Annotated in this window: 83 protein-coding genes and 1 riboswitch; of the genes, 17 read left to right on the top strand and 66 right to left on the bottom strand. The window is 52.3% G+C overall.

Annotated features, from left to right (window positions below; genetic code table 11):
- The 8 genes from EKN00_RS02970 to EKN00_RS02935 form a co-directional block, all read right to left on the bottom strand.
- Nucleotides 1-1,880: GH25 family lysozyme (locus tag EKN00_RS02970; protein WP_127848662.1), on the bottom strand; the 1,880-nt coding region annotated here is incomplete at its 3' end.
- Nucleotides 1,881-1,907: 27 nt separating this feature from the next.
- Nucleotides 1,908-2,285: a GtrA family protein gene (locus tag EKN00_RS02965; protein WP_127848666.1), complete on the bottom strand. Its 378-nt coding sequence runs from the start codon at nt 2,283-2,285 to the stop codon at nt 1,908-1,910.
- A 60-nt stretch (nt 2,286-2,345) separates the two neighbouring features.
- A complete protein-coding gene (locus EKN00_RS02960; RefSeq protein ID WP_127848661.1) occupies nt 2,346-4,838 on the bottom strand; it encodes a glycosyltransferase in 2,493 nt (830 codons plus the stop codon).
- A gap of 72 nt (nt 4,839-4,910) precedes the next feature.
- Nucleotides 4,911-5,729, bottom strand: coding sequence for an ABC transporter permease (locus tag EKN00_RS02955; RefSeq protein WP_127848660.1), 819 nt, complete (start codon nt 5,727-5,729; stop codon nt 4,911-4,913).
- Nucleotides 5,729-6,817 carry an ABC transporter ATP-binding protein gene (locus EKN00_RS02950; protein WP_164848000.1) on the bottom strand — a complete coding sequence of 363 codons (1,089 nt, stop codon included), beginning with the start codon at nt 6,815-6,817 and terminating at the stop codon, nt 5,729-5,731. Before EKN00_RS02950 ends, EKN00_RS02955 begins: the two co-directional genes overlap by 1 nt.
- A 115-nt stretch (nt 6,818-6,932) precedes the next feature.
- The gene (locus tag EKN00_RS02945; protein WP_127848658.1) at nt 6,933-9,410 is read right to left on the bottom strand and encodes a CDP-glycerol glycerophosphotransferase family protein; all 2,478 of its coding nucleotides are present in this window, start codon (nt 9,408-9,410) and stop codon (nt 6,933-6,935) included.
- 94 nt (nt 9,411-9,504) lie between these two features.
- A complete protein-coding gene (gene tagD, locus EKN00_RS02940; protein ID WP_127848657.1) occupies nt 9,505-9,900 on the bottom strand; it encodes a glycerol-3-phosphate cytidylyltransferase in 396 nt (131 codons plus the stop codon).
- 142 nt (nt 9,901-10,042) lie between these two features.
- Nucleotides 10,043-11,281: a glycosyltransferase gene (locus EKN00_RS02935; protein WP_127848656.1), complete on the bottom strand. Its 1,239-nt coding sequence runs from the start codon at nt 11,279-11,281 to the stop codon at nt 10,043-10,045.
- Between the two features lie 321 nt (nt 11,282-11,602).
- Here EKN00_RS02935 and EKN00_RS02930 point away from each other — a divergent pair, with 321 nt between their 5' ends.
- Nucleotides 11,603-12,526 carry a glycosyltransferase family 2 protein gene (locus tag EKN00_RS02930; RefSeq protein ID WP_127848655.1) on the top strand — a complete coding sequence of 308 codons (924 nt, stop codon included), beginning with the start codon at nt 11,603-11,605 and terminating at the stop codon, nt 12,524-12,526.
- Between the two features lie 183 nt (nt 12,527-12,709).
- Here EKN00_RS02930 and EKN00_RS02925 read toward each other — a convergent pair whose 3' ends face one another.
- Both EKN00_RS02925 and EKN00_RS02920 read right to left on the bottom strand, forming a co-directional pair.
- Nucleotides 12,710-14,374, bottom strand: coding sequence for a peptide ABC transporter substrate-binding protein (locus tag EKN00_RS02925; protein ID WP_127848654.1), 1,665 nt, complete (start codon nt 14,372-14,374; stop codon nt 12,710-12,712).
- Nucleotides 14,375-14,615: 241 nt separating this feature from the next.
- The gene (locus EKN00_RS02920; protein ID WP_127848653.1) at nt 14,616-15,323 is read right to left on the bottom strand and encodes a hypothetical protein; all 708 of its coding nucleotides are present in this window, start codon (nt 15,321-15,323) and stop codon (nt 14,616-14,618) included.
- 128 nt (nt 15,324-15,451) lie between these two features.
- Here EKN00_RS02920 and EKN00_RS02915 point away from each other — a divergent pair, with 128 nt between their 5' ends.
- Nucleotides 15,452-16,597, top strand: coding sequence for a glycerate kinase (locus EKN00_RS02915; RefSeq protein ID WP_127848652.1), 1,146 nt, complete (start codon nt 15,452-15,454; stop codon nt 16,595-16,597).
- Nucleotides 16,598-16,685: 88 nt separating this feature from the next.
- Here the strand turns inward: EKN00_RS02915 and EKN00_RS02910 are convergent, their stop codons facing one another.
- The 4 genes from EKN00_RS02910 to EKN00_RS02895 form a co-directional block, all read right to left on the bottom strand.
- Complete coding sequence (locus EKN00_RS02910; protein WP_127848651.1) at nt 16,686-17,288, bottom strand: nitroreductase family protein; 603 nt, start codon at nt 17,286-17,288, stop codon at nt 16,686-16,688.
- Nucleotides 17,289-17,583: 295 nt separating this feature from the next.
- Complete coding sequence (locus tag EKN00_RS02905; RefSeq protein WP_127848650.1) at nt 17,584-17,967, bottom strand: DUF1634 domain-containing protein; 384 nt, start codon at nt 17,965-17,967, stop codon at nt 17,584-17,586.
- Nucleotides 17,968-18,810: a sulfite exporter TauE/SafE family protein gene (locus EKN00_RS02900; RefSeq protein WP_127848649.1), complete on the bottom strand. Its 843-nt coding sequence runs from the start codon at nt 18,808-18,810 to the stop codon at nt 17,968-17,970.
- Complete coding sequence (locus EKN00_RS02895; protein ID WP_127848648.1) at nt 18,810-19,442, bottom strand: hypothetical protein; 633 nt, start codon at nt 19,440-19,442, stop codon at nt 18,810-18,812. The genes EKN00_RS02900 and EKN00_RS02895 overlap by 1 nt, the downstream gene beginning before the upstream one ends.
- Before the next feature lie 324 nt (nt 19,443-19,766).
- Here EKN00_RS02895 and EKN00_RS02890 point away from each other — a divergent pair, with 324 nt between their 5' ends.
- Nucleotides 19,767-22,133, top strand: coding sequence for an ATP-dependent DNA helicase (locus tag EKN00_RS02890; protein ID WP_127848647.1), 2,367 nt, complete (start codon nt 19,767-19,769; stop codon nt 22,131-22,133).
- A gap of 795 nt (nt 22,134-22,928) precedes the next feature.
- Nucleotides 22,929-23,636, top strand: a complete 708-nt coding sequence (locus EKN00_RS02885) for a glucosamine-6-phosphate deaminase (RefSeq protein ID WP_127848646.1) — start codon at nt 22,929-22,931, stop codon at nt 23,634-23,636.
- Nucleotides 23,637-23,843: 207 nt separating this feature from the next.
- On the opposite strand, the gene EKN00_RS02880 is transcribed toward EKN00_RS02885, so the two are convergent.
- The 10 genes from EKN00_RS02880 to alr all read right to left on the bottom strand — a co-directional run bounded on the left by EKN00_RS02880 (nt 23,844) and on the right by alr (nt 33,783).
- Entirely contained in the window at nt 23,844-24,194 is a 351-nt protein-coding gene (locus tag EKN00_RS02880) for a hypothetical protein (protein WP_127848645.1), read from the bottom strand.
- Nucleotides 24,191-24,622, bottom strand: coding sequence for a hypothetical protein (locus EKN00_RS02875; RefSeq protein ID WP_127848644.1), 432 nt, complete (start codon nt 24,620-24,622; stop codon nt 24,191-24,193). The genes EKN00_RS02880 and EKN00_RS02875 overlap by 4 nt, the downstream gene beginning before the upstream one ends.
- Nucleotides 24,623-24,969: 347 nt before the next feature.
- Nucleotides 24,970-26,055 (bottom strand): aspartate-semialdehyde dehydrogenase, encoded by a 1,086-nt coding sequence (locus tag EKN00_RS02870; RefSeq protein ID WP_127848643.1) that lies wholly within the window; start codon nt 26,053-26,055, stop codon nt 24,970-24,972.
- Between the two features lie 188 nt (nt 26,056-26,243).
- The gene (locus tag EKN00_RS02865) at nt 26,244-27,416 is read right to left on the bottom strand and encodes an aminotransferase class I/II-fold pyridoxal phosphate-dependent enzyme (RefSeq protein ID WP_127848642.1); all 1,173 of its coding nucleotides are present in this window, start codon (nt 27,414-27,416) and stop codon (nt 26,244-26,246) included.
- Between the two features lie 97 nt (nt 27,417-27,513).
- A complete protein-coding gene (dapB, locus tag EKN00_RS02860) occupies nt 27,514-28,263 on the bottom strand; it encodes a 4-hydroxy-tetrahydrodipicolinate reductase (protein ID WP_127848641.1) in 750 nt (249 codons plus the stop codon).
- A 16-nt stretch (nt 28,264-28,279) separates the two neighbouring features.
- Nucleotides 28,280-29,149, bottom strand: a complete 870-nt coding sequence (gene dapA / locus EKN00_RS02855) for a 4-hydroxy-tetrahydrodipicolinate synthase (RefSeq protein ID WP_127848640.1) — start codon at nt 29,147-29,149, stop codon at nt 28,280-28,282.
- Nucleotides 29,150-29,239: 90 nt separating this feature from the next.
- Nucleotides 29,240-30,394 carry an N-acetyldiaminopimelate deacetylase gene (locus EKN00_RS02850; RefSeq protein WP_127848639.1) on the bottom strand — a complete coding sequence of 385 codons (1,155 nt, stop codon included), beginning with the start codon at nt 30,392-30,394 and terminating at the stop codon, nt 29,240-29,242.
- Between the two features lie 79 nt (nt 30,395-30,473).
- The gene (dapD, locus tag EKN00_RS02845; protein ID WP_127848638.1) at nt 30,474-31,193 is read right to left on the bottom strand and encodes a 2,3,4,5-tetrahydropyridine-2,6-dicarboxylate N-acetyltransferase; all 720 of its coding nucleotides are present in this window, start codon (nt 31,191-31,193) and stop codon (nt 30,474-30,476) included.
- A 95-nt stretch (nt 31,194-31,288) separates the two neighbouring features.
- Nucleotides 31,289-32,572, bottom strand: a complete 1,284-nt coding sequence (gene lysA / locus EKN00_RS02840; protein WP_421825371.1) for a diaminopimelate decarboxylase — start codon at nt 32,570-32,572, stop codon at nt 31,289-31,291.
- A gap of 92 nt (nt 32,573-32,664) precedes the next feature.
- Nucleotides 32,665-33,783 (bottom strand): alanine racemase, encoded by a 1,119-nt coding sequence (gene alr, locus EKN00_RS02835; RefSeq protein WP_127848636.1) that lies wholly within the window; start codon nt 33,781-33,783, stop codon nt 32,665-32,667.
- A gap of 610 nt (nt 33,784-34,393) precedes the next feature.
- A riboswitch (Lysine riboswitch) is annotated at nt 34,394-34,569 on the bottom strand.
- 148 nt (nt 34,570-34,717) lie between these two features.
- Here alr and EKN00_RS02830 point away from each other — a divergent pair.
- The 5 genes from EKN00_RS02830 to EKN00_RS02810 all read left to right on the top strand — a co-directional run bounded on the left by EKN00_RS02830 (nt 34,718) and on the right by EKN00_RS02810 (nt 40,982).
- Nucleotides 34,718-36,076, top strand: coding sequence for an aspartate kinase (locus tag EKN00_RS02830; protein WP_127848635.1), 1,359 nt, complete (start codon nt 34,718-34,720; stop codon nt 36,074-36,076).
- A 502-nt stretch (nt 36,077-36,578) separates the two neighbouring features.
- Nucleotides 36,579-37,370, top strand: coding sequence for a homoserine O-acetyltransferase/O-succinyltransferase family protein (locus EKN00_RS02825; RefSeq protein ID WP_127848634.1), 792 nt, complete (start codon nt 36,579-36,581; stop codon nt 37,368-37,370).
- Nucleotides 37,371-37,412: 42 nt separating this feature from the next.
- A complete protein-coding gene (locus tag EKN00_RS02820) occupies nt 37,413-38,528 on the top strand; it encodes a trans-sulfuration enzyme family protein (RefSeq protein WP_127848633.1) in 1,116 nt (371 codons plus the stop codon).
- Between the two features lie 65 nt (nt 38,529-38,593).
- The gene (locus EKN00_RS02815) at nt 38,594-39,742 is read left to right on the top strand and encodes a trans-sulfuration enzyme family protein (RefSeq protein ID WP_127848632.1); all 1,149 of its coding nucleotides are present in this window, start codon (nt 38,594-38,596) and stop codon (nt 39,740-39,742) included.
- 1 nt (nt 39,743) lies between these two features.
- The gene (locus tag EKN00_RS02810; protein ID WP_127848631.1) at nt 39,744-40,982 is read left to right on the top strand and encodes a homoserine dehydrogenase; all 1,239 of its coding nucleotides are present in this window, start codon (nt 39,744-39,746) and stop codon (nt 40,980-40,982) included.
- 109 nt (nt 40,983-41,091) lie between these two features.
- Here the strand turns inward: EKN00_RS02810 and EKN00_RS02805 are convergent, their stop codons facing one another.
- Complete coding sequence (locus EKN00_RS02805; RefSeq protein ID WP_127848630.1) at nt 41,092-43,152, bottom strand: lectin-like domain-containing protein; 2,061 nt, start codon at nt 43,150-43,152, stop codon at nt 41,092-41,094.
- A gap of 238 nt (nt 43,153-43,390) precedes the next feature.
- Between EKN00_RS02805 and EKN00_RS02800 the strand changes: the two genes are divergently transcribed.
- Entirely contained in the window at nt 43,391-43,603 is a 213-nt protein-coding gene (locus EKN00_RS02800) for a zinc ribbon domain-containing protein (protein ID WP_127848629.1), read from the top strand.
- A gap of 70 nt (nt 43,604-43,673) precedes the next feature.
- On the opposite strand, the gene EKN00_RS02795 is transcribed toward EKN00_RS02800, so the two are convergent.
- From EKN00_RS02795 to EKN00_RS02745, 11 genes are all read right to left on the bottom strand, one after another.
- The gene (locus tag EKN00_RS02795; RefSeq protein WP_127848628.1) at nt 43,674-45,035 is read right to left on the bottom strand and encodes a cytosine permease; all 1,362 of its coding nucleotides are present in this window, start codon (nt 45,033-45,035) and stop codon (nt 43,674-43,676) included.
- Between the two features lie 520 nt (nt 45,036-45,555).
- Nucleotides 45,556-49,230 carry an MMPL family transporter gene (locus EKN00_RS02790; RefSeq protein WP_127848627.1) on the bottom strand — a complete coding sequence of 1,225 codons (3,675 nt, stop codon included), beginning with the start codon at nt 49,228-49,230 and terminating at the stop codon, nt 45,556-45,558.
- A gap of 289 nt (nt 49,231-49,519) precedes the next feature.
- Nucleotides 49,520-50,224: a purine-nucleoside phosphorylase gene (gene deoD, locus EKN00_RS02785; RefSeq protein ID WP_127848626.1), complete on the bottom strand. Its 705-nt coding sequence runs from the start codon at nt 50,222-50,224 to the stop codon at nt 49,520-49,522.
- A gap of 42 nt (nt 50,225-50,266) precedes the next feature.
- Nucleotides 50,267-51,466, bottom strand: a complete 1,200-nt coding sequence (locus EKN00_RS02780; protein WP_127848625.1) for a phosphopentomutase — start codon at nt 51,464-51,466, stop codon at nt 50,267-50,269.
- Between the two features lie 111 nt (nt 51,467-51,577).
- Nucleotides 51,578-52,246, bottom strand: coding sequence for a deoxyribose-phosphate aldolase (deoC, locus tag EKN00_RS02775; protein WP_127848624.1), 669 nt, complete (start codon nt 52,244-52,246; stop codon nt 51,578-51,580).
- 105 nt (nt 52,247-52,351) lie between these two features.
- Complete coding sequence (locus EKN00_RS02770) at nt 52,352-54,142, bottom strand: helix-turn-helix domain-containing protein (RefSeq protein WP_127848623.1); 1,791 nt, start codon at nt 54,140-54,142, stop codon at nt 52,352-52,354.
- Between the two features lie 155 nt (nt 54,143-54,297).
- Nucleotides 54,298-54,822: a hypothetical protein gene (locus tag EKN00_RS02765; protein ID WP_127848622.1), complete on the bottom strand. Its 525-nt coding sequence runs from the start codon at nt 54,820-54,822 to the stop codon at nt 54,298-54,300.
- A gap of 165 nt (nt 54,823-54,987) precedes the next feature.
- Complete coding sequence (locus EKN00_RS02760; RefSeq protein WP_127848621.1) at nt 54,988-55,275, bottom strand: hypothetical protein; 288 nt, start codon at nt 55,273-55,275, stop codon at nt 54,988-54,990.
- 48 nt (nt 55,276-55,323) lie between these two features.
- Nucleotides 55,324-55,704, bottom strand: coding sequence for a hypothetical protein (locus EKN00_RS02755; protein WP_127848620.1), 381 nt, complete (start codon nt 55,702-55,704; stop codon nt 55,324-55,326).
- A gap of 50 nt (nt 55,705-55,754) precedes the next feature.
- Nucleotides 55,755-56,321 (bottom strand): hypothetical protein, encoded by a 567-nt coding sequence (locus tag EKN00_RS02750; protein WP_127848619.1) that lies wholly within the window; start codon nt 56,319-56,321, stop codon nt 55,755-55,757.
- Between the two features lie 436 nt (nt 56,322-56,757).
- Nucleotides 56,758-57,486 carry a hypothetical protein gene (locus tag EKN00_RS02745; protein ID WP_127848618.1) on the bottom strand — a complete coding sequence of 243 codons (729 nt, stop codon included), beginning with the start codon at nt 57,484-57,486 and terminating at the stop codon, nt 56,758-56,760.
- 470 nt (nt 57,487-57,956) lie between these two features.
- Here EKN00_RS02745 and EKN00_RS02740 point away from each other — a divergent pair, with 470 nt between their 5' ends.
- A complete protein-coding gene (locus EKN00_RS02740) occupies nt 57,957-58,433 on the top strand; it encodes a hypothetical protein (protein ID WP_127848617.1) in 477 nt (158 codons plus the stop codon).
- 246 nt (nt 58,434-58,679) lie between these two features.
- On the opposite strand, the gene EKN00_RS02735 is transcribed toward EKN00_RS02740, so the two are convergent.
- The 8 genes from EKN00_RS02735 to EKN00_RS02700 all read right to left on the bottom strand — a co-directional run bounded on the left by EKN00_RS02735 (nt 58,680) and on the right by EKN00_RS02700 (nt 67,111).
- Nucleotides 58,680-59,285: a hypothetical protein gene (locus tag EKN00_RS02735; protein ID WP_127848616.1), complete on the bottom strand. Its 606-nt coding sequence runs from the start codon at nt 59,283-59,285 to the stop codon at nt 58,680-58,682.
- 142 nt (nt 59,286-59,427) lie between these two features.
- Nucleotides 59,428-60,771: a hypothetical protein gene (locus EKN00_RS02730; RefSeq protein ID WP_127848615.1), complete on the bottom strand. Its 1,344-nt coding sequence runs from the start codon at nt 60,769-60,771 to the stop codon at nt 59,428-59,430.
- 399 nt (nt 60,772-61,170) lie between these two features.
- Complete coding sequence (locus EKN00_RS02725) at nt 61,171-61,941, bottom strand: metallophosphoesterase (RefSeq protein ID WP_164847999.1); 771 nt, start codon at nt 61,939-61,941, stop codon at nt 61,171-61,173.
- Nucleotides 61,942-62,348: 407 nt separating this feature from the next.
- Complete coding sequence (locus EKN00_RS02720; protein ID WP_164847998.1) at nt 62,349-62,804, bottom strand: DUF805 domain-containing protein; 456 nt, start codon at nt 62,802-62,804, stop codon at nt 62,349-62,351.
- A gap of 144 nt (nt 62,805-62,948) precedes the next feature.
- Entirely contained in the window at nt 62,949-64,259 is a 1,311-nt protein-coding gene (locus EKN00_RS02715; protein WP_421825370.1) for a D-serine ammonia-lyase, read from the bottom strand.
- Between the two features lie 327 nt (nt 64,260-64,586).
- On the bottom strand, nt 64,587-65,435 hold the full coding sequence (locus EKN00_RS02710) for a DUF975 family protein (RefSeq protein ID WP_127848611.1): 849 nt from the start codon (nt 65,433-65,435) through the stop codon (nt 64,587-64,589).
- Between the two features lie 36 nt (nt 65,436-65,471).
- Nucleotides 65,472-66,230, bottom strand: a complete 759-nt coding sequence (locus tag EKN00_RS02705; protein WP_127848610.1) for a DUF975 family protein — start codon at nt 66,228-66,230, stop codon at nt 65,472-65,474.
- Between the two features lie 89 nt (nt 66,231-66,319).
- Nucleotides 66,320-67,111: a glycosyltransferase family 2 protein gene (locus tag EKN00_RS02700; protein ID WP_127848609.1), complete on the bottom strand. Its 792-nt coding sequence runs from the start codon at nt 67,109-67,111 to the stop codon at nt 66,320-66,322.
- A gap of 1,035 nt (nt 67,112-68,146) precedes the next feature.
- Between EKN00_RS02700 and EKN00_RS11030 the strand changes: the two genes are divergently transcribed.
- Nucleotides 68,147-68,356 carry an RlpA-like double-psi beta-barrel domain-containing protein gene (locus EKN00_RS11030; RefSeq protein ID WP_241559449.1) on the top strand — a complete coding sequence of 70 codons (210 nt, stop codon included), beginning with the start codon at nt 68,147-68,149 and terminating at the stop codon, nt 68,354-68,356.
- Between the two features lie 408 nt (nt 68,357-68,764).
- Here the strand turns inward: EKN00_RS11030 and EKN00_RS02690 are convergent, their stop codons facing one another.
- Nucleotides 68,765-69,820, bottom strand: coding sequence for an LCP family protein (locus EKN00_RS02690; protein ID WP_127848607.1), 1,056 nt, complete (start codon nt 69,818-69,820; stop codon nt 68,765-68,767).
- Between the two features lie 227 nt (nt 69,821-70,047).
- Here EKN00_RS02690 and pepF point away from each other — a divergent pair, with 227 nt between their 5' ends.
- Together pepF and EKN00_RS02680 are read left to right on the top strand one after the other, a co-directional pair.
- Complete coding sequence (gene pepF, locus EKN00_RS02685; protein ID WP_127848606.1) at nt 70,048-71,850, top strand: oligoendopeptidase F; 1,803 nt, start codon at nt 70,048-70,050, stop codon at nt 71,848-71,850.
- Nucleotides 71,851-71,943: 93 nt separating this feature from the next.
- On the top strand, nt 71,944-72,816 hold the full coding sequence (locus EKN00_RS02680) for an NAD(P)-dependent oxidoreductase (RefSeq protein ID WP_127848605.1): 873 nt from the start codon (nt 71,944-71,946) through the stop codon (nt 72,814-72,816).
- A gap of 57 nt (nt 72,817-72,873) precedes the next feature.
- Here EKN00_RS02680 and EKN00_RS02675 read toward each other — a convergent pair whose 3' ends face one another.
- The 9 genes from EKN00_RS02675 to EKN00_RS10800 all read right to left on the bottom strand — a co-directional run bounded on the left by EKN00_RS02675 (nt 72,874) and on the right by EKN00_RS10800 (nt 80,330).
- Nucleotides 72,874-74,943: a hypothetical protein gene (locus EKN00_RS02675; RefSeq protein ID WP_127848604.1), complete on the bottom strand. Its 2,070-nt coding sequence runs from the start codon at nt 74,941-74,943 to the stop codon at nt 72,874-72,876.
- A 187-nt stretch (nt 74,944-75,130) separates the two neighbouring features.
- The gene (locus EKN00_RS02670; RefSeq protein WP_127848603.1) at nt 75,131-76,303 is read right to left on the bottom strand and encodes an RNA-guided endonuclease InsQ/TnpB family protein; all 1,173 of its coding nucleotides are present in this window, start codon (nt 76,301-76,303) and stop codon (nt 75,131-75,133) included.
- Between the two features lie 31 nt (nt 76,304-76,334).
- Nucleotides 76,335-76,928 carry an IS607 family transposase gene (locus EKN00_RS02665; protein WP_127848602.1) on the bottom strand — a complete coding sequence of 198 codons (594 nt, stop codon included), beginning with the start codon at nt 76,926-76,928 and terminating at the stop codon, nt 76,335-76,337.
- Between the two features lie 294 nt (nt 76,929-77,222).
- Complete coding sequence (locus EKN00_RS02660) at nt 77,223-77,492, bottom strand: hypothetical protein (RefSeq protein ID WP_127848601.1); 270 nt, start codon at nt 77,490-77,492, stop codon at nt 77,223-77,225.
- Nucleotides 77,493-77,690: 198 nt separating this feature from the next.
- Nucleotides 77,691-78,488, bottom strand: a complete 798-nt coding sequence (locus EKN00_RS02655) for a metal ABC transporter permease (protein WP_127848665.1) — start codon at nt 78,486-78,488, stop codon at nt 77,691-77,693.
- Entirely contained in the window at nt 78,484-79,200 is a 717-nt protein-coding gene (locus EKN00_RS02650) for a metal ABC transporter ATP-binding protein (RefSeq protein ID WP_127848600.1), read from the bottom strand. Before EKN00_RS02650 ends, EKN00_RS02655 begins: the two co-directional genes overlap by 5 nt.
- A 53-nt stretch (nt 79,201-79,253) precedes the next feature.
- The gene (locus EKN00_RS02645) at nt 79,254-79,637 is read right to left on the bottom strand and encodes a hypothetical protein (protein ID WP_127848599.1); all 384 of its coding nucleotides are present in this window, start codon (nt 79,635-79,637) and stop codon (nt 79,254-79,256) included.
- 152 nt (nt 79,638-79,789) lie between these two features.
- On the bottom strand, nt 79,790-79,981 hold the full coding sequence (locus EKN00_RS02640) for a hypothetical protein (RefSeq protein ID WP_127848598.1): 192 nt from the start codon (nt 79,979-79,981) through the stop codon (nt 79,790-79,792).
- Between the two features lie 172 nt (nt 79,982-80,153).
- Nucleotides 80,154-80,330 carry a hypothetical protein gene (locus EKN00_RS10800; protein ID WP_164847997.1) on the bottom strand — a complete coding sequence of 59 codons (177 nt, stop codon included), beginning with the start codon at nt 80,328-80,330 and terminating at the stop codon, nt 80,154-80,156.
- A gap of 559 nt (nt 80,331-80,889) precedes the next feature.
- Between EKN00_RS10800 and EKN00_RS02635 the strand changes: the two genes are divergently transcribed.
- On the top strand, nt 80,890-81,078 hold the full coding sequence (locus EKN00_RS02635) for a hypothetical protein (RefSeq protein ID WP_127848597.1): 189 nt from the start codon (nt 80,890-80,892) through the stop codon (nt 81,076-81,078).
- Between the two features lie 68 nt (nt 81,079-81,146).
- Here the strand turns inward: EKN00_RS02635 and EKN00_RS02630 are convergent, their stop codons facing one another.
- Nucleotides 81,147-82,007, bottom strand: a complete 861-nt coding sequence (locus tag EKN00_RS02630; RefSeq protein ID WP_127848596.1) for an aldo/keto reductase — start codon at nt 82,005-82,007, stop codon at nt 81,147-81,149.
- A 1,391-nt stretch (nt 82,008-83,398) separates the two neighbouring features.
- Between EKN00_RS02630 and EKN00_RS02625 the strand changes: the two genes are divergently transcribed.
- Nucleotides 83,399-83,620: a hypothetical protein gene (locus EKN00_RS02625; RefSeq protein ID WP_127848595.1), complete on the top strand. Its 222-nt coding sequence runs from the start codon at nt 83,399-83,401 to the stop codon at nt 83,618-83,620.
- 447 nt (nt 83,621-84,067) lie between these two features.
- On the opposite strand, the gene EKN00_RS02620 is transcribed toward EKN00_RS02625, so the two are convergent.
- The 9 genes from EKN00_RS02620 to EKN00_RS02580 form a co-directional block, all read right to left on the bottom strand.
- Nucleotides 84,068-85,201 carry an MFS transporter gene (locus EKN00_RS02620; RefSeq protein ID WP_241559451.1) on the bottom strand — a complete coding sequence of 378 codons (1,134 nt, stop codon included), beginning with the start codon at nt 85,199-85,201 and terminating at the stop codon, nt 84,068-84,070.
- 359 nt (nt 85,202-85,560) lie between these two features.
- On the bottom strand, nt 85,561-86,064 hold the full coding sequence (locus EKN00_RS02615; protein WP_241559448.1) for a 3H domain-containing protein: 504 nt from the start codon (nt 86,062-86,064) through the stop codon (nt 85,561-85,563).
- Between the two features lie 155 nt (nt 86,065-86,219).
- Nucleotides 86,220-86,987 (bottom strand): ABC transporter permease, encoded by a 768-nt coding sequence (locus tag EKN00_RS02610; RefSeq protein WP_127848592.1) that lies wholly within the window; start codon nt 86,985-86,987, stop codon nt 86,220-86,222.
- Nucleotides 86,987-87,898 (bottom strand): ABC transporter ATP-binding protein, encoded by a 912-nt coding sequence (locus tag EKN00_RS02605; RefSeq protein ID WP_127848591.1) that lies wholly within the window; start codon nt 87,896-87,898, stop codon nt 86,987-86,989. The genes EKN00_RS02610 and EKN00_RS02605 overlap by 1 nt, the downstream gene beginning before the upstream one ends.
- Before the next feature lie 286 nt (nt 87,899-88,184).
- Nucleotides 88,185-88,475 carry a hypothetical protein gene (locus tag EKN00_RS02600; protein ID WP_127848590.1) on the bottom strand — a complete coding sequence of 97 codons (291 nt, stop codon included), beginning with the start codon at nt 88,473-88,475 and terminating at the stop codon, nt 88,185-88,187.
- Between the two features lie 110 nt (nt 88,476-88,585).
- Nucleotides 88,586-89,041, bottom strand: a complete 456-nt coding sequence (locus tag EKN00_RS02595) for a DUF805 domain-containing protein (RefSeq protein WP_164847996.1) — start codon at nt 89,039-89,041, stop codon at nt 88,586-88,588.
- 509 nt (nt 89,042-89,550) lie between these two features.
- A complete protein-coding gene (locus EKN00_RS02590; protein WP_127848664.1) occupies nt 89,551-90,051 on the bottom strand; it encodes a threonine/serine exporter family protein in 501 nt (166 codons plus the stop codon).
- A gap of 9 nt (nt 90,052-90,060) precedes the next feature.
- The gene (locus EKN00_RS02585) at nt 90,061-90,810 is read right to left on the bottom strand and encodes a threonine/serine exporter family protein (RefSeq protein ID WP_127848588.1); all 750 of its coding nucleotides are present in this window, start codon (nt 90,808-90,810) and stop codon (nt 90,061-90,063) included.
- A gap of 38 nt (nt 90,811-90,848) precedes the next feature.
- Nucleotides 90,849-91,169 (bottom strand): thioredoxin family protein, encoded by a 321-nt coding sequence (locus EKN00_RS02580; protein WP_127848587.1) that lies wholly within the window; start codon nt 91,167-91,169, stop codon nt 90,849-90,851.
- A 166-nt stretch (nt 91,170-91,335) separates the two neighbouring features.
- Between EKN00_RS02580 and EKN00_RS02575 the strand changes: the two genes are divergently transcribed.
- A complete protein-coding gene (locus tag EKN00_RS02575; RefSeq protein WP_127848586.1) occupies nt 91,336-92,502 on the top strand; it encodes a GNAT family N-acetyltransferase in 1,167 nt (388 codons plus the stop codon).
- A gap of 167 nt (nt 92,503-92,669) precedes the next feature.
- Here EKN00_RS02575 and EKN00_RS02570 read toward each other — a convergent pair whose 3' ends face one another.
- Nucleotides 92,670-93,509, bottom strand: a complete 840-nt coding sequence (locus EKN00_RS02570; RefSeq protein WP_127848585.1) for a hypothetical protein — start codon at nt 93,507-93,509, stop codon at nt 92,670-92,672.
- Nucleotides 93,502-93,846: a PadR family transcriptional regulator gene (locus EKN00_RS02565; protein ID WP_421825369.1), complete on the bottom strand. Its 345-nt coding sequence runs from the start codon at nt 93,844-93,846 to the stop codon at nt 93,502-93,504. The genes EKN00_RS02570 and EKN00_RS02565 overlap by 8 nt, the downstream gene beginning before the upstream one ends.
- Nucleotides 93,847-94,285: the final 439 nt, after the last annotated feature.

Genomic DNA, 94,285 nt, shown 5'->3' with positions numbered 1-94,285 from the left:
ATAACTTTATGTGAAAAGTTTGCCCAGATTGTACCCTTCTTGCTCATCACCGTTACGAATTTGTTCTCAGCTAACGGTGTGCCTTGCTCTCCATCTGCCGTCTTGATATAACCTGAGTTAATATAGCCCTTCCACTTACCGTTATTATCATAAAGAGAATAGTAAACAGCACCACTTAAATGATTATATTTAACCTTAACCTGAAAGGTTTTTTGGTAATATGCCGACATGTTCGCCATAACTTTATGTGAAAAGTTTGCCCAGATTGTACCCTTCTTGCTCATCACCGTTACGAATTTGTTCTCAGCTAACGGAGTGCCCTGCTCTCCATCTGCCGTTGTAGTATAGCAAGAATTAATATACCCCTTCCACTTACCACTATTATCATAAAGAGAATAGTAAACAGCGCCACTAAAGTGATTGTACTTAACTTTGACTTGAAATGTTTTTTCATAATACGACGCCACGCTGGTCATCTTTGTATGATTAAATCCAGCCCATACCGTCCCCGACTTGCTATTAACCGTTACATATTTATTTTCAGCGAGTGGTACACCTTGTTGGCCGCCTGCTACCTTAGTAAAACCGGCGTTAACATACCCCTGAAATTTACCAGCGTTATCGTACAATGAGTAGTACGTTGCGCCGTTTTGATTATGAAAATACTTTTTAGCCAATAATGTCCTGTTGAACAGATTTGAAAGATTAGTCTGCTTATTCCAATTAAAATCAGAATACGTACTGCCCAATCGACGGGTAACGGTGACATATTTATTGAAAATGTGCGCTTTATCGTAATCTGTATCTGTTAGTAATCCATTGTAGTCATGAGAAACATCAATATAATTGGATCCCGAACCAGGCATTAAAGCCGTACATGAGAACTGCCATGCACCATACCCCGTATGTTGCAAATCTGAGGAAGAAGGGTTAATGGGATAACTTGCAATCCATGTATTTTTCGCACCAACCGCATTAATCATCTTGGTACTATACTTATACTTAGCTCCAGTGTACAGTCCATTCACTGTATACCCTAAAGAATTCAACGTGGAATAGTACTGGTTCATATTACTTACAACATTACTCCGATTGATTGCGTCAGGTGATTCCATGTCCGCAAAGACACGGGTACTCTTCGGTAACCCGAGACTATCCATGACGTTTGCAGTATATGTAGCCTCAGCCTTGGCTGAACTGGCGTTATTAAAGTGGGCAAAATGATAGACTGAAACCATCATGCCCGCCTTTTTAGCCATGCTAATTTGGCTAGCAGCATATGGATTCTTATACGAAGTTGATTCAGTTACTTTTACAACAACCGCCTTCACACCTAACTTAGCTAAAGTGTCAAAATCAGCCTGTGTCATCCAAGACTGGTACCTAGCAACATCAATTGCTGACACTTCAGGAATTGATGTTGCTCCAATAGTAATAGTTTTTGCTGTAGCATCGACCATCACTATTTTTTGTACTCGTCCCGTTTTTTTAAAATCCAACAAGGCCACCTTTTTGGCGTTAGAAAGCCAAGAGGCAAACTCGGATTGTGTTAAACCTGCGGGAGAAAAAATGGTATCCACCTTACTATTCGAATCAAGCGGTGTCGTTTTGATTGTCTGAGTGGTCAACTGTATATCACTTGCAACATAAGCAATGCTAGACTCCGGTTCTAGATCACTATGGCTGTTTAGTACTGTAGCCTGGTTGCTTGTTACCGTTGTTGGATTTGAATTTGACGAAACTACATGAACGGTACCATCTGCCGCTTTGACCGGTCCGCCGTTAAACACGCATGTTAAAGCCGCTATTGATATAATGGCCAGCACACTGCCCAACCCAAGCTTTTTTTTCATTGTGTTGTTAATTAATCTTGATTTCATCTTCCCATTTCCTCCAGCAAAAGGTAATTATTTGTTGAAAATGAACAACTTACTGAACACATAGTTGGCAACAACTACTACAATTTGTGTGAATAGCTTAGCCAAAAAATCACCTACACCCATAGCCTCGATCAACAAAAGCATGCAACCCATATCAATGAAATATGAAAGCAATCGATAAAAAACGAACTTACCAAATTCCAAAATTCCATCTATGAAGCCCTCAGTGTGCGAATGGAATACCCAAATTTTGTTGGTCACAAATGCAAATAGAACAGACATAATCCACGAAAAAGTATTCGAAATCGCCATGCCCTGTCCAAGTACGTCTTTTGCCAAAAAATATGAGGCAAAATTAACGACTGTAGCTAATCCACCAAAAAAAACATACCAAAAAATTTCCATTAGGCGTTTATTTTTAAGTACTTTATTAATCACACTACGTCTCCATAATTTTCGCGGCGTTTACTCAATTAATTCAGCAAATACCTTTTTAGCATTCTCGTTGTATGTGTCAACACTAAAATTAGATACTTGAACTTGATTGTTGGCGTATGCCATCATTCCGTCAAGTACACCCTGTTCGCTATCATCAACAATTGTTGCATCTGTTCCATCCAGCACAGAGCGGTTACCCGGAATGTCAGTTGCAACAATCGGCTTACCCAATGCTAGACATTCAAGCAAGGTCATCGGCTGACCTTCATGCGTTGACGAAAACACAAAACAATCTGCAGCATCAAGTAGTTCCATTGCATGTGGCGTCTGACCGACAAATACGACAGAATCATCTAAGCCAAATGAAAGTGCAAGTGACTTCAAATTCTGCTCATCCAAGCCGGAACCAACGATGTACAGTTTGTGGTTACCTTCAACCTGCCTAATGAACCTAGCAAATGCACGAATCAAGCGATCCTGTGCCTTTTCTGGAGACAAACGGCCGATATTGATGAAGTTAATCCCATTTTTGGACATTGCAGATACGCCATTAATATCAAGACGACCAAAGTCTGGCTTATCCGTATCAACCAAATACTGGTTACCGAACAATTCTACTTGCTTGAGCTTGGCATGCTTGCGGTGGGCAAATAGCGCATCCTTGTTCAAAAGGTTCGGTACAAATTTAAATTGATCAGCATCGGTGTATTGCTTCAAATTTTGCTTGTTCAATTGAAGTGTTGAATTACCAACGCAAGCAATATTTGTGAAGTAACGATACAGACTGAAGATGGTAGACAACGTCTTTTCATGGACAGCTTTACCTTGTACAACTTTTTCAATTTCAGCCTTCATGTCATTGTGCTGGAAGATGACTTTTTTGCGTGCATCAGAGAATGCCATCAAATATGACCAGAATGGTGAATAACCACTGAACTCAATACCGACATCTATCTGCGTGTCACCAAGAAGTCGCCGCCATTCACGCTTTACAAATACTCGGTGCTTGTTGACATTCTGAACTATTGAATGGGTAAACAGACGGTGATAAGTAATCCATTCGCCATACGTTAGGTCCATCCCACCACCACGGTAAATAATGTGTGCACGCTTATCAATCCGCCGAGCGTTGAACGTGAAATCATCGTTAGCGACATTCTTATCTGCAATAATTAGGTTGTACTTCGAGTAATCGAAGCTGTGAGATAGGTTTACAATTGACGAAGTAATTCCATTGTTCAATAACGCCCCACTATAAAGCACAACGTTTGGCTTCCCATTATTGAATGATTCTTCCTTAATGGCATCAGACTGTTGGCCATTAAATAGACGGTCAATAACCCTTTTTGATACGTGTCCATCATCGTGGCTAACAAACTTCTGTACGAAGTCGTCGATGATTTCCTTATGATTTGGAATAATTTGGTCAAAATTCATAATTTGGTTAGCAACTTCAGATTCAGTAGTACAAATACTACCTGGAAGTTTGGAGAAGTCAAAATAAACCCCACGGTTCTGGAGATACTCTTCCTTATCGTACATGTAGAAAATAATCGGCTTGTTCGTTACCAAGTAGTCAAAGAAGATACTGCTGTAATCGGTAATTAAAACATCCACTTTTCCCAGAAGTTCACAAGCATCCACCCATGTTGGTACAATCTTCACAGCATCACTTCCGAAATCAGTCATGTACTGTGCCATCTGTGGATGAACCTTGATTAAAATCTGATACTTGGTAGCGTCAATTTGATTGGCGATACCCTTAATCTTGTCGATAAAATCAGACACCGTATCATTGACCGAGTTATTCTCCCCACGCCACGTTGGCGCATAAAGAATTGTCTTCTTGCTTGCGTCAATATTGAGTACACTAAGGGCCTTATCTCGAACGATCATATCAAAGCCGCCAAAAATCTGGTCAATTCGTGGGTAACCAGATTCAAGCACCTTGCCTCGATAGATACCATCAATATCGTACGAGTATACTAATTTATCGGTGGTGAAAGAGTTTTGCGACAACAAGTAGTCAGTCTGGAAGAAATTACGTTGAACATTGTAGTTCTGCGTGATTTCACCAGCCATTTCTTTACCCAAGGTTTTGAGTGGCGTCCCATGCCATGTGTTCAGGTAAACCTGGTTTTCTTTTTTAATGAAGTAATTGGGCAATGTGACATTGCAGATGATGTATTTACTTGAAGAAAGGTAACGGTAGTAGTCGTCTGTGTGTGGCTTAACAAATTTCACGTTAGAGAACTTAGAGTAGTAATCGTAATACCCGTTGTTTTCAAATTTCTGTAAAGCCCAGACGTACGTATACTTCTTACTTGTATCACGTTCGAAAAGATACTTAAACAAAGCAAGTGGATTATCACTCATATTGGAACCAAAGAATGATTCGAAGAAGAGAACATTGTCCTTCACATCGAACTTGTTGTATGCACGTGTGTAATCCATCCGTCGTGAGAACTGAACGTTCGTTACGTTTCTGATATAACTTGCTGCGACACCCTTAATATCCACAATATTTACCCCTAATCACTACAGTCTATGTACAACACAACACGCCGTGCAACTCGGCGTGTCGTATAAGCTCTAAATGTAATCAATGAAACGGCTACGGAACTTCAGATGAATGTGACTACCAAGTATCCATAGCAATGCCACAATCGTCCAGAAAATCACCATTGCCTTAACGTCGTGGAAGAACCACGCTCGTCCCAGAAAGGCATCACGCATACCGTCAATGATGTAGTAAAACGGATTAATTTCAATAATCCGAATGATGATTGGGTGTACCTTAACTGTATCATTAATCTCAAAGTTAAAGATAGTACCACTGACCCAGAACATCAACTGCATGGCACTGTTCAGCAATGTGTGGAAGTCACGTACAATGACAGTAATCGTTGACGTTACGAGCCCCATTGCATACAGAAACGCAATCATACAGATGAAGTAATAGAAGAATTCCAACCAATATAGTGATGGACGTACATGGTAGGCAAACATGATGATGACGCTAATACCCAGCATCCACCAATAGTTAATTAGCTGGTTAGCCAGAGTCATGCTTGGAATTGTTGATACAGGGAACTGCATCTTGCTAACCATCTGCACCCGGTTAACCATGCTCTTACTGGCACCCAGAATTTCTGAACGCATAAACTGCCATGCGATGAATCCGGGAAGCAACCACACAATGTACTTGTACCCATCCATTAATCGGTTAGCATACATGATTGTTCCGAAGACGAACCAATAAATACTAATATTAATTAATGGATCCAGAATCTGCCAAACCATCCCTAAAATGTGCGCTTGGAACGTTGATTTTTCATCGTACTTGGCAAGTCGATTAATAATCCCAAGGTTTTTAAACTGTTCTAGTAATACTAGCCATGCTTCCTTCATCAGTCGAGTACATGCCTTTCTTTTCTTTTACGCGTAACAATGCCAAACGTCATCAAGAAAACAAGGATAACGACTAGCAAGATAAACCAGTGAAATGCAAACACTGAGAATGGATGTAAAATCGCGGTTCGTAATGGAACAGCCTTCAAATCCGCGCCAATCGTGAATGCCAAGATTATGGTTAACAAACTCAGTACAGCCTTTGTGAACCACGTGAACGGCTGATCATAAAGTTTCTTCTGGAAAAGCTCTTCTGGTTCTCCAGGATTTTCTTCACGTAATTCATCGAGACTGAAGTCACGTCCAGATTCATGAGTGATTTTTGCACGTTCCGCCTTAGACTTCTTGTTGTAAGTCAGCTGGAATTCTTCAAATTTAGGCAGAACGTCATCGGCGTCGCCTTCCATAACTACACGGCCGTGGTCAATCCAAATAACTTTATCGCAAAGTTCTTTAACTTGACTGATGCTGTGACTAACAAACAGAATAGTTTTGCCCTGTTCCTTAAACGCCTTCATCCGGGCAACACCCTTTTGGAAGAACGGCGCATCACCAACACTAAGCGCTTCGTCAATAATCAAAATGTCTGGGTCCTGATGTACCAGAACACTAAAGCCAAGACGGCTCTTCATCCCACTAGAATAGGTCTTAACTGGCTGATCAATTTTCTTAATGACTTGGTCACCGGAAAAATTGATGATATCCTCCATCTTCGCATCAATGTCCGCGTTGGACATACCCAACATTTCACACTTCATCACGATGTTCTCACGACCAGTCAGGTTACCATTAAGCCCCGCGCCGACTGAGATGATGTTGGTATTCCCGTTAACTTCAAGCTCACCCGAAGTTGGTGGAATGATCTGAGACACAATGTTCAGCAGTGTTGATTTACCACCACCATTGAGTCCAACAATCCCGACACTATCGCCTTCATACACATCAAAACTGACGCCCTTCAGCGCCCAAAACTGTTTTATATTCGTGTTGCCAAATGGAATTAGAGTTTTGAGCATATCGCTCTTAGTTTTCATCATGTCGTACTCTTTAGTCAAAAAGCGAGCACGAATTTTGAGCTTCTTTTCCAAGGTTGTTGTAGCTCCTTCCGTTGCCAAAAACATAGGCCTTCTGTATTATACCTATTTTCGAAATCAAAGTCTTTTCAGGACATGCTTTTTAACGTAAGCGCAAAGTTAAGGAATTCTAAATGAACAATTCGTCGAACTCCGTCTTGGATTTTTCATCCCATTTCTGAAAATCAAAGTCGGTCTTAGCGTAACCATTACGCATGTACTCTAACCAGCCTGTGGTAATACCCTTCTGACTATTGGGCACAACCTTTGCGTTACCTTCATCAAGCATGGCCACTGTTTCCGGAATATTGACCGTGATGACATCAGTACCTACCGCGAGAGCTTCAAAGACAACCAGACCTAAGCCTTCATATAACGAAGTAAACACAAATGCGTCTGTCTGGGCGAGTAATGCGTACGGGTTTGGCATCCCACCAATCAAACAGATGCTGTCTGCACAACCAGACTGCGCAATTGCATCAACAATTTGCTTCTGCTTATCGCCGTACGAACCGACAATTACTAAACGGGTATCTGGATACTGTTCATGAACTGGAATGAATCCAGCAATCAGTCGGTCTTGGCTCTTCTGTGCGGCTAAGCGACCAATATTGATAAATATCTTTAATTTAGGATTGCCGAGGTCATTTATTAGTTGCTGCTTAACTCGACCAAGCTCGCCAGCTTCAATCTCTTCACCGTTGTTATTAACAATTGGTACATCAATGAGTGTGTCAGCCACCGGAACTTCAGACTTCTGCCGTACTTGTTTACTACCAATAAAGTTGTCCACAACTTTAGCTGAATCAGCAATCTCAGGGAAAGTCTTCAGGAACGTGTCTTTCTGGGCTGTGCTAACGAAAACCACGTTATCAGCATAATGGTACGCGCGAGTCAGAATTCGCCAGTTCAACTTGCTGGCTTTCTTCGCATGTTCAACCACCATATCGTTATGCATATAAATCGAAGTTTTAACATCTTTATCGCGAATTGCACAAATCATCTCAGCAAAGGCTCGCTCATAACCCGTGTAGTGAATCAGTGAACTAGGCTTCAATGCCCCAAATAATCGTTCAAACTCACGGGCATAAGAGGCATCCGCAGTTCGTTCAAACATTGCACCAATTTTTTCGAACTTGCGGTAAAGCACCCCCGCAACTCTTTCGAACAAATTATTGGCGGTTAATGCTGCAGAGGTGTAGAACTGAACTCCTGCGGGCAATGCTAATAGCCGTTCCTTGGTGATTTCGTCCACCATGTTGCGCTTCACGTAAACGACATAGTTGCGCTTCGTGACATCAACAGTATCCAACGTGTTAATCAGAGCACTGGTAATCCCATTCATCACCATTTTACCGGTCATGATAACAACAGTTTCTTTGCCATTATATGGAATGTACTCATCAATTTGAACGTCACCAAAGTCCTTGGTACTCTCGATTGCATACTGGGTGACTTGCTGGCTCCCGTTAATGTTGTCCGCACCAATAAAACGACTGCTGAATTCAGCACCATAGGTTGCATCGCGTGAACCATTTTCAATCCAATCGCCAAGTCCCTCCAGCGAATGGAACTTAGGAAATGGATAGTCGTCGATATCTTCGTAACAGCCGCGCTCTGCGTAGTATTCATCCTTATCGTAGACGTACAAAACTACTGGCTTACCAGTGTTCATGTAATCGTACATGATTGATGAATAATCAGTAATCAAACCATCTGTTCCTGTCAGAAATTCATAACTTTCCACGTCATCAGGAAATTGCTGAATATGCTTGTAAGGTGTAAAGTCTATCTGCTCCAACTTTGCTTGAAATGGGTGAAGCTTGACGTAAAGAATCTGGTTATCATTCAGCCGTTTATCCATCGACTGTAGCTGGTGCGTGATTTCGCCAGACTTATTATCAACTGCAGACACACCACCGCGCCAAGTTGGCATGTATACTAAGGCTTCTCGATCACCGATGCCGTATCGCTGCCGAACATGCATGCGCACATCTTGATTATGCAACACACTGTTACGTGGACTTGGTGCAACGACAACCTTCCCCCGCATCACACCTTCAAGATTAAATGACTGAATCATCGCCTGCCGTGTGTAGTCGTTCGTAACAATCAGCTTGTCCGCGGTGTAGAAGTTCTTCTGTACATTTCCCATGTTACGGACATCGCCGTCGTCCTTGCCCAAACACTTAAGCGGAGTGCCATGCCAGATGTTCACGTAATGTTGAAACGGCTGCTTGATGAAGAAACCATAAAACGATGTATCATTAAACAAATATTCGGCGGAGGCCAGAAGAATGCAGTATTCTTTACCAAGATATGGAATCACGTGTACATCAGATAAACCCATCTGTTCCAATTGTGACTCTGTACTTTTAATTCGTTCTGGGCGCATTGCGAGGTTAATCTTCAGATTTGGGTACTGTGTGTGCATATCGCGAGTTAAATAGTACATGTGACCGTAAAAGGCATCACCGTGTGTAGATTCAATTAACACCGTGTCCTTACGTACTGTATGCTTAACATATTCATCGCGATAACACGAAACGTAGTGTATTTGCGGAACTTTACGTGCTAATTGCAGTACGCGCTTAACCTTACTTAACATCTCTGGCTATCCTCCACCAAAACATTCTATATAACAACAATGGCTACACCCTCTCTCGAGTTCGTAGCCACCGTCATGTATTATCCATACTGAATTAGAACTTAAGATCCTTCTTGATTTTCGTTGTCGAAATTTCAGGAGTACGTGGCAAGTAGATTACGTCGGCATCAGTTTCATCAGCTACAAAGTCAAACTGACCCTTCCAGTCGTCACCCATTACAAACGTGTCAATTTGATACAACTTGATGTCGTTCACTTTTTGGTCCCATGCTTTTTCGGGGATAACCAAATCAACGTAACGAATTGCTTCAAGCAATGCCTTACGTTTTTCGTATGGGAAGTAGGCCTTCTTCTGCTTGCTCTCCCAGTTGAACTCGTCTGTGGAAAGTGCAACCACTAGGTAGTCGCCAAGTGCCTTTGCACGCTTGAGTAATTCAATGTGACCGTAGTGCAACAGGTCAAATGTTCCGTAAGTAATTACACGCTTCATAAATTAAATATCCTCCTGATTGTCACTCATAAACTTGATATTGAGCAACTCGATATACCTTGATATTATATCACGCCAGCAACTGATAACCTAACATAGCAAATTAGTTTGCCTGCTGCGTCGAATTGCTAGTACTAACAAGTCATTTACGTTTCTTCCCGCGTAGAGCACTAACGATATTAATTCCCAGCTGACGAAATCCTGACTGACTGAGTAAAGCACCAACAAGTGGTATTCTCTTCGCTGCATAATAAGCATGTCGTAAGTAGTACATTTTATCCAATTGCATTCCTTTACGAACAGTGCGCAGTGTGTTCCTTAAAGAAACGTTATCGCTCTGCTCACGACTGGCCAAATCATCTCCAGACGTATTTGCTTCGAATTGCTCAACGTAGTTATTTTTTAATTGGCGAATTAAATTTAAATTGAACAGATAATCCGACTCATTATGCTGCTTTTTAACGAATTGAAGAACAGTCTCAGCATCGTCCTTCACATTCTTCACAATCCATACGCAATCTTTGAACCGTCCAAAGTTCTCTTTCAGCACTCCATCATCCCCAGGATACAGAATAACTGGATGCCCTGTGCTGAATTCTTCGATGATGGAGTAACCAAATGTTTCCATTCTTGAGGTTGATAGATACGCATGTACACTTGGTGTTTTACCGTTAATGATTATGTTACGATTTAAACTGTACTTTTGAATCAGTTCATGGTAGCTATTACCTTCTGCGCCGCTTCCAGTGATGTATAAACGAAAGTTGTGGTGACCAAGATTGTTAACCAGATAATCCATCAGATTAATCGCATACGTGATGTCCTTAACATCATCAAAACGAGCACGAACAGCAAAATTAACATTCCCGTTCCTTTCAATCAACGATGTCTCGTGCTCGTGTTTACTTACACGGACATGCTTTAAGCTAACTGTTTGCGCAAAAACACGGTGATAATCATAGTGCAGTTCAATTTGAGCTTGAATCGACTTCGTAGCAACGCGAACGAATGACATGTATGGTAAATATTGCTTCATCACTGATTCGTTGACCATCGGTAGCGGTGCGTGAATCTCACCGATAATCTTTGCATTACTTACATGCCGCAGATAGGGAGCTAAGCAGAAGAAATCTTCCCTTGTAATGAAAATATAGTCGGGATTGCCAATCCGATCTAAATGATTGAACTGGAAAAAATCGACGTTCATTGCAGACCGAATCTCTTTTTTTAGATGGCGCACATCACGTTCAGCAAACGGAATGAAGTTGTAAAAGGAAACAGCATACTCAGCCTCAGTAAATTCTTCAATTAAATTGATGTTGCTCTGACTGGTTCCGCCAGTTCCGAAGATGTTAAAGCCGATTAAGGCAATCTGTTTCATAGGGCACCTACCTGCGAATGAATTTGGACAGTTACTACCTTGAGTATATAATATGCTTTTACTAGTGATGTTTCAAAATTGCGTTGCTTAGTGCGACGTAATTTTGATAAATGTTAACTACGCGTTACTATAGTTCATGTCAGTACATCACCATATTTAACTGGTATCAATCTATAATAGCTCAGTCGTGCAGTAACATTATGAATAACGTCAATTGCACAAACATAGTTCGTCAGGCTATTGAGATTGCTTGTAATACCAGTACGTTCAGGGTAAGCTCAGCATGTAAGCATAATAACAATCACAGAGAGGCAGTCACTAATGAAAAGAGTCGCAATCATTATCCCATGCCATAACGAAGAAAAAAACGTACCACTAATATATAGCGAGTTGCAAACCATTTTTGCCGGTCTTCCAAACTACAGCTTAATTGTGTGGTTTATTAATGATGGCTCAGTTGACAGAACACTCATCGAAGTAGAAAATCTGCAATCCAAGTATTCTGATATTCATTACATTGATTTATCTCGCTCATTCGGCAAAGAGGCAGCCATGTATGCCGGCCTAGTAAATGCAGATGCAGACTTGTATGCCGTCATGGATGCAGACCTACAGGATCCGCCTTCAATGTTACCTGAAATGCTAAAGAACATTGAAGACGGTTACGACATGGTTGGTGCCGCCCGAGTTGACCGGAAGGGTGAAACAAAAATCCGTTCATTCTTCTCGAATATGTTCTACAAAATAATCAATAAAATTAGCGAAACACCCATCATCCCAGGTGCTCGTGATTTTCGCATCATGACCAAACAAGTCGTTCAATCGATTCTTTCAATGACTGAGAACACCCGTTTTAGTAAGGGGATTTTCGGATGGGTTGGATTCAACGCGAAATATCTACCATACACTAATGTCGAGCGAAAATATGGTAAAACCAGTTGGAGCTTTAGTAACTTGTTGCACTACTCAATTGACGGCATCGTAGACTTTTCCGATGTACCGCTTGAGTTCGTGTCTTGGGTAGGATTTGCAAGTTTCGTTGGTTCTTTACTTGCCTTAGTATTCATTGTCATCCGTGCCTTAATTTATGGTGATCCAACTTCTGGGTGGCCATCAATGGTTTCCATCTTTCTGATGATTGGCGGTCTCCAGCTACTAGCAATTGGTGTTCTAGGTCGTTACATCGGGCGCATCTTCTTGGAAGTTAAGAATCGGCCGATTTACATTGCCAAAAAAATTAAATAGCGAAACAATATGTTGCAACACAAAGGTAGATTTCCTAATCAAGGTAACCACTCACGACCAACCTAATCCACAACAAAACACCCTCCCCCGAATTCACATTCGGGCAGAGGGTGCTCCATGGTTGCCGGAAAACCACACGCCATTGCGCTTGCCTTCACAGATTAATTTGCTTCTAAATAGATGTTACTTGATGTAAGCGTCCTTGTAGCTCCACTGGGTTCCCGCCGTGTTGTGCACGAGGCCCTTGACGCTAGGCTTTTGCAGCCAGGAGTAAACGCTCTGGTACAGCGGGGTGATTGCCTGGTCGTTTGTGAGCAGCTTGCTTGCGGCAACCATGTCTCCCCAGCGCTTTGCCGGGTCGTTGGCATCCGTGGTGCTAGCCTTAGTCACGAGCTCGTTGTACTGGGCGGAGTTGTACTTGCCCTTGTTGTACGATGAGTCCTTGGTCATTACCTGCAGGAAGGAGATTGGGTCGTTGAAGTCGGCACCCCAGCCAGACAGGGCCAGGTCAAAGTCACCTTCATTTTGCAGATCCTGCGCTGATTTACTTGGCACAATCTTGACGCTAACCTTCAGCCCCGGCATGAGGTTTTCAATCTGGGCCTTCAGGTACTGAACAACTTCCTTGGTGGCTGGATCTGATCCGTTATCCGAACCCGCCAGTAGCGTCATCTTGGCACTCGTTACGCCAGTTGCCTTCTTCGCTGCGGCCCACTTCTTGGCCACCAGCTTCTTGTTGTAGGTGTTGGCGCCCTTCACTTTTTGGTCAACGGAGAAATCCTTGCCGGTCGTCGGGTTCGCCGCTAGGTCAGTGGAAACAAACCCGGTTGGGATAATCGTGTTCACGCCGACCACCTTCTTGGCCAGCGTTTTGCGGTCAAGTGCAGCCGAAACGCCCTGACGGAAGTCCTTGTTGCCGAATAGCTTGGCGAGGTTGCTGTTCTTATCCCGGAAGTTGTAGGCCAGGTAGCTCACGTACGAGTATGCGTAGGTCTTGTAGTCGCTCTGGTTGGCGTAGTTGGCCACCTGCGTCGCGTCCAGCTGGGCCATGTCGAGCTTGCCGGTCTGGTACAAATCAAGGCCGGTGGTGCTGTCACTGACAACTTGGTACTTGATTTTGTCCAGCTTGACCGCCTTTTTGTCCCAGTAGTCATTGTTCTTGGTAAAGGTCCAGGTGTTGGCCGTCCCGTTCCACTTGCTCATCTTGAATGGTCCGGAGTAGACGGTGTACTTGGCGTTCGTGCCGTACTTGGAGCCGTACTTGTCGACGACCTTCTGATTCTGCGGGCCAAACAGTGGGTAAGCCATCAGCACCTTGAAGTAGGCGATTGGCTGGTCCAGGCTGACCACAACGGTGTGCTTATCGGTTGCCTTGATGCCCAGCGTGGATGGAGACTTTTTGCCGTTCACGATGTCTGTGGCATTCTTAATCCCCGCAAACAGGTACGCGTACGGTGAAGCGGTCTTAGGCGTTACCGTGCGCTGCCAGGAATAGACGAAATCCTGGGCGGTAATCGGGTCGCCGTTGCTCCACTTCGCATCATCGCGAATCGTAAACGTGTAGGTCTTCCCGTCCGCACTGACATCAGTCTTGCTGGCGAGGCCAGGTTCTGCTTTCCCGTTCTTGCCGAGGCGGAAGAAGCTTTCGAAAATATTCCCAGTCTGGCCGTAACCCGTGGATTTGGAAATATCAATCGTATCTAGCTGCGCCGCTGCCGGTAAATTCAGTTCCTGCTTGTTTGCACCCTTATCGCTGCTCTTGTTACTACCGCAAGCTGCCAGCACCACCGCACTAAGTAACGTGACGGTCCCGAGGCCAGCCAGCTTAAACCATTTATTCTTAGACATGTTGTTCTCCCCTTGGCTTCCGCGTCCTGCCCGAATCCAGATGACGCGGCGTCGTATGTTCAATCAATGCACTTTTTGTTAGTGCCTTACTTACTTTTTATGATGCCATACGAAAACAGGATAATCAACCGCAGAATTGTATGGCTTGCCACGGGCTGATTGTTTACTTTCGGGCAATCTGCCTTGATGCACAAAAATGGGGCAGGCTCATTGCGCGCCGCAATCAACCTGCCCCTTATAGCTATACCTGCCTGATGGTGTCGACGATTAAGTTCCCCGCCTCATCCCGGTGCATTTCCCACACCTCGGTGAAGCGCTGAATCTCGGCGTCGTCCCTTAACTTGGCGTTGTAGCGCTCGTCTTTGTCGGTGTACTCAAAGAAATCCCGCATCTGGGCGGTGACCGCCACGTGCACGCGGCTTGGATCGCCGGTCAGCTCCTCTTCCATGTTCACAACGGCGACATCCGTCAGCCGGTTGTACGAATTTTTGCGGGCGTAACTGTTGAGCAAAATCCGCTGCTGGCGCATGTACCCCGGGTCAAACACGCGGGCCAAATCGTCCTGGTCGTTGCGGGACCAATCGTCTTCCACGCGCAGAAAAAGCTTGCTGAACTCGTCGGCTAATTCTGCCGTCATTGGCACCGTGTCGTGCGGCTGTGCCCGTTCAACCCGTTTTTTCTGGAGCCAGTTGTACAGCGCCGCAATCAAGGCCACCGCAATGATGATTAGCCAAATAATGCTGGTGCGCCGGCCGAAAAATGGAAAGAAGAAAAAGTGACGGCCGCCGTAAAAGCGTGTGCCCCCGCCGCCAAAGGTATGCGTGCCGATGTGGCCGCCCCCAAAGCCGCCAATATGGCTCCCGCCGGCCCGCGCCGACACGGCAAACGTTGGCAGCATCATTACCGCAATCATGGCCGCAATGACGGTGAATCTAATTTTATTTCGCATCCTGCACTCGTCTCCGTCTATCGTTAATTACCCGAATTTTAGCACAAACGGGCCGCAACGCCTATCCGTCCCGCGCCCGTGCTATCATAAACGTGTTGATTGTCGCACGCGCATCAGGAGGCTTGATTGTGAAATTCGTCATCGCACCAGATTCTTTCAAGGGTAGTTTAACCGCCAAGGAGGCCGCAAACTGCATCCACCGCGGCCTGCGCCGCATCTTCCCGGACGCCGACTACGCACTCGTCCCCATGGCTGACGGCGGCGAGGGCACCACAGCGTCACTGGTTGATGCCACAAACGGCAAGCTGTTTACCGCTGTGGTCACCGGTCCCCTCGGTGATTCAGTCCAGGCGACGTACGGCATATTGGGCGACGGCAAAACCGCGGTGATTGAAATGTCGGCGGCAAGTGGCATCACGCTCGTTCCTGCCGCGGCGCTGAACCCGCTACTTGCCACCACGTACGGTACCGGACAATTAATCCTGGCTGCCCTCAACCAGGGCGCCCGTAAAATCATTCTCGGCATTGGCGGCAGCGCCACGAGCGACGGAGGTGCCGGCATGGCCCAGGCCCTCGGCGTCTCGCTTCAGGACGCTGCCGGCAAGGAACTAGCCCCCGGTGCCGGGGCTTTGGCCCAGCTGGCCACCATTGACGTCGCCGGCCTGGACCCACGCCTTGCAGACACCGAAATCCTCATCGCATCCGACGTGACCAATCCCCTCGTTGGCGCCAAGGGAGCCGCCGCCGTCTTCGGCCCGCAAAAGGGTGCCACCCCCGCGATGGTCAAGACGCTGGACGCAAACCTGCGCCACTACGCAACCATCATCAAGCAGACCACCGGCAAGGACGTTGCCCAAGTACCTGGCAGCGGCGCGGCGGGTGGCCTGGGCGCCGGTTTGCTCGCGTTCACGAATGCCCGCATGCGCCGGGGCGTTGACCTCGTGGTTGAATATACGCACCTGCGCGACCAGGCGCAAAACGCCGACTTCGTGTTCACCGGTGAGGGCGGCATCGATTTTCAGACCCAATACGGCAAAACGCCATTCGGGGTCGCCCGCGCAACCAAAAGCGTCGCCCCGAAAGCGCCGGTCATTGTCCTCGCCGGCAACATCGGGCGTGGCGTCGACGTGCTGTACCAAGCGGATACAATCGATGCCATTTTCGCCACACCAGCCGGCGCCAAAACGCTGGCTCAGGCAATCAAGGATGCACCGGCCGACATCGCGCAATTGGCCGAAAACATTGCGCGCCTGATTAAGGCGACGCGCAAATAACCCTGATCCACGTTAGAACGGCACACAAAACGGGCCCCGTCATTGCTTTTACGCTGACGGGGCCCGTTTTATGCTTAATAATTGATGTTTACTTAATTACCTTGAAGCGGTCAACCTTGTCCATGTATTCCTTGCTGCCAGCAGGGGCTTCGATGGAACCAAATGGCATCTGGCCACGCAGGCGCCAGTTTGCAGGAATGTTGAAGGCATCCTTCACGAGGTCATCGATGATTGGGTTGTAGTGCTGCAGGTTGGCGCCAATACCGTTATCGGCCAGGGAAACCCAGGCGTTCAGTGTTGCGGAGCCCTGAGCCTGTTCGGACCAGTCGTAGAAGTTGTCAGCATAAAGTGGGAAGTCCTTTTCGAGCTTCTTTACAACATCCGTGTCGGTGTAGTAGAGGATAGTTGCGTATGCGGCCTTGAAGCTGGCAATCTTGGCCTTGGTCTTCTCGTATGCGGCTTCGGTTGGCACTTCGCTCTTCAGACGGTCAACCACAATGTCCCAAAGCTTGTCGTGGTTTTCACCAAACAAGAATACGGCGCGCGTGGTCTGGGAGTTGAAGGCACTTGGGCTCTCCTGGATTGCGTTCTCCACGAGGTCCACGATCTCGTCATCGCTGGCCGTCACGTTCTTGCCGAGGTTGTAAATGCTGCGGCGCTTCTTGAGTAGGCTCAAAAGTTCGGTGTTCATTATAGCTGTTCCTCCTGTTCGGGCGCGCCGACTGATTGCCGGGCACCCGTTTGCAAAATTTTAGTTTACGTATGTGTATGGCAACACATGCGTCATTAATTTACCCATCTATCGTACCGCCTTACTAATAATAAGTAAACACGCAAACGTATTTTCGCCCGCCACCTCAGCGTCAATCCGGGCGAGCACTCCCTCAAAAAGTGCCGGTAGCCAGGCCGTGGAGCGCCAATTATCACGCAAACAAAAACCGCCCCAGACAACGCCGGAGCGGCTTTTGTACATTGATTGCAGTGTTTTACTTCCCGAAGTAGCCAATAATCATGGCTGCCACCAGAATCACAAGCACGACGCTCGTAATGATTGCGTACAGTCGGTCGTGCTCCTTCACGAATGCGTAAATGGATACGACCACACGCAAAACGGGGGTCAAAATTAGCAGGAAAATGCCCGTCATCAGCACCGCGTACGGTTTAAGTGCTACCGTTCCGGACACAATGCTCATGATGCGGGATGGATGCACGCCGGCTGGATAGCCGGTCGACCCGGTCCCAAAAAGCAGAATTAGACCGAACAGAATCACGACGGCGGCAACAATTACGCCCACACGCAGGATTTGGCCAATAACCAGTTCAACTTCCTTGTTTTCGGCATCAAGGTGGTTTTGCTTTTGATTTTGCATTTAGAAGCTCACCCCGAATCCTTTAAACAGCATTTGCAGACCCATGTAAGCGACAATCGGAATGAAGATCATCCGCAGCACCCGCGTCGGCAGCACCTGCATCACGCGCGTCCCAATTGTGGCGCCGACCAGGATGCCAATTGCCAGCGGACCGGCAATTTCGGGCTGCAGCGACCCGTTGAAGAAGTACACGGTGGCACTGGCCGCCGCGGTGACCCCCATCATCAGGTTGGAGGTGGCACTACTTGGCTTAAGCGGCATGTGCATGATGGTGTCCATGGCAATCACCTTGAACGCCCCGGAGCCAATACCGAGCAGCCCGGACGCAATCCCGGCGCCGAACATCATGACAAATCCACCAGGAACATTGGTGACCGAATAGTCCACCTGCTTCATCGCGGCCTTGTCGTAGTACGTGCCGTTCAGCCGCAGCTTGCTGGCGATGGCGTCATTAGTGGTCGCTGGCGCCGCGTCTTTTTTGCCCAGTAGCTTGCGCACCATGTTGTAACTAGAAAATATCAGAAGTGCGCCGAAGAGCCAGTACAGGAATTTCGTGTTCACAAGGCCGGACACGATGGCGCCAACGACCGCACCAACCGTCGTGGCGATTTCGAGGAACATTGCCACGCGCAGGTTCAGCATGTCATCGCGTAGATAAGCGATGGTGGAACCCGAACTCGTGGCGATTACCGCAATCACCGACGCGGCAATCGCGTACTGAATTGGCAGGCCCATGATGACGGTCAAAACGGGGGTGATGATCATCCCCCCACCAATGCCCATGATGGCCCCGAGAATCCCGGCGCCCAGGCCGGTCAACAATAGCAGCAGTAATTCATGCATTAATCTGCCGCCTTCTTCGTTCTGGTCGTCTTCGCTGCGGCCTTATTCGCTGCTGGCTTCTTGGCCGCCGTCTTGCGGGTAGTCTTGGTCGCTACCTTCCGCGTTGTTTTGCGCGTAGTCTTCTTGGCGGCCGGCTTCTTGACCGCTTTTTCCGCGGGATCCGGCGCTGGCTTGGCCGCTTCTTCATCAATGTGCTGCAACTGCTCAAGCACGTGCGGCGCAATGTTGTCCAGAAGCTTACCAGTGGCGCTAGCGAAGGTGTCACTATCCGCCAGCAGGTCGATGCGCAACCCGGAAGCGTTCAGGAACGGATTGTCCGTGACCAGGTAAACGTTCACGGGCACAATCTCCTCAACCTCGAAGAAATTAGCCACCTTCTTGGCGTTGGCAAGGGGCATGTTGATGATGCCGGTTTCCAGGCTGATTGTGGTGGGCACGGTGCCTTCAACAACCAGGGTCGCGCGCATTAGCTGGTTTCGCTTAAGCGCGTCAATCACGGCGTCAACTACCGGCTGCAACGCCGCCTTGATCTCCGCAGCGTTCTTGACCTGCTCGGGCTTAACGCTGGTTTCAAAATGCTGCACTTCATCGGCAGCGGCTTGGTCTAAGTATTTTTGTACGTTAATTTGCATAATTTTCTCCCAAATGGCGCCGCAATCACGCACGCCGCGGCTACCGGCAATTTGCTGGTCCACGCCTAATTCACTAACAGATTTCGCGCGCGGGCCTTATTGCGGACGGTCAGGTTCGCAAATTCTTACTATATAAAGCACGCCAACAATCATAGCCTATCTGCGGGCGGTCTTGCAAATCTGCGGTCGCGCTTGAACTAGATTATAACCGAAATTTCAAGAAATCCGTCACCAAATAGTTGGGTGTGGTAACATCGCTTAGTAGGAAAAGATGCGTGCAACTTCCGTGAACCAGTCACCGGCGCGCAAGAAGGAGGAATCATCGTGGCCGTCATTCGCATGGGCATTCGCCAACTAGTTGAATTCACTGTGCGCTCCGGCGACCTCAATCCCGTCACTCAGGCCAGCAACAACACCGCCCAGCTCGGCAGCCGCATTCACCGGCAGGTCCAGGACGGCCACGACGAGGATGGCTACGAAAGTGAAGTCTACCTCAAGGAAAGCGAAATCGTTGCGGGACAGGAATATCAAATCGACGGGCGCGCTGATGGGGTCCTGACCACAGACGACGGCGTGATGGTTGAAGAAATCAAAACCTCCGCCCGTTCCTGGCAACACCTCGATCAGAACACCACCGACCGCTACTGGGCGCAGGCCTTCGTGTACGGCCACTACCTGTGCAAGCAGCGGCAGCTGGATGGCGTGGACATCGACCTAGTTTACTTTGACACCAGAAACAAGGACGCCGAGCACCACCGCGAGCACAAAACCGCCGCCGAACTGGCCGATTTCTACCGCAACTTAATTGGTCAATTCGCCGTTTGGATGCAGATGCGGGCCGACATAATCAAATTACGCAACGAAACGGCCCAGAATCTGCAATTTCCGTTCCCTAATTTCCGCGCCGGCCAGCGCCAGTTCTCGGCCAACGTGTACAAGACAATTTACACGGGTAGCCGCCTGTTCGTTGAGGCGCCGACCGGGACTGGAAAAACCATGTCCACCCTGTTCCCGACCATCAAGGCCATGGGCGCCGGTCTCATTAACCGCGCCTTTTACCTCACCGCCAAGGCTGCCACCCGCGGCGTGGCTGAAGACGCGATGTCCCGCATGACCGCAAATGGCCTGCACGCCAAAAGCATCACACTCACGGCCCGCGACACCATCACCTTCGCCGACGAACCCGAGGACGCCGCCCAAAACCCCTACATGATTGGGTATTACGACCGCCTGCTGCCGGGACTGGTGGATTTGCTCAGCCACAACGACTGCATCACCCGCGCCGTCATCGAGGAGTACGCCCACAAGTACATGCTGGACCCCTTTGAATTTTCGCTGGATACCAGCCTGTTTTGCGACGTCATTATTTGCGATTACAATTACCTGTTTGACCCGCGCGTGTTCCTGCAGCGATTCTTTGCCGAAAGCGACGACGGCAACTTCTTCCTCATCGACGAAGCCCACAACCTGGTCGACCGCTCCCGCAGCATGTATTCCGCCCAAATCAACCGCAACGCATTCAGTGATCTGGTGCCAGAACTGAAGCAGCCAAAGGGGCATGCCGACCGCAAGTTAACCAAGCTGGTCAAATCGATTCGAGACGTGATTGAGTGCCTGAACGTCCTCGATAGCAATCTGCAGCGCGACGAACATTTTCAGGATGATCCGATTGACCGCGTGCACGAAACGGTCGATGCATTTGCCACCCAGTTTCACGACTGGCTGGAGATGGAACCAACCGGACAAACCAAGCACGTGGTGGACACTTGCCTCGATACGTTTTTCCTCGCCAACGCCTACCTGAAGATTAGCGAACTGTACAATGAGGTTTACGTCACGCGCACCTTCCGCTCCGACGGTGATTTGTGCGTGCGCCTCGTGTGCCTGAATGCCAGCGACTTTTTGGACGCGAGCATGAACAAGGGCCGCGGCGCCGTGCTGTTTTCCGCCACGCTCACCCCGATGGATTACTACCGCGACGTGCTGGGCGGCACGGAAAACAGCTTGGCCACAAGCATGCCATCACCCTTCCCGCCAGAAAATCAGCTCGTCCTCGTGGCCCAAAACGTCCAAACAACGTACCACGAACGCGAAGCCAGCCTGCCTGCCATCACCGCCGCGCTCACCGCAATGGTGATGGCGCACCCGGGCAACTATCTGGTTTTTGCCCCCTCATACTCGTACCTGGAACGTGTCCGCGGCACCTTCCAGCTCGCTAACCCGAACGCGGACGTGGTCACGCAAAAGCCTTCAATGTCCGGCAATGACCGCGACGAATTTCTCGCCGCCTTCACCGCTGGCAACCACGTCACCGGATTTGCCGTTCTCGGTGGTTCCTTTGCTGAAGGCATCGACCTGCGTGGTAAGGCCCTCGAAGGTGTTGCCGTCGTCTCGGTCGGCCTGCCCGGATTATCCGGGGAAACGGACCGGCTGAAAGAGTACTACCAGCAGCGCAACGGTCAAGGCTTTGCCTACGCATACCAGCTGCCCGGGTTCAACAACGTCCTCCAGGCGGCTGGACGCGTGATTCGCGGGGCAAAGGACGTCGGCGTGGTGCTGCTGCTCGATGAGCGCTTCGCTCAACGCCGCTACGTCGACCTGTTCCCGCGCCACTGGCAAAATTGGCAGGTCAGTCATTCGACCAGGCAGTTAGCTAACGCCCTCGATCAATTCTGGGGGCAACATAAGTAACTAAAAAGGGATGCGCCCACTTGACTCTGGGTGCATCCCTTTTGCTTGAATTAATGATTGGCTTTTTGATAACTGAGCAATAAGAGATCACTACTCGGCTTTTTGGCCATAAAAAAACCACCGTTGCCGGTGGAAAGTTTGGGGGAACTTTTTTGGGGAGTGTAAGTTTAGGTTTGTCATAGGCTTTCGCCTTACGTATATTATATTACACCAAATATGAGGAAAACCGAGCCAGAATTGGCAACAAAAGTTCACTCAAATCTGATTCTCCAAAAGAAATACATTATGATAGCATAACTTAATATAAAAAACGAGAATATTTCAATAACGAATTTTTGGTTAAATGTGTTAATTTCACGGGCTGCCACCGTTATTTATTGGCACTGGTTTTCCCGGAAACAGGCTCGTACAATCCTTTTGCACGCAGATTCCGTTATTTTAGTCGTGATTTTTTGCTAATGTCCCAATTAGAACATTATTATTACGATTAGTTTATACGGCAGCCAATGTTTTGGACCCATTATTAATTGGTACCCACAAAATTAGAAGATGACAATTTTCACATTTGCAACCGCAGTCTTTGTTGAAAATCTGTGCTGAAAGTGCAAAATTCAATTAATTTACGGTTCAGCTTATGGTTAGCGTTAGAAACTAATCTCGAACGAGCTTGCAGGAACCTGAATTTTGGCAGTCTCACCTTTTTCCGCCTAACTGTTGACAGGTCTAGGCCACGTGTTATAATTGGACTATACCAATGAAGAAGCGGAACAACAACTATAAAAAGGGGTACTAACAATGCAAGTACGCGTATTTAAGAACAAAGACGAAGCTAGTCAGGCAGCATTTGAAATCATCAAGGACGGCATGGCTAATGGTGCCAAGACGCTTGGTCTGGCAACCGGGAGCTCACCCGTTACCCTGTACGACAAAATGTGCGCAAGTGACCTGGATTTTTCCAACATGACCAGTGTTAACCTCGATGAATACGTTGGTCTGTCTGGCGACAACGACCAAAGTTACCGGTACTTCATGAACCAGCACTTGTTCAACAAGAAGCCATTCAAGGAAACCTTCGTGCCAAATGGTCTTGCTACGGACGCTGACAACGAACCTGCACACTACGACCAGATTATTGCTGATCACCCAATCGACATTCAGCTGCTTGGGATTGGCCGCAACGGTCACATCGGCTTCAACGAACCAGGTTCACCTCTTGATGGTGGAACCCACAAGGTGCACCTCACCCAGTCAACCATCGACGCCAACGCCCGCTTCTTCGACAAGATTGAAGACGTACCAACTTACGCCTACTCCATGGGTATCGGCTCCATCCTGAAGAGCAAGAAGATTCTCCTGCTCGCATTCGGTGAAGACAAGGCCGACGCAATCAAGGCAACCGTCGAAGGCCCAGTAACAACCGACTGCCCAGCATCCGCCCTGCAGAACCACGATGACGTAATTCTCCTCATCGACGAGGCCGCAGCAAGCAAGCTGAGTAAGTAGTTAGCTGAGTAAGTAGCCATCCACCGAACCAAGTATCAAACTATGCAGTATTCAGTCAGCTAAAATAAAAAATGCGTGTCGTCCATCACGGGCGGCACGCATTTTTTATTTATCTAGTTTTGCTAGCAACACGTTAGTTTCATTGCTGTTTGCATTCAGAAAACACTAAGGGCAGGTTCGCGGTTCAATATTAATTTAGCCCGCGGATTAGTTGTTGCTGTGCTTAGCAACGACATCGGCAGCCTTTTGCTTAGCAGCCTGGACTTCTTCCTGCGCCTGCTTGAGCTGTTGGGACTTCACGTCGCTTTCAGCCTTGGCAGCAGCCGCGTCGGATTTAGCCTTGGTCAACTGACTTTGCAGGTCGCTGATTTTGCCATTAAGGTCCGCGATGGTGTTGTTCAAATCAGAAAGCTTGCTGTTTGCCTGATCAAGATTCTTTTGCTTGGCATCGACTTCGGACTGCTTAGCATCAAGTTCCTTTTGCTTAGCGGCAACCTTGTCGTTGCCTTCCTTAATCTTCTGCTGAATTTCGTCCTGCTTTTGCTGGATTTCCTTCATCTTGTCCTGCAATTGCTGCTGGTAACTGGCTGCTTCAGTTTCCTTTTGCTTAGCCAAGGCGTCGTATCGGTTTTGCAGACCGTGTTCTGGTTCTTCAGGTCGGCCACCTGTGCCTGGGCATCGGTCAGTGCAGTCTTCATGGTTGTCAGTTCGTCTTGAGCAGCAGAAAGCTTGGACTGCGTGTCCGTCAAGTCGGTTTTCGCCTGCTTGAGGTCCGCCTGGGTGCTGCTTAGCTTGTTTTCCTTGGTCGTAAGCATGTCATCAAGCGTGTTCAAGCTGGAGTTAATTGCGGACACATCGTTATGCCCGGCCCAGTAGGTATCAGCAAAGGTTTTAACGCCAACACCGGCGAAACCCATCAATACGGCAGAACTGGCCACAACGGCAATTTTGGCACCAAGGCCAAGCTGAGCTAAAGTTTTAAACATGATATCCTCCCTGTGTCGAGCTACGTTGTGCGCCGTGGCGAATAATAATAGCACGTTCCTAGTTACTTTTTGTTAACAAATAATATTATGCCTGTTATCTTAAGCATAAGCAAGCACTTTGTTACATTAAATAAGTAAAGGTTTTGTAAAAGGTGGTTTTACCGGCGTTTGCATGAAAAATAAGGCGATATATCAAGCTTCATAAAATAGATTGCGGACCCATAACTTATTGATTATGGTTGTTTGCAGCACTTACTCTCGCCTCGTAACGGATTGTCATCGTTCCAATATTAGCGAGCGCAAATAAAAACCACCCAGGGTTGTTCCCTCTGGATGGTTTTAATGAATTATGCAAACAGGTCAGCTGCACCGGCTGGCACGCGAACCAAATCGCGGGCAACCAGTTCTTCGGCAATCTGCACCGTGTTCCAGGCCGCACCCTTCAGCAGGTTATCGGAAACAACCCACATGTGGTATGCGCCAGGGTTTTCAACGTCGGCGCGAATCCGGCCGACGAACGTGTCGCGGCTGCCCTCAGCGTTAATTGGCTGTGGGTAAAGCTGCTTGCTTGGGTCGTCCTGAACAACGACACCGGGAGCGCCGGTGAGTGATGCCCGAATTTCATCGGGTGTTGGCTGCTTTTCGGTGGTGAAGTAAACCGTCTCACCATGGCCGATTGGCACGGGCACGCGGACACAGGTCGCGGTGACCTTGATGTCGGTGCTGTTCTTGTCGCCAAACATAATCTTCTTGGTTTCGTGGATCATCTTCCACTCTTCGTGCGTGTAATCCGCATCCTCGAAGACGTCAATCTGTGGCAACAGGTTAAATGCCAGTGGGTAGTGCTTCTTGTCACCCTTGACTGGCAGGATGTTTGCCTGCATTTCCTTGCCGTCCAGCTTTTCCTGGGCCTGTGCGTACAGTTCGTTGATGGCTGACTGCCCGGCCCCACCAGCTGCCTGGTAAGTGGAGACAATAATCTGGTGAAGACCAAATTGCTGGCGAACTGGTTCCAGGGCTACCACCATCTGAATTGTGGAACAGTTCGGGTTGGCGATAATCCCGTTGTGATCAGCTAAGGCGTCTGGATTAACTTCAGGCACGACCAGTGGCACGTTGTCATTCATCCGGAAGAATGACGTGTTGTCCACGCAGACCGCCCCACGCTTAACCGCTTCAGGCAACAGGCGGCCAGAAACGGAACCACCAGCAGACGCAAGAACAAGGTCAATGCCATCAAAGGATTCGGGCTTGGCCTCTTCAACGGTCACGGGCTGACCCTTGAAGTAAAGCGTCTTACCAGCGGAACGTGATGATGCAAGCAGGTGAATTTCGCCCACCGGAATCGTGGACTGCTCCAACTGCTCAATCATGCGGGTACCCACCGCACCGGTGGCCCCTAAAATTGCAACTGCGTAACTCTTCTTCGACATAAATATACCCCTCTTGAAAGCATTGAGTGCAGCGGGTTGCCTAGAAGACGCAGATTACCGGCAAATTCACCTTGAGGGGTGGCCTTTCCCTCAGGCTAAACTTGCATGTAATCAGACAAAGCTAACCCACGCAGCTCTTACTTAAAACTCCGACAAATCTTGAAACCCTAATATACCACCAGCACCGGCTAGTGCGTGCGGACAAAATTCTGAATTCGCCTTACTGATTCTTCCAGGTTCGCGGTCGACGCCGCGTACGACAGCCGCACGTAGCCCTCACCGCCTGGGCCAAAGACGGAACCGGGAACCAGTCCCACCTTTGCTTCCTTCGCCAGGGTGTAGACGAACTGCACGTCATCAGTGCCGAACTGGTCGGGCATCTTGGCAAAAATGTAGAAGGCCCCGCCTGGAGTTGGTGCATCAAACCCAACTTCCTTAAGTCCAGCCAAAACGAGGTCACGGCGTTTGCGGTACGTGTCCCGCATGATTGCCGCATCCCCACGGCCGTGCGTTAATGCCTCAACGGCCGCGCGCTGCATCGGACTAGCCACAGTTGTGACCATGTACTGGTGCATTTTACCAACCTGCGCCGTGAGTTCCTTGGGGCCCGCAACGTAGCCAACCCGGTAACCGGTCATCGCGTGCGACTTACTGAAGCCGCTGATGAGCAGCGTTTGGGTCGGCAGCAATTTGGCCAGGCTCAGGTGATCAGCGTCGTAGGACAATTCAGCGTAAATTTCATCGGATAAAACCAGCAAGTTGGTCTCCGCAATTGCCGCGGCAAGTGCGCGAATCTCTTCGTGCGTGTAGGTCACGCCAGTTGGGTTGCCCGGATAGTTGAGCACGAGTGCCTTTGCGTCCGGGTGCTTGGCCAAAACCGCCTGCAACCGGGCTGGCGTCATAATGAACTCGGGTGCGGTATTGACCTCAACCACGTTCAGGCCGTTCTTGCGGCCAATCGCCGAGTACAGTGGAAATTCGGGCGTTGGCACAATCATCGTGTCCCCAGGGTTGAATAATGCCCCGAGTGCCGCCGCGATGGATTCCGTTGCACCGACCGTCACAATCACTTCTTCGGCGGAGTACTGGCCGCCAAAACGTTCATTGAGGTACTTAGCCACGTTTTCGCGCAGGTCCATGTAGCCCATGGACGGTGCGTAATGTGACCAGTCATCCTCAATCGCCTTTACCGTTGCGCTCTTGATGTGCTCCGGAACGGCAAAATCTGGTTCACCCAGCGTCAGCTTGATGATGCCCGGAATGCTACTAATGTTCTGGTCCACCGCACGAATCGCGGACGGTTCGATGGCGGCCAGTGATTTATTGCCGAGCGCGGCTAAAGCTGGTTTGAGTTCTGTCATTGTTCATACTTCTTTCTGTGGCAATGTGCGCGCAAAAGATTACGCCACATCACGGTTGTTGCGTTTACGCAGAGTGTTTTTGCATCGAGCAGTAGTGTTACTTGAGCAGTGAATCGAGGCCAATTGTCAGGGCATCAGGCAATCCATTCACGCTGCGAATCGCAAGCGCAATGCCCGCCATGAAGGATGACCGGTCAAAGGAATCCTGGCGAATCGTCAGTGCTTCGCCGGGACCACCAAAGATGACCTCTTCCGAAGCGTTGAAGCCAGGCAGACGAACGGCGTGCACCTGCACACCATCAATGCGTTCGCCGCGCGCTGGGGCATCCGATTCTGGTGCCAGTGGCTTACCGGTGCGTGCTGCCGCAATTGCCTGGGCAGTTGCGCGGGCGGTCCCGGATGGTGCATCCAGCTTGTCTTCGTGGTGGTATTCCAGCACTTCTGCATCTGGGAAGTACTTGGCCGCCTTGGTGGCAAACTGCATCAAGAGGACCGCCGAAATCCCGAAGTTCGGAACGACAAGCAGGTGACGGCCATTATCCGCTGCGAGTTTGCCGAGGCGGTCGGTGTCTTCCTTGGTCAGGCCACTGGTGCCAATGACGATGTCGTAGCCGTGGGTCAGCGCGAACTCGCCATTTGCGCGGGCACCATCCGGCGTGGTCATGTCCATCCACACATCAGCTGGAACATTGATGTCTTCATACTTCGTGAACACCGGAAAATCTGCGGGCTCTGCGCCAAGTGGGCTGAACGCCGCGACCAGCTCAAGGTCATCGCTGTCCTTGATCATGGCCTGAATTCTCTGGCCCATCTTGCCGAACGCGCCGGCTAAAATAACTGTGGTCATCGTTTTCCTCCTATTACTATTCAACAATCGCCAAAACTTGCTTGGCTTCAGCGGCCGTCAGCTTAACCATTGGCAGGCGCATGCCTTCCTTGATTTCGCCGCGCTTTGCCAGCAGCATCTTGATTGGTTCCGGAGATGGAAACTTGAACAATGCGTTCATCTTCGGGGTCAAGTCGTCCATCAGTTCATCGGCGGATGCAATGTCGTCGGCGCTTTCGGCAGTCAGGCATTCGAGCATCTCGGGGCCAAACACGTGGCTGGCAACGGAGATCACGCCGGCACCGCCCACGCGAATTGCATCGAGCATCTGCCCGTCCTCACCGGTGTACACGTCAAAATCATCCGGTGTGTTCTGGGCGAGGTAGGCAATGTCGTCGATGCTCGTGCACTGCTTAACACCCTTGATGCGTGGGTGCTTGGCCAGTTCCACGATTGTGTCGTTGTTAATTGTCACGACTGCACGGCCCGGAATGTTGTACAAAATCACGGGCACGGAGCTGGCGTCGGCAATCGCGGTAAAGTGGGCAATCATCCCCGCCTGGCTCGGCTTGTTGTAGTAAGGGGCCACGGCGAGCAGCGCGTCAACGCCATCGATGGCACTGGCTTCTTTAGCCAGGGCCGCAGAAGCAGCGGTACTGTTACTGCCGACGTTAGCCACCTGCACTGCATCCTTCCCGACAAGCAACTTACCAACGTGCGTGAACAGACTGATTTTTTCTGCGTGCGTCAGGTTTGGTGATTCACCAGTTGTTCCGGCAACGAGGAAGCCTTTAATCCCTTCACCGAGCATCCGTTCAATGAGCGCGTCTAGTGCAGGGTAATCCACCTCGTCGCTGTCCGTGAACGGTGTTACAAGAGCCGTGATAATTGGGATGTTTTTGAACATTTCTCTCTTCCTTTCAGAAGTGACAAAAGGCGCCGAGCATGCTTACTGCGGTCTCGGCGCCTTTAGTGCAAGATCGCTATCATCATTTAGTTATTCTGCCATCCGGTGCGTCAGGAAGCGGACAAAGCCGTTCACCCCCGGCAGCAGTGCGTCCTCGTTTGGACTCATCTTGCTGGAGTGGAGCGGGTGCCCTGGGTCACCAACCCCGAGCCACACCATTGTGCCCGGGAACTGCTGCAGCAAAAAGCCAAAGTCCTCCCCGGTCATCGCCGGCGCGATATCCGCAAAGTCGATGGTGGCATCTTCCTGCATGAACTGAATCAAATCGGCCGTCTGTTCCGGTGCGTTTTCCACCGGCATGTAGCCCCCCTGAATCAAGTTTAGGTCCACGCCAACGCCATACGTGGCGCCGACACCGTCCGCAATTGCGCGCACCCGCTTTTGCATCATTTCAATATCCACTTGACGGAACGCGCGGATGGTGCCATCAAGGTGCGCCGACCCGGCAATGACGTTGCCAATTGTGCCGGCGTGCAGGTCCCCAATCGTGACCACCCCGCCACGCACGGGATCCACGTTGCGGGACACAACGGTCTGCACCTGCATCACAAAGGCTGCGGCGGCAACGAGCGCATCGTTCGCCGTGTGTGGAAAGGCCGCGTGCCCACTAACCCCCGTGAAGGTCAGGTGAATTTCGGTCGTCCCGGCAAACAGTGTGCCCATCCGCGTGGCAATTTGGCCAGCTGGCAGCTCCGGATTGTCGTGCAGCCCGTAAAATTCATCGGGCCGCCACTTACCACTAAAGGCCCCCGCGTCAAAGACCCGCTTGCCCCCGTAGTCGTTTTCCTCAGCCGGCTGGAAGAAAAACACCATGTTGTCTTTGGGCTGATTGAGCGTGAAGTGCCGCAAAACCCCGAGCGCAACGGTCATGTGCACATCGTGGCCGCACGCGTGCATCTGGCCAGGGATGGTGGAGGCAAAGTCCAGCCCCGTCTCCTCGGTCACCGGCAGGGCATCGATATCGGTGCGGTAGCCAACGGTGCGGACCGGATTCGTGCCGGCCAGGTGCACCAAGATTGCGGTGGGCACAGCATCGACGCCGCGCACTTCCATGAACGGCACCGCCCATTTTTTGAGCAGCCCCATGATGTAGTCGTGCGTGCGCGTTTCGTGCAGTGCAAGCTCCGGAATCCGGTGCAAATCGCGGCGAATAGTGCTTAATTCTTGTGCGGTTAAATCAGGCATAACGTACTTCCTTTGCAAATCAAGGAGTGTCGCCACCCCTATGTCGATACGCAGTCAAAACTAATCTAGCTGCGCTTGGTTAGTCCAAGTTACGCAGAGCGTCGATGAGCGCGGTCTTGCCCTCAGTCTTCGCGTCGATTTCCTTGATTACCTTGGCAGGGACCCCAGCAACAACTGTGTGTGCGGGTACGTCCTTCGTCACAATCGCACCGGCCGCAACAACGGCACCGGCACCAACGCGCACACCCTCGAGCACAACCGCATTAGCCCCAACCAGCACGTCGTCTTCAATGATAACTGGCGTTGCGGAAGCTGGTTCAACGACGCCGGCCAAAACGGCACCAGCACCAATGTGGCAGTGGTTCCCAACGGTTGCGCGGCCACCAAGAACGGCACCCATGTCAATCATCGTGCCGTCGCCGATGACGGAGCCGATGTTGATGACGGCACCCATCATGATGACGGCATTGTCGCCAATCGCAACGTGCTCGCGAATAATTGCACCAGGTTCGATGCGGGCGTTGTCGTTAGTAATGTCGAGCATTGGTACCCCGGAGTTGCGGGCAGTCACTTCCACGTGCTTGGCGCTGATGTGGGCTGCGTTTGCTTCAAGCCATGGTGCAATCAGTGCGTTGTCCCCGAACAGCTGGCCCGTCTTGACGTCAAGGAAAGCTTCAACCCCATCGGGCACTGATGTGAGCTGGTCAATATCCCCAGCAAAGGTAACGTGCACCGGCGTCTTCTTGGGCGCGGTGGCAATGTAGTCGATAATCTTCTCTGCATCAAACTGTTTTGGCATATTCATTCTCCTCTGGACTAGGTAAAAACCATCTACTTTAGTTCACTTACTATATACTACTACGAATTCTCGATCAGAACCGGCTTTGAAAAGGCTTAACCTTTGTAGGACAAATCGTGATCCGTTAAATCCGCCCACGTTTCGCGGCGAATCACCTCTTGCGCCCGCCCGTTTTCCGCGAAAACAACTGCCGGCCGCGGGTTGCGGTTGTAGAGCGAGGCCATGGAATAGCCGTACGCCCCCGTGCTCAACAGGGCAATCACGTCGCCGGGCGTAATTGCCGGCAGTTTTGCGTCCTTAATTAGAATGTCGCCGGATTCGCAGTACTTGCCCGCAATCGTCACCGTCTCGGTTGGCTTGGCCTTAGGGGTCTTGGCGAGCACCGCCTGGTAGTCGGCCTGGTAAAGCGCCGGGCGAATGTTGTCGCCCATCCCCCCGTCGACCGTCTGGTACGTGCGCACGCCAGGAATTTCTTTGCGTCCACCAGCCGTGTACAACGTCGTCCCGGCAACGCCGACAATCGAGCGACCGGGTTCAACCCAGATTGCGGGGGTGGCCCACCCGTTGTCCTTGGCGCCCTGCGTTACCGTTTCGACCAGTGAATCGACAAAACGACTCGGTGGTAGCGGCTGGTCATCATCGGTGTACTGAATCCCAAAACCGCCGCCAACGTCGATGACTTCGGGCTCAAAATCATTCTCCGCGGCCAACTGGATTAGCTTCTTGGCCTCCTCGATGAATCCGGCAATCTCAAAAATCTGCGAGCCAATGTGGGCGTGCAGTCCAAGCAGCTTGAGGCTTGGTGCCGCCTTGACCTTCTTAATTGCCGAGGCCACCTGACCACTGGCCACGTCGAAACCAAACTTGCTGTCGGCCTGACCCGTCATGATGTACTCGTGCGTGTGGGCCGAAACGGCTGGGGCCACCCGCAGCAAGATTGGCTGGCAAATCCCCTTGGCCGCCGCCATCTTGGCGAGCCGGGTTAGCTCGTAATCGTTGTCGACGATGATGGTGCCGAGGCCAACCTCAAGCGCGTACGCCAGCTCGGCATCCGACTTGTTATTACCATTAAAGGAAACATTGCGCATGTCGAACCCGGCCTTGACCGCCGTCGCAATTTCGCCGCCCGACACCACATCTAGGTGCGCGTGCTCTTCTGCGACCACCTGAAACATGGCGACACTCGCGAAGGCCTTGGCCGCGTAACTGATTGTGTAATCAACGTTCCGGGCCTGGAACGCCTCGTTGTACGCCTGAATCGCTCCGCGGATGCGGCTGACGTCATAGACATAAAGTGGCGTGCCGTACTTAGCGGCGAGGTCAGTTGCCTTGACGCCGCCGATGGTCAGTTCGCCGTTTGCGCCGGTCGTGAATGGAATGGTCATGTGCAATATCTCCTTTACTTGTCCCTTGAATCGGATTAGCTGTGTTTTTCTTGCTGCAGTTCGGCGTTAACCCGACTCATTGCGGGTTAAAAGTGATCTACCAGTTCGCGCTTGAGGCGTTCCTGGAAAATGATGGACAATTCCCACGGCGCGATGCCGATGTAATTGCCCCAGTCATCGAGCGTGATGCGTTTGTCCCCGTCCTGGCCGAGCACGGTGACCTTCGTCCCAACTGGCAGCTCACCAGGCAGGCGAATCATCATCGCGTCCATGGCCAGCTTGCCGACAATCTGGCATTCCTGGCCGTTAACGAGAACGTGGTACCCAGTGAGCTTACGCATCAGCCCGTCGCCGTACCCGAGCGCCACGGTCCCAATCCACTCGCCTTCCTTGGCGTGATAGATGTGGCCGTACGAAATGCCGTCGCCTTCGTGCATTTGCTTGACGAAAACAAGCTCGGTTTCCAGGCGTTCAATCTGCTGCAAATAATTTGCGGGCCGCAGTTCACCAAGTGATGGCTCGATGCCGTAAACGCTGGTCCCGGCGCGAATGACATCGTGCGGGATTTCGTCCGCGTGGTACATGGACGCCCCGGAGTTCGCCACGTGCACCATCACCGGTTTTTCGAGCGTGTCGGTTAGTTCGTGCCAGCGGGCCAGCTGCTTGTGGAAATAATCCACCTCGCTGGAATCCGCCTGCGAAAAGTGCGTCATGAGCCCGTAGTAATCAAACTGCCGCGGGCTTTTCTGCATAAAGTCGAGGCTGGCGTCGATTTCGCCGCGGTCCCGGTAGCCAATGCGGCCCATCCCGGTATCGACGGCAACCGAAACCCGCAGCGGGATGTCGGCGCTCAAATACGGCTGCGCGCGCTTGAGCCAATCAAGACTGGCCACCGTGGTGATGAAGCTGTGGGCGGCGGCGATACCAGCGTACTCCGGCTGAATGAGCGACATGATGAGAATCGGACAGGTAAAGCCGGCCTGTCGCAGAGAAAGCGCCTCGTCAATGACGGCAACGGCAAGTCCATCGGCCCCACCGTCAATGGCGGCCCGGCTGACCTCAAGCAAGCCAAAGCCATAAGCATTGGCCTTCACCGCAAGAAAAACGGTCTTGGCGTGCGCCGCGTCCCGCGTCTCCTTGATGTTGTGGGCAACAGCTTCTTTCGAAATAAGTAACCGCGTAGGGCGGTGTGTAGCAACTACCATTGTTATATGTCTCCTTACAGAGCGGAGCAGCCCGGTTTGCTCGTGAGCATGGCTGCGGAGCTCGACTAAATCTCGGCGCGTATTCTTACGCCCCTTGTTTCCCAATTTACCTCCCAATTGTACCGCACGCCGCCCCTGTTTTTGGCGGTTGCAGGGAGTTTTCAAGGTTTTAGCAAAGAATGCAAATATTTGTGTGATGATGTGGGGAAAGAGTGAATTTTGTGCATTTAAATTACGCAGCGACAAACGATTTAAGACAACAATCGAAAAGGTTTTGGGGGACGGTGCGGCGCGTAGTCGAGCTGCGCGGGCCAGAAGTCTGCGGTTACCCACGAATTATGAACGATGGGAAAACCCACCCATCAAACTCGATTCGCCGATATTCCTCAACTTCTGAGCGGCCCACTCCGCTCTGTGATCTTAGTCGAGCTGCGTGGGCCAGAAGTCTGCGGCTAGCACGTCCCCAAACAAGATTGCAAAAAGCGCAATCTCGTTTGCGGCCACGCTAGTCCTCAACTTCTGAACGGCCCGCTCCGCTCTGTGCACAAAAAAAGGTCTCACTGAATGCGCGTCCGCACATCCACTGAGACCATCAATTAGTTTCGTTGTGAATCGCGATAGCGCTCCGTCGCAGTTGCGACGACAGTCCGTTAGCTCTTAACCAACGGCCCAACCGGGTGGACGTCACGCATCCGGTTTCGGCGGTCTTCCCTTTCACCCGACCTAAGCGTTCCTGACTGGAACTGAGTCGTGCTAATCTTGTTGACCGCAACCTCTATCAAAAATATTTAATTACGCGCTGTATTCCACGGCGCGGTGATTGGTTTCAGGTTACGACGGTGATTCTTTCCTGTCAACCCTTGACAATAATAATTTTTACGGATTAACTTAATGTGAATCTAATTCTAGGAACTAGAAAGCAGGCATTACCTCCATGAAAGTTATCAAGTTCGGCGGCTCATCCCTTGCTACCGGCGAGCAAGTCGCAAAGGCCATTAACATCATCACCGCTGATCCCGAGCGGCGCATTGTTGTCCTCTCTGCACCGGGCAAACGGTTCAAGGGTGACACCAAGGTGACCGACCTCCTCGTTCAGCTCGCCGCTACCGTCCAGTCCAAGAAGGACACCACCGCAATTAAGGACACGATTATTGCCCGCTACCAGGAAATCGCTGATTACTTCAAGCTGACCGACGACTCGGTGGCCAAGTTGCGCGCGCACCTGACTGCACTGGAACAAGCCAGCTACCCAACCACCGAGCACCTTTACGCCGCATTCATGGCCCAAGGTGAAAACATGAATTCCCGGCTCATCGCCCACATCATGAACGAGCAGTTCGGCCCAACCCGCTTCGTTGACCCCAAGGAACTGGGCATGGTCGTCGCCGGCGCACCCCGCGCCTCCGAACTGGTTGAATCAAGTTACGCCAGCATCGCTAAGTTCAAGATTAACGACGGCGAGCGCATTGTGGTTCCCGGATTTTTTGCTTACGACAAAGACGGCAACTTGGCAACTTTCGCGCGGGGCGGCTCGGACATCACCGGCTCCATCTTGGCGCGCGGCTTCCACGTCGACCTGTACGAGAACTTCACCGATGTTTCCGCCATTTACGCCGTTGACCCGCACATTATTTCCCACCCGCGCGCAATCAACACGCTGACTTACCGGGAAATGCGGGAGCTGTCCTACTCCGGCTTCTCCGTCTTCAACGACGAGGCCATCATTCCCGTCATCCAGGGCGGAATTCGCGTGAACGTGAAGAACACCAACGACCCCACCGCGCGTGGGACGTTCATCGCCCCGACCAAGGACGTGCGGCACCACCACTCCATCACTGGGATTGCGGTCAACGATGGGTTCAAGGCGCTGTATTTGCACCGCTACCTGCTGAACAAGGAAGTCGGGCTGACGCTCAAGATTCTGCAGATTCTCTACAAGTACAACGTAAGCTACGAACACATGCCATCCGGAATCGATGACCTCACGATTATCTTCGCCAAGGACCAAATCAACGACAGTCAGGTTGAGGCCATGACCGACGAAATCAAAGAGGCGATTAACCCCGACCAGCTGGAATGGTTCGATAACTTCGCCATCCTCATGATTGTCGGCGAGGGCCTGTTCATGAAGCACGACCTCATCAGCAAGGTCCTCACGCGGCTCGCGGACGCCGGCATTGCACCAACCATGATCAATCAAGGTGCATCCCGCATCTCCACGATGATTGGGGTGGCCAGCGAATCGGCCAAGACCGCGGTGAAGGTCATCTACGACCTGAGTTCCGAAAAGTAAATAGCCACCATGAATGCGCACAACCCAGTGCGCTTTTTTTGTGGCCAGTCGCGGTTGCGCCGCATTTCGTCTCATTATTCGCCAGCAAATCGCCACAAATATTTAAACGGCTCTTGACGCGGCGTTAATTCGGCTTTAATATAAACACAATTAATTTAGTACGTTGACGAGATAAGTAACGTGGCTACGCGGCGCAGAGAACCGGGGTTGGTGGAATCCGGTACGCAGAAACACGTGAAAATGGTCTTTGAGTATGTGACCGGCGAGCGCAAGTAAGTCGGCCACGGGTACGCCCGTTATCGCGTGACGGTATCGCTTTGCAAGCTGCATCTTGTTTAGCCGTACCGCATAAGTGTTAACCAGCGATGGTTAGCAAAACCCGGGTGGTACCACGACCAATCGTCCCGCAGTCCAATATTTGGATTGCGGGACTTTTTTTATTTCGTCACACCCGTAGCGCCTTCCTCTGCGCTACGGACCCACACACACTGGAGGAATTAAAATGGCTCACATCTATCTGCGCACCGGCCTTACCCGCCGCAAAACGGCAAAAGACGCGCCGGCTGGTGACCTCAAAATTCTAATCTTGAACCTAATGCCCAATCGCGCCGTGACCGAGCGGCAATTCGTCCGCATCCTGCAACTAGCGGGTTCGCCCGCAACCGATATCGAGGTCACCTTCTGTCTGCCGGCAACGCACGCAATTAGGCGACACGCCGAGCAGATTACCGCCGCGTACACGAACTTTGCCGCCGTGCAGAATGAAAACTTCGACGCCCTCATCGTGACCGGGGCGCCGCTTGACCGCATTGCCTTCACCGACGTTGATTATTGGGACGAGTTCCAGCAAATCTTGCGGTGGCGGCACACCCACGTCAGGCAGAGCCTCTTCCTCTGCTGGGGCGCGGACGCCGCCGGGTATGCGGACGGCGTGTTTACCCCGGAGCAACTGGACCGCAAAATCACCGGTGTTTACACCGCAAATGGCGTCACGATGCCGCAATCGCGCTACTTCAAGATTCCACTGAGCGTGCAGCGCGGAGAGGTCCTGGCCGGGAATTCCGACCTCGGCGCGCTGATTGTCGCCGATGCCAGCACCAGGTCCCATTACGTCGCCGGTCACTTCGAATACCTGCCCGGCACGCTGGCGGACGAATACCACCGTGACCGCCGCAAGAATGGGGCACTGGCACCGCGGCCGGCCAACTATTTTGACCCGGACATGCGCCCGCAGTACACCTGGCGCAGCAGCGCAACGGCGTTTTACCACAACTGGCTTGCCCAGTTAGCATAATTAATTCCAGCATCAACTTTGAACAAAGGAGATCCCACACACATGGTTAAAATCGCAACGCAACTTACACAAGGCACTAACGGGACAGACGACGCCAAGACCGGCGCGGTTGTTGCCCCACTCTACTTCTCAACGGCTTTCCGCCACCCTGGCCTTGGCCAATCCACCGGCTTCGACTACTCGCGGCTCGCAACGCCAACGCGGCAGCTACTCGAGCAGCAGCTGGCCACAATCGAGCACGGCTCTTCCGCACTGGCGGTCAGCTCCGGCATGGCGGCCATCGACCTCGTCTTCTCCGCCCTCACCAAGACCGGCGACCACTTCATTGCAAGCGACGACCTTTACGGCGGCTCCTTCCGCTACTTCGACGAGCGGCAGGCCAACTACAAAATCAATTACGACAAGTGGAACGGCATCAACGTGGACGACCTGCTGCTGGCAATTCGGCCGGAAACCAAGCTGATTTGGCTCGAAACTCCATCGAACCCAACAATGAAAATCATCGACATTGAGGGCGTCGCCACCGCGGTGCACGCAATCCGGCCCGACATCCTCATCGCGGTCGACAACACGTTCCTCACCCCAATTTACCAAAACCCACTCACCCTGGGCGCGGACATCGTGGTGCACTCCGCAACCAAGTACCTCGGCGGGCACAACGACATTCTCGCTGGCGCCGTGATTGTTAAGGATGACAAGCTGGCGACGACGCTGCGCGATCAGCTGACCACCACCGGCCAGACACTCGACCCATTCACCTCCTGGCTGCTCATTCGCTCGCTCAAAACACTCCACGTGCGCATGGCGGCCCACACAAGCAACGCGCAGTATTTAGCTGCTAAACTGCCAACGCTGGACGGTGTGGCCAAGGTGCTCTACGCGGGGGTCGGCGGCATGATTAGCTTCTACCTGGCGGACGGCTACAACGTCGACACGTTCTTGCGCCACCTGCAAATCTGTAGTTTCGCCGAAAGCCTCGGCGGGGTGGAAAGCCTCATCACGGTGCCGTACATCCAGACCCACCACGACATGTCCGTGGAAGATCGCCTGAGCCTCGGCATCACACCGCAGCTAATTCGCTTCTCCGTTGGCCTCGAAGACAAAGACGACCTCTGGGAAGACGTCGCCCAGGCCGTCAAAGCGGCGAACGAAAACTAAACTCGAAGTAACCAGTAGCGCCTGCGTAGGCTTTTTTCCCGCCTACCCAGCAAAGGGAGGATATCATGCACAATTGGACTAAAATCATTAAGGTGACCACCGTTGCCGACAAGGAAAGCGGCGCGGTCAACACGCCAATTCAGTTATCATCAACTTTCAACCAGAACAGCTTCGACCACTTCGGTGAATTCGACTACAGCCGAAGCGGCAACCCAACCCGGAAGGTCGCGGAAAACGCCGTGGCCCAGCTCGAGGACGCCAAGTACGGCTTCCTGTACAGTACCGGGATGGCGGCCATCAGCTCCGTTCTGCTCACCTTCAGCCAGGGCGACCACCTGATTGTGTCCAAGTTCGTGTACGGCGGCACGTTCCGGATTCTGGAGCAGGTGCTGAACCGGTTCGGCATCGAGCACACCTTCGTCGACCTCACCGACCTGGACGCGGTGCGTGCGGCAATTAATCCAAACACCAAGGCGATTTACATCGAAACGCCATCGAACCCCGTTCTCTCCGTCACCGACATCCCCGCAATCGTCGCCATCGCTAAGGAAAATAATCTCCTGACGATTGCCGACAACACGTTCATGTCCCCCGTTTTGCAAAAGCCAATTAAGCTGGGCGTCGACATTGTCGTTCACTCCGCAACCAAGTTCCTCGCTGGGCACTCCGACATCGTTGCCGGCGCGGCCATCACCGACAATAAGGAACTTGCCGAACAGATTTACTTCATCCAAAACGCGGTCGGCGCCACGCTCGGCGTCACCGACTGCTGGCTGCTTCTGCGCGGCATCAAGACACTCGGCATCCGCATGCAGCAGAGCAGCGCCACGGCCCTGAAGTTGGCCACCTGGCTGGAAAAGCAGCCGCAAGTGACCCGCGTTTGCTTCCCTGGTTTGCCCAGCAACAAAGGCTACGCAATTCAAAAACGCCAGGCGGTCAATGGCGGTGCCGTGCTGAGCTTTGACGTCGGCAGCGAGGCCAATGCCCGGATTGTGGCGGAAAACACCAAGATTCCGGAATTCTCCGTTTCCCTTGGCGGTGTGGAATCCATCCTCTCCTACCCGCCAAAGATGAGCCACGCGGAACTGGACGCCAAGGAACAGGCCAAGTCCGGCATCACCCCAGGACTGCTCCGATTCAGCTGCGGCATTGAAGATCCCGATGACCTCATCGCCGACCTCAAGTCCGCATTTGCACTAATTCCGGAGGCGTAATATGCAGGCAATCAATATTGGCCTCCTCGGGCTGGGCACCGTGGGCTCCGGGGTCGTCGCCATTTTGCAAAAAAATCAGCCGAAACTCGCCGCGCTGAACACCCGCGTGGTTGCGGCCGCCGTGCGCACCATCACACCGGAGCGGCAAGCGAAGTACCCGGGCATTAAGCTGACCCAAGACCCGCAAAGCATCGTTGACGACCCGAGCATCGATATCGTCGTCGAGGTCATGGGCGGAGTGGCCACCACCTACCCGCTGCTTGAGCGCGCCATCACCAACGGCAAGCACGTGATCTCCGCCAACAAGGATTTGCTCTCGGTGCACGGGGTGCAGTTAGCCCAGCTCGCCAAGAAGCACCACGTCGGCCTGTACTACGAGGCGGCGGTCATGGGGTCCATCCCCGTCCTGCACACCCTCGCCAACGCCTATGCGGGCGACACCATCACGCGCGTGGCCGGCATTGCCAACGGGACAAGCAACTTCATCCTGACGCAAATGGTGCGCGCCGGCAGCTCGTACTCCGAGGCGCTGAAGCTGGCACAGGTCAAAGGCTTCGCGGAGGCCGACCCCACGAACGACGTTGAGGGTTTCGACGCGGCGTACAAGTTGCTCATCCTAAGCCGCTTTGCGTTCGGCATGACGCCGGCCCTGAGCGACGTGACGCGGCAGGGCATCACCACCTTGACGCGGGCCGACTTTGCTGCCGCCTCGGTGTGGGGCTACACCATCAAGCCACTGGCGGTCGCGGCCATGAACGACCACAAGCTCAGCCTGACCGTCAGTCCGCACCTGGTGCCCGCCGCGCACCCGCTTTCGGCGGTGTTCGACGAGAACAACGCGGTGATGATTGATTCGGTCAACACCAAGCAAATCACGATGACCGGCCCGGGCGCCGGGTCACTGCCAACCGCAAGCTCCGTGATTTCCGACCTAATCACCATCGCCAGTGCCATTCGCGCCGGCATCGAGCCCGCGCCCTTTGTCGACGCGGCCACGCCCAACGACATCGCCACGGCCGATGACCGGGTCAGCGAACGCTTCGTGGTACTCCACAGCGCCACGCTGCAGGCCGACCAGGCGGCATCAGATCTCGGCATCGGCGGCAAAATGATTTCCGGTGAGGGCTCGATTTTCATCCACACGCCGGCCATCAGCGACACGGAAACCGAGGCGCTCAAGGCCAAAATCGAGGCAACCAAGGACCTAGCGCTCGTGCACATTCTGCCAATTTTCGCGTAAACGGGTGGCTGCTTAACCAAACTAAACAAAGAAAGAAGGTTACGTCCGGCAGAATTGCTGGGTGTAACCTTCTTTCTTTGATTCCGGGTGGCGCGGGGAACAATTCGCATCAGTTCGCACTTGAAGCGTCCGCGGTCGGCGTTTGTTCAAGCGTCCAAGTGATTGTTGAATTATATAAACCCGCCTTGGCTCCCTGGAGGCCCTTGGGCATGTTCAGCGACGCATTGGTAACGGCAGATGTTAGGTTTTTAGGACTACCAGCATAAACCGACGTTGCTTCACCATTGTCCGTAAGTTCCCGTTCCGCGCCGTTGTATGTGAACTTAACGGCCGTCGATCCCGGTGTGTAACTCGGACCGAAGTTAAACGAACTCATACTTGCAGAAATCTGGATGTTATTTTCCTCCGAGGCGGAGAAGGCCAGCGAGTTGCTTACCGTGCCCGGATGGTTGGTGAATCCGGACATAATGTCGCCCACCGTCAGCTTGCCAAAATCAAAACTCGGAACCGAATCCAGGCTGAGGACAAAATTATGCGGAACGGTCAACGTCCCCGACACGCTCGTGAGCCCATTGTCGCCGCCGACCGTCCCCATCGCTTCGGTGCCTACTGAGCTGTCGGTCCCAATGGCCACAACCGGTGCGTAAACCAATTCCCAGTCATAATCCGGATATGAATTAGCCTTGCTAAAACCAGGGAGCTCATTTTTAATCCGCACCTCGGTCACGTAGCGAACTGACTTACCGTCCGGTCCCTTATAGGTTTTAATGTCACCAGAATCTGGTGTGTAGGTATACTCTTCGTCACCTGTATGGTTATACAGTCCATGAACCTTACCGTCATCACTAACCACAAACCCGTAGTTCTTCCCGGCCTTCAAGATGGCTGACAGCTTCCCGCCGGCGACGGCTGGCCACGATTGCAAGCTATTGGTTGGCTTATAGCCGATGCGGAAAACCTGCATGCCTTGACCGCCAAGCACCAAGCTTTTCAATTCCTTACTCCGCGTTGAGTCTAAAATTAAAGTCTCCGATGTTGTGTCGAGCAACCCCGGAATTTGCTGGAAGGCAACGACCCCATTTTCATGCTTCAACCCGGTCCGCCCGGTGAAGCCCCAGTTGACCTTGGTCCCACCAAAAATCTTCTGAATTTTCGCATCCGTCCACTTAACAGTCTCGGTGATTGGACTCCCCTGGGCCGTGCCGTCCGTGTTCTTCAGCGTCACGGTGTATGTCAGCGTACCTTCGCCGTTTGCATACGTGTAATCGAGGTTGAGTTCGTGCCAGGCGTGATTGTTCAGGGCATCCTTGGGCACGAAATCAAACCCACCAATGCCGTTTTTGGCGGCTGCACCATCCCCGTACGAATTACCATCCCCGCCGAACGCGAGAATTTGGGGTGCAACGGTCACCGGATAGTCACCCCAATTATCTGAAATTGTGGTCGTAATCTGCGGCTGCGCGTACTGTGCGTCCATGCCTGGGTACCCATAGGCAATAAAGTTATCTTCCTTGTGCTTGTCGTTGTCGCGCGGCGTTACGGTTGTGCCCGCGTTATTGTACTTAACCTGGTTGTAGATTGCGTAGTCCCATGCCGGCTTGCCTGTATCCACGTTTGCTTCAGTATCGATGGCAATAGCAAATGAACGCGGCAATTTGTACTGGCCGTTGCTCTGTTTACCCCAGATTCCGAGGTCACCACCATCGGCCGTGTCGCCCATCGCCTTTTCGGGCTTTTGACCAGTCATGGCAAACGCAATCCCGTCGGCCACGTCGGCCACGTCGGCTACGTCGTTAACATCGCTAAGGTAAAACTGCATTCTGGCGTGGAAATTCTTGGTTAAATCCAGTTGGTGGGTGCTCCACAAAGCCCCAGCTTGTGGGACTTTAGCCGTGTTCGTAATTTCAGCGGCAACCTGACTGAATTTGCCATTTTCAAGGACCTTAGATTTGTCCCCGTAACCCTTCATCACGTCGTTAAACGGAACGAAGCCTGGTGCCCCGTTAATATCGTATGGCGTTGGGTACGGGTTGCTTGCCCCCCAGTCGTAGCCAAAAAAGTTGGCCAAGTCCTGATCAACCGGTGAATCAGCCGCACTAACCCCCCAGGTTGGCAGCATCAGCACACTGGCAAGCATTGCAAATATGAATGTGCGCAATTTCTTTTGCATAATTACACCTCTCAGCCGCGGGCAAAACTGCTGCACCACGGAACGCTCGTGAATCTTACCCCAAGTCTGATTATCAACCAATCTGCTGATTGATATCGGTCACATTCCGCAAACTAATTTTTCAGTTTATGCCCTTTATCCGGGCGGACAGACAAATCAGCCTCGGGACGGATACGCCCGCCCACGCGCCGCCCGTATAATGAATGCAACAAGCTCGCAAAGCGACGGAGGAGAAAAAATGAATCAACAACAATACGTTTGCCCCAAGTGCGGCAACGAAAGTTTCTCTCAGGATCAGTTTCAGGCAACGGGCGGCGGCCTTTCCAAACTGATGGACGTGCAAAACAAGCGGTTCATCACCATCAGTTGCACCCGCTGCGGGTTCACCGAGCTGTACAAGGGTGAAACCGACACGGGCATGAACGTGCTCGACTTCCTGCTGGGCAGCTAAACAAAGACAACCAAAAACACACCAGAATTTGGCATTTTCGCCGCTTCTGGTGTGTTTTTTTGCATCGGATTTAGTTTAAGTTACGCCGCGTCATGCGCATCCCGCAGTAATAAATCACCGCCGTCAGTGCCATGCCCACGAACGTCGCACCCACCGTGCTGGCGATGAACTCAACGTGGCGCAGGCCAAAGTAGATGGCAACGCCAAGCGCCCAGCTGACAATCGCCACCAGGTTGAACCCGCCGCGGTACCAGTATTGCCCGTCAACGCGCGTCATGTCTTCAGCAACGTAACGCCGCTTAGACAGGATGAAGAAGTCCACGAGAAAGACCGCAATTTCGGGGCCAAGGAACATACCAATCATGTCGAGAAAGGCGGTAAAGGCCGACAGGAACGTCGCGAAAAACAGCGGCACAAACGACACAGCCGTCGCCACCACCGTTACCAGCCATAGTGCCGGCGTCAGCTTCAAGCGGTGGAACATGTTCGTCACCGCCGAACCCGCGGCCATCAGGTTGACCGCGTTGGCCGTCGTGCTCGTAATCACAATCACGAGCAGCGCCAAAATCCCGAGGCCGAGCTTGGTGGCAATCGTTGACGGGTCCGAGGCGTTCGGATCGTACGCGCCCGTGGTGATGGCTGCCGCAATCGTCGCCGTCAGCCCGATGAACGCAAACCAGAAGAGGCCCAGGTTCGCGCCCAGAAACGACCAGGTCGTCGCCGCGGTCTTGGTTTTACCGAAGCGGGAAAAATCCGCCGCCGCGGTGACCCATGCCAGGTTAAACGCCGCCAGCACATCAACCGCCGCCCCCGAGGACATCTTGAAGTGCGCGGCCGGCCGCCACGCCATAATTGCGCTGAGAGAGGCGTGCTGGAAGACCACAACCGACTCCCAGACCACCAGCAGCATGACCAGCACGATGCCGACGCGCTCAATCATGCGCACGGACCGCTCGCCGAGGGAAATCGAGGCCATGTGGAGTAGCGACATAATTAAGATACCGACGATGAGCCCGCGATTGCCGCCGGGGGTGCCGTACGCTGGCCACCCAAGCAGGTCTTTGAAGATAACCGAAATCGAAATGGCCGCGATGAACGTGTTCGCCGCCGCCCAGCCGATGAACTGCACCACGTTGATGATGGACGGGATGAACGATCCGCGCAGCCCAAACGCCGGCCGCGTCAGCGCCATGGCCGGCAGTCCGGTCCGATACCCCATGTAACTGGCCAGCCCGAGCAGCACGTACGACACAATCCCGGTGAGAATCAGGGCAGAACTGGCCGTGAGCATCCCCGCCGCCGCGATGACTCCGCCAATGTACCACGTGCCGTTGTTCGCATTCGCGCCGACCCAGGTCGCAAACAGGTCCCAATTCCCCATCGACCGCGCCGCTGAACTAATTGGTGTCACGTTGCCTAATTTTTTCGCCAAATGTGGTCCCCCGTTCTGTGGCAAGCAGCCAACCTGCCCGCCGAAATATTGCACATTGTAAGAAATTCTACCACGTGCTCGGGTGTCCCACTATCGGCCTCAACTATTTTGTTCCACGCCCCAGATGTCGCGTCCTGTGTTCCACAACGCCCCGGCTGCGGTAAAACAGCCAGATCAGGCCGTTAACGATTACGATAAGCACAAACATCAAGCTCATGAAGACTAACCAAGTACCAACGATTAACATATGCCCGCCCCCATACGCATCATTTCCGCCAACACCTTAATGTTATGTGCCGAATGTATTCGTTTGGTTGCGACATTGTAACGGCCCGCAACATATTTGGTAAAAGTTGGTAAACGGCGGCCACTGCAAATTCCGGCCGCGCAGATGGGTGCACGCCCGCGGCATTTCACGCGTGGAACTTTACAACCAAAAAGCGGGTCCCCCGCGCAACTAAATGTGCGCAGGCGACCCGCTTTGACTGATTTATCTAACTAACTGCTGTGGTGCGTTCAATTATTCTTTGTCATCCTTGCTGGTGTACGTCAGGCGAATTAGCGCCGACATGATAACTGGCAAGATGATGACCAGGATAACCAGACCGATGATAACCCCCATGGCAACCTGAATCAGCGTCAGGACACCAGATGGCATCAGTGCGGCAAACGTCCCGCTCAGGATAATTGCGGCCGAGATAACGACCGCCCCGATAATCGCACTGGCGGAAACAATCCGTTCACGCGGATCACCGCCATTTTGCCCGAATTCTCGGTACTTCATCATGAGGAAGATACTGTAGTCAACCCCAAGGGCAATCAGCATAACGAACGTGAAGAATGGGGTGTTCCAAGTCAACTGACTCTGACCAAGAACGAAGCCACTAATCCAGCGCGTCAGGCTGAGGCTCGTGATGTACGCGAGCAGCAGCGTACCCATGATGTAGAACGGCTGCAGAATTGACCGGGTGACAAACATGAGTGCCAGCAAAATGCCGATAATCATGATTGCCGCCGTCCGGACAAAGTCGTAGCTGGCAATCTTCTGCGTGTCGCTCGTGCTTGCGGTCTGACCACCGATTGCGACCTTCGCACCGGAAAGGCTGGTGCCCTTCAGTTCGTTCTTCACAACCTTTTGCATCTGGTCAACTTCGCCCATCGCCTTAGCGGAGCTTGGGTCGGCCTTCAGCACGATGGTCATGTTCGTAGTCTTGTGGTCCGCGGACATGTACTGCTTCAGCGCCTGCTTGTAGGTCTTACCCTTCAGTACTGACTTAGGCACGTAGTAATTGTTTGCGACGCTCGACTTCTTCAGCCCAGTTAGGTAGCTGTCAGCACTCTTGACCCCATCGTTAATGGTGTCCGTGCCCTTTGCCGCCGTCTTGAGGCCACTTTGGAGCGTCTTCATCTGACCGACGAGCCCGTTAAGCGTGGTGTACATGGTCTGCTGACCAGAAAGTTCCTTGCTCAAACCGGTCGTCAGTGCTGGTTCCTTGCTTGCCAGCGTGTTCAGGCCATTAGTAATCTGGTCGGAACCATCGCTAAGCTTGGTTGAGCCACTTGCGGCGGAGTTAACGCCGGTCGTGTACGCCTGCACACCGGAAACGAGCTGCTGCAGGGAATTCGTCAGCGTTGAGTTGCCAATCGTGTTTTGAATTGTCTGCTGGTTCGTGAGGTCAACCCCCGAACCGTTGACGCCGGCGTTGAGCTGGGTGGCGATGTTTGCCGCCTGACCCGTTGCGCCCTGCAACTTCTGCAGACCGGCGTTCAGTTCGGCCATCTGACTTGGCAAACCGCTAAGCTGCTTGAGGTCTGACTTCAGGCCATCAGTTGAGGCGAGCATCTTGTCTGCCGAATCCACCATCTTCTGCGTGGATGCGAGCTGACTCTTCAGCTTGGCCACTTCGCTGGCACTAGGCATGGATGACGCCAAGGTGCTCAGCTGGCTCAGGGACTTCGTGTCAATCTTATCGAGCGCGGTCAGGGCCGGGCTCAGGTCTTGGGTCATCTTCATCGTCTTGGCAACGTTCGTGTTAGCGTAAGTTGCGATGCGAGTTGCGTCACTTTTGACCTGTGGATCGTCCGTTTCATTCTTAATCTTGTAAGCCACGGTTGCAATCCGCAGATCATTTTCGGTGTCGCCCTTGATGGTGTCCGTCAGCGTGGTCTTGAGCGTGCCGACCGAGCCAGCCATGGCGGCTAGACTCTTCAAGTTCTGCTCGTTGGCGCTGGCAGCATCAAGCATGTCCAGCATCTTGCTTGCGGAGGCCATCATGCTCTTAGCCTCGGCGAGCTGGGACTTCATGTTCTCCAGCTGGGCCAAAGTACTGCTGAGCTGCTTCTGCTGGCCCGCAAGTCCGCTTAGCTTCTGCTGGCTTTGGGCAACTGCGCCCGCAAGCTGCTGCGTCCCAGAATTGATTTGCTGATTGTACGCGGTCAGGCCTGCAATCGCTAGCGGCATCTGTGCGCTTTGCGTTTGCAGCTGGCTGACCCCGGCGTCGAGCTGTCCGGACTTGCCGGAAAGTGTGTGCAGACCGGAATTGAGCGTCCCAATCCCACTTTCCAGCACACTGGCACCACTTGCGAGCTTTTCGGTCCCGGCGTTGATTTGTTCACTGCCGGTCTTCAGCTGGTTGGTGCCGGCAATCATGGTCTTCACGCCATCGAGGCCGCTTTGCATGTCACTGCCGGCGAGCTTGCTGGTTGCTTCGTTCAGCCCCTTGTTAATCTTGGCCAAACCGGCACCAGCTGCGCCCATCCCGGTCGTCACGGTGCCAAGCTGGTCCTTCACGTACAGCGCCTTAATCTTGGTCCCACCAGGTTGCGTGACGGAAGCGACGGTCTTCACGCCGTCTTCCTTCTGCAACTTCTTCGTGACACGGTCGATGACATCAAGGTATTTTTCCTTGTTCAGCGGCTTGTCGCTCTGGATGTAGAGGGTCGCGGGTTCCGCGGTCCCCTTGGAGAAGTGATCCTGCACGACGCGGAACCCAACCTTAGCGGGCAACGTGTCGCTCAGTTCAGCCGTCGTGTCGTAGTTGAGCTGGTTGTTGTAGGTGAAAATAAACGGTAAGGTGCACAAGAGCACAATTCCCAGTGAAATCAGGGGGTGGAGCACACTGCTGCTGGACAATTTGTGCCAAAGTTTGCTAGATGTTCCGCCCTCAAACTTCTGCACTGGCCAGAACATTTTCCGGCCCAGCACCGCCATGAAGAATGGGTTCAGGGTGAGTAGCACTAGCAGCAATACCGCAACCCCAACCGCAACCCCTAAAGCGGAGCGGTAAATTGAGAATTTCGCCAATCCCAAAGCGGAAAAACCAATCAGCAGGGAGCTACCGGAGTAGAGAATTGTCTTCCCGGCGATGCGCCGCGCCTTGCTTGTGGCCTCAAGCGGCGGCAGTCCCGCCGACAGTTCCGCTTTGTATTGATCGTACAGGAGGATGTTGTAGTCCGTCCCAATCCCGAACAGCACGACCACCATGAAGACCTGCGTGAAGTCAGACAGCGGGAAGCCGATGAGCTTGACCAGGTTCATCACGATGGACATGGACGTAATCACGGACACCCCAACGGTCGCGAGGGATATCAGCGGCACAACTGGTGACTTGAACACCAGAATGAGGACGATGAAAATAAAAATGGCCGCAATAACTTCGGTCTTCTTAATCCCCTCGGCGGTCGCCTGGCTGAAGTCATCGGTTAAGATGTCCCCGCCAGTGACGTACGTCTTCACGCCGCTAGTCTTCGCCAGTTTCTCGATGTCAGCCGCGGTTTGCCGCGCCGTCTTCGTCTTCGAAACCTGCAGTTGAACTAGTTGCGTGGTTTTGTCTTTGGAGATTAACTGCTTTTTGGTCTCCGCGTTATCGTTCGGAGCCAAAACATCCTTAATCTTGTACTTGTCCGAATTGTTGCGCAGGCGCTTCACGGTCTTTGCAATCGCGTGTTTCTGCGTACCAGTCAGGGCATCGTCGCCATTGTTAAAGACGACGACAACCTGCCGGACGTTCCCCAGGCCGCGACCCCAATCTTTTTGAATGACTGTCGCCACCTGGCTTTGCGCTGTATCGGGAATTTTAGTTTGCCCGTAATCCCGAATCAGCTGCGTCGTGTTCGGCATGACGACCACCGCAATAATGATTGCGAGTAGCCAACCGATGAGCGCACCGATGTGGTTCTTGACTAGTTTCTGCATATATAAAAACGCCTTTCTTCTTCATCTTCGCTGGCCGTACGCGTAATTTATCCGGCCAAAAACGCGTACCTACGCGAATCTAACAATAGCAATTGTACTTATGCAGGTAACTGACGTAAATCAATTTTGCGGAAGTGGCGGCATATGTGACAAATTGTCGCAGGTGATTTCTGAAAAAATAAAAACGGGTGCCACCCACAATCGGGTGCACCCGCCTTACTGTATTCGGTTAAATTAATTGGCGCTCCAAACCTGGCCGCGCTGCGCACTAAGCGGCCGACCCGGGGCCCTACGCCGTGGCTGTTTGCAGCGACAGCTCAATCATTTGGTTCAGGGTTGTCTGCCGCTCCTTGGCCGACAGGTGCTCATCACGCACAAGGTGGTCGGAAACGGTCATGATGCCGAGCGCCTGCCGCCGGTATTTGGCCGCCAGCAGGTACAACGCCGGCACCTCCATTTCCGTTGCGAGAACGCCGTAATCGGCGAGCTTGCCGCGGTCGAGGTTGTCGTTATAAAACTGGTCCTCACCCAGCACGTTGCCGACGTGGAAGTTCAGGTCGCTCTTGGCCGCAATTTGGGCAGCCATCCGCAACAGGTCAAAGTCCCCGGTCGGCGCAAAGCTCACCCCGGGGCCGAACGTGTTTAAAATCATGCTGCTGTCGGTCGTGGCCGCCTGGGCGAGCACAATGTCGCGCAGATTCACCTCGGGGGCGAGCCCGCCACAAGTCCCCGTCCGCAGCAGCCGCATCACGCCGTAGTCCCGCATGAGTTCGGTCGCGTAGATGGCAATCGACGGCATGCCCATCCCCGTTGCCTGCACCGAAACTTTTTGGCCGCGATAAATGCCGGTGAACCCGTACGCCGCGCGCACCTCATTGTAGCGGACCACCTCCGTCAAGAAGTTCTCCGCCATGTACTGCGCGCGCAGTGGATCGCCCGGCAGCAGAACCGTTTCGGCGATGCTGCCGGCTGGTGCGTCAATGTGTGTACTCATATGCTTACCACCTTTCCGTTTGCCTGGTGCACTTGGTCATTGTTACTTGAGCTCGGTCAAAAACGACTTGCCGAACGGTCCGCCGGTTACGCCGAAGTTGGCGCAAATGGTGGCGCCCATGTCGGCAAACGGCGAGCGAATTCCCAGGTTGACCCCGCCGACAAGAGACTTGCTGAACGCGATGATTGGCACGTATTCGCGCGTGTGGTCCGTGCCCTTGTAGGTCGGGTCGTTCCCGTGGTCGGACGTAATCATGAGCAGGTCATCGTCGCGCAGCGCGTCCAGTAATTCCCCAAGCTGCCGGTCAAAGGTCGAAAGCGCCGCCGCGTAGCCTTCCGGATTGCGCCGGTGCCCGTACATGGCGTCGAAGTCGACCAGGTTGGCGAACACGAATCCGGTGCGGTCGGACTGGGCCACCTTGATGGTCTGGTTCATACCGTCCTCATTGCTGATGGTGTGGATGCCGTCATCGAGACCCTGGCCGGAGAAAATATCGTTGATTTTGCCAATCCCATACGTCGGCACGCCCGCCTGCTGCAGCCGGTCCAGATCAGTCGGTTTGTCCGGCATCAGTGCGTAGTCGTGGCGGTCGCTGGTGCGGGTGAAGTGGTCCTTGTCGATGTATGTGTACGGCCGGGCAATCACGCGGCCGATGCGGTACGGCGCGTCGCGGGTGATGCTGCGGGCGAATTCACAAATCTTGTAGAGCTCAGCCAGCGGAATCAAGTCGACGTTCGCCGCAATCTGCAGCACCGAATCTCCAGACGTGTACACAATCAGATCACCGGTGGCCAGCTGCTCATCCCCGTAATCGTGAATGACCTCCGTCCCCGAATACGGCTTGTTCACGATGCACTTGCGGCCGGAAAACGCCGTGATCTGGTCCAGCAACTCTTGCGGAAAACCATTGGGGAAAAAGCCCAGCGGTTCGGTCACTGGCAGGCCCATCATTTCCCAATGGCCGTCCATTGAATCCTTACCCGCCGAGATTTCGTACATCTTGCCGTACGCGGCGCGCGGATTTTCGACCGGCTTGAGGTACGGCATCTCGCGGTCCGCCCGAATGTTGCCCAGGCCCAGACTGAGCATGTTGGGCAACTGCCAATCCGGCCCCATGTGTTCGCTGATGTGGCCGTACGTGTCGGCCCCGGCATCCCCGAACTTGGCGGCGTCCGGTGCCGCACCAATTCCGACCGAGTCGGTCACCACCGCGATGATGCGGTTAAACGTCTTTTCTGTCATCTAAACTCCCCCGTTTGCTTATAATTCGAAATTATGTTGAACTAATCCGTGCGTGTTTGCGTAATTGATTGCACGTTGCAACTACCAGTATACGTAGTTGCCAAATTCACGTTACTTCTGGGTTTCGGCCTCGCTGATGATTTGCACACCCGCGCTGGCGCCCAGCCGGTCGGCCCCAGCATCGATGAGCGCCTTGGCCTCGGCGTAAGAGTGAATCCCGCCGGCCGCCTTGACCTGCAGGCGGTCACCCACGGTCTTGTGCATAAGGGCAACGTCGTGCACGGTCGCACCGCCGCCCGCAAACCCAGTGCTGGTCTTAACGAAATCCGCAACCGCTGCTTCACTAAGTTCACACGCGGTGACCTTCTCCGCGTCCGTCAGCAGCACGCACTCGATGATGACCTTCAGCACTGCGCCCTTGTCGTGGCAGGCTGCCGCAACCGCTGCAATGTCTGCTTGCACGGCCTTGTTGTCGCCGGACTTTAACGCGCCAATGTTAATGACCATGTCGCATTCCTTGGCTCCAGCATCAATGGCCGCCTTTGCTTCCGCCACCTTAATCGCCGTTGTGTTCGCGCCGAGCGGGAACCCGATGACGGTGCAGACATTCACATCCGTACCTGCAAGGGCGTCCTTGGCCCGCGGAACCCAATACGGATTCACGCACACGGAGGCGAAGTCGTATTCGCGGGCCTCGTCAAGCAACTTGTCAATTTCTGCAGCCGTTGCATCGGGCTTAAGCAGCGTGTGGTCGATATATTTCGCTAGTGGTTTGGTCATGATGGAGCCTCCCGTTTCAAAAATTTGTAACCGTTATCATTATACCATGACAAATAGGGTGCGCGACACGACCAAAAAGTGGTCACACCGTGCACCCTAGCCTGGTTAAACTTGCATCCCTAATTCTGCCAAATACCCGCGGGCCGCCTCCGCCTCACGCCCGTAGCCAACCAGTTTCATCTGGTCCAGGTAACGATCCACTTCTTCTGGCTTCGGTGCATTGATGGTCCAAGCGCAAACCTTTGCGGCCAGAAACAGGTTGATGGACCACATGTTCAGCCAGGCCGCACCGCTGCGCTTCCTAACTGATGGCATGTCATCCAGCATTGCCTGAGCCAGCTTAACGTCGTGTTCCCGCGCAATGCTGAGCGCCACGCTGAGATCGGCGGCGGTGGGGTTGCTGACGTGAATCCGCTCGTCGCGGGTTAACCCGTAGACTGACCGCCACATCTTATACGATTCGGCGGCCGGCAGCCACATCGCCCCGTCGCTAAACAGGGAAATGTAATCCCCGTTCCAGCCAGGCATTTGCTCCAGCGCACGCCGCACCTCCGCGCGAATGTCATCCGGCATCGGATCATCGATGCCCGTGTAGGCGTACTGCAATAGCTCGAGTTTCTGCACCTGCCGCACCGGTTCCGCCAAGTCCGTGCTGTCTTGGTAATACTGATCCACGAGTGCCTGGGCCGTCTCGCCAGTCAGCGTCCCGGCGTAGTATTCCTGGGTGATTTTTTCCCGGTAATGGGCAAACAGGTTCACGTGAAAATTGTAGTTGGTGTTAATCAGGTCAACCCAGCCACTGAGGAGAAAGTCCTTTAACACATCCATGTGCGCCAGCCTCAGCTGGGTTTGACCATTTTCAAACCGGTTCTGGGCGGACGCCGACCACGCCAAGTTAACCTGGTTCTGGGCCAAATGCCGCCGTTCGCGTAACATGGCCATTTTGATGCCGCTAAACGGCTGATTATCAGTTTCTGGTTTAACCGTCAGCTTTTCGCGAACGTCCTGCAGACTGTGGTGCGTCGCCGGCGCGGGCTGCTGCGCCATTTGCCAGATCGACTTCAGGTACGGCACCTCTTTTTTGCCACCCACAGCCGCAACCGCCTGAAGCAGCGCCGTAATTGGCGGGTAGTCTGCCGGCATGCCCGCCGCGTGCCACTGGCCAATCAGCTTGAGCAATATGGCGATGGTCTTCTTGGCGCCGAACGCCTCGAGCTTTTCGTCGTCTTCCATCTGCGCAAGAATCTCGGGCAGGTGTGCAGTAAACGTCGCCCACTCACCGAACTTAATTGCGCCAATCAAAAGGGAGAGGCGCACCATGAGCCGCTCGTTGAGGTACTCGCCACTTGCATCGAACTCCGGCAGCCGCGCCCAGCACTGCTGGCGGAACTCGGTGCTACTAAACAGCGACGCATGAATAATCATCCCCACCTCGGCCGTGTGCCAATAACGCGGGTACGCCAAAAAGTCGCTCAACGCGTATTCCTGGGTGATGTCCAGCCGCAGCGTGCTCGTAATCGGTTCGCGTGCGCAGGCAAAGAGGACCGCCATCACGTCTTTCAGTGGCGTCACCGGATCATCAACGTGGGCCTTCCGGTACGCCGTAATTCGGTCATTGATTTTTTCGAAGTCACTCGACCACATCAGCCCGTTGAACACGGGAAACGCGTACGGATTGTTTTCGTCCAGGTTCACGAAGTCGTTGACCATCATGCCGAGCCGGTGCATTAATTTGAGGGTTGTGTCCGTGCTGAATTTACTGTTGCCCCGCTCAAACCGCGACAGTTGCCCGGCAGACACAACGTCACCCGCCGCTTTACGCAGCGAGATGCCAAAGCTGGCCCGGTATTGATGAAAATAATCGCCAAGTGCAAGCTGTCGGCTGTCTATATCCATGTGTTTGTCCTCTGCTGAATGCGAAATCCGCAATTTAATTTGTGGGTAACTTAAATAGAAACAATTCCAGACACGCAGCGCCAGAACTGATTGATTTGCCCCACCATTCCTGTCCGTAGCCGTTAACAGCGCAAGCAAATACCGCTGTTGCCCGGTTAAACCCCAATCGTTTTGCGCAGCCGATTTAGACTGGCGTTGATGTACGGCGCCTGATCAATACCGAACAACGCCTGCAACTCTGCCTGGCACTTGGCAAAGGCGATGTCTGTTGGTGACTGGCCGTTTGCGGGCGCAATCCGCCGCTTGGCATCTTCATCAAAGTGCTTAATGTATGCCGCCTTAAGGATATAGGAAATAATGACGCCCATCTTGACGTACGAGGCGCCAAGTCGCGTTGGCAGTTCAGCTTTTAATTGCAGCAAAGCATCTTCAACGGGTTTTTCCAGTGGTATCTTGAGCTTGAGCGCAGCCGGTTTGATGTCCGCTTCCGGAACGTCCGCTGGTTCATAGTCCCGAATCTTGTCCCAGGCATCCATTGGCACCCACTTGGCATCCTTATATGCTAGTGCAATCGCGCCCGCTTTGGTGATTGAAATTCCCCGTTCTTCTTGATACACATCCATCATCGCCTGCAACAATTGGGCGGTGGCATAAGAGATACGCGCGTTAAAAAAGTCCATGATAGCCTCCTGTTTTCGCTATCATTTTAGCATACAAGGGGGAATTATTTCACCAGCTGGGGCTTTCCTGACGCAACACTACCAACTGTCCGCTCAATTACACATGCGTGCCGGGCTGCTCAGTCCGGCGCCCTCATTGCCTGGGTGAACGCTGATGCCCCGCACCTACCGAACATCCAAGTTGTTGGGCTGATAACGTTCCTCGAACTTCTGCCAATCTGCACACCGCTCTGCAAATGGAGCCTCAGCGTTACCTTGTGGGTCAAACTCGATGGCTAGCGTCCCGCGATTAATATTGCGGCATACGCCAAAACCCGCAATCGAATCAAAGATACTTGGGTTGCCGTAAAAGTCGACGTTCAACGTGCCGCTATAACGGATTTGGCAAATGCTGCGAAACTTGGCCAAGTCGGCTTGGGTCAAATCCGCGATGGCAGTGTGTCCATCCGTCACGTCCACCTTGACGATCACAAACCGGCCGACAATCGCCTGCCACGCTTGTCACTCACCAGCATGATTTTGCACACGCAGCTCGAAGACTGGATCAAAACTGTGGCAGAACATTCTGTTGTCAGCCATCAACGCAAACACGTGAATGTTCAAGCGCCGCCGACTGAACGACCTTGGCTCAGCAACGACAAAGGGATAAAACGTAACGTCCTCTTCTTCGACATCTAGGGCGGTCGCAAGCGTTGCTGACACATTGTCGCCAATCAGCGTCAGGGGCATCAGGTATGGCACGGTAACCTGTTCCTGGTTGGCCAAGTGTGTAATTGTCTGAATCATGTCATCGCTGTGTTCAAGTTCATCGCGATATGCCTCGTTGCCTTGACCGGCTTGCTGAAAATAATTGAATAGCATTGCGTGCTTAATAATTGACATTAGACAGTCTCCTTTATATTGTGCGTTACAGAGCGACAGCGTGTCAGAATTCAGTTAGGCCAGTTCTTAACGAAATAGCGTTCAAGTCCCCCCCCAATTCGCTTCCATGCATCACGCGGCTGATCCGTGTAGTGGTCAACGCGTTGATTGGAAAAGTAGCACTCACCGGGCCATTCCCGTATCAACTTGCTAATCATCTTGAGGCCAGCTTCAACACTGACCGTGCTTAACTGGTTCCTCAGGCTGACACGCAACTCAGTTTGTTCATCCCCGGCCGGCCCGCTTGGTGATGTATTTTTCCCCGCCGCCGTTTTCGCCGCTGCGACCAGCACAAACGCAGCGAGTTCCCCAACTCGATTCCCGTTTACTTTGACCACGACGATTGCCCGGCCCTTTCCTAACTTTTCGGCGAGAAATGATTGCGTCTGGTCATCCGCCAAGGCCTGATTCGTGTCGTTAACTTCATCCATCATGATGCCTTCAAACCGGTCAACGTCGGCAAATCGGCGCTGCTGCCGGAACTTCTCAATCTGTGGCATGTACCGCTGGCCGATGATGTCGATATCGTCTTTGCTCAACTTCGGTGCAACTAGCTCCATTCGCGAATAATGTTTCATTGAGACCTCCTGATTGGTTGACCTGGTGACTTGACGACTACTATAATACACCTTTACGGGGGAAATAAAACACTTTTGTATGATATTTTTCGGCTTAATGCGATTGCTGCCTGACTGAGCTTCATCCATAATAAGACCCTGAGCCCCATAATATCAGGATTATAGGCAATTACCGCCTTTCTACTCAATTTCGCCACTTTATATTATTTGGGGGACGAATTGGGGAATTTGGTCTTCGATCGTGAGCCATTGCTCAATAATATAGATTGTCGAACAGTGAATACCCAATCTGCGCACGCGCAGCAGTTCAATTAATGACTAAGTCGGGGGCAGATAGATTGATGCCGCCCGCACCTAGTAGTGCTACCTAACCGCCACTGAACAAAAAATCACCCCGCTCACAAATAAATGTGAGTGGGGTGATTTGTAATTGCGGTTATCCTTCCGCATCTTTGCGTGCCTCGTCGATTAGCCATACAGGCACAGAGTACAGATCATTGTCGGAGTACCCAATAAACGATCCGCGCATCATTGCTGCCACAAGCTTAACAATCAGCCATTCGCAGGCTTCTTGATCTAAGCCACGCACTGTCTCAGGTTCACAAAAACTTTCTGGCACGATTGCCTGATATTGATTGGCGGTACTTGCCACATATGTTACTCTGTCCCGCCATTGCGCTTTGATTTGTTCTTCAATCTGGGCAATGCTGATGGGCGTGTTGTTGATTGTACTGGCGGACACGTTTACCGCGTTCGGGGTCAACAGGCCGGCGAAAAATTCCCGCTGTTCATCCCTAACGTGACCGTACAACAGACGCTGACCGCGACTAATTTTGTCATAGTCCACTAATGGGTAATGACACACCTTGTAGTCCCTGGATTCTGCCTCAAAGCTAGTAATCTCACAAACCCGTTCAAAGACCGATTGATCAAATTTGGGGTCATCCAGAAACTTATCTTGCTCCCCGCGCACCAAGATTTTACGCCCGGGTAGCTGGCTCAAAATTTTCTGCGTCGCTTCACCATCGGCTGTTGAAAAATCGCCTAGGATATAGACCTCATCCTCAGGTCGCACAACTTCGCGCCAATTTTCAATCTTGGCCGCATCTTCCTCCTCATGCCACCCCGGTGAGCCAAAAAGCAAATCAGCAATGGCATATATCATCGTGACTCCCCCTTATCTTCAAACGCTTCAATCATCGTCCACGTATCTGCATCAAACACCGCAACGTTCCCCACGCACCAAGCAGGACAGCCGTGCAGCCCTGCATTCTGCATTAATGAAGAAGCGTACGTACTCGTCCTCGTACTTAACGGTCAAAGCCGCCGTGCGGTCCCGTGTCGTCGTTAACATCTTATTGTTTACCTTTTTACAGGCATCTAGCTAACCATCAAAACAACTGAAGGCATCGCCCGACCATCCGCTCGCCTCCCGTTTGTGGTTCAAAGAATACACCACGTTGAGCGGTGGCGCAACCTTCCTCCCGTACATTTTGTGTTCATTTCTTTAAAACTGGTATTATATACTTATCAGTGCGTAAATAACGAGGCTTTTACGCCGCAAATAACCACAGTGCTTTGACCTGGCCCAAACCGCAAGTTAAAATGAAGCCAAAATCCACGGGGAGCACAATTATGGAGATACATACCGAAACGCGCAACGAGAAATTCCGCCGGTTGGCCGAAAAACGCATGAGCCAACTGTATCTGGACATGAATAAGCTGGCCAACCTAGCCTACAATTCACGCTACGAAGCCACCCTTGCCGATATTCAGGAACTATTCCGGAAATATCACAAGCAAGGGCTGGCAATTCGCGCCTATTTCGATTCGCCAATGACGCTATGGAACGAGCTCCCAACTAGCTTTGCGTTTGAAAACACCGAGCCCGCAACCGACGACAAAAAACACGCCTTGTTCCGCGAACTTGCCACCAAGCGTATGGAAGCCGTCTTTTTGGATGCCCGGCTGATTGTTAATCTCAGCAACAAGAGCAATTACACCTACTCACCGCAGGAAGTTGACCTGCTGCTGGATGGGTACGAGGCTAAGGGGACGGAGATCTTTAATCGGTTTATTCCGCTGAAGGAGAAGTTCAAGTTTGATGCATAATTCGTGGTGTTCAATAAGATAGCATTAGTTCTGAATGCCGGCTCTTTGCTGTAGTCATATGCAAACAGGCTTATCATTTTGCTGAGACAAAACAAAAACAGCTATAGATTTCATACCATACCGCAAAAAAAGCCGGCATGCCGCTCTTCACGTTACAGCGAAGTCTGTCATGCTGGCATATTTGTGATTATTGCCGTTCAATTGTTGTGACGATTAGATGCTTGCAGTCACCCAATCTAAATCAGCCTAAACTATCTTGACGGACACATCAGGGAGTTTAGCGCCATTATGGTTTTCAATCAACCAAAGATTCAGATGCTTGCTGCTTGTTTTTTTATAAGCTTTATCAAAATATGATTTACAGTCGTTGATATACCACGTTTCATCATCATTTTTCTTAGTCACTCCACAGACAAGCATATATGCAAAAACACCCACGAAAAGGTGCCATTTTTGATTTGATGGCCCACCAGGATTTTTATCAGGATTAAGAATGTTGAGATTATCCACTTGCTTGAAATCATTCAAAAAGTTCAGCTCGGACAAATCATGAATTATTTTACCTGGAAGGCTGTCCTCATCGGTGTTTGGATGTAGTTTGCCCCAAATCTGAATCCCGTTTTTAGGAAGCTTATTCTCTTCCCATGCCTTAAGACACTGGTATAGACACTGGTTGTCCTTATCACCATTAAACTCGCCGCTAACAAATTCATCATAAAGTGTTACGTAACCACTCGTCTGTTTTGTTGGTTTTTTGTACGTGTAGTACCCATCTGACAATGCGTGCTCGTTTTTGTCTGCAAAGAAATCGAAAAATTGTCGATTTGTTGATAGTGTCTTTTCACTTGTCATATGTTCATTCTCCTAATTAGCTACTATTGTTGATTATTTAATCTTTGTAGCAACGTAAATATCGTTATTTGTTGGAACGTTAGACGACTTATCCTGAAATACCATTCACTACATTTCACAGTAGAACCATAACCAATTCCACTTAGCCTCTCTTATGTGTCCATCTCATGCCCAAGTAAATCCCAAACACCAGCACCACCACCAGCGAGCCAATAAAGCTGACCCACATGATTGGTGACCGGCTGTCCAGGTAGTCCACCGTCTGCAAAATCGCAGAGATAATGGAAACTAACCCGAAAACGGTAATCACCATACTGATGGCGTTGTCCCGCGCCGCATCGCTGCGATCTTGCTCCTCCGTCAACATGCTGACCTTGTCTTTGACTTCCGCGATGGTTTCATCGACACCCGTCAAATCAAGTAATTCACGGTAGATTTCGCAGACATTATTCCAGCGCGAAATCTGGGACGGTGCCAGGGTTTCATAGGCAATTAAGTTCAATGCTTCTTGTTTGAGCCGGCTAACACTGGCTGGTCTGCGCGCGTCGGCTTTCATGTAACGCGCGTGGATTTTTTCGTTGATGCTCATGCTTTCGTATTTTTGATACATCACCAGCATTAGCAGCAACAAGTCATCGTTCGCGCGCACTGGAAGCGATGGGCCATCCTTCTTCTTTGCGTAAACGTAGGACAATTCCTGCGACGTGATTGCACATCCCCAGCCGTAACGCTTATCGTCAACATCCTTAGCTCCAGTCACATACCTGACGTCGTGTTCAGATGAATCGCTGAATGGTAGCCGCAAGTCCACCATGCGATGCAGATTGTAGGTGGGTTGCTCCAACTCCTCAGGCGAATTGAATCGCGCCCTTGAAAAAGCGACGTTCATCCGGTAAGCATCCTTTGTAATCAAGTCGGACAAGTACACGTCACTTGAAGTCTCAGCGTCTTGAGGGCCGCCCGCACTGTTTTCGTTATTTCCACTTAGATAATCATCGGTGAACCACTCCAACTTCGGCGCGATGTGGTCAAGGATTTTGTCCTGAACCTGCTCAATGAAACTCCTGCGCAGCTTTGCCCCTTCTTCCACCGTGTACCCTGGCTGGAAAAAATCGTAAACTTCACGCGCGTCCACATTCGCATACTCGAGGTAAGCGGTGAGGAAGGCAATCCCGTTGTTGAAGATAAAGACCTGAAAATCGGTAAAATGGAACGCAACTGGTTGCTCCGCATTCTCTAACTTGATTACATCCTTGGGCAGGTCAAGCACCCACCGCCGCACAAATCTGCCGTCTACCGCGCACTTGTGGTTCATCAGCTGGATAAAATCTGCTGATTGAAACTGTGGTTGCTTCTTTGCCAATGCGAGCGGCAAGCCGAAACTTTTTTCCGTAAAATCATTGGGATTCTTCTTCTCGTCGTACTTCAGCGGCAGGATCGTGAACATTCCCCGCTGGCTATTATCGGCAAAATATTGTGCTGACATAAACGTACCTTCTCCGCTATGCTGGGCCTTAATTATCGTCGAATGCCGTTATTACACGTTCACCGACTCGCAGCCTAACAGCAAACAATTCTCGAATCACCCAATACATCCGATCATCGTAATTCGAGCGCAAAAAAACGGTCGATTGCTTCCGGCGTATAAACGCTAGAATTTACGAAAATCAGGTTATTAATCAAGTGTTGCACATTCGCAATCCTAATTAGATAACACTTATTTCGAACAATCGGCCGATTATTTTCTTAAGTTGTTGGTGATTCTGGTTTAATTAAACCCCTGAAGGCATAACATTGTCAACGCTTTATTTGTTCAAATACAAAAAAGATGATGGATAACCACGCAGGGGCTAATAACAAGCAACTTCATTCCTGGTAAATCGCATTACCTCAGTTCCTCTTCTCCCTTGTCCCCCACTTCGCCATACCTACCCGTCACGCCATCGTAGTGCAGGACGGGCACCACCCCGCTTTGCTTGACGGTGCCGTCGATGAAGATGTGGCTGGCACCATCCCAGTAGATGTGGCCAAGGTAAGCAGTATCATGTGCGACCTCCGCGCTACCGACGTGCCCGGCGATAATCATCTTGCCGAACTTACCGGTGGTCGCCGGGTACTTCCAGTAAAAGGTTTCGCGGTCCGTGCCCCCGCGCCAGTAATCGCCCATGCTCTCGTCAACACCGGCGTGCACGAAAATCTGCGTCGCAGTCTCGTAAAACAGCTGGCCGCGCTGGTTGTCTAGCCAGCGAATTAGCTCCGGCTGTGCGCCAATAATCGCCGCCTGAATGAGCTCCACAATCCGCCACGGCTGCGTCCGCAAATCTGCCACCAGCTGACGCCACTCCGCCTCATCCAAGAAGCTCTGCGTCGTAATCAGCTTCTGGTCGTGCGCCAGCCAGTCGCGGTCACCCGATGCCAGCAGGTCCAGGAACATGACGTCGTGGTTGCCAATCAGGAAGTGCACCTTTTCCGGATACTCCGCGCACAACGCCTTAACGCGTGTCAGCACCTGGCAGCTTTGCGGCCCACCATCAATCAGATCACCCATAATTAGGAGCATCACGTCGCTTTGCGTTAGCGGCACCTTGGCCAGCGCCGCATCGAACGCGTCTAAATACCCGTGAATATCACTCATTGCGTATATCTGTTGCGCCATGGACCCAGATCCTTTCACCTTGAAAAATGCGCTCCGCTGCCACCCACACAGCGGCGCGCCCGTCAACTTTGCCTTCATTATAGGAAAACAATCGCTAAACAGCCAGTAACTTGGCAAAAGCGCCGAGACTAAACGGAAAAGTGCCGCTGCTGCGAATTTGGGACAGGACATATTTTTTGGAATGAAAATCACCTGCAAATCCACCAAAGAGTGACTTTCACCCGGAATCACGGACCGTTTTCACTGCTTTTCTGCGCATATTTTCAAAATATTACCTGTCCCAAATTCGCACTCGCGCCACTTTTCCGTTTTGTCTCGGCCCAATTAGCCGACACCGACAAAAAAAGCACGTAAAAACCCGCGGCGGGTCACCCTCACCCACCGCGGGTCAATGCGTGATTCAGCGATTACTCTTTGCTTGGCTTCAACGCGACGTACAGCATGTAGAAGGACACCGCCACCACCACGACGCTCACCGCCGCATTCGCGTAGTAGCCAAAGTTCAACTCTGAGTACCAGAGAAAATGGCTAAGCGGAAGCAGCGTGAGGATGGACAGGTAGGCGTTCACCCCCGCGTCGCGGAACCGGCGGACCGTCAGGCTAAAGTTACCAAACTCGTACGCGATGTAAATCACCTCGAACAGAATCGCCAGGATGCTCCCCGACGTCAGCGTGGCAAACAGCTGATCATGTTCAATGTTGGTGTGCGTCAGATTCTCGACGAACCCCAAAGCGAGAACAAAGAAGACATCCCAAATTATCATCCACCAGTACTCACTGCGACTGCTGCGACCGGTGAAGTTGCCAAACTTGTGCAAATAAGAACCGAGCGCGCCAAACAACCCAACATGTTGTGCGTTCATTATTATGACCTCCAAATCGTTATTTAACACCCTCATTATCCGGCGCCAGCACCAACTACGCTTGCGACTTAAGTCCCATTTATCCGCCATCTGGACAACAAAAAACCGATCACCCCGAGGCGGTCGGTTCATTAACGTGTGTGCTTATTTGTTGTCTTGCTTCAGCAGTGCTTCACCAATCTTGTAGTTACGTTCGTGTTCGTATTCTGGCACGAGCATGCCACCCGTGGCCCAGACGATGTGGGTCGCGTTTTGCATGTTGAAGTGCTCGCTCAGGTACTTCTGACTTTCGGCCATTGCCGCAAAGCCCGCGGTGGCGGATGGTTCGAGCTTGATGTCCTCGGTGTCCATCATCTCAGCGGTGTATTCCATCACCCGATCATCGTTGAAGGTCGCAATCCCCATGAGCAGCGTCTTCATCACGCGGCCGGCAAGCCGGGATGGCCGACCAACGGCGAGACCGTCAGCTTCGGTCAGCCCGTCAAGGCCGATGTCGTAAACGGAGATACCTTCGTTCATGCCGGTCGCCATCCCCAGCACAACGGATGGCACGTGGGTTGGTTCCGCGAAGATGGCGTGGACGTTGGCGCCCAGAATTTGCTTCAGGCCGAACGTCGTGCCACCAGGAGAGCCGCCGACACCGGCTGGTAGGTAAACAAACAGTGGGTGATCCTCATCAACCGGAATGTTTTGGTCCCGCAGCTGCTTTTGCAGGCGGATGGCCGCAACGCCGTAACCTAAAAAGAGGTCCTTGCTGCCTTCATCATCAATGAAGAAAACGGATGGGTCCTTGGCTGCTAGTTCCCGGCCGGTGGTGATGGCCTTGGTGAAGCTGCCATCGTATTCGACCACGTTCACACCAACTGAGCGCAACGTGTCCTTCTTCCACTGCTTTGCGTCCATGGACATGTGCACGGTGGTGTTGAATCCGAGCTTGGCGGCGACAATCCCGATGGACAGACCCAAGTTCCCGGTCGAACCCACGGCAATCCCGTACTGGCTGAACAAGTGCTTGAATTCAGGTTCGTTCAGCTTGGCGTAGTTGTCGCCGTAAACCAACATCTTGTGGTCAATAGCTACCTGTTCGGCAATCTTGAGCACTTCGTAAATGCCACCGCGGGACTTAATGGACCCACTAATTGGCAGTTCGTTGTCGGCCTTGAGGTACAAGTCGCCGGGCAAATCGTAACCTTCGCGCTTCGTCACGTCCGCCTGCATTGCCGTCAGCCGGCGCAGTGGGGATTCCAGAATCCCGTTCATTGCGGCCGTTTCGGGGAACGCAACCGCCATGTATGGTGCGAACCGTTCGAAGCGCGCGGAGGCGTCAAACAAATCGGCGCGACTCAGTTCCAAGTCGGCATCCTTACCGTAATCAGGGTTAATCCACAGTGTTTCCTTTTCCGCGGCTAAATCCTTAACCACTGGATATTTTGCAGCTAATTCTGCAACATCCATCATGCTTCCTCCTTGATTTGTGTCCCCACGCCCGGGCAGAGGCGCTGTCCTAAAAAAAACAAGCGACGGTCGCGAATGCGCGGCCACCACTTGTCTGGCGGGGAACTCTAGTATTGCTAATCGAGACGTGCGCCCGAGCAGTTTTTGCAGTGCTGCGGTGCATCCCTCAATTAATCCTCGTTTATAATAAAACAAATCATGCGGGGACGCTACCTTTTTTGGCACTAAAACTTACATCCATCTCCGAAAATTAACCGTCTTACCCATTAACCTTAATTTGTACGAAAAAACACGCGCAAAGCCAGCTGTCGGCCTTGCGCGTGTTCCTTAGAATGAGACGGCCTGCAATTGCCGATCAAAGCGCCGCACGTTCTCGTGGAAGCCCGCCAGCACGAGCCGGTAATACGGCTGGAAGAAAATCCAGGCAAGACCGAGCGTGCAAATCACCAGCAAATACCACCAGAACATGGACAGGTAAGTGATTAACAAATCAAACTTGAACCCGCGCATCATGCGCCACGAATCACCCAGCACCTTCAGCAGCTTCTGGTTATCATCGGCCTCAATCGCCTCTTTAATCAGGTACGGCACCTGCGACCAGCCAAGGCTGATGTACACCGGCAGCAGCACCCCCAAGATTGCGGCGACAATCCCCGCGAAGATGGACAGCGAGAGCATGTCGTGGAACGCCGCGACGGCAATAACGCCCAGGATGACCGCAGTAATGCCCGCCACCGTCATCAAGATGCCCTCGAGCGTGTTCACAATCATGTACGTGAGCACGTACCGCCAACTCAGGTGCTGTACCACCGCGGCGCCGACTTCCAGCTTGAAGTTGTGTTTGCGGACCACCATGAGTGACACGTACAGCAGGATTTGGCCAAAAATTCCGCTGACCATCCCCGACAGCAAGGTCCAGCCCAGCCCGTCGTTGAACTCCTGGCTCAGATTGAACACCTGGTCCAGGTGGTGCAGGCTAATGCCCTTGGTCACCCCGGCGACAAACGACATGGCAACGAAGATTACCTCAACGACAATCGGGAGCAGGCCAAGCAGCACAAGACGCCAGTAGATCTTCGGCTCGCGCAGGCGTGCGTGCGCGATGTGCTTGAGCTCACCGCGCGTTTTGAGCGTATCGTCGAAGTCGCCGACGCTCTGCCGCTTTTTCTTGTGCATTATCCTGCCCTCCTTTTGTCTTTGATCAATTCAGCTTTACAGTGCACCGTCATCGCCGCGCAGCTTTTGGTCGCGATTGTAACGCACCCGCACCTGCTCGTAGAATGCCGCTTCCGTGAAGGTCATGTACGGGCCAACCCAGAAGTACGCGAGGCCGGCCGTGATAAGCACGAGCATGAGCCAGCCGATGAAGCTCAGCTCCAGCACGAAGAAGTCAAACTTGTGACCGCGCATCATCCGGTACGATTCCGCCAGCACGGCAAACAAGTCGCGCTTGTCCCCGTGCTCCCGCGCGTCGTACAGCACAAAGTAAGCCTGACTCAGGCCGTAACTCAGCAGGATACCAGGGATAATCAGCAGCGCGTAACCAAGCGAGGTCGCAACGTAGACCAAAATATCAACCCCCAGCACCGACCAGAAGTAGCGGCTGTTGAAACAACGAAAGGCCACACTGCTCAGCGTGATTTTGTGGTCGCGATTGCGCACCAAATCCAGCGCGCTAAACGACATCCCGGTCACAAAGAAGATTTCAATCAGGTTAGTGAGGACCGCCTGGCGCGATGAATCCACGACCTCGCTCCGGTAATAATCCATTAGCTGGGTGGGGTCCATCGAGGAAAAATCAATGCCGGCCGCCGGAGCAAGGTAAGTCGAAAAGCCGATAAAGGCCAGAACGGCAAACGGAATCAGGCTGACGAGGGCAAACTTCGACCACACCCCTTTTTTGTGCAGCCGGTCCTTAGCCACGGCCTTCAGTTCCGGGCGACTCATGTAATAGAAGTCTTCGTTGTTCATTCATTTCCTCCAATATAATTGCGCCGATGTTGTTATCTATACATAGTAGTTAACCACATTTTAACTATTAATTCATTACCTGAGAGCGCTCAGTCGACGTCGTATTCCGCGTCGCCGCGATTCTTGATGTGCAAACCGCGGTTCTTACTGATGCTGGCAATAATCCGGTTGACGCGGTGCAGCGATAATATCTGCTTGGGCAGCAGCTTCACCGGCGATTCGCCCGTTGTCGCCGAGCCGTCGCGCACGACGTAGTGATAATTGGCCTGACCACCATACAGGAAGGTGTCGGCGGCCACCGCGTATTCAACGACGAATAGTTCGTCTTCCATCATTGAAATCTCGGGATCAAAGTGTAAATTGCGCTGTTTGATGATATCCGTCCGGAAGATTTTGTTCCATAGATAACCCCGAATCTGCCCGACCGGACTGCGCACCCCGTCCAAAAACTGCTGGCGCGTCAGTTCGCGGCGCTGCAGCAGGCGCTCCGTGGGGTCTTTCGGCTCGTTTTTTTCCAGAATGAACGGATTAACCACCAAATCGTAATTGCCCATCTCCATCATCGTGACGAAACGGTGAATGTAATCCGGTTCGACCCAATCGTCGCCGTCAACGAACACGGTGTACTTGCCCCGCGTGATGGCGAGCGCCGAGTTGCGCGCGGCCGACACCCCCTGATTGTGCGCGTGCGTAATCACGCGTACCCGACTATCAACTTCGGCAAACATCCGCAGAATTAACGCTGAGTCGTCGCTGGACGCATCGTTGACGGTAATAATCTGTAAATTCTGGTACGTTTGATCAATCAGGCTGGTCAGGCACCGGGTCAAATACTCCGCTGTGTTGTAAACCGGCACAATTACGGTCACAAGTGGTTGCATCTTCTCACCTCTGGCCTAATTCTACCATATAAGTGGCGCCCCGCTTCTCCGCCCATGGTCTGAATAAGTTCGCGCGGCAATGACACGCTGCACGGCGAATCTAGGGGTGGGCTACCCGAATCGACATGAAAAACGGCCAATTTTGGCTCCCAATTCCGCAATTCGTGTTACAAAATCAGCAATAAAATGACATTTTTCAAAAAATACCATCACCGCTTCCTGAAAAAGTCACAAATCATTCCCCAAAATTTAGGCATTTTTGCCCAAAAAGTGGTGCATCTGGGCAAAAATTAACCAGATTTACGGTCTCATACCCACCGTAAACGGTTACTTCCGTCATTTTCTGTAACAAGGTTGTCATGATTACATGAAAGTTACAAGATGACGGAAAACAATTTTTTTGTAAAGTGGCTGGTATTGTTCCGACACACCGAACGCATATACTTCATGGTGTTGAAGCAAGAAGTTTAGCTTATACAAATTTAGGAGTGAATAATTATCTCATTATCAAACTTTAAGCGCCTAGTTGCAGTTGCCTTCACGGTTATCACCGGAACAATTGCTTTTCAGGCCAACACACCAGCACACGCGATTGACGATTCAAATGACACTAACCACCACGTTCAGGCACCTAAGACTGACGACAGCCTTACGGACACAGCCAAGAAGAACAACATTCGCCTGACCAAGACGGTAGCCGAGAGTGGTTCCACGCTTGAAAAGAAGCAGGAAATCAAGATCACCCCAGGCACCAACAACATCCACGAAGCAGCAACCCTGCTCAAGCAGGAAGCTGAAGCAAAGGCAAAAGCCAAGGCGAAGGCCGAAGCTGCTGCTAAGGCAAAAGCTAAGGCCAAGGCTGAAGCTGTTGCTAAGGCTAAGGCAACTGCCAAGGCTAACGCGCAGGCCGCTGCTGCATCGCAGTCTACTTCTTCCAGTTCTAGCACAACCCAGACTGCAAGCACCAGCTCTTCCAGCCGCACTTACTCGGGCATCAAGATTACCTTCTACGATCCCGCAGCAATGGGCTCCAGCATGGGTTACAGCGGTGTTGCCGCTAACCTCGGCGTTTTCCCTCGGGGCACACGCCTGAAGATTTCCATGTCTAACGGCACCGTGCTTTACCGGACCGTTAACGACACCGGATCATTCGCCGCAAGCAACAGCCACCAGCTTGACGTTGCAATGCCAAACAACCAGATTCCTTCTGCCGGAGTTCTCTCCGCGACCGTTCAGGTTCTGTAGGAAACATAATAATCACAAGGCACCCAAGTTCGCAGGCAATGCGCGCTTGGGTGTTTTTGTGTGTTGCGGGGTGGCTAAATCAGCTTAGTGCTGCCGCTGCGTAACCATGACGGCAGTTTTACGTGGCTCCATCAACCGCTATCGCCTCGTCCCGGACAACTCTAATTAATAAAAATCGCACCCCGCTGCCAGTCATCTGTGCCATCGTGGGTCTCAATGAAATGGTATAACTCACTCAGGTCGCGTTCTTCATCGGTTAGTTTGAGGAACTTGGTGACGGCTAGGTTCGGCCAGGTGATTGACCTCACGCAATTCGCGTAGGATTACACCCACATGCATGCAAAACGGCCGCACAGAATTAACTGTGCGGCCGTTTTTGCGTAATATCGTTGCTTGCCCCGCTAACCCCTAGTACGTGTGGTACTTCTGGTTAATCTCGGAGGAGAAGTCGAAGCCATTTTGTTCGTTCAGTTTGTTTTCGGTCACGTTACCGTTATCCAGCGTCTTCTTCGGCAATTCCAGCTGGCCGCGCAGTTCGTCACTAACGGACTGCAGCTGCTCGGTCGACGGAATCTGGAAGGATGCCTCGCCAACGAACGCGCCGATTTCCTTCATTTGGGTCTTCTTGAAGGTCTTGATGGCGCTGTTGTAGCCGTTCGCGATATCCACCAGGTCGTTGAATTTCAGGTTCATCAGCAGGTTGCCATTCAGCGAGTTCAGCACCGACTTGTAATTGGTCAGGTTCTTCGTCGACAAGAGCGACTTCACAATCGCGCTGATGACTTGTTGCTGGCGCTGTTGCCGTCCGTAATCACCCTGTGGATCCTTGTAGCGCATCCGCGCAAACTGCAGGGCCTGTTTCCCGTTCAGGTGTGCCGGGCCCTTGGTGAAGGTGCCCCCGTCGTGTCCGGGGTCACTCCATGAGAACGGCACGTCAACATCGACCCCGCCAACCGCATCGACAATCTGCGACAGACCGCCCATGTTGACGGTGACGTAATAATCAATTGGGACGTCGATCAGCTTTTCCACGGTCTTCACGGTGCAATCACTGCCGCCAACCAAGAACGAGGAATTAATCTTGGCGTATTTGTAACTGCCGCCCTGAATCTGTGCGTAGGTGTCGCGCGGAATGCTAACCATGGTGGTCGTGTCCGTCTTCGGGTTAATCGTGACGACCATGATGGTATCCGCGTTCCCGAGCTTGTTGGTCCGGCCCAGCGAGCCCGTGTCCGTCCCGATTAGGAGTAAGGACAATGGCTTGGTGGCTTTAACCTTTTTACTGGCGGAAGATTTGCCCTTCAGTTGGGCGTAACTATTATTCACCGAGGTGCGCGCATCGGCATACATCCGAAAACCGTACGCTCCCACCACGAAGAGCAGCGTGACGACTGCCGCAAAGACAAATCCCAACCACTTACGGTCAGAGACCACGCGCTCCGTTTTTTTATGTTTATTGTCCATTATTTACCTTCCAAATTTTCGGTATCCCTATGGATTAAATTTTAGCAAATAAATCGGACATTTAGATTACGAATTCATAAAATATTCGCAATATGCTACCATGAAGGGAAGTGCAATCACACGCTGGCGAGTACAAACGGAACTTCTTGCGCCCAATCTGGACTTAACGCCCCGCTTTTGCCCGTTTTGTGATTAACAAAATCGTACCACTAAAGGAGTTATTAGCTATGGCTGAAGAATTACCAGAACGCAGCGCGGTACCCACCGAGTTAACGTGGGACCTCACCACAATTTTCCCGACCGACGAGGCGTGGCAGGTGGCCTTTGACGCAGTCGGCGCCGACTTGCCACAGATTAGCGCCGTCCAGGGCACATTGGGGCGCAGTGCCGCCGATTTGATCAAGGGCATCGAGCAGGTTTCGTCGGTTTTCCGCGCGCTTGAAAAAGTCTACGTTTACGCCAGCATGAAGAGCGACCAGGACACGGCCAACAACACGTACCAGGCCATGAACGACAAGGCGACCAGCCTGGCCGTGAAGGTTGAAAGTGCCGCGGCCTTCTTCGACCCCGAAATCCTCGCCATCCCCGCTTCAACCCTGAGCGACTGGCTCGCAAACGACAAGGACCTGCAGCCATACACCCAGTTCCTGCGCAGAATCACCATCAAGCGCGACCACACGCTGGATGCCACAAGCGAAGGCCTGATTGCCAGTGCCGGTGACGCCCTCGGTGCCAGCAGCAAGACATTCGGTGTGCTCAACAACTCCGACCTTGAATTCGGGATGGTCGAGGACGAAGACGGCAAGTTCGTGCAGCTCAGCCACGGGATTTACGGCGAAATGATTCGCAGCACCAAGCAGGAAGTCCGCCAGAACGCCTTCGACACCATGTACGAAGCCTACGATGGCATGCTCAACACGTTCGCATCCACCCTGTCCGGCCAGGTAAAGGCCCACAACTTCACCGCGCTCGCCCACAAGTACCCGAACGCCCGCGCCGCCGCACTGGCCGACAACAACATCCCCGAAGACGTCTACACCACGCTCATCGACCAGGTCAACGCCCATTTGCCACTGCTCCACCGCTACGTTGCCCTGCGCAAGAAGATTCTCGGCCTAGACGAACTGCACAGCTACGACCTTTACGTTCCAATTACCGGTAAGGCCCCACTGTCTTACACCATCGAGGAGGCGAAGGCTGAGGGCGAAAAGGCCCTGGCCCCACTTGGCAGCGACTACCTGTTGCACGTGCACCACATCTTCAACGACCGCGTGATTGACTTCGTGGAAAACAAAAACAAGCGCAGTGGCGCGTACTCCGGGGGCTCTTACGACACCGACGCGTTCATCCTGCACAACTGGCACGATTCCCTCGACGCGCTGTACACCCTCGTGCACGAAACCGGCCACTCGGTACACTCCGAATACACCCGCAGCACCCAGCCGTACATCTACGGGGACTACCCAATTTTCGTCGCCGAAATCGCTTCAACCAGCAACGAAGCACTGCTGACGGATTACCTGCTCAAAACACAAACTGACCCCAAGGTGCGCGCGTACGTGCTGAACTACTACCTGGACGGCTTCAAGGGCACCCTCTTCCGTCAGACCCAGTTCGCCGAATTCGAGCACTGGATTCACCAGCAGGACCAGGCCGGCCAGCCACTGACAGCCGACTCGATGTCCGATTACTACGGCGATCTCAACGCCAAGTATTACGGTCCGGCCCTCGAGCGTGACGACGCCATCAGCCTGGAATGGGCGCGGATTCCGCACTTCTACTACAACTACTACGTCTACCAGTACGCGACCGGCTTCGCGGCGGCCAACGCTCTGACCGACCACATCATTACCGGTCAGGACGGCGCCGTCGACAAGTACCTCGGCTTCCTGAAGAGTGGCTCGTCCAAGTTTGCCATCGACACGATGAAAGCTGCCGGCGTGGACATGACGCAGCCTGACTACCTTGAGGATGCGTTCAAGGTCTTCGAGCAGCGCCTCGATGAATTCGAAGCACTAATCACCAAGTAAAACTAACGTCCCGCACACCTTTGAACTCTGACGGCGTGCGGGACGTTTTGTCTTTGGCGTACAATGGGGGTAAACAAAAAGGAGGATGACGCCATGCAACGTGTTGGTTTTATCGGAACGGGCGTAATGGGCACCGGCATTATTTTGAATTTACTGAAGGCAGGCTATGAAGTCACCGTGTTCAACCGGACGCGGGCACACGCCCAGCCGGTGATTGACGCCGGGGCGCGCTTTGCCGGCAGTCCCGCGGCCGTCGCCGCTGATGCGCCAATCACCTTCTCGATGGTTGGCTTCCCCGCCGATGTGGAGGACGTCTACTTCGGCGAGCACGGGATTCTCGCCGGGGCCAAGCCAGGCAGCCTGGTCGTCGACATGACGACCAGCACGCCGACGCTAGCTAAGCGCATTGCCGAAGCGGCCGCTAAAATCGGGGTCACCGCCCTCGACGCCCCCGTTTCGGGCGGCGACGTGGGCGCCAAAAACGGCACGTTGACCGTGATGCTGGGCGGTGCGGCAGAAGTATTGCCGCGGCTCCAGCCCATTTTTGACGTCATCAGCAGCGCCGTGCATTACTTCGGTGATGCCGGCAGCGGGCAGCACGCCAAGATGGCCAACCAAATCATGGTCGCCGGCACCATGACCGGCCTGACCGAGATGCTCGTGTACGCCAAGGCGGCGGGCCTCGACCTGGACGCGGTGCTGGCAACGGTTGGCGGCGGCGCGGCGGCCAACTGGTCACTCACGAACTACGGACCGCGGATTCTGGACGGCGACTACACGCCCGGCTTTTTCGCCAAGCACTTCCTGAAGGACCTGCGCATTGCCCTGGATGAGGCGGACAAAATGCACCTGGACCTGCCGGCAACCGCGGCGGCCAAGCAGCTGTACGAACAGCTCGTTGATGCCGGCCACGGCGACGATGGGACGCAGGCGCTCGTTCAGCTGTATTCGGCGTGGACTAAATAAGCACTGAACTTAAAAGCGGCGTACAACCGGCAATTTGCCAGTCGTGCGCCGCTTTTACTATAGCTGAATCTGCATCGTTTCCAGTGCCCCCAGCGCAGCGTGCACCACCAGGTCCGCCCCGTCGCGGGTGATTGGCACGGACAGCTCCGTATAGCCAGAAGCCGTGCGCGTTTTGACCGTTGCCGTCTTGGCGGTCACCGGCCGGCCCGGCTGCCAGCGAATTTCCGTGTAACCGTCCAGGCTGAAATTACCGAGCCACAGCGTTTTGCCGGTATCCATGAACATCACGTTCGGCATCTTGACCAGGTAATCCGCCCCGCCGTTCTCCAGCAGCAGCTTCTGGAAGAGGTCCTGTTCGAAGCTGTTGTAGTGCGCCTCCCAGCCGTACTTCGGGTCGCTGTTGAGCGGCAGGACGAAAATGTGGCCGTCAATGGCCGTCACCACCGGCCCCAGTTCATCCCCGAGCTGGTTGCGAGCCACACTCCACGTGACCACGTTCGCGCCGTCTTCGTAATCAAGGTTGAGGTAATCCCCGACGTGCTGAAGCAAACTTGTCCGGGCCGCCCGCACGCCAGCCAGCGTGCGCTGCTGACTATCCATGTAGGTTTGGTGCCCGCTGCGCACCGGCTGCCAGGTCGCTGAGCGCACGTGCAACAGGTCAGCCAGGTTGCGGTCCAGGAGCACCTGCACGCTGTCCCCATCCAGTAGCACGCGGTTGCTACTCAGCAACTTGCGCACCGCCGCGTCATCCAGGTTGCGCAGGAACTGGCCGCTGATGGCGAGGGTTTGCTTGCTGAACTCGGAATCCGCGGTCCACGGCGTGATCTTAGTGCTAAATCCGTACATACCAAGCAGGCTCGCCCAGTGGGTTTCTTGCGGCAGGAGATCGGCCGGCTCCACGCGCTCGTCTGAGTGAACGGGTGCTCCCGGTGTGACGCCGCCGCGAATGGCCCCGGGGGCAAATTCGGTGTGGATGGTGGCCACCGAGTTCTGGTTAACGAGCACCTGCACGCCGCGAATCTGGCTCATCTGCAGGCGCGACTCGGTAATGGCGCTAAGAAACGGCTTAGTGCGAGCGAGCATGTCCGCGTAGCCGTATTCGTCAACAACCCCGTTGCCCATCATGTCGAATAGATTAAGCAGGATGCCCCGCGCACCCACCAGCGCCGCCGTCTCAATCTGAAACTGGGTGAACCTGCGGGACTTGGCGAACGGTGAGTACATGTAGTTCTCTAGTTCCGGCAAAATCGTCGCCGCATCCCCCAGATAGGCCGCCGTGGTGCGCGTGTACTGCGTAAAGACGCGGCCGTAGTGGTTCGGCGCCAGCTCGTTGTACGCCGGCAAATGCGGCCGCGCCACCCAAACGTGTTCGGTGCCGGCCAGGGCGTTAAAGAGGCCCGGCCAGTCGCGCCCCTCGACGGCGTGCCAGTCGGGGAAGGACGTCATGAGCGCCACCTTGGTTTCGGGGCTGACGGCGTGCACCGCCATCTCGATGCGCCCAGCCACGTGAATCATTTCCTGGCGTGCAACGGTTAAATACGCGTTGCGCTCCGGACTTGGCGCCCCCGCTGCCAGCAGGTTGTGCACGAATTCTTCGCAGGATTCGGTCACACCCATTTCGCGTGCGTACAACTCCATGTGCCGCTCGCAGAAGCAGGCCAAACGCAGCGGCGTGTGGTTGTAGTGACGAAAATCGTCTTCGAGCCACAGCTCCGCCGGGTGCAGCCGCGCGAACTGGCCGTAGCAACTTGCCATGTAGTCCACCCACTTCGGGTCAGCCGGACACGCCATGGCCGCTGCGTGCTTCCCGTCCACGTCCACCATCGTGCCAAAGCCCAGCGCTTCCGGCACGGTCGGTCCGCGGTCGCTGTGCATGATGGTCGTCCACGGGTTGAGGCTGGTCGTCACCCCAATGGCCGCCAATTTTGCCTGCACCGGCTTAATGGCATCGAGCCACACCTGCGTCTGGTCGCTGGTCAGGTGCCCGTTGTTGAGCTCTTCAGAATTGATGAAGAAGGTCACGTTGTCAATCTTGGCATCCCGGCAAAACCGCAACAGCGTCTCATCCTTCTCCGCCGTGTTGAGCCGCGGATCCAGCGTGTAGCGCAGTGAATAGTAAAAACTCATAACGTCCTGCTATATAAAATGCGGAAGAATGTCTTTTTGACACCAATAAAGGTTTATATATTTCCTTTCTTGATTTACATTCTGCATTTAACTTAGTCCCGTCTACATTGGTATTCCCACTCCGATAGACATCTTCATGACATTGACCAACTCTTGAACTTTAAGGTATTAGCCATACCCAAAATGATTAATTAACTTGCGCGTATTGAATCAGATTCTCTACGGCATTTTCATCACGACGCATCTGTGCTCCGCACTTGTAACACACATATTCATTATGACCGGTGTGATGCTTCCGGTTGCCCGATAAGCGGACTTTCTCGTCACCAGTCTTAACATACCCACAACGACAACAACGCTGCGTACTAGGATAGAACTGGTCCACCAAGACCAACTTCACCCCGTTCCACTCGCACTTGTACTGCATAATCTGCTTAAACTGACCGAACATCGACCGGTGAAGATTCTTCGCCAGATGCTTGTTCATCCGCATGTGCAGATTGTCCAAGTCCTCAATGGCAATCACGTCATTATCTCGTACCAATTGTGCAGTAAACTTGTGCAGAATATCCGCTTGAATTCGGGTCACTTTTTGATAATCCCGCTTCAACTTGGCTCTCGCTGAGCGGTAGTTATTTGACCTGAAATTCGTTGGATTAGCAACACGCTTACGTGCCAATAATCGTTGATACTTGGTGATGCGGCCATACAGACTGAGCAACTTGGCATTCATCGTTGAAACGGATTGATAGCCATTAGCGCCCTTGTAATCGAATCGTGCAACATTGGCATCAACGCCAGTAATTTGTTTACCGGTCTTCTGCTCAACATTTTCATTGACCTCAATTGCCAGAGAAACGTAATAACCGTCTGCCTCTTCTACCACGGTCGTGAGTTTAATCTCACCCGACCAGCGTGGTTTCTCAGCCAGACGAATGTCAAACCAATCCTTTGTTCCACGCGGCTTGTCCAAGCGTAATTTACCGTCAATAATCTTGGCGCGGTCAGTTTTGAAACTGTTCTTCGACCGCTTCTTGGACTTGAATCGTGGGCGGGCATGGTTAGGCATTTTGGGGTTGAAATAGTTCTGCCACCCCTTAGCCAGGTCACTAACTGCTAACTGTAGTACACGCGCCGATTGTTCAAATTGCCAATCCTGTTTGTTATTGACCAGATCGTTACGCACCTTGCGTTCATTTGGTCGTAGCGATTTATCCGCCATCAATACGGATTCGTCGTACATTTCATTCCAAATCTCAAGCGCTTGGTTGTAGCAGTAACGTCGATAGTTGAACAGTTGCGTTAAGACGATGCGCATCGTTGCGTTGGGATACATTTTGATTTTATGTGTCTTAATCATTTAATTCACCGCTACTGGTTGAAAGATGGGACTACTTCAGTTCTTTGTCATTTTCGATTTTGCTTTCATATTTACGCAAGCCGTAGATACGGCAACTGAAATCGTGAATAATACTGATTAAGTCTTGTGTCATTTCTTCTTGAGGCGATAAATCTGGGTTGTTTAGCACCACAATTTGGGTGTTGAACTTATTGGCTAATTGTTCAAACCAGTCGTAGCCGAAACGAACAAAACGGTCCTTATAAGTTATATACACGGTGTCAACGTTGTTAGCCATGATTTGGTCTAGCAATTCATTCCAGTGTTTACGCTTATAATTCAACCCGCTACCAACATCCGTAATCACGTCATCCAGGATTACGCCCTTACCATTGGCATACTGGCGTAAAAAATCAACTTGTTTCTTCAAGTCATCTTTCTGCCTGTCATTCGATACGCGTGCGTAGGCCACTACTTTGTGGCCATGTTTCGTAGTTTCGCCAATGTAGGTGCGATACTGTTCTTCGGTATAGTACCGCCTGTTTTTAGGATTACGAAAAGCTGGCAAGGTGCCATCTTTATCCCATTTCTGCAAAGTTTTGACCGTCACACCAATGCGTGCGGCCATTTCGTTTGGTTTGAGCATGAGGGTGCCTCCCACTGAATTATTGCACCCTCATTATACCTTGTTGTTACACTTTATTCCATATTTACAATTGCAGTTTCAGTCCTCCTCAAAATTGCGTGTGTCGCTACCCCAAGTCTCGAATAATTGAACCGTTTTCATTGTAGCATCCACCGCGCCGGCAAACGTCCGCGTGCACAAAAAAAGCCCACACCGTGGTACTTGTGCAGACCTTTACAAACGTTTTTCATTCTCTGAGTGGGGTTCAACATCAATAAAGATGATATCTCCTTGCTTCGTATAGCTATTCACCATTTAAATCTCCCTACCTACACGCATTCCATCAAGATTACCAATAGTTTTCTTATCTGCCTCAAAGTCATGGTGCTTAACCAAATCAGTATTCCAAATATTCACGTGCTTTGGTTTCAAGACCAAACTACCATCAGCTTCTTGGAAAATTTCCAATTGAGTTCCACTGACGATTTCAGCCGATGAAGGAATTGTAACCTTCATAAAGTTTCCAACCTTGCCAACCGTGAACGTGCCAAGTGATTTTAGTCGTGATTTCTTAGTAGCATCCATACAAGCACCTCCATTTATGTATATATGCAATATAGACCGAATCAGGACGCATATACAAGGCATAAACACAATGGCCTGCAAAAAGACCAATCATCGCTGATTGGTCCTACTACTGTGTCACACAGCACACTATTACTAACTAAAACATGTCTGTTTTGTCGAAACAATCAGATATTTTTGCTTTCCCGACAGCCCTAACTACTTGGTGAGGTTCCGGTACCCAAGTGCGCCAACGTAAAACAGGCATTCCACCACCGCGATGAAAAAGGTCACCGGCCAGTTGGTGTAGTAGCCCAGCGCGAGCCCGGCCCACACCCCGATGAGGGCGGCGGCCACCGAGATCACGAGCATCTGCGGCAGCGTTTTGCCGATGTACTTCGCACCCGCACTCGGCAGCGTCAGCAGGATGAACACCAGCAGGCTCCCAACAATCTGTGCCCCCGTTGAGACACAGATGGCCAAAATGACGAGGAAGTAAATCGAAATCAGGTTCGTGGGCAGCTTGTGCGCCTTGGCCCCGACCGCATCGAAGCTGTCGAACGCCAGGTACCGGTAGCTAATCAGGACGGTGAGCAAAACAAAGCCGGCGAGAACGACCAGTTGCATGATTTCACCACGCGAAATGCCGACGATGCTCCCGAACAAGATGGTTTGGGCGTAACTGGAGCTCGAGCTCGACAGCGCCAGGAACAAAATCCCGAGGCCTACGAACAAGCTCGACACGGCCGACGTGGATGCCTCCCGCCGCGACGCCTTGGCGGACATGCGGCCCACCGTCACCGCGGACAGAATCGTGAACATCAGCATCCCGTCCAGCGGCGGAATCCCGAGGAACACAGCGAACGCGGCGCCCGCAAACCCAATTTCGCTTAACGTGTGCGCAAGGAACGATGTGCCCCGCGCCGTCACAAACACGCCGACAATGCCCGAAGCAATCGCGATAAACGTGCTGGCCAGGAAGGCGTTTTGCATGAATTCGTAATGAAACATGTTAATCCTCCTCTGGGGTTTCGACAATCCCCCGCAACTCTTCCGGCATCTGGTCCGGTTCCATGTTCGCAATCGGCTGCAAAAAGCCCACCCCGTTGTCCAGCAGCAGGAACTGATCCGTGTACTCCTTGGCCAGGGGCAAATCGTGCGTCACAAACAGAACGGTCAGGTTCAGCTTCTGGTTGAGTTCACGCACGAGGTCCATGAGTTCGACCTTGACGTTCACGTCGAGGCTGGCCGTTGATTCGTCCAGAATCAGGAAGCTTGGGTCATCAATGAGGGCCTGCGCCAGGTACGCCTTTTGCTTTTCGCCCCCGCTGGCCATCCCGAGCTGGCGGTTTTGCAGCGAGAGGAGGTGCGTTGCATCCAGCACCTCATCCAGTTTGCGCCGCTCAGCCGCCTTGTGCCACGGCAGCAAACTCCCCAACTGGCTCAGCTGTACGAACGAGCGAATCGACAGGGGGTACTCATCGTCAAGGTTGCGAAACTGCGGCACGTACCCAACCTGCACGCGCGGCTTGTCCCGCCAGTTAATGTGGCCACCCGTTGGCTGCAACTGCCCCATCAGCAGGCGAATCAGCGTGGTTTTCCCCACCCCATTCGGTCCAATGACGCTGGTCATGCTGCCGGGAACTAGTTCAAAATTAACGTTGTCGAATAACTTGCGGTCGTGAAACCCAAATTGCAGGTGATCCACCGCTAAAATCGGTTCAGTCATAAAACTCCTTTTGCAAAACGTCCCGGCGCAACCCCAAGCGGCGGCACCGCAAGCTACTTGTCGTCCTGGTCAGGTGCCTGCGCCTCAGCTTCTTCTGTCTCTGGTTCATCGCCCATTTCGTTAACAGCGGAGAATTCCATCGTCACCGTCTTGGGCCGGTCCTTAATAATTAAGATGTACCCGTGACCGAGAAATGGCTTCTCGCCGGTAAAGGCAATCGGGAATTCCTGGCCAGCCGCCGCATCCCCCTGCAGCAACATCGCGTAAAACTCGTCGTCGGTGAAATCGTCGGCAAACACCACCGCGACCGGCGAACTCACGAGCGCCTTGTTTTTGGACATCAACGTGATGATATCCCAGATGTTTTTCAGTACTGCCTCGGGGAAAACGTTAGCGACGGCATCACTCACCCGGCGCTTCTTGGTCAATTCGTACATGTTAATTCCTTTCTGTGCGCATACGCACTTACACAATAGCTACATTCTAACAAAAATCGGCGGTGGATAACACCGGACACATTTCACCCCAATGCCGGAAGCCCCAGACACAAAAAAGCGCCCGATCCGCGGACCAAGCGCTTAGCCTTGTTTTATTTACCCAAAAGCCGTTTGATGCGGTCGCCCTCAACATCCGACACACCGTAACTGCGTTTGTTAATCGTGACGATGTAGTGCATCTTGCCGTCCTTGCCCATCGACTGCTTTAGCTTCTCGATGTCGGCCAGGTCGCTGATTTTCAAAGACACCTTGTGGCTCTTGCCGTTAATTACTTCAATATCCATTACGTTCTCCTTTGGCTGCGCATCATCGCGCGGCCCCTGCTTACTGCTGCTGCGGAAACACCCTAATCATAGCACGGGCTTAGGCGTGAATCCAAAAGCGGGAGCGGAAATATTGAAGGCAAAGTCAGCTTGGGGGTGTCTTTCTGAGATTAGCGGGCCAGCCGAATTCAGGTTACTTGTTGTATTCCTTGATTGTGGCAGTTAACAGCGCGGATAGGCTGATCCAGAAAATGGGACTGACGAACCTCTCGAACGATTGACTAACCCAACCAAAAACGTAGCCGATGCCGTCGATGAGGACCACCAGAATGTTGATGAGTAGTAAACAGACGATTAGCTTCTTTTTCATTTTCCCACCCCGTAAACACGCTCAATAATTGTGTAAGAACATGCGTTGTGCTCATTGTAGGGCTTTTTTAATGGTTATACAACATTATTTTACACATAAATTCGTTATTGATGGTTGCTCGTGTTTGTGACATCGAGGCTGACTAACAGTACTTTGAGCGTATGGTTCGAAAGAGGAAGTATCTTCGGGCTGTCGCCTACGAGTTAAGTGTCCCTAACGCGCAAAGCACGTAAGGGACGAAAGAGGAAGTATCTTCGTTCGCTGCGCTCACTACGAGTTAAGTGACTCTAACGCGCATAGCGCGTAAGAGTCACTAAAAGGCAACGGAAAACCGTTGCCCCATAGACACCCATGTGGGTCAATATTTGCTATTTTGGAAGGGAGTTACGTCAGCTGATGACCCACACTCTTACTTTATCAAGTGATAAAATCTGCGGCAGAGAATTTCCGATATTTGGTATGTTTAATTTAGTTATCACCGTTTATTCGCAAACGTGGCCAGCAAGTGCGCTTTGCAGTAGACTGGGCTCAAGCAATTATTCCAGTTTTGGAGGCACACATGAACTATTTACAACTCAACCAAAGTGACGGCATGCTCCTAACCGCCCTCATTATTAGTGGTGGCGCCCTATACTTCGCCCAAGTATTTACCTGGTGGGTCTACCTTGTCATCATTGTTGCCCTGATTATCACCTTTTACGCCGGCAAATTAGCGACCAAAGAGCAGGCCAAGAAGTCCCGCTACTAATCACGCGTCCAGAATATAGAAAACCCGTAGCTGGTTATTGCAGCTACGGGTTTCTTTAATCTCTTGGTTTAGAATCCAACCGTGTCCGGATCGTCCGCCAAACCAGCGGCGCCATGCAACCCATCAATCAGTTCCATGTCGTGGTGGCTCAGTTCGAAGTCGAACAACTGGGCGTTTTCTTCAATGCGTTCCTTGTGCACGGACTTTGGCAGTGGCAGGAAGTCGTGCTGCAGACTCCAGCGCAGAACCACCTGAGCCACGGACTTGTTGTAACGGTCCGCAATCTTCTTCAGGGCTTCAATGCCGAAGATTTTCCCAGTGCCAAGTGGGCTGTAGGCTTCGTTCAAAATCCCGTGCTTGGTGTCGAACTGGGTTACTTCTTCCTGCATGTCACTTGGGTTCAGGAACATCTGGTTGACCATCGGCGTGGTCGTCGCCGTCTTGAATAGTTCCTCAAGGTGCTTAACGCGGAAGTTCGATACCCCGATGGCACGCGCCTTCCCGGATTTCAAAATGTCTTCCATGGCGCGCCAGGTTTCGGCGTTTGCTTCCTGCCAGTGGTCGCGAGTTGCCTTGGGGTTGCCCCAGTGAATCAGGTACAAATCAACGTAATCCGTGCCGAGCTTCTGCAGGGATTCGTCGATGCCGCCGAGCGCGGACTTGTAATCGCGGCGGTTGTTCCAAAGCTTGGTGGTCAAGAACAGGTCGTGGCGGTTGATGCCACTCTTCTTAATCCCGGAGCCGACACTTTCTTCGTTGCCGTAAATCGCGGCGGTGTCGATGTGCCGGTAGCCCGCAGCGATGGCGTCCATCACGGATTTTTCCGCAACTTCGCCACTAGGTGTTTGCCAGGTACCAAAGCCAACGATGGGAATTTCAACCCCGTTAGCGAGCGTGTAAGTATCTGTTAATTTGGTCAAATGTGCCATGTTTCCTCCTTATGTTGGGAACAGTCAGGCAAAACGCGCCCGGATTCCCGACTTAACGACGATAAAAGGCTACCCGAGAAAGGTAACCCCAGTGACAATACTACACATTCACTTTAACACAAGATAGCGGTTACACGCATCACATCATCACCTATTGGCCGTGACAATCAGCAAACACTGTCCCTAGTCATATTATGGGTTTCGGCGATTTGCTTTACAGTTTGCATCGATGATGGACCGATGCTTGAATTTGTCGCTGAGCCGGTCACTAAATCAGTCACCAAGATTCCTTCTGAATTGTTTTATATTATTAAAACTGATTGTTTAGATTTCTTTCGACCTAGTATTAGACTTCATAATACTATGCCCGTAAGAACATCAGGTGCTTTGTTAAATAACGTAAAATGAAAATAATAAAAGAAAACTTGCTAGATGGGCTTTTCAAAAGTGACTTTTAAAAATGCCACATCTTTTCATAAAATCGCTTGCATTGAGACTAATCAACCTGATATCTTTGATTTAGCGTGTTAACCGATAGTGCGACAGTCCTAACTACCAGCTGAGCTCCAAAAAATAAAATAATTGGAGGTGCTGAACTATGTCAATCACCAAATTTAGCTACGCCCTGTTGAGCGCCATGATGCTTGCAGGTGCAGTAGCCCGGTCGGATATTTGAAGGACGCTTTAGACATAATGGAGGGACTTACCAACAAATCGCTAAGTAAGTTATTCTCTGTTGCAAATGTAGCCCTACTTGCTAAAATTATTGGCATGACTTTGGTGGAGTTGGGTTACGATTCTATACCAATGGGGTTAGTAGCAAGCGTAGCCGCAGCATTGCTAACCTGCTAAGGGGGCTATTGTTATTGCTTAAAGCATTTTCTCACTTACTAGTAATAGGCTTGTTAGCTGATTTGGTCTGTGTAAGGTATTACACTTTAAATGATCCATTAGGGAAGAAATCCATAATTGCGATTATTATACTCGTCTTGTTGGGACTGGCTTGGTGGTGTATTACGTAAGGCTGCTGCCAATGGATGGGGGTTGAAGATGACCTTAACCATTGATTCATATAATCCTACGAGCACAGGGATGGTTTGGTCGATTTCTTATGTTAAGTAGGGTGTGCTAGTTTTGGTGAGGGTCAAATTTCGAAAGGTTGTTGTGAAATCGTGATTGGCATAGTGAGTTCATATTTCATTGAATGGCTCTGGCAAACTGCATTGCAGAAACCAGCAGTTACATTCGCAACTGTTTCGGGATTAACAATTGTTATAGTGACGCTAGTGTACAGACGAGACATGTTAAAGCTTTTAAAAAAACGTTTCAGACGTTGATGATAATATGTAGTGCATTAATGTTTGAGTGATAGTCATTAAGGAGGCCTCAAAATGAGACGTTCAAAAAAACATTGGGTTCGTTTAGTTGGAGTAGCACTGGCGATTTTCCTTCTAAATTGCTATAACGAAAAAGGATTTTCTTTTAATATTGAGGATGCGGGTGTTCAGTATGGGCTATTTCTGGCATTAACAGTCATTGCATGCGGTTCATTTGTTCAACCTCTGATTTTGGCAGTGGCTCAATATTTTCGTAAGCGTAAAATGTACAATTAAGTAAAGCATTCGACCTAATTGGTCACTCTACGCAGTCTTCGCCACGTCAACGTTTATGACGCCAACTTTGTGATTTTCAATCGATCTAGTTTTAAAAGCCCGCAGCTGCGGGCTTTTTGTGTAGCCCGATTTTGCGAAACTTAACGATTTAGGCGCGTCTATTTAGCTGCCGTAATGGTGATAGACGTGCTGCCTAATGCAGTGGGTTGGTCGTCACAGGAATTTTTTAATTTCCACTAGATTTTATAGTTGAAGTGCTGGATAACCTTTTTCTGCGTGCTTCGATTTCGGCCTTGGCTTCTGCTGAGATTGAGCCTGTTGGTGGCACATATCCTGGCTCTGCCCAGTCAGGCAAGGGTTACAGGTGTCTATCGATTATTTTGAACAATCTCCCCAAAGTGTATATGAAAAAGACGCAGCCGCAACCCGGCCACGTCTTTTGCCTGATTAATCCAGCTGGCGGCCCTGGGTTTCGACCCCCCAGGCAACGATTGCACAAACCGCAATCAGCAGCGAGACCGCAAAAATGCCGAAGATTACGGGGAAACCAATCCCCTTGGCCACAAGTGAGCCAACGAGCATGGGCCCGACAATCCCGCCGATCCGGCCAACGCCGGCAGCCATCCCGCTACCGGTACTGCGCACATCCGCGGGGTACTGTTCGGGGCTGTACGCGTACAGCGCGCCCCACGCACCCAGGTCGAAGAAGGACAGGAGTGCACCCCAGACGACCAGCGCAACCACCCCATTTGCCATCCCGAACCCAAACGCGGTGATGGCCGTCCCAATGAGGAAGATGCTGAGCGTTTTTTTGCGCCCGATTTTTTCAATAATCCACGCCGCCGTGAAGTACCCCGGCAGCTGGGCCAGCGTCATGATGAGCACGTATCCAAACGAGTGGATCAGCGTGTAACCCTTCATCACCATGACACTCGGCAGCCACAGAAACATGCCGTAGTAGGAGAACACGACCATGAACCACACAACCCACAGCATTGCGGTGGATTGCCAGTGCTTGGCGTTCCACATTTCGGCTAGCGCGGTGAAGAACGGCTTCTTCTTGGCCGCCCCTTCAGCTGCGTAAACCGGCGACTCTTGCAGCCCTTCCCGGAAGTACAGGCCGTAAAGCGCGGTGGCCCCGGTCAGAACAAGTGCGATGCGCCAACCCCAATGCGGCATGACAAAGTACGCCACCAGTGATGATACCAACCAACCGGCCGCCCAGAAGCTTTCGAGCAGCACAACGCTCCGGCCGCGGTGCTTGACCGGCACGCTCTCGGAGACCAGTGTTGAGGCAACGGGCAGTTCGCCGCCCAGTCCGGCACCGACAATCAGGCGCAGCGCAACGAACATGGCGTACCCCGTCGAGAAGGCGGAGGCAAACGACCCAAGGGAGAAAATCAGCAGGGTGATGAGCAACACACTCTTCCGCCCAATTCGGTCGGCCAGCGCGCCAAACACGACGGCACCGATTGCCATCCCCAGCGAGCTGATGCTCCCAATCATCCCGACCGCACCCGCACTCAGGTGCCACTCGCCCTCAACCTGGGCAATGATGAACGACAGCAAGCCGACATCCATTGCGTCAAAGAGCCAGGCAATCCCCACCCCGGTGATCAGCCTGCTCTGGTGCTTCAACGTATTTTCCAATGTTTCCTCCAGCGGGGAATCGCCCCGCACGCAATATAATTGCAGAATATGTTGCCTCGCAGGTGTCATGACACCTCGGGCATAACATATAGTAAACAGGATTACGGCGATGGTGTCAAGACACCAATGACGACCAAAAAAACTCGCAATGATAGGCAAACCACCATTACGAGCGTTGATAACACATATTAAGTTCGGCTTCTAAGTAACCGACAGCAACAACTGAGCCTAACCCAGCACAATCAGGTAAGATCGCGGACCCGGAGACCAAACCCCAGAGCGCGGCGCCATTATTCGACCAAGAACCCGCCCTGGCGCAGGGCGTCCTTGATTGCCTTGAGCTGTTCCGGCTTCTCGTAGGCAACGGTGTGCATGTGGACCCCGGCCGTCAATTCGGACAGCATGTGCCCCTTGTTCTGCCGCATCTTGGCGGTGAACATGTTGATGTCCGCGTCGCTGCGAATCAGCAAGGCCCCGCGCAGCTGGCCGTACAGTGGGTGGTCGACGATAACGTCCTTAACCACGCCACCGTTGTGCACAATCCGCCGCATTTCATCGGCCGCATCCACGGGCAAATGTTTGCAGACCAAAAGCGCCTCGTTGCTGCTAGCCCGTTCATATTCATACCCACGTGGCGTGGCAACAATTTGCTCACCCAGCGCGCGCATTAATGCGACATCACCGACAATTGTTTGGCGACTAACATTGTACTTTTTAGCCAGTGCACTCGCGCTAATTGGCGCGGTTGCAGACAACAATTCAGCTTTGATTTGGGTCTGGCGGTGATTACTCATTATTCCCTACCTCCGAATTTTAACTATGCTCATTGTAACGCAAACACGCAGGTAGGCAAACAATAAGGACATTCCCCGCCATTAATGGTTGCCCGTGACAACTATCACCAAACAAAAAGCCGACCCGTACAGGCCGACTCTTGTGCATACGCAGCTTAAACGTTGCGCTTGCGGAAACTAAGGTATGCGATAAGGGTGAAGACAACCGTGTAAACCACCAGCCCACCAATCATTTCGGGGTTGGACAGGTACGTTGCCTTGGCAATATCCGGCGACTGCAGTTGCTGCGGCAGCATGAGCATCGTGAATGGATTCCACTTGACCCAGTGCCAGCGAGCAATCACCATAAGCAGCAATGTTGACGCCATGCTAATGAGGAAGTAGCCGACATAACCGCAAGCAATTGCCGCGGCGTTCGTCTTGAACAGCGTCGACATGAGGAGCACAAAGCTGAGCAGCAGCAGTGCCGTCAGTATTTCGCCGCCCTGGCCAATTAGCAGATACTGCCATGCCGGCGTGCCCATGTACTTAGCGGCCAAATCAACCTGCGGAAAAATAGCGAATTTAATGGCAAAGGTTACTGCCAGTTCGAGGGCGAAGAGTGCCAGCATGTGCAGCACGACAACGCACACCTTGCTCAGGAAAACCTGGCTGCGGTAGAACTTGCGGTACAGCAACTGTTTGACCGTGCCGTACTGGAATTCCATCGAGACAATGCTGGCGGTGCTGGCAATCAGCACGAATAACGTCATGGATGTCCCAAGGAAGGTGCTTTGGAACATATCTGCCGGCCCGAAGATTTTGCCCTGCATCTTCGCGAGTGCAGCAATCCCGAACTGGACCAGAACAATGAGCGCCGCCCCAATCCAGGTACCCTTCTTGTGCACCAGCTTGAATAGTTCCTGCTTAATTAAAGTTCCCATTATTTCGCCTCCCCAGATTTAATCATATCGAGGAATGACCCTTCCAGGTCGTGCTTGACCTGGTTGACCCCAGTAATCGTCACGTTGACGTTGATCAGCGCCCGGAGCGCCTTGTCCAGGGAGTCCTCTTCCGTGAGCGCGATTGCAATCGTCTTGTTGCCCGGCAAAATTTGAATCCCCTGATTAATGAGGGCCGCCCGTGCGCCCTCGTCGTCAACCGTGTGGATGGTGAAGACCTTGGTCCCGGCGTTTTGTAGCTCATGCATCGTCGTCTGTTGCACGATGCGTCCGCCGTTTAGCATCAGCACGGTGTCCGCCAGTTTTTCCAGTTCACTCAAAATGTGGCTGGAAATCAGGAAGGTGGTGCCGCCCTTGGCCAGACTCACGATGACGTCACGCAGGTTCTTAACCGCCTGCGGATCAAGACCGTTCATTGGTTCGTCGAGAATCACCAGTTTCGGCCGGTTCAGCAGTGCCTGCGCAATGCCCAGCTTCTGCTTCATCCCCAGAGAGTAGGACTTGGCCTTGGTATCGATGTAGCCGCCCATCTGCATGGCCTGAACGACCCAGTCAATCTTCGCCTTCTTCACCGCCTTGGTCCCGGTCACGAACAAGTCAAGGTGCTGCCGCCCGGTCAGGAACGGATAAATCCCGGGGTATTCGATCAGTGCCCCGACATTATCGAGTTCCTGGTGGCTGGTAATGCTGACGGCATGGCCAGCAATCGTCACTTCGCCACCGTTAGTGGTTATGAGGCCGAGTATCGCCTTCATGATGGTACTTTTCCCGGCCCCGTTCGGTCCAACGAGGGCGGCAATGTGCCCCGTTTCAACAGTGAAGTCCACACCGTTTAGGACCTGTTTGCGGCCGAAAAACTTGTGTAGATCCTTCACCTTAAGTTCTGTTGCCATAAAAATCCTCCTCACCCAACACAATCATGCTGGCACGTCCGTTAGTGTTTGATGCGCTCAACCACGCTCGCAAACGAAACGTCCGTACCCAATAATAGCATCAGTGCCGCTGCACCAATTGTCGTTATAATTGCCATGTTGCTCCTCCTTGGGCCAACCGCGTGCGGCCGGCTTACGTAGTACTGCACTGTTAATCAACACGTTAACGATACCATGCCATTATGGGTGAAAAAATCGGTCAAAAGTACCAACAGACAACCAAATTTAGTTATTTTGCCGTAGATAGTTAATAGGTGATGGTAAATAGTTGCTCCTGCTCACCCAAATCGTTGTCACCAACACGAATGTTGAATTCTGGGAAAATGCTACCCCGCAGCTCGGCGACCACGTCCGCAACCGCCTTTTGAATTGCCATCATGTTTTCGTTCCGCGGGTAAAAGTGGAGCCGCGCGTAAAACTGGCTGCGCGGCATCACAATTTCACGGTCTGGCCGATCCATCCACATGATTAACCCCACGACCTGCTGCGCGCGGGGCGACAGGTCGCTAACGGCCAGCATTTCATTTTTATCCATCATTGTTGCCTCCATTCCGAATTAGTCCTCACTGCTAGCCTACTACAGATATTTGCTGGCGGCAGCAAAAAAGCATGCACCGGCAAGTCCCCGATACATGCTAACTATCATCATTAGAACCGTAATCCCCGGCTCGGCCGAGCCGCCAGCACAAAATTCACGATCCCGATTGCACCGGCCAGAATCAATGGCCAAGTTACGTCCGTCATTGACCCCACCGCAATCAGTACCGCCGGGCCGATAAGCGTCAGTATGAGCCACAGCGGCGAAATCCCCGCATCCCGGTAGCGCCGCACGTGGAGCGAAATCATCGGCACCAGGGTCACAACGCTAAAAATTCCCGCCACAATAATTGGCCCCTTAAGCGTCGCAACAGCGGCGGCCAGTTTTGCCCCATTGCTAATTGCGCCGAACGCCGCAAACATAATCCACACGTAAAGCAGCAACGTCAATAGCCACTGCCACAGCATCACAAACCAGTATTCGCGCCGCGTACTATTGTCCATGAAGTTCACGTAATTTTTGAAAAATAGTACGGCAGCGCTGAAGAACCCAACCTTCTTCTTCATAAATATCCCCATTCCCAAGATAATTCACGATATACACCATTTTAGTTATCGTACCATATTGAGAGCGTTATCTCTGTCACATTTGGGCAGAAAGTTAATCATTTTTCTGAATAAGTGTTAGCAGGCTGTGCTGGTAATCATTAAATTGACGTATATGCAAAATTATTAGTACTGCTGGCGATGAAGCGGCTCATTAAGGCCGAGCACTTAACTGCTTCGGGCCCTGCCCTCTGCAGTTAAGTGCCGCTACGCACAAAAAAAGCCCACGCAGATTGCAAGCAATCTACGTGGGCTTACGCACAGTTGTAAACAACCGGGTCCATGAACTCCACAATCCAGAGGGACCACCAGCACCCGCAATCCGGCGGGTAATGCGCACTGGCTGCAACTTTCACACGTTAAAACGTGTTACTCGACTCATCGCATGGGTTAAGTGTAACGCACGGAGCGGCTTTCAGCAAGCGAGACATTTGGCGCTACTTGATGGCGCAAAATGTACTGACTTTTCGTTACATTCTACCTGCACGCTTGTCTGCCGCTTCCTCCGCCGCGTCTTCTTTGCGGTGCATTCCCCAACGCGGGCGGGTGATGTCGCCAAACAGCTGCGCGAACATGAACCCAACCGCGATTGAACCGGCGACCATAATCACGCGAACCAACAGCTGTATTCCCTGGTCCATGTCGTTCGACACGAAGGCCCGCACCGCCTCGTAAGCCGTCGCACCGGGCACTAACGGCACCAACCCGGGAATGTTGAACATGATCACGGGCATTTTCTTCCACCGCGCAAACAGCACGCCGGCAATCCCGATGGCAAAGGCGCCCAGCAGGTTCCCAATGAGCACCGACACGCCCGCCTTGTAGAGCAGCCAGTAAACAACCCACCCGAGCATCCCCGCGATGCCCGCGCAGTTGAGCCCCCGCCGCGGTACGTTGATGCAAATTGCAAAGGCGACGGTGCTGGCGTAACAAAAGCTAAATTGAATTAATGCCTGAAGCCAGAAGTTCATCACAGTCACCTACCCCATCGAAATCACAACGGCAATCCCAAACCCAATGGCACTGGCGGTCAGGATGGCCTCCATCCCGCGCGCCATGCCTGTCAGCAGGTGCCCCGCGAGCAGGTCCCGAATGGAATTGGTAATCGCCACGCCAGGCACAAGCGGCATCACGGCCCCAATCAGAATATTGTCGATGTTGTGGCCGAGCCCAAGCCGGACGCCAAGCAGCGCGGTTAACGCCAGCGCGAGCGAACCAGTCAGCTCACTCACAAATTTTATCTTGGCCAAATGCCGGACGTACACAGCCACCGCGAAGCCGACCGCACCCGCAACGCCGGCGAGTGGAATGTCGTACCAATCGTATTGCTGCGTGAAGATGACCATGAGCAGTGCGGACAAAACCGCCGCCCCAAGTATTTGCATCCACATGGGGAAGTACGGAATGTTGTTGTCCAGGTGTGCCAGCGCCGTGTGCAACTGACTCAGCGTGATCTTGTGTTCCGCAAACTGCCGCGACAGTGAGTTGACCCGCGCAATCCGTTCCATATCGATGTCGCGCGTGCTAATCTGCCGCAGCTGCATGTACGGTTCATTCCGAATCCCAGCAAAGATGCCGGTCGGGGTGGAGAAAATCACGGCATCATTTTCGCCCGCGTTGTTCACAATCCGCGTCATGGTGTCTTCCACGCGGTACATTTCGCTGCCGCCCTCAATCATGATGCGCCCCGCCAGCAGACACGTATCTAGCAATTCATTCCGATCCACCACATTACCCCCAAATCACCGGGCAAGACCCACAGCAGGCACTATGCCTCGCGCGCCAGAACGCCCTCCAGATACTTCCGCAACTTGGCCTTAGGGAACGCCCCGGTAACCTTCTCGACGGCCCGGCCGTTTTGAAAAATCACCATCGTCGGCACGGACTGCACCCCGAACTTGGCCGCAATTGACTTGTCGTCATCGACATTTTGCGTGATGACGTGAAGACCAGGTAGTTCCTTTTCCAGTTCAACGAGCATTGGACTGAGAATTTTGCACGGGCCACACCAAGGCGCCCAGATGTCCATCACCACCGTGCCGGACTTGGTTAGCTCTTCTAAATTATCTGCAGTAACTTTGCGTGGCATAATTACCCTCCGTCTTGTGAATTCAACCAATTATAACAAAGTCGATGCGACTAAAAAACAAGTGTTCCCGGTCATTTCGCGCTTTCCGTCACCAAAATCACCAACCAGCTGGCGCACTGCGGTAGAATGAAAGTGATAGCGCAAACATTAAAGGAGCGTGACTGCCATGACCAACTACAGGATTTCCTCAACTACTGATCAAGATGCATTTTACGAATTATATCTATATGCTTTCAACCAAACACACTCGGTCCGCCGCCGTGCATTTTTCGACGCCCGGTTCACGCATGCAAACAATTACGGCATCCACGCCGATAACCAGCTGGTCAGTGCCCTGTACAGTCTGCCGTTCACCGTTAACTTCGGCGGCACCGAATTTTCGATGGCCGGAATTGGCGACGTTTGTTCCGCGCCCGAATTCTCCGGGCGTGGTGGCGCCGGAACGTTAATCAAGGCCGCACTGAACGACATGTACGCAGACGGCACAACCCTATCCTATTTGGCGCCGTTCGCCTTCAGTTATTACCGGCGCTTTGGCTACGAGCAGGTGTTTAACCAGATTCACTACGAACTTAGCACGACCGCTTTGCCCAGTTTCCCGCGCACCACAGCAGGTGGTCACGTCACGCGCAGCCCGCTAGCCGCGGAGCTGCCGACCGTCAAGAAAATCTACGCCGACAATCAATCCGCTGCGGGCGGTTTGGTCCGCGCCGATTGGTGGTGGCATTACCTAACGCTCAAGCACGACTGGGACGTGGGCATTTACCAAGATGCTGCCGGCAAGCCGACCGGTTACGTGATTTACGAGCGGACTAATTCCGCGCTGACGGTGAAGGAACTGGTTGCGCCGACTAGTGACGAATTCACGGCGCTGCGTCAATTTATCCTGAAGCACGGCAACAGCTTTGCGGCGATTACCTATGACGCGCCTAGTTTGGAGTACGGCGGTGACCTGTTTCCCGAGCCGGATGCCGTGACGGCCACAATCAGGCCGTACATGATGGCCCGCATCGTCAACCTGGCTGACTTCATGGCCAAGTATCCAGGCAAGATGCCCGCTGCGCCGATCACCTTAGCTGTGACCGACCCCGTGCTTACTGCAAACCAGGGCACTTGGCAATTAAGCGCGGCCGGTTTCATCAAGCAAGACGATGATTTAAGTCCAGACGCGGACATCACGCTAGACATTCAAAATTTAGTCAAACTACTCTTTGGCGCTCAACGCCCTGAAACATTAGTACGCAGCGGTGAAATTACGGCTAATTCCGCCGCTGTTAGTGCACTAACAACACTCACTGCTGGTAAACACCCAGCGCTAATCGACTACTTTTAATGTTTAGGAACAGTTAGGAAGATTTTCCTAACTGTTTTTTGTTGATTTTGGCCAACCTCTTCTTGAACAACAACCGGGCCTGTTACCTAGTTTATATTTATTAGCGCAAAAAATACGACAACGAACGTGCGGAATTTGCCACTATTCGTTGTCGTATTTGCGTGCATTTATTTTACCTGCTTGTGCCGATTACGTCTGAGCCGAATGAGGAGCACGCTTAATGGGTAGAACCAGATGAGGGCGAGAACGCCCACCATCACCCACGCAACCGGTGGGTACTCACCGCGCAGCCAGTAGTGGGCTTGGGACGGTGACAGCCGCAAGACGATGCCAAATATTCCCAGTAGCAGGGGGAAGAGGTAGAAACCGAGGTTGAGCACGTGATCGCCGTTCCGGTAGTAGGCATAGGTAGCCAGGAGTAGTAGGAGCACAATCACGATGACGCCGCTGGTACCCGCGAGCCGTACCCGCAGCGGCGTATGGATGAACATGTTGGCGACAATGAGTCCGCCGGTGCCGACACCGAGTAGCACGAACGAGGCGTACAAATAGAGCACGGGGTGGCGACTGAAGACCGAGGTGCTGAACATCCAGAAAAAAATCAGGATTAGCAGGGCAAGCGGGATGCCCATCAGCACAAAGGTCCCGAGGTCGACTTGTTCGTCGGGAAAGAGGAGTAGCGGTACGAAACTAACGGTGCAGTAGAAGGCCACACATGCTAGCACTAGCCGCGTGATGGCTTTGCGGTCGTTAGGGATGGCCGCCAGAATGTCTTGGGTGACCTTGCCGGGGTGGGGGCCGAAGTACTCCAGCGCGCTCACACCGTCGCCCTGCGCATCAATCATGTCGTTGAGGATGCTCAATAGTTCGCGCTCCACCTGGTCGCCATCTTTGAAGAAGCTGCGCATCCGCGTGTAAATCAAGATTTTGCTGTAGTAAGTAGCGTTGTCCTTGGTGAGTAACTGGACACGCTGATTGATTAGTGTCACTAGCTTTTGCTTAGTCATTCTGCTCATCCTCCAATGCCATAACCTGGGTGACGTTGTGTTGTAGATTGTGCCAGTCGGCGATGAATGACTGCCGTTCGGCCTGGCCGGTGGCGGTGAGGTGGTAATACTTGCGCTCGGGGCCATCGGGGGACTGCTGCATCGTGCTGGCGATGAGTTGCTTGCGTTCCATTGTTAACAGTAGCGGGTAAATGGTGCCCTTGGGGACGTCGCCGAAGCCAAAGCCAGTTAGTCGCTGCATGATTGCGTAGCCGTACGATGGCTCGTCGTTCAGGATGATGAGCAGGCAACCCTGCAGTACCCCCTTGAGCATTTGGCTGGTGTTTGTTTGCGCCAAGGTGACCTCTTCCTTCCTACTAGTATGCTTTACCAACTAGAATATACCACCCACCTGACTGGTATGCAATACATACTAGTGGAAAATTGGCAATTAATCTTTTTGGCCGCCTGTAATTATTGGGCCAATTCTTTCGTTGCTTTTGCTACTTAGTAAGCGTGTTTGTGGCTCATTGATGAGACCATGCTTTAGGAGCTGATTCACCTTCAGAAGGAGCATTCGCAATGCCGATTGAACCGTCACCTAACAAAACGTGGTGCAGCTGCTCGTTGACCTCGTTAATAATTCCAGATGTTTCTGGTTCTGCATCTTAAGTGCAACAAAAAAGAGCCAACCAGACAATGTCTGATTGACCCTTTTACTGAGCGTGGCAGCTTCCTACCCTCGCAGGCAGTTTCCCACCAACTACTATCGGCGTAGAGAAGCTTAACTTCTGTGT

Source organism: Lacticaseibacillus hulanensis (assembly GCF_004010095.1).
GTDB classification, from domain to species: Bacteria; Bacillota; Bacilli; order Lactobacillales; family Lactobacillaceae; genus Lacticaseibacillus; species Lacticaseibacillus hulanensis.
Note: the sequence above shows the minus strand (reverse complement) of the source record. Positions and strands in the feature narration are given on the sequence as shown.

Coding starts and splice junctions, on each gene's coding strand:
- EKN00_RS02945 (WP_127848658.1), bottom strand. CDS start 9,410: ATGTTAAGTAAGGTTAAGCGCGTACTGCAATTAGCACGTAAAGTTCCG.
- EKN00_RS02810 (WP_127848631.1), top strand. CDS start 39,744: ATGCAGGCAATCAATATTGGCCTCCTCGGGCTGGGCACCGTGGGCTCC.
- EKN00_RS02780 (WP_127848625.1), bottom strand. CDS start 51,466: ATGACAGAAAAGACGTTTAACCGCATCATCGCGGTGGTGACCGACTCG.
- tagD (WP_127848657.1), bottom strand. CDS start 9,900: ATGAAGCGTGTAATTACTTACGGAACATTTGACCTGTTGCACTACGGT.
- EKN00_RS02740 (WP_127848617.1), top strand. CDS start 57,957: ATGGAGATACATACCGAAACGCGCAACGAGAAATTCCGCCGGTTGGCC.
- EKN00_RS02730 (WP_127848615.1), bottom strand. CDS start 60,771: ATGTCAGCACAATATTTTGCCGATAATAGCCAGCGGGGAATGTTCACG.
- EKN00_RS02875 (WP_127848644.1), bottom strand. CDS start 24,622: ATGTTTAAAACTTTAGCTCAGCTTGGCCTTGGTGCCAAAATTGCCGTT.
- EKN00_RS02910 (WP_127848651.1), bottom strand. CDS start 17,288: ATGAACACCGAACTTTTGAGCCTACTCAAGAAGCGCCGCAGCATTTAC.
- EKN00_RS02720 (WP_164847998.1), bottom strand. CDS start 62,804: ATGAACGCACAACATGTTGGGTTGTTTGGCGCGCTCGGTTCTTATTTG.
- EKN00_RS02900 (WP_127848649.1), bottom strand. CDS start 18,810: ATGCATGAATTACTGCTGCTATTGTTGACCGGCCTGGGCGCCGGGATT.
- EKN00_RS02865 (WP_127848642.1), bottom strand. CDS start 27,416: ATGACAGAACTCAAACCAGCTTTAGCCGCGCTCGGCAATAAATCACTG.
- dapB (WP_127848641.1), bottom strand. CDS start 28,263: ATGACCACAGTTATTTTAGCCGGCGCGTTCGGCAAGATGGGCCAGAGA.
- EKN00_RS02690 (WP_127848607.1), bottom strand. CDS start 69,820: ATGGACAATAAACATAAAAAAACGGAGCGCGTGGTCTCTGACCGTAAG.
- EKN00_RS02830 (WP_127848635.1), top strand. CDS start 34,718: ATGAAAGTTATCAAGTTCGGCGGCTCATCCCTTGCTACCGGCGAGCAA.
- EKN00_RS02665 (WP_127848602.1), bottom strand. CDS start 76,928: ATGCTCAAACCAAACGAAATGGCCGCACGCATTGGTGTGACGGTCAAA.
- EKN00_RS02625 (WP_127848595.1), top strand. CDS start 83,399: ATGAGACGTTCAAAAAAACATTGGGTTCGTTTAGTTGGAGTAGCACTG.
- EKN00_RS02735 (WP_127848616.1), bottom strand. CDS start 59,285: ATGACAAGTGAAAAGACACTATCAACAAATCGACAATTTTTCGATTTC.
- EKN00_RS02710 (WP_127848611.1), bottom strand. CDS start 65,435: ATGCACAAGAAAAAGCGGCAGAGCGTCGGCGACTTCGACGATACGCTC.
- EKN00_RS02825 (WP_127848634.1), top strand. CDS start 36,579: ATGGCTCACATCTATCTGCGCACCGGCCTTACCCGCCGCAAAACGGCA.
- EKN00_RS11030 (WP_241559449.1), top strand. CDS start 68,147: ATGGGTTACAGCGGTGTTGCCGCTAACCTCGGCGTTTTCCCTCGGGGC.
- EKN00_RS10800 (WP_164847997.1), bottom strand. CDS start 80,330: ATGAAAAAGAAGCTAATCGTCTGTTTACTACTCATCAACATTCTGGTG.
- EKN00_RS02955 (WP_127848660.1), bottom strand. CDS start 5,729: ATGAAGGAAGCATGGCTAGTATTACTAGAACAGTTTAAAAACCTTGGG.
- EKN00_RS02885 (WP_127848646.1), top strand. CDS start 22,929: ATGCAAGTACGCGTATTTAAGAACAAAGACGAAGCTAGTCAGGCAGCA.
- EKN00_RS02595 (WP_164847996.1), bottom strand. CDS start 89,041: ATGAAGAAGAAGGTTGGGTTCTTCAGCGCTGCCGTACTATTTTTCAAA.
- EKN00_RS02800 (WP_127848629.1), top strand. CDS start 43,391: ATGAATCAACAACAATACGTTTGCCCCAAGTGCGGCAACGAAAGTTTC.
- EKN00_RS02650 (WP_127848600.1), bottom strand. CDS start 79,200: ATGACTGAACCGATTTTAGCGGTGGATCACCTGCAATTTGGGTTTCAC.
- EKN00_RS02895 (WP_127848648.1), bottom strand. CDS start 19,442: ATGCAAATTAACGTACAAAAATACTTAGACCAAGCCGCTGCCGATGAA.
- EKN00_RS02755 (WP_127848620.1), bottom strand. CDS start 55,704: ATGTCAATTATTAAGCACGCAATGCTATTCAATTATTTTCAGCAAGCC.
- EKN00_RS02700 (WP_127848609.1), bottom strand. CDS start 67,111: ATGCAACCACTTGTGACCGTAATTGTGCCGGTTTACAACACAGCGGAG.
- EKN00_RS02815 (WP_127848632.1), top strand. CDS start 38,594: ATGCACAATTGGACTAAAATCATTAAGGTGACCACCGTTGCCGACAAG.
- EKN00_RS02705 (WP_127848610.1), bottom strand. CDS start 66,230: ATGAACAACGAAGACTTCTATTACATGAGTCGCCCGGAACTGAAGGCC.
- EKN00_RS02790 (WP_127848627.1), bottom strand. CDS start 49,230: ATGCAGAAACTAGTCAAGAACCACATCGGTGCGCTCATCGGTTGGCTA.
- EKN00_RS02765 (WP_127848622.1), bottom strand. CDS start 54,822: ATGGACTTTTTTAACGCGCGTATCTCTTATGCCACCGCCCAATTGTTG.
- EKN00_RS02750 (WP_127848619.1), bottom strand. CDS start 56,321: ATGAAACATTATTCGCGAATGGAGCTAGTTGCACCGAAGTTGAGCAAA.
- EKN00_RS02615 (WP_241559448.1), bottom strand. CDS start 86,064: ATGAGTAATCACCGCCAGACCCAAATCAAAGCTGAATTGTTGTCTGCA.
- deoD (WP_127848626.1), bottom strand. CDS start 50,224: ATGAGTACACACATTGACGCACCAGCCGGCAGCATCGCCGAAACGGTT.
- EKN00_RS02725 (WP_164847999.1), bottom strand. CDS start 61,941: ATGGCGCAACAGATATACGCAATGAGTGATATTCACGGGTATTTAGAC.
- deoC (WP_127848624.1), bottom strand. CDS start 52,246: ATGACCAAACCACTAGCGAAATATATCGACCACACGCTGCTTAAGCCC.
- EKN00_RS02965 (WP_127848666.1), bottom strand. CDS start 2,285: ATGGAAATTTTTTGGTATGTTTTTTTTGGTGGATTAGCTACAGTCGTT.
- EKN00_RS02920 (WP_127848653.1), bottom strand. CDS start 15,323: ATGCGAAATAAAATTAGATTCACCGTCATTGCGGCCATGATTGCGGTA.
- EKN00_RS02905 (WP_127848650.1), bottom strand. CDS start 17,967: ATGCAAAATCAAAAGCAAAACCACCTTGATGCCGAAAACAAGGAAGTT.
- EKN00_RS02870 (WP_127848643.1), bottom strand. CDS start 26,055: ATGTCGAAGAAGAGTTACGCAGTTGCAATTTTAGGGGCCACCGGTGCG.
- EKN00_RS02645 (WP_127848599.1), bottom strand. CDS start 79,637: ATGTACGAATTGACCAAGAAGCGCCGGGTGAGTGATGCCGTCGCTAAC.
- EKN00_RS02935 (WP_127848656.1), bottom strand. CDS start 11,281: ATGAAACAGATTGCCTTAATCGGCTTTAACATCTTCGGAACTGGCGGA.
- EKN00_RS02680 (WP_127848605.1), top strand. CDS start 71,944: ATGCAACGTGTTGGTTTTATCGGAACGGGCGTAATGGGCACCGGCATT.
- EKN00_RS02620 (WP_241559451.1), bottom strand. CDS start 85,201: ATGGATGTCGGCTTGCTGTCGTTCATCATTGCCCAGGTTGAGGGCGAG.
- dapD (WP_127848638.1), bottom strand. CDS start 31,193: ATGCCAAAACAGTTTGATGCAGAGAAGATTATCGACTACATTGCCACC.
- EKN00_RS02715 (WP_421825370.1), bottom strand. CDS start 64,259: ATGGATGTTGCAGAATTAGCTGCAAAATATCCAGTGGTTAAGGATTTA.
- pepF (WP_127848606.1), top strand. CDS start 70,048: ATGGCTGAAGAATTACCAGAACGCAGCGCGGTACCCACCGAGTTAACG.
- EKN00_RS02670 (WP_127848603.1), bottom strand. CDS start 76,303: ATGATTAAGACACATAAAATCAAAATGTATCCCAACGCAACGATGCGC.
- EKN00_RS02925 (WP_127848654.1), bottom strand. CDS start 14,374: ATGTCTAAGAATAAATGGTTTAAGCTGGCTGGCCTCGGGACCGTCACG.
- EKN00_RS02575 (WP_127848586.1), top strand. CDS start 91,336: ATGACCAACTACAGGATTTCCTCAACTACTGATCAAGATGCATTTTAC.
- EKN00_RS02600 (WP_127848590.1), bottom strand. CDS start 88,475: ATGATGGATAAAAATGAAATGCTGGCCGTTAGCGACCTGTCGCCCCGC.
- EKN00_RS02605 (WP_127848591.1), bottom strand. CDS start 87,898: ATGGCAACAGAACTTAAGGTGAAGGATCTACACAAGTTTTTCGGCCGC.
- dapA (WP_127848640.1), bottom strand. CDS start 29,149: ATGTTCAAAAACATCCCAATTATCACGGCTCTTGTAACACCGTTCACG.
- EKN00_RS02930 (WP_127848655.1), top strand. CDS start 11,603: ATGAAAAGAGTCGCAATCATTATCCCATGCCATAACGAAGAAAAAAAC.
- alr (WP_127848636.1), bottom strand. CDS start 33,783: ATGGTAGTTGCTACACACCGCCCTACGCGGTTACTTATTTCGAAAGAA.
- EKN00_RS02880 (WP_127848645.1), bottom strand. CDS start 24,194: ATGAAGGAAATCCAGCAAAAGCAGGACGAAATTCAGCAGAAGATTAAG.
- EKN00_RS02635 (WP_127848597.1), top strand. CDS start 80,890: ATGAACTATTTACAACTCAACCAAAGTGACGGCATGCTCCTAACCGCC.
- EKN00_RS02745 (WP_127848618.1), bottom strand. CDS start 57,486: ATGATATATGCCATTGCTGATTTGCTTTTTGGCTCACCGGGGTGGCAT.
- EKN00_RS02630 (WP_127848596.1), bottom strand. CDS start 82,007: ATGGCACATTTGACCAAATTAACAGATACTTACACGCTCGCTAACGGG.
- EKN00_RS02675 (WP_127848604.1), bottom strand. CDS start 74,943: ATGAGTTTTTACTATTCACTGCGCTACACGCTGGATCCGCGGCTCAAC.
- EKN00_RS02610 (WP_127848592.1), bottom strand. CDS start 86,987: ATGGGAACTTTAATTAAGCAGGAACTATTCAAGCTGGTGCACAAGAAG.
- EKN00_RS02850 (WP_127848639.1), bottom strand. CDS start 30,394: ATGCCTGATTTAACCGCACAAGAATTAAGCACTATTCGCCGCGATTTG.
- EKN00_RS02770 (WP_127848623.1), bottom strand. CDS start 54,142: ATGGATATAGACAGCCGACAGCTTGCACTTGGCGATTATTTTCATCAA.
- EKN00_RS02805 (WP_127848630.1), bottom strand. CDS start 43,152: ATGCAAAAGAAATTGCGCACATTCATATTTGCAATGCTTGCCAGTGTG.
- EKN00_RS02820 (WP_127848633.1), top strand. CDS start 37,413: ATGGTTAAAATCGCAACGCAACTTACACAAGGCACTAACGGGACAGAC.
- EKN00_RS02570 (WP_127848585.1), bottom strand. CDS start 93,509: ATGACTAAGCAAAAGCTAGTGACACTAATCAATCAGCGTGTCCAGTTA.
- EKN00_RS02660 (WP_127848601.1), bottom strand. CDS start 77,492: ATGGATGCTACTAAGAAATCACGACTAAAATCACTTGGCACGTTCACG.
- EKN00_RS02580 (WP_127848587.1), bottom strand. CDS start 91,169: ATGCCACGCAAAGTTACTGCAGATAATTTAGAAGAGCTAACCAAGTCC.
- EKN00_RS02590 (WP_127848664.1), bottom strand. CDS start 90,051: ATGAACTTCTGGCTTCAGGCATTAATTCAATTTAGCTTTTGTTACGCC.
- EKN00_RS02640 (WP_127848598.1), bottom strand. CDS start 79,981: ATGGATATTGAAGTAATTAACGGCAAGAGCCACAAGGTGTCTTTGAAA.